This is a genomic window from Pseudomonas sp. SWRI99, assembly GCF_014270125.1.
In the GTDB taxonomy this organism is placed as follows: domain Bacteria; phylum Pseudomonadota; class Gammaproteobacteria; order Pseudomonadales; family Pseudomonadaceae; genus Aquipseudomonas; species Aquipseudomonas hamedanensis.
The window spans coordinates 112,212-227,554 of record NZ_JABWQR010000003.1; the positions used below are offsets into that span (position 1 = coordinate 112,212).

The 115,343-nt window shown below is 60.2% G+C and carries 94 protein-coding genes and 2 pseudogenes (2 of these 96 cut by a window edge); 38 read left to right on the forward strand and 58 right to left on the reverse strand.

What is annotated here, in order from left to right:
* Both HU743_RS03525 and HU743_RS03530 read left to right on the forward strand, forming a co-directional pair.
* Positions 1-335 carry the end of a putative RNA methyltransferase gene (locus HU743_RS03525; protein WP_186646947.1) on the forward strand. It extends 475 nt beyond the left edge of the window, so the window shows 335 of its 810 coding nt (coding positions 476-810); its start codon lies off the left edge, out of view; the stop codon is at positions 333-335.
* Between the two features lie 75 nt (positions 336-410).
* Entirely contained in the window at positions 411-788 is a 378-nt protein-coding gene (locus HU743_RS03530) for a hypothetical protein (protein ID WP_186646948.1), read from the forward strand.
* Positions 789-871: 83 nt separating this feature from the next.
* Here HU743_RS03530 and HU743_RS03535 read toward each other — a convergent pair whose 3' ends face one another.
* The gene (locus HU743_RS03535) at positions 872-1,081 is read right to left on the reverse strand and encodes a cold-shock protein (protein ID WP_186551068.1); all 210 of its coding nucleotides are present in this window, start codon (positions 1,079-1,081) and stop codon (positions 872-874) included.
* A 238-nt stretch (positions 1,082-1,319) separates the two neighbouring features.
* Between HU743_RS03535 and plsB the strand changes: the two genes are divergently transcribed.
* The 3 genes from plsB to HU743_RS03550 all read left to right on the forward strand — a co-directional run bounded on the left by plsB (position 1,320) and on the right by HU743_RS03550 (position 5,054).
* Complete coding sequence (plsB, locus tag HU743_RS03540; RefSeq protein ID WP_186646949.1) at positions 1,320-3,821, forward strand: glycerol-3-phosphate 1-O-acyltransferase PlsB; 2,502 nt, start codon at positions 1,320-1,322, stop codon at positions 3,819-3,821.
* Between the two features lie 119 nt (positions 3,822-3,940).
* Entirely contained in the window at positions 3,941-4,339 is a 399-nt protein-coding gene (locus HU743_RS03545) for a YbaY family lipoprotein (protein ID WP_186646950.1), read from the forward strand.
* 25 nt (positions 4,340-4,364) lie between these two features.
* Positions 4,365-5,054, forward strand: coding sequence for a DUF4197 domain-containing protein (locus HU743_RS03550; protein WP_186646952.1), 690 nt, complete (start codon positions 4,365-4,367; stop codon positions 5,052-5,054).
* A gap of 7 nt (positions 5,055-5,061) precedes the next feature.
* On the opposite strand, the gene HU743_RS03555 is transcribed toward HU743_RS03550, so the two are convergent.
* The 3 genes from HU743_RS03555 to HU743_RS03565 form a co-directional block, all read right to left on the reverse strand.
* Positions 5,062-6,180, reverse strand: a complete 1,119-nt coding sequence (locus tag HU743_RS03555) for a Fic family protein (protein ID WP_186646954.1) — start codon at positions 6,178-6,180, stop codon at positions 5,062-5,064.
* A gap of 738 nt (positions 6,181-6,918) precedes the next feature.
* Positions 6,919-9,990 carry an efflux RND transporter permease subunit gene (locus HU743_RS03560; RefSeq protein ID WP_186646956.1) on the reverse strand — a complete coding sequence of 1,024 codons (3,072 nt, stop codon included), beginning with the start codon at positions 9,988-9,990 and terminating at the stop codon, positions 6,919-6,921.
* Between the two features lie 6 nt (positions 9,991-9,996).
* Positions 9,997-11,097 carry an efflux RND transporter periplasmic adaptor subunit gene (locus HU743_RS03565; protein ID WP_186646958.1) on the reverse strand — a complete coding sequence of 367 codons (1,101 nt, stop codon included), beginning with the start codon at positions 11,095-11,097 and terminating at the stop codon, positions 9,997-9,999.
* Positions 11,098-11,191: 94 nt separating this feature from the next.
* On the opposite strand from HU743_RS03565, the gene HU743_RS03570 reads away from it, so the two are divergent.
* Positions 11,192-11,845: a TetR/AcrR family transcriptional regulator gene (locus HU743_RS03570; RefSeq protein ID WP_186646960.1), complete on the forward strand. Its 654-nt coding sequence runs from the start codon at positions 11,192-11,194 to the stop codon at positions 11,843-11,845.
* Positions 11,846-11,970: 125 nt separating this feature from the next.
* On the opposite strand, the gene HU743_RS03575 is transcribed toward HU743_RS03570, so the two are convergent.
* Positions 11,971-12,750 (reverse strand): class I SAM-dependent methyltransferase, encoded by a 780-nt coding sequence (locus HU743_RS03575; protein ID WP_186647105.1) that lies wholly within the window; start codon positions 12,748-12,750, stop codon positions 11,971-11,973.
* Positions 12,751-12,845: 95 nt separating this feature from the next.
* Between HU743_RS03575 and HU743_RS03580 the strand changes: the two genes are divergently transcribed.
* Entirely contained in the window at positions 12,846-13,466 is a 621-nt protein-coding gene (locus tag HU743_RS03580; protein ID WP_186621202.1) for an energy transducer TonB, read from the forward strand.
* A 3-nt stretch (positions 13,467-13,469) separates the two neighbouring features.
* Here the strand turns inward: HU743_RS03580 and HU743_RS03585 are convergent, their stop codons facing one another.
* The 7 genes from HU743_RS03585 to ppc all read right to left on the reverse strand — a co-directional run bounded on the left by HU743_RS03585 (position 13,470) and on the right by ppc (position 20,848).
* Positions 13,470-14,162 (reverse strand): extensin family protein, encoded by a 693-nt coding sequence (locus HU743_RS03585; RefSeq protein WP_186646962.1) that lies wholly within the window; start codon positions 14,160-14,162, stop codon positions 13,470-13,472.
* A gap of 2 nt (positions 14,163-14,164) precedes the next feature.
* Positions 14,165-15,001, reverse strand: a complete 837-nt coding sequence (locus tag HU743_RS03590) for an isocitrate lyase/phosphoenolpyruvate mutase family protein (protein WP_186646964.1) — start codon at positions 14,999-15,001, stop codon at positions 14,165-14,167.
* Positions 15,002-15,029: 28 nt separating this feature from the next.
* Complete coding sequence (locus tag HU743_RS03595; RefSeq protein ID WP_186646967.1) at positions 15,030-15,890, reverse strand: DUF72 domain-containing protein; 861 nt, start codon at positions 15,888-15,890, stop codon at positions 15,030-15,032.
* Positions 15,890-16,198: a hypothetical protein gene (locus HU743_RS03600; RefSeq protein WP_186551079.1), complete on the reverse strand. Its 309-nt coding sequence runs from the start codon at positions 16,196-16,198 to the stop codon at positions 15,890-15,892. The genes HU743_RS03595 and HU743_RS03600 overlap by 1 nt, the downstream gene beginning before the upstream one ends.
* 310 nt (positions 16,199-16,508) lie before the next feature.
* Positions 16,509-17,183 (reverse strand): tRNA (adenosine(37)-N6)-threonylcarbamoyltransferase complex dimerization subunit type 1 TsaB, encoded by a 675-nt coding sequence (gene tsaB, locus HU743_RS03605; protein WP_186646968.1) that lies wholly within the window; start codon positions 17,181-17,183, stop codon positions 16,509-16,511.
* Between the two features lie 93 nt (positions 17,184-17,276).
* A complete protein-coding gene (gene adk / locus HU743_RS03610) occupies positions 17,277-17,927 on the reverse strand; it encodes an adenylate kinase (RefSeq protein ID WP_186551081.1) in 651 nt (216 codons plus the stop codon).
* A 290-nt stretch (positions 17,928-18,217) separates the two neighbouring features.
* A complete protein-coding gene (gene ppc, locus HU743_RS03615; RefSeq protein WP_186646970.1) occupies positions 18,218-20,848 on the reverse strand; it encodes a phosphoenolpyruvate carboxylase in 2,631 nt (876 codons plus the stop codon).
* A gap of 212 nt (positions 20,849-21,060) precedes the next feature.
* Between ppc and HU743_RS03620 the strand changes: the two genes are divergently transcribed.
* From HU743_RS03620 to HU743_RS03630, 3 genes are all read left to right on the forward strand, one after another.
* A complete protein-coding gene (locus HU743_RS03620) occupies positions 21,061-21,405 on the forward strand; it encodes a pilin assembly protein (protein ID WP_186621210.1) in 345 nt (114 codons plus the stop codon).
* A 374-nt stretch (positions 21,406-21,779) separates the two neighbouring features.
* Positions 21,780-22,184: a DUF4398 domain-containing protein gene (locus HU743_RS03625; RefSeq protein ID WP_186621212.1), complete on the forward strand. Its 405-nt coding sequence runs from the start codon at positions 21,780-21,782 to the stop codon at positions 22,182-22,184.
* Between the two features lie 55 nt (positions 22,185-22,239).
* Entirely contained in the window at positions 22,240-23,028 is a 789-nt protein-coding gene (locus HU743_RS03630; protein WP_186646972.1) for an OmpA family protein, read from the forward strand.
* A gap of 171 nt (positions 23,029-23,199) precedes the next feature.
* On the opposite strand, the gene HU743_RS03635 is transcribed toward HU743_RS03630, so the two are convergent.
* From HU743_RS03635 to prfB, 7 genes are all read right to left on the reverse strand, one after another.
* Positions 23,200-23,529, reverse strand: a complete 330-nt coding sequence (locus HU743_RS03635) for a hypothetical protein (protein WP_186646974.1) — start codon at positions 23,527-23,529, stop codon at positions 23,200-23,202.
* Complete coding sequence (locus HU743_RS03640; RefSeq protein WP_186646976.1) at positions 23,526-24,431, reverse strand: alpha/beta hydrolase; 906 nt, start codon at positions 24,429-24,431, stop codon at positions 23,526-23,528. The genes HU743_RS03635 and HU743_RS03640 overlap by 4 nt, the downstream gene beginning before the upstream one ends.
* Positions 24,432-24,595: 164 nt before the next feature.
* Positions 24,596-25,846, reverse strand: coding sequence for a flavohemoglobin expression-modulating QEGLA motif protein (locus tag HU743_RS03645; RefSeq protein ID WP_186551137.1), 1,251 nt, complete (start codon positions 25,844-25,846; stop codon positions 24,596-24,598).
* A gap of 60 nt (positions 25,847-25,906) precedes the next feature.
* Complete coding sequence (locus HU743_RS03650) at positions 25,907-26,461, reverse strand: hypothetical protein (RefSeq protein WP_186646978.1); 555 nt, start codon at positions 26,459-26,461, stop codon at positions 25,907-25,909.
* 157 nt (positions 26,462-26,618) lie between these two features.
* Positions 26,619-27,332: a TetR family transcriptional regulator gene (locus HU743_RS03655; RefSeq protein WP_186551087.1), complete on the reverse strand. Its 714-nt coding sequence runs from the start codon at positions 27,330-27,332 to the stop codon at positions 26,619-26,621.
* 105 nt (positions 27,333-27,437) lie between these two features.
* Positions 27,438-28,940 (reverse strand): lysine--tRNA ligase, encoded by a 1,503-nt coding sequence (gene lysS, locus HU743_RS03660; RefSeq protein WP_186551088.1) that lies wholly within the window; start codon positions 28,938-28,940, stop codon positions 27,438-27,440.
* A 130-nt stretch (positions 28,941-29,070) separates the two neighbouring features.
* Positions 29,071-30,166, reverse strand: a protein-coding gene (gene prfB, locus HU743_RS03665; RefSeq protein WP_099758102.1) for a peptide chain release factor 2 whose coding sequence is annotated in 2 segments (ribosomal slippage) — positions 29,071-30,093 and positions 30,095-30,166 — 1,095 coding nt in all. Because the reading frame shifts where the segments join, the coding sequence is not laid out codon by codon here.
* Between the two features lie 123 nt (positions 30,167-30,289).
* On the opposite strand from prfB, the pseudogene HU743_RS27115 reads away from it, so the two are divergent.
* Positions 30,290-30,379, forward strand: a pseudogene (locus tag HU743_RS27115) (DUF4381 domain-containing protein); the annotation flags it as partial.
* Positions 30,380-30,392: 13 nt separating this feature from the next.
* Here the strand turns inward: HU743_RS27115 and HU743_RS03670 are convergent.
* The 7 genes from HU743_RS03670 to HU743_RS03700 are packed head-to-tail and all read right to left on the reverse strand — an operon-like array spanning position 30,393 to position 38,823.
* Positions 30,393-31,394 carry a PleD family two-component system response regulator gene (locus HU743_RS03670; RefSeq protein WP_186635179.1) on the reverse strand — a complete coding sequence of 334 codons (1,002 nt, stop codon included), beginning with the start codon at positions 31,392-31,394 and terminating at the stop codon, positions 30,393-30,395.
* 48 nt (positions 31,395-31,442) lie between these two features.
* Positions 31,443-32,453: a chemotaxis response regulator protein-glutamate methylesterase gene (locus HU743_RS03675; protein WP_186646980.1), complete on the reverse strand. Its 1,011-nt coding sequence runs from the start codon at positions 32,451-32,453 to the stop codon at positions 31,443-31,445.
* On the reverse strand, positions 32,450-34,720 hold the full coding sequence (locus HU743_RS03680; protein ID WP_186646982.1) for a hybrid sensor histidine kinase/response regulator: 2,271 nt from the start codon (positions 34,718-34,720) through the stop codon (positions 32,450-32,452). Before HU743_RS03680 ends, HU743_RS03675 begins: the two co-directional genes overlap by 4 nt.
* Complete coding sequence (locus HU743_RS03685; protein ID WP_186646983.1) at positions 34,717-35,400, reverse strand: chemotaxis protein CheW; 684 nt, start codon at positions 35,398-35,400, stop codon at positions 34,717-34,719. The genes HU743_RS03680 and HU743_RS03685 overlap by 4 nt, the downstream gene beginning before the upstream one ends.
* Positions 35,397-36,668, reverse strand: a complete 1,272-nt coding sequence (locus HU743_RS03690; protein WP_186646985.1) for a CheR family methyltransferase — start codon at positions 36,666-36,668, stop codon at positions 35,397-35,399. Before HU743_RS03690 ends, HU743_RS03685 begins: the two co-directional genes overlap by 4 nt.
* On the reverse strand, positions 36,665-37,201 hold the full coding sequence (locus HU743_RS03695) for a chemotaxis protein CheW (protein WP_186646987.1): 537 nt from the start codon (positions 37,199-37,201) through the stop codon (positions 36,665-36,667). The genes HU743_RS03690 and HU743_RS03695 overlap by 4 nt, the downstream gene beginning before the upstream one ends.
* Positions 37,201-38,823 (reverse strand): methyl-accepting chemotaxis protein, encoded by a 1,623-nt coding sequence (locus HU743_RS03700; protein WP_186646988.1) that lies wholly within the window; start codon positions 38,821-38,823, stop codon positions 37,201-37,203. Before HU743_RS03700 ends, HU743_RS03695 begins: the two co-directional genes overlap by 1 nt.
* 617 nt (positions 38,824-39,440) lie before the next feature.
* On the opposite strand from HU743_RS03700, the gene HU743_RS03705 reads away from it, so the two are divergent.
* The 8 genes and pseudogenes from HU743_RS03705 to HU743_RS03740 all read left to right on the forward strand — a co-directional run bounded on the left by HU743_RS03705 (position 39,441) and on the right by HU743_RS03740 (position 51,698).
* Positions 39,441-39,956: an Hcp family type VI secretion system effector gene (locus HU743_RS03705; RefSeq protein WP_007949952.1), complete on the forward strand. Its 516-nt coding sequence runs from the start codon at positions 39,441-39,443 to the stop codon at positions 39,954-39,956.
* A gap of 134 nt (positions 39,957-40,090) precedes the next feature.
* Complete coding sequence (gene tssI, locus HU743_RS03710; RefSeq protein WP_186646990.1) at positions 40,091-42,133, forward strand: type VI secretion system tip protein TssI/VgrG; 2,043 nt, start codon at positions 40,091-40,093, stop codon at positions 42,131-42,133.
* Positions 42,123-42,860: a DUF4123 domain-containing protein gene (locus tag HU743_RS03715; RefSeq protein ID WP_186646991.1), complete on the forward strand. Its 738-nt coding sequence runs from the start codon at positions 42,123-42,125 to the stop codon at positions 42,858-42,860. Before tssI ends, HU743_RS03715 begins: the two co-directional genes overlap by 11 nt.
* Complete coding sequence (locus HU743_RS03720; RefSeq protein ID WP_238351683.1) at positions 42,860-47,545, forward strand: RHS repeat-associated core domain-containing protein; 4,686 nt, start codon at positions 42,860-42,862, stop codon at positions 47,543-47,545. Before HU743_RS03715 ends, HU743_RS03720 begins: the two co-directional genes overlap by 1 nt.
* Positions 47,542-47,886, forward strand: coding sequence for a hypothetical protein (locus HU743_RS03725; RefSeq protein WP_186646993.1), 345 nt, complete (start codon positions 47,542-47,544; stop codon positions 47,884-47,886). Before HU743_RS03720 ends, HU743_RS03725 begins: the two co-directional genes overlap by 4 nt.
* Before the next feature lie 116 nt (positions 47,887-48,002).
* Positions 48,003-50,039 (forward strand): annotated as a pseudogene (locus HU743_RS03730) (RHS repeat-associated core domain-containing protein); the annotation flags it as partial.
* 3 nt (positions 50,040-50,042) lie between these two features.
* A complete protein-coding gene (locus HU743_RS03735) occupies positions 50,043-50,345 on the forward strand; it encodes a hypothetical protein (RefSeq protein ID WP_186646994.1) in 303 nt (100 codons plus the stop codon).
* Positions 50,346-50,672: 327 nt separating this feature from the next.
* Positions 50,673-51,698, forward strand: a complete 1,026-nt coding sequence (locus HU743_RS03740; RefSeq protein WP_186646996.1) for a hypothetical protein — start codon at positions 50,673-50,675, stop codon at positions 51,696-51,698.
* Positions 51,699-51,840: 142 nt separating this feature from the next.
* Here the strand turns inward: HU743_RS03740 and HU743_RS03745 are convergent, their stop codons facing one another.
* Entirely contained in the window at positions 51,841-52,563 is a 723-nt protein-coding gene (locus tag HU743_RS03745; protein ID WP_186646998.1) for a tellurite resistance TerB family protein, read from the reverse strand.
* 267 nt (positions 52,564-52,830) lie between these two features.
* Complete coding sequence (locus HU743_RS03750; protein WP_016771524.1) at positions 52,831-53,016, reverse strand: hypothetical protein; 186 nt, start codon at positions 53,014-53,016, stop codon at positions 52,831-52,833.
* A 404-nt stretch (positions 53,017-53,420) separates the two neighbouring features.
* Between HU743_RS03750 and HU743_RS03755 the strand changes: the two genes are divergently transcribed.
* Positions 53,421-55,049, forward strand: coding sequence for a glucan biosynthesis protein D (locus tag HU743_RS03755; protein WP_186647000.1), 1,629 nt, complete (start codon positions 53,421-53,423; stop codon positions 55,047-55,049).
* A 180-nt stretch (positions 55,050-55,229) separates the two neighbouring features.
* Here HU743_RS03755 and HU743_RS03760 read toward each other — a convergent pair whose 3' ends face one another.
* The 3 genes from HU743_RS03760 to HU743_RS03770 form a co-directional block, all read right to left on the reverse strand.
* Positions 55,230-56,336 (reverse strand): NADH:flavin oxidoreductase/NADH oxidase, encoded by a 1,107-nt coding sequence (locus HU743_RS03760; RefSeq protein WP_186647002.1) that lies wholly within the window; start codon positions 56,334-56,336, stop codon positions 55,230-55,232.
* Positions 56,337-56,645: 309 nt separating this feature from the next.
* A complete protein-coding gene (gene recJ / locus HU743_RS03765; RefSeq protein WP_186551110.1) occupies positions 56,646-58,355 on the reverse strand; it encodes a single-stranded-DNA-specific exonuclease RecJ in 1,710 nt (569 codons plus the stop codon).
* 54 nt (positions 58,356-58,409) lie between these two features.
* Positions 58,410-58,952: a YaeQ family protein gene (locus HU743_RS03770; RefSeq protein WP_007908961.1), complete on the reverse strand. Its 543-nt coding sequence runs from the start codon at positions 58,950-58,952 to the stop codon at positions 58,410-58,412.
* A gap of 146 nt (positions 58,953-59,098) precedes the next feature.
* On the opposite strand from HU743_RS03770, the gene HU743_RS03775 reads away from it, so the two are divergent.
* Together HU743_RS03775 and HU743_RS03780 are read left to right on the forward strand one after the other, a co-directional pair.
* Entirely contained in the window at positions 59,099-60,298 is a 1,200-nt protein-coding gene (locus HU743_RS03775; protein ID WP_186647004.1) for a CaiB/BaiF CoA-transferase family protein, read from the forward strand.
* A gap of 70 nt (positions 60,299-60,368) precedes the next feature.
* Positions 60,369-61,205: a TIGR02285 family protein gene (locus tag HU743_RS03780; RefSeq protein ID WP_238351686.1), complete on the forward strand. Its 837-nt coding sequence runs from the start codon at positions 60,369-60,371 to the stop codon at positions 61,203-61,205.
* Positions 61,206-61,382: 177 nt separating this feature from the next.
* Here the strand turns inward: HU743_RS03780 and HU743_RS03785 are convergent, their stop codons facing one another.
* From HU743_RS03785 to ffh, 12 genes are all read right to left on the reverse strand, one after another.
* Entirely contained in the window at positions 61,383-61,664 is a 282-nt protein-coding gene (locus tag HU743_RS03785) for a DUF3509 domain-containing protein (RefSeq protein WP_186551113.1), read from the reverse strand.
* 165 nt (positions 61,665-61,829) lie between these two features.
* On the reverse strand, positions 61,830-62,237 hold the full coding sequence (locus HU743_RS03790; protein WP_186551114.1) for a DNA-binding protein: 408 nt from the start codon (positions 62,235-62,237) through the stop codon (positions 61,830-61,832).
* Between the two features lie 117 nt (positions 62,238-62,354).
* Positions 62,355-63,728 (reverse strand): transporter substrate-binding domain-containing protein, encoded by a 1,374-nt coding sequence (locus tag HU743_RS03795; protein WP_186647009.1) that lies wholly within the window; start codon positions 63,726-63,728, stop codon positions 62,355-62,357.
* A gap of 120 nt (positions 63,729-63,848) precedes the next feature.
* On the reverse strand, positions 63,849-65,258 hold the full coding sequence (thrC, locus tag HU743_RS03800) for a threonine synthase (RefSeq protein ID WP_186551116.1): 1,410 nt from the start codon (positions 65,256-65,258) through the stop codon (positions 63,849-63,851).
* A gap of 104 nt (positions 65,259-65,362) precedes the next feature.
* Entirely contained in the window at positions 65,363-66,667 is a 1,305-nt protein-coding gene (locus tag HU743_RS03805) for a homoserine dehydrogenase (RefSeq protein WP_186551117.1), read from the reverse strand.
* Positions 66,668-66,797: 130 nt separating this feature from the next.
* Positions 66,798-67,529 (reverse strand): bifunctional protein-disulfide isomerase/oxidoreductase DsbC, encoded by a 732-nt coding sequence (dsbC, locus tag HU743_RS03810; protein WP_186621262.1) that lies wholly within the window; start codon positions 67,527-67,529, stop codon positions 66,798-66,800.
* Between the two features lie 258 nt (positions 67,530-67,787).
* Entirely contained in the window at positions 67,788-68,684 is an 897-nt protein-coding gene (gene xerD, locus HU743_RS03815) for a site-specific tyrosine recombinase XerD (RefSeq protein ID WP_186647011.1), read from the reverse strand.
* A gap of 187 nt (positions 68,685-68,871) precedes the next feature.
* The gene (rplS, locus tag HU743_RS03820; protein WP_003175895.1) at positions 68,872-69,222 is read right to left on the reverse strand and encodes a 50S ribosomal protein L19; all 351 of its coding nucleotides are present in this window, start codon (positions 69,220-69,222) and stop codon (positions 68,872-68,874) included.
* Positions 69,223-69,267: 45 nt separating this feature from the next.
* Complete coding sequence (gene trmD, locus HU743_RS03825; protein ID WP_090281920.1) at positions 69,268-70,020, reverse strand: tRNA (guanosine(37)-N1)-methyltransferase TrmD; 753 nt, start codon at positions 70,018-70,020, stop codon at positions 69,268-69,270.
* Between the two features lie 2 nt (positions 70,021-70,022).
* Positions 70,023-70,559, reverse strand: coding sequence for a ribosome maturation factor RimM (gene rimM, locus HU743_RS03830; protein ID WP_186551120.1), 537 nt, complete (start codon positions 70,557-70,559; stop codon positions 70,023-70,025).
* 5 nt (positions 70,560-70,564) lie between these two features.
* Positions 70,565-70,816: a 30S ribosomal protein S16 gene (gene rpsP / locus HU743_RS03835; protein ID WP_003185073.1), complete on the reverse strand. Its 252-nt coding sequence runs from the start codon at positions 70,814-70,816 to the stop codon at positions 70,565-70,567.
* A 249-nt stretch (positions 70,817-71,065) separates the two neighbouring features.
* A complete protein-coding gene (gene ffh, locus HU743_RS03840; protein ID WP_008081630.1) occupies positions 71,066-72,442 on the reverse strand; it encodes a signal recognition particle protein in 1,377 nt (458 codons plus the stop codon).
* A gap of 210 nt (positions 72,443-72,652) precedes the next feature.
* Between ffh and ccsA the strand changes: the two genes are divergently transcribed.
* From ccsA to HU743_RS03855, 3 genes are all read left to right on the forward strand, one after another.
* Positions 72,653-73,465, forward strand: coding sequence for a cytochrome c biogenesis protein CcsA (gene ccsA, locus HU743_RS03845; protein ID WP_186551121.1), 813 nt, complete (start codon positions 72,653-72,655; stop codon positions 73,463-73,465).
* A 12-nt stretch (positions 73,466-73,477) separates the two neighbouring features.
* A complete protein-coding gene (locus tag HU743_RS03850) occupies positions 73,478-74,710 on the forward strand; it encodes a transporter associated domain-containing protein (protein WP_186647013.1) in 1,233 nt (410 codons plus the stop codon).
* Positions 74,711-75,365: 655 nt separating this feature from the next.
* A complete protein-coding gene (locus tag HU743_RS03855) occupies positions 75,366-76,682 on the forward strand; it encodes an MFS transporter (protein ID WP_186647015.1) in 1,317 nt (438 codons plus the stop codon).
* Between the two features lie 89 nt (positions 76,683-76,771).
* On the opposite strand, the gene purT is transcribed toward HU743_RS03855, so the two are convergent.
* The 5 genes from purT to HU743_RS03880 form a co-directional block, all read right to left on the reverse strand.
* Complete coding sequence (gene purT, locus HU743_RS03860) at positions 76,772-77,953, reverse strand: formate-dependent phosphoribosylglycinamide formyltransferase (protein WP_024011715.1); 1,182 nt, start codon at positions 77,951-77,953, stop codon at positions 76,772-76,774.
* Positions 77,954-78,052: 99 nt separating this feature from the next.
* Positions 78,053-78,520 carry a VUT family protein gene (locus tag HU743_RS03865; protein WP_090281913.1) on the reverse strand — a complete coding sequence of 156 codons (468 nt, stop codon included), beginning with the start codon at positions 78,518-78,520 and terminating at the stop codon, positions 78,053-78,055.
* A 155-nt stretch (positions 78,521-78,675) separates the two neighbouring features.
* Positions 78,676-78,891: a DUF1289 domain-containing protein gene (locus HU743_RS03870; RefSeq protein ID WP_186647017.1), complete on the reverse strand. Its 216-nt coding sequence runs from the start codon at positions 78,889-78,891 to the stop codon at positions 78,676-78,678.
* Positions 78,888-79,412 carry a gamma carbonic anhydrase family protein gene (locus tag HU743_RS03875; protein WP_186637899.1) on the reverse strand — a complete coding sequence of 175 codons (525 nt, stop codon included), beginning with the start codon at positions 79,410-79,412 and terminating at the stop codon, positions 78,888-78,890. Before HU743_RS03875 ends, HU743_RS03870 begins: the two co-directional genes overlap by 4 nt.
* 45 nt (positions 79,413-79,457) lie before the next feature.
* Positions 79,458-80,057, reverse strand: a complete 600-nt coding sequence (locus HU743_RS03880; protein WP_186647019.1) for a CoA pyrophosphatase — start codon at positions 80,055-80,057, stop codon at positions 79,458-79,460.
* A 147-nt stretch (positions 80,058-80,204) separates the two neighbouring features.
* On the opposite strand from HU743_RS03880, the gene HU743_RS03885 reads away from it, so the two are divergent.
* From HU743_RS03885 to HU743_RS03920, 8 genes are all read left to right on the forward strand, one after another.
* Complete coding sequence (locus HU743_RS03885; RefSeq protein WP_186551128.1) at positions 80,205-80,756, forward strand: NUDIX hydrolase; 552 nt, start codon at positions 80,205-80,207, stop codon at positions 80,754-80,756.
* 93 nt (positions 80,757-80,849) lie between these two features.
* Positions 80,850-81,365, forward strand: a complete 516-nt coding sequence (locus HU743_RS03890) for a L,D-transpeptidase family protein (protein ID WP_186551129.1) — start codon at positions 80,850-80,852, stop codon at positions 81,363-81,365.
* 282 nt (positions 81,366-81,647) lie between these two features.
* Positions 81,648-82,379: a GntR family transcriptional regulator gene (locus HU743_RS03895; RefSeq protein WP_186551130.1), complete on the forward strand. Its 732-nt coding sequence runs from the start codon at positions 81,648-81,650 to the stop codon at positions 82,377-82,379.
* Positions 82,380-82,403: 24 nt separating this feature from the next.
* A complete protein-coding gene (gene nagA / locus HU743_RS03900; protein ID WP_186647021.1) occupies positions 82,404-83,510 on the forward strand; it encodes an N-acetylglucosamine-6-phosphate deacetylase in 1,107 nt (368 codons plus the stop codon).
* On the forward strand, positions 83,491-84,513 hold the full coding sequence (locus tag HU743_RS03905; RefSeq protein ID WP_186647023.1) for an SIS domain-containing protein: 1,023 nt from the start codon (positions 83,491-83,493) through the stop codon (positions 84,511-84,513). Before nagA ends, HU743_RS03905 begins: the two co-directional genes overlap by 20 nt.
* 34 nt (positions 84,514-84,547) lie before the next feature.
* Positions 84,548-87,061, forward strand: a complete 2,514-nt coding sequence (gene ptsP / locus HU743_RS03910) for a phosphoenolpyruvate--protein phosphotransferase (RefSeq protein WP_186647025.1) — start codon at positions 84,548-84,550, stop codon at positions 87,059-87,061.
* Between the two features lie 34 nt (positions 87,062-87,095).
* Positions 87,096-88,811, forward strand: coding sequence for an N-acetylglucosamine-specific PTS transporter subunit IIBC (gene nagE / locus HU743_RS03915; protein ID WP_186647027.1), 1,716 nt, complete (start codon positions 87,096-87,098; stop codon positions 88,809-88,811).
* 995 nt (positions 88,812-89,806) lie between these two features.
* Positions 89,807-95,536 carry a membrane-targeted effector domain-containing toxin gene (locus HU743_RS03920; protein ID WP_186647029.1) on the forward strand — a complete coding sequence of 1,910 codons (5,730 nt, stop codon included), beginning with the start codon at positions 89,807-89,809 and terminating at the stop codon, positions 95,534-95,536.
* 103 nt (positions 95,537-95,639) lie between these two features.
* Here the strand turns inward: HU743_RS03920 and HU743_RS03925 are convergent, their stop codons facing one another.
* Positions 95,640-95,951, reverse strand: a complete 312-nt coding sequence (locus HU743_RS03925) for a YqfO family protein (RefSeq protein WP_186551272.1) — start codon at positions 95,949-95,951, stop codon at positions 95,640-95,642.
* A 5-nt stretch (positions 95,952-95,956) separates the two neighbouring features.
* Positions 95,957-99,853, reverse strand: coding sequence for a phosphoribosylformylglycinamidine synthase (purL, locus tag HU743_RS03930; protein ID WP_186621290.1), 3,897 nt, complete (start codon positions 99,851-99,853; stop codon positions 95,957-95,959).
* A gap of 285 nt (positions 99,854-100,138) precedes the next feature.
* Between purL and mltF the strand changes: the two genes are divergently transcribed.
* Positions 100,139-101,599, forward strand: coding sequence for a membrane-bound lytic murein transglycosylase MltF (mltF, locus tag HU743_RS03935; protein WP_186621292.1), 1,461 nt, complete (start codon positions 100,139-100,141; stop codon positions 101,597-101,599).
* 126 nt (positions 101,600-101,725) lie between these two features.
* Here mltF and pdxJ read toward each other — a convergent pair whose 3' ends face one another.
* From pdxJ to lptF, 8 genes are all read right to left on the reverse strand, one after another.
* Positions 101,726-102,469, reverse strand: a complete 744-nt coding sequence (gene pdxJ, locus HU743_RS03940; protein WP_064382428.1) for a pyridoxine 5'-phosphate synthase — start codon at positions 102,467-102,469, stop codon at positions 101,726-101,728.
* Positions 102,470-102,508: 39 nt separating this feature from the next.
* Complete coding sequence (recO, locus tag HU743_RS03945) at positions 102,509-103,198, reverse strand: DNA repair protein RecO (RefSeq protein WP_186647031.1); 690 nt, start codon at positions 103,196-103,198, stop codon at positions 102,509-102,511.
* 196 nt (positions 103,199-103,394) lie between these two features.
* Positions 103,395-104,297 carry a GTPase Era gene (gene era, locus HU743_RS03950; RefSeq protein ID WP_016771562.1) on the reverse strand — a complete coding sequence of 301 codons (903 nt, stop codon included), beginning with the start codon at positions 104,295-104,297 and terminating at the stop codon, positions 103,395-103,397.
* The gene (gene rnc / locus HU743_RS03955; protein ID WP_024011703.1) at positions 104,290-104,979 is read right to left on the reverse strand and encodes a ribonuclease III; all 690 of its coding nucleotides are present in this window, start codon (positions 104,977-104,979) and stop codon (positions 104,290-104,292) included. The genes era and rnc overlap by 8 nt, the downstream gene beginning before the upstream one ends.
* A 169-nt stretch (positions 104,980-105,148) precedes the next feature.
* Entirely contained in the window at positions 105,149-106,003 is an 855-nt protein-coding gene (lepB, locus tag HU743_RS03960; RefSeq protein ID WP_186647033.1) for a signal peptidase I, read from the reverse strand.
* A 9-nt stretch (positions 106,004-106,012) separates the two neighbouring features.
* Complete coding sequence (gene lepA / locus HU743_RS03965) at positions 106,013-107,809, reverse strand: translation elongation factor 4 (RefSeq protein WP_186551278.1); 1,797 nt, start codon at positions 107,807-107,809, stop codon at positions 106,013-106,015.
* A 172-nt stretch (positions 107,810-107,981) separates the two neighbouring features.
* A complete protein-coding gene (gene lptG / locus HU743_RS03970; protein WP_186647035.1) occupies positions 107,982-109,043 on the reverse strand; it encodes an LPS export ABC transporter permease LptG in 1,062 nt (353 codons plus the stop codon).
* Positions 109,036-110,157, reverse strand: coding sequence for an LPS export ABC transporter permease LptF (gene lptF / locus HU743_RS03975; RefSeq protein ID WP_186624014.1), 1,122 nt, complete (start codon positions 110,155-110,157; stop codon positions 109,036-109,038). Before lptF ends, lptG begins: the two co-directional genes overlap by 8 nt.
* Before the next feature lie 307 nt (positions 110,158-110,464).
* On the opposite strand from lptF, the gene HU743_RS03980 reads away from it, so the two are divergent.
* The 4 genes from HU743_RS03980 to HU743_RS03995 form a co-directional block, all read left to right on the forward strand.
* A complete protein-coding gene (locus tag HU743_RS03980; protein WP_186647037.1) occupies positions 110,465-111,955 on the forward strand; it encodes a leucyl aminopeptidase in 1,491 nt (496 codons plus the stop codon).
* A 56-nt stretch (positions 111,956-112,011) separates the two neighbouring features.
* Complete coding sequence (locus tag HU743_RS03985; protein ID WP_186551282.1) at positions 112,012-112,440, forward strand: DNA polymerase III subunit chi; 429 nt, start codon at positions 112,012-112,014, stop codon at positions 112,438-112,440.
* Between the two features lie 8 nt (positions 112,441-112,448).
* On the forward strand, positions 112,449-112,829 hold the full coding sequence (locus HU743_RS03990) for a DNA polymerase III subunit chi (RefSeq protein ID WP_186647039.1): 381 nt from the start codon (positions 112,449-112,451) through the stop codon (positions 112,827-112,829).
* A 124-nt stretch (positions 112,830-112,953) separates the two neighbouring features.
* On the forward strand, positions 112,954-115,343 hold the 5' portion of the coding sequence (locus HU743_RS03995) for a valine--tRNA ligase (protein WP_186647041.1). It continues 457 nt past the right edge of the window; only the first 2,390 of its 2,847 coding nucleotides appear in the window; the start codon lies at positions 112,954-112,956; its stop codon lies beyond the right edge, outside the window.

The window sequence follows — 115,343 nt, forward strand, 5'->3', positions numbered from 1 at the left end:
AGGCCAAGCGCTTGCTCAGCGTCGGCGGCGGCCTGATGAAAGTCGGCCCGACCCGCGGCCATCTGATGGAACTGCGCGAACGCCTGTACGACGAAGTGCGCGAATACACCGATGACAAGCACCTGGCCCTGGTGCCTGAGGGCATGGCGTTGGCGCACAGTGAAACCCTGGCGTTCAAGCTGACGCTGGACAAGCCTGAGGATCGCGCCAACCTGTTGGCGATGACGCCCCACGGCTGGCGCGCCAGTGCCGAACGCCGCGCAGCGGTGATCGAACAGGCCGAGCCGTTCGTGACCACCGTGTCGATGCGCTACGATTATTTCGTTCTTCAATAACTTTTGGTCTCGGGCACAGGCCCGGGGCCGGCTAAATCCGCGAATGGATTTTTCAGACCCGCAGTGAGGACATCCATGCGCCAACCGGACATCGAGATTTACCTGAAAGACGCCGACGTCGACCACAAGGCCATTGCCGCCTGGCTCGGCGAAGCACTCGGCCCATGCAGCGACTGGGTACAGAAAGGCCAGACGTATAAATGCAAGGCCGGCAACGTGCCGGTGACCTGGCTGCCGAAAGCGGTGGGCAAGTGGAACAGCCTGTACCTGGAAAGCGACCAGACCCCATGGGACGACGACATCGCCTGCGCCCGCGCAGCCTTTGCCGCGCTGAACGTCGAAGTGCGTTGCGCACCGGGTACGTGGGTTGAGGAAGAAGGCGAAGAAACCGCCGATCGCTGGATTCGCATCAGCGCCGATGGTGAAGAAGAGATCACCTGGAAAACGGCCTAAAAGCAGCTAAAAGTTACAAGCTGCAAGCCTCAAGCGGAACTGCTTATAGCTTGTGGCTTGCAGCTTGAAACTTGAAGCTGCTGTTACAGGCCTACAACATCCTCAGCCTGCAACCCCTTCTCGCCAGTAATCACGGCGTACTCGACCTGTTGGCCTTCGGTCAGCGAGCGGTGCCCTTCGCCGCGAATCGCGCGGTAGTGCACGAACACATCCGCTCCGTCTTCGCGCTGGATAAAGCCGTAGCCCTTGGCGTCGTTGAACCACTTCACGTTGCCGGTTTCGCGTGTTGCCATCTGTTCATACTCCCTTTTTATTATTGAACGGGCTTTTCGCAGGAAAGCCTTCGAGGAACGTCAGCCTGCGTCCGAAGTCCACAAGAGGGCACCGGCAACAGACCGCCGAGTATATGACAGGCGCAGAAACTCTCAACAGGAGATTACTTCGGCGCTTTTTTGCCGATTTTCCGTGAATCCGGCACACTATCGACCGCCCGAGCGCCTGCTCGGTTTTATTCACTCACGCAGAAGCCGTATGACCCGTTCCCCGTTCCGCCGTCTTGTGTTTGGCACCCTGCGCCGCTTGTTGTATCTCTGGGTTCGCTCCGAGACCATCAACCAGTCGTCGTTCACCCTCAACCTCGACCGCAGTCGTCCGGTGTTCTACGTCCTGCAAAACCCTTCGCTGACCGATCTGGCCGTGGTCGACACCGAGTGCACCAAGGCCGGTCTGCCGCGTCCGGTGCTGGCGGTGTCGGTGGGTTCGCTGATCGAGCCGGCAGCGTTTTTCTATTTGACGCCGGACCCGGACTGGCTCGGCCGCCAGGACAAGCGCGGTGCGCCACCGACCTTGACCCGACTGGTCAGCGCATTGACCCAGAACGCTGCCGAAGACGCGCAGATCATTCCGGTCAGCGTGTTCTGGGGCCAGTCGCCGGACAGCGAAAACAGCCCGTGGAAACTGTTGTTTGCCGATAGCTGGGCCGTCACCGGTCGCCTGCGTCGGTTGCTGAGCATCATCGTCCTCGGCCGCAAGACCCGCGTGCAGTTTTCCGCGCCGATCCACCTGCGCGAACTGATCGATCACAACAAGGGCCACGAGCGCACCGTGCGCATGGCCCAGCGCATCCTGCGCGTGCACTTCCGCAACCTGAAAGCAGCAGTCATCGGCCCGGACATTTCCCACCGCCGTAACCTGGTGAAGGGTTTGCTCAATCAGCCGCTGGTCAAGCAGGCGATCCTCGACGAAGCCGAGCGTGAAAACATCTCCCCGGAAAAAGCCAAGGCCCAGGCCCTGCGCTACGGCAACGAGATCGCTTCGGACTACACCTACACGGCGATCCGCTTCCTCGAAGTGGTGCTGAGCTGGTTCTGGAACAAAATCTACGACGGCATCAAGGTCAACCACATCGAAGGCGTGCAGAACGTTGCTCAGGGTCACGAAGTGATCTACGTGCCGTGCCACCGCAGCCACATCGACTATCTGTTGCTTTCGTACCTGCTGTTTCGCAACGGCCTGACCCCGCCGCACATCGCCGCCGGGATCAACCTCAATATGCCGGTGATCGGCAGCCTGCTGCGCCGTGGCGGCGCGTTTTTCATGCGCCGCACGTTCAAGGGCAATCCGTTGTACACCTCGGTGTTCAACGAATACCTGCACACGCTGTTCACCAAAGGCTTCCCGGTCGAGTATTTCGTCGAAGGCGGCCGCTCGCGCACCGGGCGCATGCTGCAACCGAAGACTGGCATGCTCGCCATCACGTTGCGCAGCTTCCTGCGCTCGTCGCGCATGCCCATCGTGTTTGTGCCGGTGTACATCGGTTACGAGCGCGTGCTCGAAGGCCGCACCTACCTCGGAGAATTACGCGGCGCGAGCAAGAAGAAAGAATCGATCTTCGATATTTTCAAAGTGATCGGCGCACTCAAGCAACGCTTCGGCCAGGTCGCGGTGAATTTCGGCGAGCCGATCAAACTGGCGGAGTTCCTCGACGCTGAACAACCGGACTGGCGCCAGCAGGAACTCGGCCCGCAGTTCAAACCGGCGTGGCTCAACGAAACCACCAACCGCCTCGGCGAAAAAGTCGCCCGGCACCTCAACGAAGCGGCGGCGATCAACCCGGTGAACCTGGTGGCACTGGCCCTGCTGTCGACCACGCGTCTGGCGCTGGATGATCGCGCCATGGCACGGGTGCTGGATCTGTATCTGGCGCTGCTGCGCAAGGTACCGTATTCGCCGCACACGACATTGCCCGAGGGCGATGGCCGCGCGCTGATCGAACATGTGAAGGACATGGACCTGCTCGCCGAACAGAACGACGCACTGGGCAAGATCCTTTATCTGGACGAGCAGAACGCCGTCCTGATGACCTACTACCGCAACAACGTGCTGCACATTTTTGCGCTGCCGTCGCTGCTGGCGAGTTTCTTCCAGAGTACCTCGCGCATGAGCCGCGAGCAGATCCTGCGCTACACCCGCGCGCTGTATCCGTACCTGCAATCGGAACTGTTCATCCGCTGGAATCTGGACGAACTTGATGCGGTGATCGATCAGTGGCTGGAAGCGTTCGTCGAGCAGGGTCTGCTGCGGTTCGAGAAGGACCTGTACCTGCGTCCGGCACCGAGTTCGCGACATTTCGTCCTGCTGACGCTGCTGTCCAAAAGCATCGCCCAGACCTTGCAGCGCTTCTACATGACCGTGTCGTTGTTGCTCAACAGCGGACAGAACAGCATCAGCGCCGAAGAGCTGGAAGACCTCTGCACAGTCATGGCCCAGCGCCTGTCGATCCTGCATGGCCTGAATGCGCCGGAGTTCTTCGACAAGAGCCTGTTCCGCCACTTCATCCAGACGATGCTCGACCTCGACGTGCTGCGCCGCGACGACGCCGGCAAACTCAGCTACCACGAACTGCTCGGCGAACTGGCCGAAGGCGCAGCCAAGCGCGTATTGCCGGCAGAAATTCGCCTGTCGATCCGCCAGGTCGCGCTGCACCGCAGTGAAGATGCCGCGGATCAGGTCACCGCACTGCCGGAAGCCTGACGCAAATACCTGTAGGAGTGAGCCTGCTCGCGATAGCGGTGTGTCAGATGACAGCAATGGTGACTGACACACCGCTATCGCGAGCAAGCTCACTCCTACAATTGAAAGGAGATTCATCCATGAAAAAACTACTGACCCTTGCCGCCGCCACGCTGCTCAGCGCCTGTCAATCAACCGCCCCCGCCGGCAAGGCGAGCCTCGACGGCGAGGTCTTTTACCTGCAGCGCATCGCCCTGCCACCGAGCGCCACCCTGAGCGTCAGCCTGCAAGACGTGTCGCTGGCCGATGCGCCAGCCGTTGTCCTGGCCGAACAGAAAGGCCCGGTCAAAGGCCAGGTGCCGTTGCCGTTCCACTTGAGCTACGATCCGGCGCAGGTCCAACCCGGCCATCGTTACTCGGTCAGCGCACGCATTGAAGTCAACGGCGAGCTGATGTTCATCACCACCGAAAACCACGCCGTGCAACTCGACGGCAACGACCCGCAGCCGTTGAAAGTCCGCGTCGACGCCGTTCGTTAATCCACCTCGCCACAAGGAAGCCGCCATGCGCCGCCCTACCCTTCGCTTCGCCGCCGCCTGCGCCGGCCTGCTGATCTCCGCCAACGCCCTGGCCCTGTCGCTCAACGACCTGTCGCAACAAGACGCCACCGGCGGCCTCAAAGACGCCCTGACCCAAGGCGCGCAGATCGCCGTCAAACAACTCGGCACCCCGGGCGGCTTCAGCAACAACCCCGACGTGAAAATCGAACTGCCGGGCAAACTCGGCAAAGCCGCAAGCAAGATGAAAGCCTTCGGCATGGGCGCCCAGGTCGAAGAGCTGGAAACGGCGATGAACAAAGCCGCCGAATCCGCCGTGACCCAGGCGCAACCGATCCTCGTCGACGCCGTGAAGAAAATGAGCGTGGCCGACGCCAAAGGCATCCTCAGCGGCGGCAACGACTCGGCGACCCAATACCTGAACAAATCCAGCCGCGAACAGATCCGCGCCAAATTCCTGCCCATCGTCAAACAAGCTACCGACAAGGTTGGCGTCGCGCAAAAGTACAACTCGTTCGCCGGCCAGGCTGCGGCCTTCGGCGTGGTCGATGCGAAGAGCGCCAACGTTGAGAGTTACGTCACCGAACAGACGCTCAATGGTCTGTTCGAGATGATCGGCAAACAGGAAGAAACGATTCGTCAGAACCCGGCCGCTGCGGCGACGAGTTTGGCGAAGAAGGTGTTTGGTACGCTTTAAACGGTCATCACACGGGGGCGAAGTGATTCGCCCTCAAGTCATTCAGCCTTTTTCGGTAAACCTCGGTAAATCCGACCACGGCTCGCAAAATAACTGAACACTGAAACTCGATGAAATAAGTCAGATCCAGTTCATCTGCCTCGGTGTGCAGATAGGAGCGTCCGTATTTCACCGGCGTATTGCGCAGCAACAGACTGATCGCAATGTAGCGAAACGCAGCAAACTCGTGTTTGAACATGAACCAGTAGAAAAGCGCCCGGGCGACCCGACCGTTACCGTCGCGAAAGGGGTGTTCAAAACCCAATGCGAAATGCAGCGTGATGGCCTTGATCAGTGGATGCAGATAGCTTTTGTCCAGAACCAAGCCATCGGGCTGGTTGATCCAGCCGGACAGCCTCGCCAACCGCAAAACCAATCCAGCAACAGGAGGCGGTCGGTGCACAGTGTTGCCCGCACCATCCTGAACAACCACCTCATCATTGGTTCTGAACATTCCGGGTAAATACTGCTCGTCATCGATCCCCTCCACACCCACTCGATGGATCTCTGCAATCAGCTCAACGCTCAGTGGTTCATAGCGCTTTTCCCAGGCGAAATTCATCATTCGATAATTACCCATCACCATGCGCTCATCCGGCGTACGCGGCTGGCGCTGATGCTTGAGCATGTCCTTGGCAACACGCGTCGTGGTCGCCGCGCCCTCCAGTTGGCTACTGGCGATGGCTTCGTCTTCGATCAGGTCATTGAGCAGATAAGAGAAATGCGCGCGCTCGCCGATCTGACTGGTCATGTACTCCAGCGCGGCGGTACTGGTGTGACGATCCACCACAGATATGGTTTTCTGAGCCAACGGCGTCGACACATATTTGCCCCACTGCACCGGCTCGCCCAACGGCAACAAATTGACGTACTGCGCCGCCCGAGCCTTTTTCACCAACGCCCAACAGAGGTTCGCGTCCAACCCTGCAGCCCAGCGATAGCGCAACGCCTCGAAGGGCAGATAGCGCCCCTGACCATCGAGCGGCTTCAGCAATGCCAGGTAATCGGGCAGACGCTGTTTATGTGGCGGGCGGGCCAACAGGTCGAAGACAGGATCGGTTCTGCCAGTTAATGTCGGTGGTTTCATCGGGGCAGACTCAGGGATTCGGGAAAACAGAACCCGGAGTACAGCATCTGACAGGCAGCGTCTCAAGATCGGAGGTTTCTGAAAAAGATGTAGGAAGGGAGCGAGGGCTTGCGGATGGAAATGGGTAGGCTGGCAGGCCGCCTTCGCGAGCAGGCTCGCTCCCACAAAGGGAATGGGTGTATTCAAATAGAAATAGGTCGGCTGCCAGGCCGCCTTCGCGAGCAGGCTCGCTCCCACAAAGGGAATGGGTGTATTCAGATAGAAATAGGTCGGCTGTCAGGCCGCCTTCGCTGGCAAGCCAGCTCCCACAAAAGCCGAGCCAGAGCCAGAGCCAGAGCAACCAGTCCAGCCCCACGCGGCAAAGCCGCCCCACTCAACAATGAGCGTTAGCTCGAGTACCGCTCTTGATCTTGATCCATGGGCGACTTCGGTAGGCTGAGCGCAGGGATTGATCCGGGCGTGGGAGCGCAGCGACCGTTTGGCGCAGCCAAACACAGCGAGAGGAGGTGCAGCGAAGCAAACCGGAGACGCTGCGCCCGGATCGATCCCGCAGCGAAGGAACCCGAGCCTGCGAGGGCCGAACGCAGGAGCAAGCCTTTTTGGGTACTTTTTCGGCGTCTGGAAAAAGTGCCTCGCCGTAAGGGCGAAACCGCCAGCCGCAACACCCCAAAAAAAACGGATATTCACCCAAAACCCCAAGAACATGGTCGGCCCGAAGGCCGCCACGCAAACCACAACTCAAACGGCGTCTTTGCGAACCCTGAACCAGGCCGCATACAACGCCGGCAAAAACAACAAAGTCAGCGCCGTAGCCACAATCAACCCACCCATGATCGCCACCGCCATCGGCCCGAAAAACACACTGCGCGACAACGGAATCATCGCCAGCACCGCCGCCAGCGCCGTCAACACAATCGGCCTGAACCGCCGCACGGTCGCCTCGATAATCGCCTGCCAGGGCTTAAGCCCGGACGCAATATCCTGCTCGATCTGATCGACCAGAATCACCGAATTACGCATGATCATCCCCGACAGCGCAATCGTCCCCAGCATCGCCACAAACCCGAACGGCTGACGGAACACCATCAGAAACAGCGTCACCCCGATCAACCCCAACGGCGCCGTCAGAAACACCATCGCCGTGCGCGAGAAACTGCGCAGTTGCACCATCAGCAAAGTCAGCACCACCACAATAAACATCGGCACCCCGGCGTTCACCGATTTTTGCCCGCGCTCGGAATCCTCCACGGTGCCGCCGACGTCCAGCAGATAACCATCGGGCAGTTCGGCGCGAATCGAATCCAGCGTCGGCATGATCTGCTTCACCAGAGTCGCCGGTTGTTCCTTGCCATAAATGTCCGCTCGCACCGTCACGTTCGGCAGCCGATTGCGGTGCCAGATGATGCCCTCCTCGAAACCGTATTCCAGCGTGGCAATCTGCGACAGCGCGACACTGCGGCCGTTATCGGTCGGCACCGCGAGGCTCGGCAGCAACGACAATTCAGTGCGCTCATGCACGGTGCCGCGCAGCAGAATTTCGATCAATTCGTTGTCTTCGCGGTACTGGCTGACCGTCGAGCCGACCAGCGAACTCTGCAGGAATTTCGCCAGATTGGCCGTGCTCACCCCGAGGGCGCGGGCGCGATCCTGATCGATGTTCAGATAGACAACCTTGCTCGGCTCTTCCCAGTCCAGATGAACGTTGACCACATGCGGGTTCTCGCGAACCTTCGCTGCCACCTTGCGGGCCAGCGCGCGGACCTCCTCGATGTGTTCGCCGGTGACGCGGAACTGCACCGGATAGCCAACCGGCGGGCCGTTTTCCAGACGCGTAACCCGCGAACGCAGGGCCGGGAATTGTTCGTTGAGGGTTTCGATCAACCAACTGCGCAGCGCTTCACGCTCTTCGATGGTTTTCGCCAACACCACAAACTGAGCAAAACTTGCCGCCGGCAGTTGTTGATCCAGTGGCAGATAGAAACGCGGCGAGCCGGTGCCGACATATGCCACGTAGTTGTCGATGCCGGCGTGTTCCTTGAGCAGCGCTTCGAGGCGTTTGACCTCAGCGGTGGTGTTGGCCAGCGAAACACCTTCGGCGAGTTTCAGATCGACCATCAGCTCCAGCCGGTTGGAGGCCGGGAAAAACTGCTGCGGCACGAAGCGGAACAACATCACCGAAGCGATAAACAGGCCCACGGTAAGCACAATCACCGTTTTGCGGTGCGCCACGCACCACTCCACCAGACGCCGCACACGTTGATAGAACGGTGTGGCATACGGATCGGGCTGGCCATTGCCAGTGCCGTGTTTCGCCGCGTGAATTTTCGCCAGATCCGGCAGGAGCTTTTCCCCCAGATACGGCACGAACACCACCGCTGCCACCCATGAGGCCAGCAAGGCAATGGTCACTACCTGGAAAATCGAACGGGTGTATTCGCCGGTGCCCGATTGTGCGGTGGCAATCGGCAGGAAGCCGGCGGCGGTGATCAGCGTCCCGGTGAGCATCGGAAACGCGGTACTGGTCCAGGCATAACTCGCCGCGCGAATGCGATCGAAGCCCTGCTCCATTTTGATCGCCATCATTTCCACAGCAATGATCGCGTCATCCACCAGCAAGCCCAGCGCCAGCACCAATGCACCGAGGGAAATCTTGTGCAAGCCGATCCCCAGGTAGTACATGCAGGCAAAGGTCATCGCCAGTACCAACGGAATGGTCAACGCGACGACCATGCCGGTGCGCACGCCGAGGGAGAAGAAGCTCACCAGCAATACGATCGCCAGCGCCTCGACCAACACCTGGACGAACTCACCGACCCCGGTTTTCACTGCAGCCGGCTGATCGGAGACCTTGCGCAATTGCATGCCGGCCGGAAGATTTTTCTGGATCCGCGAGAACTCACCCTCCAGCGCTTTGCCAAGCACCAGAATGTCGCCGCCATCCTTCATCGCCACGGCGAGACCAATCGCATCGTCGCCCATAAAACGCATGCGCGGCGCCGGTGGATCGCTGAAACCGCGACGCACGTCAGCGATATCAGAGATGCGGAACGTACGATCGGCGACGCGGATCGGAAAGTTTTTTATCTCATCGACCGTCTGAAAATTCCCCGAGACGCGTAGCTGCAAGCGCTCGCTGCCGGTCTCGAAGAATCCCGCCGTGGACACCGCGTTCTGTTCCTCGAGAGCCTGCTGCACCGCCGCCAGCGGCAAGCCGAGGGTGGCGAGTTTGACGTTGGACAGCTCGACCCAGATTTTCTCGTCCTGCAGCCCGAGCAGTTCGACCTTGCCGACATCCTTGACCCGTTGCAGCTGGATCTGGATGCGGTCGGCGTAATCCTTGAGCACGGCGTAATCGAAGCCGTCACCGGTCAGCGCGTAAATATTGCCGAAGGTGGTACCGAACTCATCGTTGAAGAACGGTCCCTGAATTCCCGGTGGCAGGGTCTGGCGGATGTCGCCGACCTTTTTGCGCAACTGATACCAGAGGTCTGGAATGTCCTTGGAATGCATCGAATCACGGGCAATGAAGGTCACCTGGGATTCACCGGGGCGGGAGAACGACATGATGCGTTCGTACTCACCGGTTTCCATCAGCTTCTTTTCGATGCGTTCGGTGACCTGGCGCGAGACTTCCTGTGCCGTCGCGCCGGGCCAGCGGGTCTGGATGACCATGGCCTTGAAGGTGAATGGTGGGTCTTCGCTCTGGCCAAGTTTGGTGTAGGACAACGCACCGACGACAGCGAGCAAAAGCATCAGGAACAGTACGATCTGGCGATTACGCAACGCCCATTCGGAGAGGTTGAAGCGCATCGGGGCTTACTCCTTGTTCGCCAGATTGACCACACGGTTGGAGCGATCCACCGGCCGCACCTGCTGACCATCGAGCAGCACATGAACGCCAGCGGCCACCACCCAGTCGCTGGCATTCAGGCCTTCGAGCACCGCCACGTTTTTCTCGCCGAAGGGGCCGACCCGCACCGGGGTTTTCTTTAACGTGTTGTTGCCGTTGACCACCCAGACATAGGTCGCGCCGTTTTCAGCGGTCAGCGCTGAAAGCGGTACTGACAGCGAAACACTGTCGGCCGATTGCACGAAGACGCGGGCGCTCTGGCCCAGCTCAGCCGGGACTTTGCCGCTGGTGAACGAGATTCGCGCGGCGAAGGTGCGCGAACGCGGATCGGCCGATGGCGACAGTTCGCGGATCTGTCCGGCAAAACGCTGATTCTGCTGCGCCCACAACTCCACGGACACCGGCTGACCGACCTTGAAGCGGCCGAAACTCTGCTCCGGCAGGCTGATCAACACTTCGCGCTCGCCATCGGTGGCGAGGGTAAACACTGTTTGCCCGGCGGCGACCACTTGCCCGACCTCAACCGAACGCTTGGCCACTACGCCATCCTGCGGCGCACGCAGCACGGCGTAACTGGCCTGATTGGTCGAGACGTTGAATTCGGCTTTGATTTGTTTAAGGCGGGCTTCGCCGGAGCGGTATAGATTTTCGGCGTTGTCGTAGGCCGAGCGGCTGACCATCTGCCGTTCCATCAGGGTTTTGTAGCGATCCCGTTCGGCGCGCACCAGATTCAGATTGGCTTCGGCGGCGGCGACCTGCGCGCGGGTGGCCTCCAGCTGCAGGCGCACGTCCTGCGGATCGAGTTCGGCCAGCGGTTGATCGGCCTTCACGCGCTGGCCTTCATCGACCAGTCGTCGGCTGACTTTGCCGCCAATACGGAACGCCAGATCAGGCTCATAGCGGGCGCGCACCTCGCCCGGATAACTTTCCATCGCCTGCGCCGAAGGCTCGGGCTGTACCACCATGGCCGGTCGCACGGTGACTTTCGTCACCTCTTCCTGACCGCAGGCCGATAACAGGAATGCCAGACTGGCTGGCAATGCAAAGGACAACGCATGGCGGAACATGGTGACGGACCTTTCGCGAATGAGGCTTGGAATATTTATACTGGCGGGTATGGTATTAATAGCAAACTCACCAGTCCAGTATTAAAAACGAAAAATGTCGAACAATCTTTCCGCTCCAAACGGCCCGGGCCGTCCCAAGGACCTGGCCAAGCGCCAGGCCATCCTCGAGGCGGCGAAAACGCTCTTTCTGAGTCATGGCTACGCCAACACCAGCATGGACGCCGTGGCCAGCGAGGCTGGCGTGTCGAAACTGACGGTTTACAGCCACTTCAACGACAAGGAGACGCTGTTCTCCGCTGCCGTGGTCGCGAAATGCGAGGAGCAGCTGCCGCCGCTGTTCTTTGAATTGCCGGACGGCATCGCGGTTGAAGACGTATTGCTGAATATCGCCCGCGGCTTTCACCAACTGATCAATAGCGATGAATCGGTGAATCTGCACCGGCTGATCATGGCCCTTGGCAGCCAGGATCCAAAGCTGTCGCAAATCTTCTTCGAAGCAGGCCCCGAGCGGGTGGTGAGCGGAATGGAAGGGTTGCTGACGAAAATCCACGCCAGCGGCGCGTTGAGCATCGATCAGCCACGCAATGCCGCCGAGCATTTCTTTTGCCTGATCAAGGGCGCGGGCAATTTTCGCTTGTTGTATGGCTGTGGCGAGCCGCTGACCGGGGAAGCGGCCGAGCGGCATGTGCGCGAGGTGGTGGGGTTGTTTATGCGGGCCTATGGGAGAGAGGCAGCTGCGAGCTTCTAGCTACAAGCTGCAAGAAAAAGCAGGAGCAGAAGCAGTGACTTCGCTCTGGCTTGTAGCTTGTAGCTTGTAGCTTGTAGCTTGTAGCTTGTAGCTTGCAGCTTGCAGCTCGAACCTTGCAGCTGCCCTTAAGGCTTAAGGGCTTTCTTCGGATAAATGTCATACCGGCTCGACTTGCCATCCAGCGCATGGCTCGGTTTCGGCCCGTCAATGCACGGTGCCTTGCGCGGACGCTTGACCACCACCCGGTGCGTGGCCAATGCCAGCGCCGCCTGCAACAGCGCAGGCGCGTCCGGATCATCGCCGACCAGCGGCCGGAACAGGCGCATCTCCTTCTTCACCAGCGCGGTTTTCTCGCGATGCGGAAACATCGGATCGAGGTAGATCACCTGCGGCGGCTCTCCCTCCCAGTTCTGCATGACCTCGATGGAGTTGCCCTTGAGCAATTTCATTCGCGCGACAATCGGCGCCACCTCGAAATCTTCCGCCGCGCGCGCCAGACCGTCCTCAAGCAACGCACCGATCAACGGCTGGCGTTCGATCAGGCTGATTTCGCAGCCCAGACTGGCCAGCACAAACGCATCCTTGCCCAACCCCGCCGTGGCATCCAGCACCCGCGGGCGCACGCCTTGAGCGATACCGACCGCCTTGGCGATCATCTGCCCGCTGCCGCCGCCATACAACCGACGATGCGCCGCGCCGCCTTCGACAAAGTCGACCCGCACCGGTCCCGGCGCATCCGGGCCGAGCTGTTGCAACTGCAAACCCTGCTCGCCGACCTGCAAGGCGAACTTGCCGTCAGCCTCGTCGAGTGGTAGGCCAAGACGCTCGGCCCACTGCTCGGCTTGCGCTTCAAACGCCGGGCCGAGCGCCTGGACATGGATGCGGCAGGCCGCGGGTGACTCAATCATGAAAAAACGCTCAAAAAAGTTAAGGATCGACAAAAACCGCCGATAAACCATTCAACGCGCATTTTGCCAGAGCTGAGCGTCAACCGAAAAAAATGTCAGGCATTCTTCCCACATCGATTGGCTACATTTCGCCCCATGGCGATTTCAGCCGTCATAACACTCAAGCACTGAGCGGCGTCAGCCACCTGTGGCAGGATTTCTTTGCCCAGGCCCTGGCCGAACAGACGAGTGATGTGGTGCCGGCCTGCGGCACGTTTCCTCCGGTTGACCTGAACAGCCCCGTAGAACCGACCGTCGGCAGCGAGCTGCACGCGCACATCATCAGCCAGCGCGAGTGCGATGTGGTCGAAACCCAGGTTCGCCCGCCAGAACCGCTGTTCCTGCCGATCGCCGAATTTGAAATGGAACTGCTGGACAAGCCGTTCCCACCGTTCCCGCCGGAAGAACTCAAGGCTCAGCAAGAGCAACAGGATTTCGACAGCAGCTGGGTTCGCCCGATCGTCGTCAACAATGGCCAGCCACTGCCAGAGCCGGGCCCTGCTCCGCAGAAACGCCCACTGTACCTGCCGATTGCCGAGTTCGACCTCGACCTGCTGCAAAAGCCTTATCCGCCGTTCCCGCCGGAAGAAATCGTCGAGCAACAGAAGGCGCTGGACTTCGATAACGGCTGGGCACGCCCGATCGTTCTGCAGAACCTGCGCCTCGCCGCCTGATCCTCAGCGACACACACTCCAGCGCCCGACATCGACATGAAAGTGATTGCGATGGGCGGCGTTGTAATCCGGACTCAACACCACACTGAACGCCTCGCAGGCGCCATCACGCACCTGGCGCAAAAACTGTGCATCCTGATTTTGCTTCGGCCAGTCCTTGAGTACGCTGACGGCGCGCCCGTCGGCCAGACGAAAACCGGCGATATCCAGCGCATCGGCGCTGGCATGGCGGCTGAGTGCACCGCTCTCGCGGTTGTAGACATTGCGGCAGGCAAAGCTGCCGAGGTGATCGAGGCGTGTGACCTTCTGACCGTAAATGGACTGCGCCGCGGGTTGCAAGGTGTGCTGTTCAAACATCGCGTAGGCCACGGCCAGCGGGCAGCTGGCGATGAAACTGCTGCTCAGTGCCACTTCGCCGCCCTGCACACGCAACGCGCCGATCAGCGGGCACCTGGCGCCGGGGCTGTCGGCTTGCCGGCTGACGCGCAGTGCGGAACTGCTCAATGCCTTCGCGCATAGCTCGGGATCGCCGCGCAAGCGCATGAGTTTGTAACCGGTCAACCCGTTGGGCGCAGCCTTTACGTCCAGCGGTGCCCATGGATTCCATTCGGGCGGCACGTCGAGCCAGCCGCGCCAGACACTCACCGCAGCGCCGCCAATCCCCACGACGACCAGCCAGAACAGCCACCGCCCCATGCTCAATCCTTGAAGAACTGGTTGGCCTTGGCGTACGGCATTGATTGCGAGGTAAAGCCGAATGTGCCGGACTGGCGGACTTCTTCAGCGGCGCGGAAAAATTCACCGAACGCTGCCAGCGCCAGCGCCGAACCGGTGCTGATCCGCCGTACACCCATGTCTGCGAGTTGCTGCACGGTCAGTTTCAATCCGCCAGACATCAACACGTTGACCGGTTTCGGCGCCACCGCACGCACCACCGACAGCACTTCTTCGGCATTGCGCAAACCCGGCGCGTACAAGACATCGGCGCCGGCTTCGGCGAACGCCTGCAAGCGGCGGATGGTGTCGTCGAGGTCGGGATTGCCGTGCAGGTAGTTTTCCGCCCGGGCGGTGAGCATGAAGGGAAACGCTAGTGTGCGCACCGCAGCGACGGCAGCTTCAATCCGCGCCACAGCGTGTTCGAAGCAATAGATCGGCGCGTCCGGGCGGCCCGTGGCATCTTCGATCGAACCGCCCACAGCGCCCGCCTCGGCGGCGCGCAACAAGCTCTGCGCACACTCGGCCGGATCGTCGGCAAAGCCGTTCTCCAGATCCACCGCCACCGGCAAATCCGTCGCGGCGACGATGGCACGGACGTTGGCCAGAGTCTCATCGAGACTCAAGGCACCATCGGCCTTGCCTTGGGAAAACGCATAACCGGCGCTGGTGGTTGCCAGTGCCGGATAGCCGAGGCTGGCGAGCATTTTCGCCGAGCCGGCATCCCACGGGTTGGGGGTGACGAAGATCTCTGGACGATCATGCAGAGCCTTGAAGGCCTGGGCTTTGCGGAGTTGATCTTGACTGGCTTGAACATTCATCGACGGGCTCCCGGGCAGAAAAACCGCCTCAGAGCAGGCCAAGCTGCTCGGCGGCGGGTTCTCTGTATAGCTCAGGCAGCGCGGGCAAGCCAGGCAAACGTTGCATCAGTTGCGCATGAAAACGTTGCGCCAGTTTCGCTGCCAGCAGGTTGTCGGCCGTGTGCAGAAAGATATAGGGCGTGCGGCCTTCTTCGATCCACTCGGCGATCTTTGCCACCCACGGTGCGAGAAACGTGTCGTTGGCTTCCAGCTGTGGATGGCCGATGAAACGCACCTGCGGACATTGAGTGAACGCGGCCGGCCGCGTCGGCACGCGGGGCTTTTTCGACTGTGCGTGAATCACCGAAGACTCGGTCGACAGGCAACTGAACAAGGCGCGCGGGTCGAGGCAGATGCGCTCCACGCCGCGATCGAGCAGCAGGCGATTGAGCAGACGCTCACTCTCGCCTTTGGCGAAGAATTGGTCGTGGCGTACTTCAACTGCCAGCGGACAGTCCAGCGCATCGATGAAGGAGGCCAGCTCGGGCAGACGCTGCGGTGTAAAACTCTTGGATAATTGCAGCCACAACGGCGATACGCGTTGGCCTAACGGTTTGAGCAATTGCAGGAAGGTTTCGGCAGCAGTCAATTGTTCGCGCAAATCGCCGCTGTGGCTGATGTCGCCGGGGAATTTGGCGGTGAAACGAAAGTGCGTCGGCATGATCTCGGCCCAACGCTGCACAGTGGCGGGCGACGGGCTGGCGTAGAAGGTCGTGTTGCCTTCGACGGCGTTGAATACCTGGCAATAAAGGGCGAGAAAGTCGGAGGTTTTGGCGTCTACCGGATACAGATACTCGCGCCAGGCGTTTTCGCTCCAGGACGGGCAACCGAGGTAGTAAGGCAGATCCATCAGATGTACAGATCGAGGCCCAGCACGTCCGCATCCCAATCGACAAAACCGGCAGTGCTCAGGTAGCTGGCCAGGGCCATGGCTACGCTTTTCTTCATCGCGCGGTGGTAGATCATGTCTTGCTGACGGGCAGGCAGATTGCTCAGGCGTTGCGCAGCAGATTGGGCGGCACGGGCAGCCAACTGCTCTTCGGTCGGTAATTCCAGCTCGCCGTCGATAATCTCGACGGACTCATCCAGCGCCGCATTGCCTTTGCGAGGCTTGCGCTTGATGGGGTAGGACTGAGAGGAAACGCCGTCTATACGCATAATTTCATGCTCGGTATCAATGATGGCAATTTAGCGGCACCTGACCGACTTAGCAAACTGCCGAGTGATAACTAGAACACAGAAAGCGCAAAAGGTTTTAAGCGAGGGGGCAGAAACTGACGATTGGCTGGATTCGGGATAAGGCACTGAATATCCGGCGGGCGCTTTTGTGGCGAGGGAGCTTGCTCCCGCTGGGCTGCGAAGCAGCCCCCTTTATCCATCAGTTAAATCGCGATTGCAGGTTTTGCGACTGCTACGCAGCCGAGCGGGAGCAAGCTCCCTCGCCACAGGGAACAGCAAAGACCGGAGATCAGCGGGCCTTGGGGGTGGCGACTTTATCGCGCAGGTAAACCGGTTGCGCGTCGTCCGCCACAATCGACTCACCGCGTTCCCAGGCGAAGCGCGCGAGGGTCAGCAGGTCTTCGGCGTGGGGCAGCATGCCGGCATCGGAGCCGGTCAGGTTGAGTGCAATGCGCTCTCCATAACCCCAGCCAGTGCCGGCACCGAACCACTCGCCACTGGCGTCGGCTGGCAGCGCAGCGACTTCCGGCGGCAGCACCGCTTCGGCGCCGACCAGACGCATCTCCCCCGCCGTCTCGCGGTAGCAGCCCCAATAGACTTCATCCATTCGTGCATCGATGGCGGCCGCGACCTGGCTCACGCCGTGTTCACGAAAGGCCCGCTGCGCCAGCACCGCAAGGTTGGACACCGGCAGCACCGGACGATCCAGCGCAAAGGCCAGGCCCTGCACCACACCAATGGCGATGCGCACACCGGTAAACGCCCCCGGGCCACGACCGAAGGCAATCGCATCGACCGCCTGCAACGTGGTGCCGGCGTCGGCCAGCAATTGCTGAATCATCGGCAGCAGCTTCTGCGCGTGCAGGCGCGGGATCACCTCGTAATGGCTCGTGACCTTGCCGTCGTGCAGCAAGGCAACGGAGCAAGCTTCAGTCGCGGTGTCCAAGGCCAGCAAGGTGCTCATCGATGTTTCCAAAACAGGGGTGGGAAAAAGTGCGTCAGTATAAACAACTACGGCCCGCAAGCGGGCCGTGGATGATGCGGCGGTTCAGACTTTTCAGCTCAGCGCTTCAAGTACCTTGGCGGTGATCGCTTCGACCGAACCCACACCCGGAATGTGGCTGTACTTCGGCTTGCCGCCATTCTGCGCGGAGAGGTTCTGATAGAACTCCACCAGCGGCTTGGTCTGCGAATGGTAGACCGACAGGCGATGACGCACGGTTTCTTCGGTGTCGTCCTTGCGCTGGACCAGTTCTTCGCCGGTGATGTCGTCTTTGCCAGCCAGCTTCGGCGGGTTATAGACGATGTGGTAGACGCGGCCGCTGGCTTCGTGGACACGACGACCGGCAATGCGCTGAACGATCTCTTCGTCTTCAACAGCGATTTCAACGACGGCGTCCAGCTCGACGCCGGCAGTGACCAGCGCTTCAGCCTGCGGAATGGTGCGCGGGAAGCCGTCGAACAGGAAACCGTTGGCGCAATCAGGTTGAGCGATGCGGTCCTTGACCAGCGCGATGATCAGGTCATCCGACACCAGGCCGCCGGCATCCATGATGCTCTTGGCTTGCACGCCCAGTGGAGTGCCGGCCTTGACCGCAGCACGGAGCATGTCGCCGGTGGAGATTTGCGGAATGCCGAATTTCTCGGTGATGAACTTTGCCTGAGTACCTTTACCGGCCCCGGGAGCTCCCAGCAGAATGACGCGCATCGATGTGCTCCTCAATTTTTTATATAGAAAACAACGGGATTCGCCTCTTGGGGCCAATCTTAAAAATACGGGTCGTGACCGCACAAACGGCCAAAGGCTGATCAAGATACACAGCAGGCTGCGCCCACACAAGACGCCAAAAGTCGGAGAAACCGACGCGCGCCGCGACGCTGCGCCACGGTGAGCCAAGTCGCAACCCGAGCATTAACTGTCGCCTGGCGATACTTTCACGCGCTGCACAAAGCGACGCCCGAGGTGGGCCTCGGGCGTCGCAGGTCTGCTCAAAAACCTCAGCCGGTGTTGCGCAATCCGGCGGCGATCCCCGCCACAGACACCAGCAGCGCCTGTTCCACCGGGCTGCCCTGCTCGACATCCTGCTGCCGCGAACGGGCCAGCAGTTCCGCCTGCAATAGATGCAGCGGGTCGAGATAGGTGTTGCGCAAGCGGATGAATTCGAGGGTCTCGGGGCTGTGTGCGAGCAGCTGCGACTGCCCGGTCAGGCCGAGTACCACCGAGCACGCCTGCGACAATAGGTCGCGTAACTGCGCGCCCAACGGCAGCAGATCCGGCTCGACCAGACGCTCGTCATACGAGCGCGCAATGTCCGCGTCCGCCTTGGCCAGGACCATTTCCAGCATGTCGATGCGCGTGCGGAAGAACGGCCATTGTTCGCGCATTTGTCCGAGCAGCTCGCCTTCGCCGCGCGCCAGGGCCTTGCTCAGGGCTGTCTCCCAGCCAAGCCACGCCGGCAACATCAAGCGCGTTTGGGTCCAGCCGAAGATCCACGGGATCGCCCGCAGGCTTTCGATGCCACCGGCACGGCGTTTGGCCGGACGACTGCCAAGGGGCAAACGGCCCAGTTCCTGCTCCGGCGTGGATTGGCGAAAGTACTCGACGAATTGCGGGTTTTCCCGCACCACCTGGCGGTAAGCGCTGACACCGTCCGCCGCCAATTCATCCATCAGGTGCCGCCACTCGGGCGTCGGCGGTGGGGGTGGCAGCAGCGTTGCTTCGAGCACCGCCGCCAGATACAGGTTGAGGTTTTGCTCGGCGATGTCCGGCAGGCCGAATTTGAAACGAATCATTTCGCCCTGTTCGGTGGTGCGGAAACGTCCTGCCACCGAACCCGGCGGCTGCGACAGAATCGCCGCGTGTGCCGGGCCACCACCACGGCCCACGGTGCCGCCACGACCATGGAACAACAGCAGCTCGACTTGCTGTTCGCGGCAAATCTCCACCAGCCGTTCCTGGGCACGATATTGCGCCCACGCCGCAGCGGTGGTGCCGGCGTCCTTGGCCGAGTCGGAATAGCCAATCATGACTTCCTGCGGGCCCTGCAGCCGTGCGCGGTAGCCCGGCAGGTGCAGCAGGCGTTCCATCACCGGTCCGGCGTTATCAAGATCGGCCAGGGTTTCGAACAGCGGCACCACGCGCATCGGCCGCAACACGCCAGACTCTTTGAGCAGCAACTGCACCGCGAGCACATCGGAAGCCGCGCCGGCCATGGAGATCACGTAAGAACCCAGCGAAGCCGCCGGTGCTGCGGCAATTTCCTTGCAGGTGTTGAGCACCTCAGCGGTATCGGCCGAAGGTTTGAAATGCGCCGGCAGCAATGGCCGACGGTTGTTCAATTCGCCGGTGAGGAAATCGATGCGCTGGTCTTCGTTCCAGTCCTCATAACGACCAAGGCCCAGATAATCGGTGATTTCGGTCATCGCCGAACTGTGTCGCGACGAGTCCTGGCGCACGTCCAGACGCACCAGAAACAGGCCAAACGTCACCGCCCGACGCAGGCAGTCGAGCAACGGGCCGTCAGCGATCACGCCCATGCCGCATTCGTGCAGGGAGTTGAAACACAACTCCAGCGGTTCGAGCAGATCACGATTGTTGTGCAAGACATCGGCAGGCGCCGGCGTCGGCGCGGTCAACGCGGCATGGGCCCAATTGCGCGTAGCACGCAGGCGCTCACGCAATTGCTTGAGCACTGCGCGATACGGTTCGGCACTGTCGCCGGCCCTGGCCCTCAGCGCGTCGCTGGCCCGCTGCATCGACAGGTCGGCCGCGAGGTGGTCGACATCGCGCAGGTACAAGTCAGCCGCCATCCAGCGTGCCAGCAACAACACTTCGCGGGTCACTGCCGCCGTAACGTTGGGATTGCCGTCGCGGTCGCCGCCCATCCACGAGGCGAAACGAATCGGCGCGGCTTCCAGCGGCAGGCGCAGGCCGGTCGCAGCGAACAGCGCCTGGTCGGCCTTGCGCATGTGGTGGGGAATCGCTTGCCACAGCGAATGCTCAATCACCGCAAAACCCCACTTGGCCTCGTCCACCGGCGTCGGCCGGGTGCGGCGGATTTCTTCGGTGTGCCAGGCTTCGGCGATCAGCCGTTGAAGCGTACTCTGGATCTGCTCACGCTCGGCGCTGGTCAGGTCGCGGTGATCCTGCGCAGCCAGTTGCGCGGCGATGGCGTCGTACTTCTGGATCAGCGTGCGCCGCGCCACTTCGGTGGGGTGCGCGGTCAGCACCAGTTCAATGTCCAGGCGCGCCAGTTGTCGCGCCAGGGATTCGGCGCTGTGGCCTTCGCTGCGCAAGCGCGCGAGCAATTCAGGCAGCACGCGGGATTCAAACGGCGCGGCCTGCGTCTCTTCGCGCCGGTGGATCAACTGATACTGCTCGGCGATGTTCGCCAGATTGAGGAACTGGTTGAAGGCCCGCGCCACCGGGAGCAGTTGGTCTTCGCTCAACTGATTGAGGCTGGCGCTCAGTTCGGCGTCCATCGAGCCGCGGCGGTCAGCCTTGGCGCCCTTGCGGATCTCTTCGATCTTGTCGAGGAACGCCTCGCCGTACTGGTCTCGAATGGTGTTGCCCAACAGCTCTCCGAGCAGGTGAACATCTTCGCGCAAGCGTGCATCAATATCGGTCATCAGCAGTTCTCCAGCGGTAATCCGGGCGGCCTAGAAACGAGTGAATGACTCAGAGAGTGCCGCGCTGCGGCGCTTCTTACAAGCAGGCGACGAAGGGACTTTAAACCTTGCGGGCGAAAGCTAGTCTCAACAGTAAGCCGCACAACGGCTGGCCGCCGCGACGGCGGACACTCACCCAGACCTGCCATGAGCGGGTGCGCAATGAGGCCATCATGAAAATCCGTGAACTTGCCCAGCATTGGGAAGAAAACGCCAAAGGTCGCCTGACCGACACCGGCTACACAATTCACCTGGACGTCGAGGCCGCTGCGCGTCTGGCGGCGATTGCCGAGATGTACCCCAAACGCCATCCCGAGGAACTGCTCGGCGAACTGATCGGCGCGGCGCTTGAAGAGTTTGAGGCGAGCCTGCCGTACGTGAAGGGCTCGACGGTGGTTGCGACCGATGAGGAAGGCGATCCGCTGTATGAGGATGTCGGGCCGACGCCGCGATTCCTGGCGCTGTCGAGACGGCATTTGCATGATTTGTCCGCCTCCGAAACCAAGCAAAAGCACTGACACAACGCAGATCAAACTGTAGGCCTTCGCCCGCCCGCGATAGCGTCTTTTCAGCCACCACATGTGTGACTGACGCACCGCGATCGCGATCGCGAGCAGGCGAAGGCCTACAATTGACCGTGTACACCCCTTCCTATCCGCTTCCATTACACCACACGCGTACCGCTTCAAACCGCCGAAGTTCCCGTCCCAGAGCCTTGTCCAAACGGTCAATTAAATTTTTGGCGATAGGCCATCTTTTCTGAACTTTTCAAAAATGCCTTCGGTCGGAACAGGTAACCACGCCTGGAACGAGCGTTTCAATTCGCGTCAACAAGCGATGCTTTCGGCTCCTCTGCCAGGATGGATTCAGTTGTATTTTCAGGAGATGCCTAATGGAGTTGAAGACCATGAAAACCCAAACCTCGTTTTCCCACCTGCACGGTCTGAAACTGGCCGCTCTGGCCATCGGCACCAGCTTCATCCTTGCCGGTTGCGCCGGTAACCCACCCACCGAGCAATACGCGGTGACCCAGTCGGCGGTCAACAGCGCGGTCAGCGCTGGCGGTACCGAATTCGCCGCCGTGGAAATGAAGCAGGCGCAGGACAAACTGAAACAAGCTGAAATCGCCATGCACGACAAGAAGTATGACGAGGCCCGTCGCCTGGCCGAACAGGCTGAGTGGGACGCTCGTGTCGCTGAACGCAAGGCACAGGCCGCCAAGGCCGAACAGGCTGTGAAGGATTCCCAGAAAGGTGTTCAGGAACTGCGTCAGGAAAGCCAGCGCACTGTGCAGTAAGCGCGCATCCGGACCGCAAAGCTGAAACTCTTACCGATAGAAAGGACGACAAATTATGCGTAAGCAACTGATGATTCCCGCTCTCCTCGCCGCAAGTGTTGCTCTGGCTGCCTGCTCCACCCCGCCGAACCCGAACCTGGAACAGGCACGCACCAACTACGCCGGCCTGCAAGCCAACCCACAGGCGAGCAAAGTCGCGGCGCTGGAAACCAAAGATGCCAGCGATTACCTGGACAAGGCCGACAAGGCTTATCTGGACAAAGAAGACGCGGCCAAGGTTGATCAACTGGCTTATCTGACCAACCAGCGCGTGGAAGTGGCCAAGCAGACCATCGCTCTGCGCACCGCTGAGAACAACCTGAAAAACGCCGCAGCCCAACGTGCCCAGGCACGCCTGGATGCCCGTGACCAGCAGATCAAACAGCTGCAGGACAGCCTCAACGCCAAGCAGACCGATCGCGGCACGCTGGTGACTTTCGGTGACGTGCTGTTCGCCACCAACAAGGCTGAACTGAAATCCAGCGGCCTGGTGAATATCAACAAACTGGCGCAGTTCCTCCAGGAAAACCCGGATCGCAAAGTGATCGTCGAGGGTTACACCGACAGCACCGGTACCGCGAGCTACAACCAGTCGCTGTCCGAGCGCCGCGCGACTTCCGTGCAAATGGCGCTGATCAAGATGGGCGTCGATCCAGCACGCATCGTCGCTCAGGGTTATGGCAAGGAATACCCGGTTGCTGATAACGGCAGTGTCTCGGGCCGTGCGATGAACCGTCGCGTGGAAGTGACCATTTCCAACGACAACCAACCGGTTGCACCGCGTTCTTCGATGAGCTCGAACTAAGCTTCACCGCGTAACGCAAACGCCCCGCCTGACTTCATCAGGCGGGGCTTTTTTGTGCATGAAGACAAATCCTGTAGGAGTGAGCCTGCTCGCGATAGCGGTGTGTCTGCCAAATCAATGTTGGCTGATCGGGCGCTATCGCGAGCAGGCTCACTCCTACATTGGATCGGGTTATTGCTCGAGTTTTTGCGGAGTTTCCTCACCCATGCAGCGCACCGCTTTCTTCTGCGCATTGACTAACACGCCGGTCAGGCCTTTCTGCTCGGTATCATATAGCACCAGCACGCCATCAATGCACTGCGCCACCTGTGGCGCGGGCGTCAGGGAGACTTTGTAGTCCTCGCCGGGAACGGTTTTGAGCATGGTGAATTCGTTGAGCAGCAGCGCATCCTCGGGTTTGGCGAAGTGCAGGTAGCCGTAGTACCACAGCGCCCCGACAGTGCCGAGGATGCTGCAAATACCGGTGATGATCAGCGGGATGGCGTTACGTTCTTCAGTCATTGCGGACTCTCATTTTCAGAATTCGGGGGTGACGGGTAATTGGGGATTTCGCCGAGGCGGCGCAGACCGTTGAAGTGTTCGGGGTCGTCGAGATAGCGCAGCATGACCTGCCGCCATACCGGGTCGCCGAAGGTCTGTACGTGACCGCCACGGGTCAGCTGCAACACGCGCGGCGGCGGCGCTGCCTGATACAGGCGAATGCCGTTGGCCATCGGCACCAGCGGATCGTCGATGCTGTGGAAGATCAGCTTGGGCACGCCCGTCAGCTGCGCCATCGAGTTGAGCGCGCTGTCGCCATCGGGCACCAGCCAGGACAGCGGCACTTGCAATGGCCAGGTCAGCCATGAGGTGCTGAGGGCGAACTGGCCGACGCTGCGGTAACTGGCGGGCACGCCGTCGAGCACCAGGGCCTTGAGCTGCTTTTGTCGCTCGGGGTGCTGCACCAGCCAATGCACCGCCATCGCACCGCCGAGGCTTTGCCCGAGCAGCACCAGCGGTTTGCCTTTGACTTCGGGCGCGTTGTCGAGCCAGGCGAATGCCGCGTCGATGTCCTGATAAATCGCCGGCAAACTCGGCTTGCCCTCGGACAAGCCGTAGCCGCGATAATCGACCAATAGAACCTGATAGCCGTTCTTCGGGAGCCACCAGCTACCGCCCAGGTGCATCGGCAGATTGCCGCCGTTGCCGTGCAGGTGCAGGACAGTGCCTTTGACCTCGACACCGGGTTTGGCCGGCAGCCACCAGGCGTTGAGCTTGAGGCCGTCGGCGGTGGTCAGGGTGACCGTGCGGTATTCGAGTTTGGCTTTATCGGGGGTAAAGACCTGGCCGGGTTCAGGGTAGAACAGCAGCGAACTGCAACCGCCGAGGGTCAGGAGCAGGCAAAGGATGCCGAGGATTCTCATCCGGTGAAACCTCGCAAGAAATGGGCAAACAATCGATTCAGAGAAAAACAAATAACCCTGTGGGAGCTGGCTTGCCAGCGATGGCGGTGGGTCAGCCAACATCAATATTGACTGACAGAATGCAATCGCTGGCAAGCCAGCTCCCACAGAGGATTGTGTTTGGGTTAAAGGATATTGGAGTAATCAGCTTCGATCCGGTCCAGGCTCAAATGGTTGAGGAAGTTGGAGAAGCACATCCACGCCGACAGCGCGTTCAAATCGCGGAACTGATCCGGCAGATATTTGGGCGGCACCACCAGTCCTTCGTCCACCAGTTGCCGCAGGGTACGCATGTCTTCCAGGGTGGTCTTGCCGCAGAACAACAGCGGAATCTGCTCAAGCTTGCCTTTACGCACGGCCAACTGAATGTAGTTGTAAACCATGATAAAGCCCTTGAGGTAGGACAAGTCTTTGGTGAATGGCAGACCGGTCGGTGTCGAGCCACGGAAAACACGACTGGCGTTGCCGTAGCTTTCGGCCATCTCGAAGCCCTGTTCGCGGAAGAACTCGAACACCTGCAAAAAGTCTGCGCCCTCCTCGACCATATGAATCGCACGGGTGCGGTTGGTCAGTTTGCGCAGGCGGCTCGGGTAGGAAGCGAAGGTGATGATTTCCATCAGGATCGCCAGGCCTTCCTGAGTCACAGTCGACGAGGGCGGGCCTTTGGACAGGAAGGTGCAGATCGGCTGATTAAGCCCATTGAGCGTGGTGCCGACGTGGACCAGCCCTTCGTGGACTTCCAGCGCGCGTACGTCGCGCTCGTTGAACATCGCGTCGGTGCGGATCTTGATGTAGTCAGCGCCTGCCGCCGCATCGGCCACGATACCGTCGGACTCGAACACGCGGATGGTTTCCTCGGCCTCGCCGAACACTTTGTTCAGCCGGGTTTGCAGCAGGTGCACAGCCTCCTTGGCGGTGAGGACCTTCGGTTCGTCCTTCAAGTCGCCGCGGCCATCGATGTTGTTGAGGTAGTCGGACATCATCAGGCCGAGATCGGCCAGCGTCGGATCCCCCGCATGAAAGGCATCGGAGGCAGCACCGTACAACTCTTGCGAGATCAGGCCGAAATCCTCGGTGCCGCGCGCTTCGAGCATGCGCACGACCATGCGGTACTCCTTGCACATGCGCCGCATGATCTGCCCGACCGGGTTGAACTGACCGAGCTGACGGGTGATGTCGCGCTCGATGTTCTGGAATTCCAGTTTGACCTGGCTTGAGTCGAACGACAGCGGCCGGTTGAGGTAATAGTCGCGATCAACGGCGGGCAGTTCCTTACCCTTGGCCTTGAGAAAGCCCTTGCGCACGTTCTCGTCCCATTTCACCGCGTCGAGCACGCGGATCGGCGTCTGCGCCAGCACAATGCGGTCGGACAACATGCGTATCGTCTGCTGGTAATCGTCCACCCGAAACTCCTGTAGAAAACGTGACGTACTGAATTAATGACCGCGCGCCTGGCGTTGATAGCGCACGGCTTCGACGAAGACATCGGAATTGGCCGGATCGTCGAGGTAAGCGAAGACCTTGTCGAGATTGCTGTCGACCTGCACGCCGTCGCCGTCATCGGTCTGGAAGGCTTGACCACTCAGGGCTTGCTGTTTGATGGCTTGATTGATCTGATCGAGGTCGAGGTTGTAGACCACCAGTTCGTGCGTGTCAGTCAGCTCGAAACCGGCGATGGTGAAGTGGCCGCCGTATTGTGCCGGGACTTTGGCCGACAGATACCAGCGGCTGCCGTGGCGCGACACGGTGAACGGATAGGCTTCACGCTCGCGCGGTTTGGCCTTGAAATACGTGACGGCCTGATAACGATCCTTGCCGACGCGGGTCAGCTCAAGGTTCATCGGCTCGCCCCAGGCGTTGATGCTCGACCATGTACCGAGCAGGCCGTTGGGCGCCGATTCATGGGCCGGCAGTGGTTCCTTGAACGTCACCAGGCAGCCGCTGAGCAGCAGCAACGACAGGGCCATCAGCACGCCACGCCAGGGTTTCATTCCAGACTCCTTATGAACATTCGCCGCCCTGAACATCGCCACATTACCCTGTGGGAGCGAGCCTGCTCGCGAAAGCGGTGTGTCAGGCAACAAAGATGTTGAATGTCAGACCGCATTCGCGAGCAGGCTCGCTCCCACAGGGTGAAGCAACAGCGGATTACACCGACGCCAGGACCAGGTGCATATACCGCGTCAGAATCCCGAGCATGTCCTCTTCGGCCAAAGGCTCGGCGTCGTTGAGCAGGCCCTGATATTCCATCCGTCCGATAATCGCCGTCAACACTTTGGCATCCTGTTGCGGTTCACGCGAGCCCAGGACCTGAAACAACTGGCAGGTGCCCTGCAACAGAATCTGCTGATGGGAGCGCACCAGCAGCGCCAGACGCGGGTTGAGCAGCGCTTCCTGGCGGAAGGCCTGCTCGGCCATCAGGTGCTCGCGGCGGTTGACCAGTTGCCGGTGAACGTAGTCGGCCATCAGCCGCGCGATATCGTCGGCCAGTTGCGAGCGCGACTCGGGGCTGCCGTCGCCGCTGACCACCATCTCACGCAGCAGGCCTTCATTGTTGATCCACAACTTGGCCATGTAGGCCGCACTGCGTTCAACGTATTGCGCGAAGGTGTCGGTGAGCAGGTCATCGATGTCCTTGAAGTAATACGTCGTCGCCGACAGTGGCACACCGGCCTCGGCCGCCACCGCGCGATGACGCACGGCACGCACGCCGTCGCGCACGACAATGCGCATCGCCGCATCGAGAATGTCCTGGCGACGCTGCTCACTGCCCTGTCGGCTGGCCTTGCGGCCTTGGTACTGAACACTTTCAGCGACCGCAGTGGCGATACCCGCTGCACCTTCTTGAGCTATTGCACCCATCACGACAGCACTTCCTCTGCTATTTGCAAATTAACCAATTGATACATTTGTACCAGACAGGCAATAAAAAGCCGCCTGTTTTAGGCGGCTTTTTAACTGAAACGTTTACGCTTGCGGTCGCATGTGCGGGAACAGGATCACATCGCGGATCGACGGCGAGTTCGTCAGCAGCATCACCAGACGGTCGATGCCGATACCCTCGCCGGCGGTTGGCGGCATGCCGTATTCCAGCGCCCGCACGAAGTCGGCGTCGTAGTGCATGGCTTCGTCGTCGCCAGCGTCCTTGTCGGCGACCTGCGCCATGAAGCGCTCGGCCTGGTCTTCGGCGTCGTTCAACTCGGAGTAGGCGTTGGCGATTTCACGGCCGCCAATGAACAGCTCGAAACGGTCGGTGACGTTCGGGTTGTCGTCGTTGCGACGCGCCAGCGGCGACACTTCGAACGGGTACTGAGTGATGAAGTGTGGCTGCTCCAGCTTGTGCTCGACCAGTTCTTCGAAAATCATCACCTGAAGTTTGCCCAGACCTTCGAAGCCCAGCACCTTGGCGCCGGCCTTCTTGGCGATGGCGCGAGCCTTGTCGATGTCGTTCAGATCATCGGCGGTCAGCTCAGGGTTGTACTTGAGGATCGAATCGAACACCGACAGGCGCACGAACGGCTCGCCGAAGTGGAACACCTTGTCGCCGTACGGCACGTCGGTGCTGCCCAGTACCAACTGCGCCAGCTCGCGGAACAGTTCTTCGGTCAGGTCCATGTTGTCTTCGTAATCGGCGTACGCCTGATAGAACTCCAACATGGTGAATTCAGGGTTGTGACGGGTCGAAACGCCTTCGTTACGGAAGTTGCGGTTGATCTCGAAGACTTTCTCGAAACCGCCGACCACCAGGCGCTTGAGGTACAGCTCCGGGGCGATGCGCAGGAACATTTCCATATCCAGCGCATTGTGGTGGGTTTCGAACGGCTTGGCCGCGGCGCCGCCGGGAATGGTCTGCAACATCGGCGTTTCGACTTCAAGGAAGTCGCGCTTCATCAGGAAGCTGCGGATGTGCGCGATCACTTGCGAACGCACGCGGAACGTCTGGCGCACGTCTTCGTTGACGATCAGGTCAACGTAGCGCTGACGGTAGCGCTGTTCGGTGTCGGTCAGGCCGTGGTGCTTGTCCGGCAGCGGGCGCAGCGACTTGGTCAGCAGGCGCACGTTGGTCATTTCAACGTACAGGTCGCCCTTGCCGGAACGCGCCAGGGTGCCTTCGGCGGCAATGATGTCGCCCATGTCCCAGGTTTTCACCGCGGCCAGGGTTTCTTCCGGCAGGGTTTTACGGTTGACGTAGACCTGAATGCGACCGGTCATGTCCTGGATCACCATGAACGAGCCACGGTTGAGCATGATGCGACCGGCAACCTTGACCGGGATTGCAGCCTCGGCCAGCTCTTCCTTGGTCTTGTCCGCGTACTGTTTCTGCAGTGCATCGCAGTAGTGGTCGCGGCGGAAGTCGTTCGGGAAGGCATTGCCCTTGGCGCGCTCGGCAGCAAGCTTTTCCTTGCGCAGGGCGATCAGGGAGTTTTCTTCCTGTTGCAGGGCTTGCGGGTCGAGTTGTAGGTCGCTCATGTCTTTAAGTATTCCATCAGGTTCATTGCCCCCGGACCTTGCGGCCCGGGAATCGCTCAGCAGGGACCAGGCGTCCCCCTGAGCTCCTACAGTGATCGAGTCGAATCGGTCGATCCTGTGTTGGCGTCTGTTACAGGCCCGATTTCAGGCTGGCTTCCAGGTATTCGTCGATATCGCCGTCGAGTACCTTGTCGCAGTCGCTGCGTTCAATGTTGGTGCGCAGATCCTTGATCCGCGACGCGTCGAGCACGTAGGAGCGGATCTGATGACCCCAGCCGATGTCGGACTTGGTGTCTTCAAGCGCCTGCGACGCAGCGTTGCGCTTCTGCATTTCCTGCTCGTACAACTTGGCCCGCAGCATTTTCATCGCGGTGTCCTTGTTGGCGTGCTGGGAACGCTCGTTCTGGCAGCTGACCACGGTGTTGGTCGGTACGTGGGTGATACGTACGGCCGAGTCGGTGGTGTTGACGTGCTGACCACCGGCACCGGAGGAACGATAGGTGTCGATCCGCAGGTCTGCCGGGTTGATTTCGATTTCCACCTTGTCGTCGATCTCTGGCGAGACGAACACCGCAGAGAACGAGGTATGGCGACGGTTGCCGGAGTCGAACGGGCTCTTGCGCACCAGACGGTGCACGCCGATCTCGGTACGCAGCCAGCCAAAGGCGTATTCGCCCTTGATGTGCACGGTCGCGCCTTTGATCCCGGCGACTTCACCGGCCGACAGTTCCATGATGGTCGCGTCGAAACCGCGTTTGTCGGCCCAGCGCAGGTACATGCGCAGCAGGATGTTGGCCCAGTCCTGCGCTTCGGTGCCGCCGGAGCCGGCCTGGATGTCCAGGTAGGCGTTGTTCGGGTCCATTTCATGGCTGAACATGCGGCGGAATTCGAGCTTGGCTAGATTTTCCTCGAGACGGGCCAGTTCGGCGACGACATCGCCCACTGCGCCTTCGTCGTTTTCTTCGACGGCCATGTCCAGCAAGTCGCGGCAATCGGCCAGACCGCCGTTCAGTTCGTCGAGGGTATCGACGATCTGCGCCAGCGCGGCACGCTCGCGGCCCAGCTCCTGGGCGTATTCAGGTTTGTTCCAGACACTCGGATCTTCAAGCTCGCGATTGACCTCGGTCAGACGCTCATGCTTTTGATCGTAGTCAAAGATACCCCCGAATAGTTTCGGAGCGCTCGGACAGGTCCTTGATGGTGTTCAGGATCGGGTTGATTTCCATGACGGGCAGCACTCGTTGGCGAACTTTTGAAAGCCGGCGAGTATAACGTAAACAGGCTGTCGCGGCAGCCCGTCTGGCGGGTGTGGGGGCGATTCACTTGCCATGGCCTGATGGAGATTCCCTGTGGGAGCGGGCTTGCTCGCGAAAGCGGCGTGTCAGGCGACATCAATGCTGAATGACACACCGTATTCGCGAGCAAGCCCGCTCCCACAAGGGTATCGCGTCGCTATTCAATCCCGACCTGATTACGCCCGTTGTTCTTCGCCAGATACAACCCGCGATCCGCCGCCGAAATCAGCAACCGGCAATCACTGCCCGCCTGCGGCACCATGGTCGCCAGGCCGATGCTGATGGTCAGGTTCGAACCTTCGGCCGGGGTGTTGTGTGGAATATTCAATGCCGCCACGGTCTGGCGCAGCTTCTCTGCCAACAGCCGCGCACCGCCCGGCGAGGTGTTCGGCAACACCAGCACAAATTCCTCACCGCCGTAACGCGCCGGCAGATCAGACGGCCGCGCACTGGCATCACGAATGGCCGTGGCGACCTTGCGCAGCGCCTCGTCACCCTCGACGTGGCCAAAACTGTCGTTGTACGACTTGAAGTAATCGACGTCGATCATCAGCAATGACAACTGGCTCTGATCGCGCAACGAACGGCGCCACTCCAGCTCCAGGTATTCGTCGAAATGCCGGCGGTTGGACAGCCCGGTCAGGCCATCGGAATTCATCAACCGTTGCAGCACCAGGTTGGTGTCGAGCAGTTGCTGCTGACTGACGCGCAGCGCGCGGTACGCCGCATCGCGTTGCAACAAGGTCATGTAGGAGCGCGAGTGGTAACGGATGCGCGCGACCAGTTCGATGGTGTCTGGCAGCTTCACCAGATAGTCGTTGGCCCCGGCGGAGAACGCCGCACTCTTGATCAGCGGGTCTTCCTTGGTCGACAGGACAATGATCGGGATGTCCTTGGTCGCCGGGTGGTTGCGATACTCACGCACCAGGCTCAGGCCGTCGAGGCCGGGCATCACCAGATCCTGCAGGATCACCGTCGGTTTGATGCGCACCGCCTGAGCGATGGCCTGTTGTGGGTCGGAGCAAAAGTGGAAGTCGATGTTTTCCTGGTTCGACAGCCCACGGCGCACGGCTTCGCCGATCATCGCCTGATCGTCTACCAACAACACCATGGCGGCGTTTTCGTCGGTTTTAATGTCGTCGATCTGTAAATCATTCATGGGCGGTCACCTGAGTACTGCGGGGGCCAGGATTGCGGATAAGCCTGTTCATTGAGGGAAAATCTCGAGCAATCGTGGCGCTATCTTTTCCAGAGGGCGGATCTCCACCGCGGCATCAATCGCCGCGGCAGCCTTCGGCATGCCGTACACCGCACTGCTGTGCTGGTCCTGCGCAATGGTCAAATAGCCCTGCTGACGCATAAGCTTAAGCCCTTGGGCGCCATCGCGCCCCATTCCGGTCAACAAAACGCCGACCGCGTCGCCATTCCAGTAACTGGCGACACTCTCGAAAAACACGTCGATGGAAGGGCGATAAATCTCGTTGACCGGCTCGGCGGTGTAGGCCAGCGTGCCGTTTTTCAATAAACGAATATGGTGATTGGTCCCGGCCAGCAGCACCGCACCGCTTTGCGGCGGCTCGCCTTCGCGGGCCAGGCGCACATCCAGGCCACTGGCACTGGCCAGCCATTCGGCCATGCCGGCGGCGAACACCTGATCGACATGCTGCACCAGCACAATCGCCGCCGAGAAATTGTTTGGCAGGCCCTTGAGCAGCACTTCGAGCGCAGCCGGTCCACCGGCGGACGAACCGATGGCGACCAGCCGCTGGCGCGAAGCCGAACTGCGTTGAGCGGTCGGTGCCGGGCGCGATCGCGGCGGTTTCTCGCCGATCAGCCAGCCGATATTGAGGATTTTGCGCAGTAGCGGCGCCGCGGCTTCCTGAGCGTTGCCGGCGCCCAGAGCCGGGGTGTCGACCACGTCCAGGGCGCCGTGGCCCATGGCTTCGAACACCCGGTGCACGTTCTGCTGGCGGTCGACCGTGACGATGACGATTGCGCACGGCGTGTCGGCCATGATCCGGCGCGTGGCTTCAACGCCATCCATGATCGGCATGATCAGGTCCATCAGAATCAGGTCCGGCGTGTATTCGGCGCAGCGTTGCACCGCCTCGGCGCCGTTGCCGGCGACCCAGACCACCTGATGCGAAGGCTCGAAGGCCAGCGCTCGACGCAGGGCCTCCACCGCCATTGGCATGTCGTTGACGATTGCGATCCTCATGCCCGCGCTCCCCCGATGAGCTCGACCACTGCATCGAGCAGGGCGTCGTCATGAAAACTGGCTTTGGCTAGATAATAGTCGGCGCCGGCGTCCAGTCCACGGCGCCGGTCTTCTTCACGATCCTTGTACGACACGACCATCACCGGCAGCGATTGCAGACGGTTGTCGCGGCGCAACAGCGTGACCAGTTCGATGCCGTCCATGCGCGGCATGTCGATGTCAGTGATCAGCAGATCAAAGTCTTCCGAACGCAGCGCGTTCCAGCCGTCCATGCCGTCCACCGCGACCGCGACGTCGTAGCCGCGATTGAGCAGCAGCTTGCGTTGCAGTTCGCGCACGGTCAGCGAGTCGTCGACCACCAGCACCCGCTTGCGTGCAGCCTCCGCGGCATGGTTGCCGTGGCGGGCGATGCGTTCCAGGCGGCCGGTATTGAGCAACTTGTCCACCGAACGGAGCATGTCCTCGACATCGACGATCAGCACCACCGAACCGTCATCAAGGAGGGCACCGGCGGAGATGTCCTGAACCTTGCCCAGACGCTCGTCCAGCGGCAACACCACCAGCGTGCGCTCACCGACAAAGCGCTCAACCGCCACGCCGTAAATCGCCTCGCGCTCGCGGATGACCACGACTTTCAGGGTATCGCCGGCGTTCTGACTGGCCGGGCGATTAAGCAACTGGCTGGCGGCAACCAGCCCGACATGCCGGCCTTCGTGCCAGAAATGCTGGCGCCCTTCCACTTGCACGATGTCTTCGGGCAGCAGATCGCACATGCGTTCAATGTGCGCCAGCGGAAAGGCATAGGCCTCTTCGCCGACTTCTACCACCAGACTGCGCACCACCGACAGCGTCAGAGGTACTTCCAGATGGAAACGACTGCCCTCGCCCGCCGTCTGCTCCAGCGCCACCGCCCCGCGCAACTGGCGGACCATGTGCTGAACGGCATCAAGGCCGACGCCACGCCCGGAGACTTCGGTGACTTTGTCGCGCAGGCTGAATCCCGGCAGAAACAGGAACGTCAGCAGCTCCTCTTCACTCAATTGCGCAGCAGTTTCAGCGGGGGACAACTGCCGTTCGACGATGCTGCGGCGGACTTTTTCCAGATCGACGCCCTGGCCGTCATCGCTCAATTCCAGCATCAGCAGACCGGCCTGATGGGAGGCGCGCAGGCGGATCACCCCCTCCTCCGGTTTGCCCTTGAGTACACGCTGCTCCGGGGTTTCGATGCCGTGATCGACGGCGTTGCGCAGCAAATGGGTCAGCGGCGCTTCGAGCTTTTCCAGCACGTCGCGGTCAACTTGGGTTTTCTCGCCTTCGATCTCCAGGCGTACCTGCTTGCCGAGGCTGCGACCCAAGTCGCGCACCATGCGCGCCTGCCCGCTCAACACGTCGGCGAACGGGCGCATGCGGCAGGCCAGCGCGGTGTCGTAGAGCACTTGCGCGCGCTGGCTGGCCTGCCAGGCGAACTCGTCGAGTTCGGCGTTCTTCTCGCTGAGCAATTGCTGCGACTCGGCGAGCAGGCGCCGCGCATCCTCCAGCGACTCGAGCGCTTCCAGGCTCAGCGCATGTTCCTTCAAATGAACGTTGAGGTTTTCCAGGGCGCGCAGGCCGTTGTTCTGCATGCGTTTGAGACGCTGCATGGTCGCCAGATGCGGTTTGAGGCGCTGGGTTTCCACCAGCGATTTGCTCGACAAATCGAGCAGGCTATTCAGGCGTTCAGCGGTAACGCGCAACACGCGCTCGCCGCCTTCGGTGGTGCGCTTGTTTTTGCGCGGTGCCGGCTCTGTGGGCTCGTCAACCATGGGCGCTGACGCTATTGGCGCTGGCTCGACTGGCAACTCAGCCATCGGCTGCGCGGCAACGACAACGGCTGTCGCAGACGGATCGAGCAAGTGCCCCATCAGCGCCACATAGGCTTCGATGTCTGATGGCTGCGGCGCACTGGCCGGCGTGGCGATGCGCATGAGCAAATCGGTGCCCTGCAACAACGCGTCGATATGCTCGGGACGCAGCAATAAACGACCTTCCTGCGCACTGACCAGACAATCTTCCATGACATGCGCAACGCTGACACCGCTGTCGATCCCGACGATCCGCGCCGCGCCCTTGAGCGAGTGCGCCGCGCGCATGCACGATTCCAGTTGATCGGCCTGGGTCGGGTTGCGCTCCAGCGCCAACAGCCCGGCGCTGAGCACCTGGGTCTGGGCCTCGGCTTCGAGGCTGAACAGTTCGAGCAGAGAGGCGTCGCGCATTTGCTCGGGGGTCATGTCAGGCTCCGGGTCACGGCGGACAACAGCTGTTCTTCATCCAGCCAGCGCAGGCTGTGACCACGATATTGCAGAACGCCACGGGTGTATTTGGCACTGGCCTGCGCGCCGGATTGCGACGCGGCATCGAGGATGCGTTCGTCGATGGCATGAATACCGTCGACCTCATCCACCGGCACCACCACCGGCCCGCCATGGGCGGCGATAATCAGCATGCGCGGCATCACACGCCCACCGCTGGCCGGCGCAACGCTGCCGTCGAGGTCAAGCAATTCCACCAGCGACAGGCAGGCAACCAGCGCGCCACGCACATTGGCCACGCCAAGCAAAGCGCGCGAGCGCTGATGCGGCAGCGAATGAATCGCCTGTAGCGGCGCGACTTCGACAAGGCTGCGCGTGGCCAGTCCGAGCCATTCCTCGCCGAGGCGGAACATCAGCAGCGAGCGGGTTTTGACGTTGGTTTCGACTTGGGTGGCCACCGCATCGCGCTGGTCCTGCTGCAACGAATATCGGTCGAGCAAGCGCGTGGCGGCCGCGGAATACACCGAGCAGTTGCGGCAATGGATGTGCTCTTCCAGCAACGGGCAGGACTTGTCGCCATGGATGCCGATGCGGTTCCAGCAATCGTCGATGGCCCGGGCGTCTTCGTGGGTAACGTTCAAGGTGTCGGACGCGTTCATCGTTTACGCTCACTGTCGGCGGTGCGCCCGCTGCGGGCGGCGCGCTCCTGCAATCGTCGGGCACCCGCCGTGTCGCCCTGGGCCTGCATCAACGCGGCCAAGTGCATCAGCGCTTCGGGGTGTTGCGGTTCGAGGTACAAAGCCTTGCGATAGAACCCCTGGGCTTCGAGGCTTAGACCGGAGACATCGCTGAGCAGCCCAAGCCAGTAAAACACCTGGGCCACCGGCTCATGGCTGCGCAGATACTGCTCGCACGCGGCACGCGCCTCAGCGCTTTTGCCTTCGTTGGCCAGTGCGGCGATCTGGGCCAGCAACGTTGCGGCGTCCGGGTTGGCGGTTTTTTTCGTCACAGGCAAAGCGGTCACTGCGGTGAATGGCCGGTTGCGCACTGGCGCTGGCGGCGTACTGCGCAGTGGTTGGCTGCGCGGCACGGCAACCGGTTTGGGCGTCGGCAGCGGTTCGGGGTGCGGCTCGCTGTGACGGCTGAAGGCGAACGACTGTGGAATGCCGATCGAACGCATGCCCAGGCGCCCGAGCAGGCTGCCCTCGGCCGGGCCGATAAACAGCACGCCGTCGACATGGGTCAGGCGCTTAAGCACTTCGAACACTTGCTTCTGCGTCGGCTGGTCGAAATAGATCAGCAGGTTGCGGCAGAACACGAAATCGAAGGCTGGCTCGTTCGCCAACAGCGTCGGATCGAGGACATTGCCGACCTGCCAGCGCACTTGTTCGCGAACGTATTCGTTGACCCGGTGGCCGTCCTGCTCCGGCATGAAATGCCGCTCGCGAAACTGCAAATCCTGCCCGCGAAACGAGTTTTTGCCGTAAACAGCGCGGCGCGCCTTGTCCACCGACAACGGGCTGATGTCCATGCCGTCGACCTTGAACTGATGCGGCTTGAGCCCGGCATCGAGCAAGGCCATGGCGATTGAATAAGGTTCTTCGCCGGTCGAGCACGGCAGGCTGAGAATGCGCAACGCGCGCATGCTGTTCAATTCGGCGAGACGTTGGCGAGCCAGTTTTCCCAAGGTGGCGAAGGACTCCGGGTAACGGAAAAACCAGGTCTCAGGGACGATCACTGCTTCGATCAGCGCCTGTTGCTCATCCCGCGAGCCTTGCAGCAAATACCAATACTCATCGGCGTGCGCCGCTTGCGACAGCGTCGTGCGTTGGCGCACTGCCCGCTCGATGATCGCCGCGCCCACCGAAGCGACATCGAGGCCGATGCGTTCCTTGAGGAAATCGAAAAAGCGCTGATCGCTGCTCATGACTGCGCCTCAAGCTGCGCCGGGTCCAGCGGCGGATCGGGGAAGAGCAAGGCGCGCACCGATTCATCAAGCAAGTCACTGACCCGCACCCACTGCACCAGTCCGTGCGCGTCCTCGCGCACCGGACCGAGGTAAGGCGCATCGCGGTTGTCGAGGCCGTAGGGCTGAAAATCCTCGGGATGACAGCGCAGGGTATCGGTGGCCTGTTCCAGGATCAGCCCCAGCCATTGCGCCGATTGCGTGGCGTTCGGGCGATAATGCACCAGCACCAGCCGGGTGCTGGTACGCGCCTCGGCAGGTTGGCCAAAGGTCAGCGCGCTGAGGTCGATCACCGGCACCACTGCGCCGCGATAGGCGAACACGCCCGCCACCCACTGCGGCGCCCGGGCGATCGGTTTCAATGGCAGGCGCGGCAATACTTCCGCCACTTCGGTGGCGCGCAGGGCATAGCGTTCGCTGCCGATGCGAAACAGCAGGAACAACGCCTGCTTCGCCACTGGCGCAACGCCGCGTTTGGCGATGATGTCGCTCATCAGACTTTGAATCGCGAGACGCCGCTGCGCAGCCCGACGGCCACCTGGCTCAGTTCATCGATGGCGAAACTGGCCTGACGCAACGATTCGACAGTCTGGCTGCTGGCATCGCCCAACTGCACCAGCGCATGGTTGATCTGCTCGGCGCCGGTGGCCTGTGCCTGCATGCCTTCGTTGACCATCAACACCCGCGGCGCCAGCGCCTGCACCTGATGGATGATCTGCGACAACTGCTCGCCGACCTGCTGCACCTCGGACATGCCCCGACGCACTTCTTCGGAGAACTTGTCCATGCCCATCACCCCGGCCGATACCGCCGACTGGATCTCGCGCACCATCTGTTCGATGTCGTAAGTGGCGACGGCGGTCTGATCGGCCAGACGCCGCACTTCGGTGGCAACCACGGCAAAACCGCGACCGTACTCGCCGGCCTTCTCGGCTTCGATCGCAGCATTGAGCGACAGCAAATTGGTCTGGTCGGCGACTTTGACGATCGTCACCACCACCTGATTGATGTTGCCGGCCTTCTCGTTGAGGATTGCCAGTTTGGCGTTGACCAGATCCGCCGCGCCCATCACCGAATGCATGGTGTCTTCCATGCGCGCCAGGCCCTGCTGGCCGGAGCCGGCGAGTACAGAAGCCTGATCAGCGGCGGTGGACACTTCGGTCATGGTGCGCACCAGATCCCGCGAGGTGGCGGCGATTTCCCGGGACGTTGCGCCGATCTCGGTGGTGGTGGCCGCGGTTTCGGTGGCGGTGGCTTGCTGTTGCTTCGAGGTCGCGGCGATCTCGGTGACCGAGGTGGTCACCTGCACCGACGAGCGCTGGGCCTGGGATACCAGCGACGTCAGCTCGGTCATCATGTCGTTGAAGCCAGTTTCCACCGCACCGAATTCGTCCTTGCGGTCGAGGTTCAAGCGCGAGCTGAGGTCGCCGGTGCGCATGATGTCGAGGATTGTCACAATACGGTTCATCGGCGCCATGATGGCGCGCATCAACAGCAGGCCGCACAGACCGGCCACCAGGACGGCGACCAGCAAAGAGACGATCATGCTGACTTTGGCTGCCGCTACGGCATCGTCGATATTGGCCATGGCGTTATCGGCGACAACTTTGTTCTCGCCAATGATGTCGTTGAGTTTCATGCGACCTGCGAACCAGGCCGGTGTCAGTTTCTCATTGAACAACTTGATGGCATCGGCTTCCAGATTGCGACGGTGCAAGTCCAGCACAGCGTCTTGAATCTGAATGTAGGTGTCATGATATTTCTCGAACAGGGCGAACTCGGAACGGTCCTCGTCCGTGGCCATGGTCTTGCGATAATTGGCCATCTGATCTTGCAGGCGCGCCTCGAAGGCCTTGTAGTCCGCCGCATCCTCGCTGGAAATGCCCTGGCCTTCCTTGAGGCCCAGCAGTTCCTGAGTCTGCAGGTAGCTGTCGACCCACGCGCCACGGATCATCGAGCTGTAATAGACACCGGGAATCGCATCGTCACGCACGCTGTTTTCGCTGGCTTCAATCTTCAACAGCCGCGAATAGGACAGCACCACCATCAGCAACATGATGGCGATAATCACCGCAAAGCTCGCCAAAATGCGTTGGCGCAACGTCCAGTTCTTCACAGTGAATCCTCGTACCTGATCGAAATGCGGGGAGTATAGCCGAGCGCGCTGTTTCATTTATAAGACGCTTTCTAACTGGCGACTCCCACAGGTTTTGCGGATGAAATTCGAATTCGGGGCATACCAAAAATCCCCTGTAGGAGTGAGCCTGCTCGCGATAGCCTTTTATCAGCCGCCAGCGATTTGCCTGCACGGACGCCTTCGCGAGCAAGCTCGCTCCCACAGGTTTTTCGGTGAACCCGGGCTTTCGGGCAACCCACACATCCCCTGTGGGAGCGAGCCTGCTCGCGAAGCAAACACCTCGGTCCCGGCCAATGCCCAACTGCGCAAGAAGTTGCGCAGTAGGTCGTAATATTTCGGGGGTCAATTGCGCTGTAGCCCTTATGGGGAAAGGGCTTCAGCCAAGTGCGCAAGAAGTTGCGCAGTACTGCGCAACTTCTTGCGCACTTTTCATCGTTTGGCAGAGTGAAAACACTCCAGATTTGAAGTTAACAACCCTCAAGCCCCCACCCGCCGGGCACTTCACCAAACCTGGCACGCTCCTTGATACCCCTCAGCCACCCACCGGGCGATTTCGCCTCCGGGCCCTTAACTTTATTCCGCAAGGAGAGCACCCCATGGCAACACCAGCGTACATGTCGGTTACCGGCGAAAAACAAGGCCTGATCACTGCCGGCGCCTTCACCGCCGACTCCGTTGGCAACACCTACCAGGAAGGTCACGAAGACCAGGTCATGGTTCAGGCGTTCACCCACGACGTGATCATCCCGCGTGACCCGCAATCCGGTCAGCCAACCGGTCAGCGCGTTCACAAGCCAGTCGTGATCACCAAGGTCTACGACAAGGCTTCGCCACTGCTGCAAGCCGCACTGACTTCCGGCGAGCGCATGAGCGAGATCGTTATCCAGTGGTACCGCACTTCGGCGCAAGGCACCCAAGAGCACTACTACACCACCAAACTGGAAGACGCGATCATCGTCGCCATCAACAACAAAATGCACAACTGCCAGGATCCAGGCAACGCGCACTTCACCCACCTGGAAGAAGTGCAGTTCACCTACCGCAAAATCACCTGGACCCACGAAGTATCCGGTACTTCGGGTTCCGATGACTGGCGTGCTCCAGTCGTTTAATTACGGCTGACCGTTACATGCATCGGCCAGCTCTGCTGGTCGATGTTGTTTACGCCCCTCCAGAATTTCGCGTACGTTGAGCCGCTTTTTCGCGGCCGTCGACGAGCGCCGCTGTACAGCACGAGGAACAAGGGATGTTCGCGCCGGCCAATGAAACCCACTTTGCCCTGACCATCGAAGGGCTTTCTGCCGACTTTCAGGTGTTTACCCTGCAAGGCCGGGAAGCCATCAGCCAGCCTTTTGTGTTTGAGGTGGAGCTGGTCAGTGAGCAGCCGTCGCTGGACCTCGAAACCCTGCTGCACAAACCGGCCTTTCTGCAACTGTCACCCGACGGCAGCGGCATTCATGGCCAGATCTACCGCGCCGCGCAAGGCGATTCCGGCAAGCGCCTGACCCGTTATTCGGTGACGCTGCGCCCGCAACTGTCGTACCTGGCGCACCGCATCAATCAACGCATTTTCCAGAACCTCACGGTGCCGAAAATCATCGGCATGGTGCTGGAAGAGCACGGCATTCAAAGCAACGCCTACGAATTCAAGACCGGCTCGATCTACCCCGAGCGCCTCTACTGCGTGCAATACGACGAGTCGGACCTGCACTTCATCCAGCGCCTGTGCGAAGAAGAAGGCATTCACTACCACTTCCAGCACACGGCGACGGCGCACAAACTCGTCTTCGGCGATGACCAGACGGTGTTCCCGAAACTCGCACCCGTGGCCTATCAGCAAGACTCCGGCATGGTCGCCAACAACCCGGTGATCAAGCGCTTCGACCTGCGCCTGGAAACCCGCACCAGCCGCACCACCCGCCGCGACTACGATTTCGAAAAACCGCGCCTGACCCTGGAAAGCGAAAACCGTGGCGACGCCCTGCCCGACCTCGAAGACTACGACTACCCGGGCCGCTTCATCGACCGCGAGCGCGGCAAACACCTGGCCAAACGCGCCCTCGAACGCCACCGCAGCGACTTCCAGCTCGCCGAAGGCAAGAGCGATCAGCCATTACTGGTCAGCGGCCACTTCCTCGCCCTGACCGAACACCCAAAAGCCAAGTGGAACGACCTTTGGCTGCTCACCGAAGTCCTGCACGAAGGCAAACAGCCGCAGGTGCTTGAAGAGTCCGTCACCAGCGACACCACCGCGCTGAAAGACGACTTTCATCAGGGCTACCGCAACCGCTTCCAGGCCACCCCATGGGACGTGCCGAACCGCCCGCCCCTGCGCCACCCGAAACCGCGCATCCTCGGTAGCCAGAGCGCCGTGGTCACCGGCCCGAAAGGCGAAGAAATCCACTGCGACCAATACGGCCGCGTCAAAGTCCAGTTCCACTGGGATCGTGAAGGCCAGGCCGACGACAAGACCAGTTGCTGGCTGCGCGTCTCCAGCGCCTGGGCCGGCGCCCAGTACGGCGGCATCGCCATTCCGCGCATCGGCATGGAAGTGCTGGTGACTTTCCTCGAAGGCGACCCCGATCAACCGCTGATCAGCGGCTGCCTGTACCACAAGGAAAACACCGTCCCCTACGCACTGCCGTCGAACAAAACCCGCAGCACCTTCAAGACCCTGAGTTCCATGGGCGGTGGTGGCTACAACGAACTGCGCATCGAAGACAAAAAAGGTCAGGAACAGATCTACCTGCACGCCCAGCGCGACTGGGACGAAAACATCGAGCACGACCAGAAAATCCGCGTCGGCAACGAACGCCACGACACCGTGGAAAAGAACAGCTACACGGAATTCAAAGCCGAAGAACACCACACCGTCTACGCCGACCGCAAAGTCGAAGCGCGCGCCAACGACCACCTCACCGTCGGCGTCAACCAGCACATCAAGATCGGCACCGGCCAGTTCATCGACGCCGGCCAGGAAATCCACCTCAGCAGCGGCATGAAAGTGGTGATGGAAGCCGGGGCGGAACTGACGCTGGTCGGCGGCGGCAGCTTTATCAAGATCGATGCCGGCGGCGTGACGATGAGCGGGCCGGTGATCAACATGAACTCCGGTGGCAGCCCTGGCAGCGGCACTGGTGCGGCGCCGTTGATGCCGGGCGTATTGAAACAGGCTGATGCGGACAAGGCTGGCCAAGTCCTGACACCGGCGCAAATCAACACCCTCAAACGCAACGCGCCGTTCTGCGAAGAATGCGAAAAATGCAAGGCAGGTGCCTGTGCCATCTGAACGAATCACCCCGAAGGACTGGCTGGCGCAACAGCCGCTGCAAAGTGGCGAGCGTTTGTATCTGGTCATCAGCGCGGCGAGTGAAAGCGACGCGCTGAAAAACCTGTACCTGACCGAACCCACCGCCCAGCTCATCCCGGTCTGGGGCGGCACGCCCTACGCCACCTGGCAACCGGTGATGCCTTACGTCGCAGAACTCAAAGCCAACTCGGCGTTCCTGCAATGGATCGCTGAAACCGACGCCCTCGACTGGGGCTGGTTGGCCGTGTCGCGCTCAGAGCCGAACGAGGTGTTCGAACATCTGCGCAGCCTGACGCAGGTGAAGATGCCGGATGGGACCGAGGTGTTTTTTCGGTTCTGGGATGGACGGCATGTCTATCCGATTCTGCACGGGCTGGGGGAAAAGGCTGGGGAAGTGTTGCCGGTGTTTGAGCGGTATTTGATTAATGGGCAGCCGCTGAAAGTGGGCACGCGGGTGGTGCCAAAAGTGCGGGACTGGCCGTGGTGGGAGGTGCCGAAGGGGTTGTTGGAGGGGTTGAGCAAGGACAATCCTGCAACGCTGGTCAGCAACCTGATGCAGTGGCTGGAAGAAGACCGCCCGGACCTCTACAACGCTTGGCCCGAGAACAATCTGAAGCTGAAAATCACCCGCTTCGTGCGCCGCCCGGATGCGCCGCAAAATCTTAAAGAAGCACTGATAAACCACCTGATTCTGGAGCAAGGCTGATGGATCGCGTTGCCTTTGTTGACAACCAACTGAACACCTTCAAGGACAGTCTGAAGCTGTATCAGGAACAAACCAAAACCTGGTATGCACAGGCTCTCGACAAGGGTAGCCGTGCCTCGGACCTGCCATCTTTGCTGGGCATGGAGCGTGTCATCAAGGTCGGCAACACCAGCAAAGCAGTGAGCATGACCGACGGTAACTTCGCCTCGAACGTGGCTCAATGTCCCCTCAAGGGGCCGTTGCTGATCGAGAGCAAATTCGAGTCGGTTTACGACATCCCGGTAGGCGACATCGAAGTCGAAATCGTTGCCGTGGAAGGTGGTGCAGTCAGCAAGGTCAAACTCGACGCGCAAGGCAAAGCTGCTTGGACTGGCGGTGTGCCCGGCAAGTTTTACAAGATTCGCGTACATAACGAAGTAACGCCGGCGCAGATTGATGCCCTCTTCAGTTCCTACAGCGGCGTAACTGCGGACCTGGAGGGTTTCCTGCGCAAGGAATGGGCCGGCTTCAAACCGCAATGGTCGAATCTTTCGACCTCCGGCACAGCCATGGCAATCGGCAACGGCATTCTTGAAGGTGGCTGGGAAGCGATCAAGGGCGTGTGGGACGGCATCAGCCTCGTGCTCGACATACTTCAGGATCCAGCAAAGTTTGCGAAGGATCTTGGCGCTGGCGCAGACGAACTGATCAAAGTGGCCAAAAGCTCGCCGGACATCATGAAAAAGGCCATGTTGCTGGCCAGTGACGAAGCCGCGTTGTTTTTGCTGGTGCGCAGTGCGGTGATCTGGTTGGCGGGCTTACCGCCCATGAAGATGGCGGGCGATGTAGCAAAAATGACCACGGCGATTGTTGCTGGCATTGCGATCGACATCGTGATCGGCGTGGTACTGACCGTCGCGGCGGAAGGCACTGGTGTTATCTACCTTGCCGCGCGGCTGAAGAAGTACGGTGAGTTGGTCATCAGGGCTGTGATCGGCTTTGTGAAGTCGGTATTCAAGATCATCAACGGCTTTATGGAGTACGTCGCCAAGTACACCGCTGTAGCGGCGCGTGGGGTGACGGCGAAGGTCAGGAACGGGATTTCCGAGTTGCGGTTTGATGGGAAGAAAAACACCAGACTCGCTGACGGCAAAGTGACGGATGATGTCTCCAGCCAGGCGAAAAATCCTGCCGAAAAAAGCGCAGAACCCGCTGACAAGACCTGCACCAGCGGTTGCCCTGTTTCAATGGTCACTGGCGAAGAGCTATTGACGCTGATCGACGGACAACTCGACGGCCTGCTGCCATTTGAATGGACTCGCCTCTATCGAACCAGCGCCGTGGAAATCGACTGCGGTCTGGGCTTCGGCTGGAGCCACGCGCTCGCTCATCGCATAGAGATTAACGGCGATGAAGTCATCTGGACTGACCAGGAAAATCGCTCCACAACCTTCCCGCTTCCAAGTGAGCAACGTCCGGCCATCACCAACAGCCTGTCGCGTGCTGCCATTTTCCTCGGTGACGACCCATCGGAACTAGTTCTGGCCCAGGCTGGCAAGCGTTCATCGTTCTACCACTTCCGTTTCAACAGCAAAGGCGCAACCCTGACCGCCATCAGCGACAGCTATGGCAATCGCCTGCACGTCACACGCGACATCCACGGTCGCATCAAGCGTCTCGACAACGGTGCCGGTCGCGCCCTGTTGCTGCGCTACGACCGCAAACACATCATTGCCGTCGATTATCAGCAGTTTCTGCCAGCAGACAATCTCGAAGACGTCTGGAACACCGTGCAAACACTGGTCACCTACAGCTACGACGCGCAGCATCGCCTGATCGAGGCCAAGAATGCCGCGGGCGAAGCCGAGCACTATCGCTACAACGACCAGCACGTCATTCTCGAGCGGAAATTGGCAGGCGGCGCGGCGTTCTATTGGGAGTGGGAAAACGAAGGCAAACTGTCTCGCTGCACCCGTCACTGGGCCAACTTCTCGCAGATGGAAGCGCATTACGTCTGGGACGACAAAGGCAGCGTCACCGTAACTAACGCCGACGGCAGCGAAGAGGTCTACTCCCACGACAATCAGGCGCGACTGATCAGCAAGATCGACCCGGATGGCGCCGAACATCTCAAGGCCTACAACGACAAAGGCCAATTGATCGCCGAAAAGGATCCGCTGGGCGCTGTCACCGAATATCGCTACGACGACAACGGATTAATGACCGCGGTCATCCCGCCGGAAGACGAAGCCACTACGTACGAATACATAAACGGTTTCGTCAGCGACGTTCGTCGCGGCAAAGCCAGTTGGAAGTACCAACGCAACCGTCAGGGCGATGTCACTGCGCAGATCGACCCGGACGGCAATGCCACCTACTACAACTATGATTCGAAGGGTCGTCTGCTGGAAATTCGTCATCCGGATGGCAGCCGCCATCAACTGGGCTGGAACAATCTCGGCCAATTGCTGGAAGAGCGTCTACCTGATGGCGGTCAGCGCAAGTACCGTTACGACGCACTCGGCCGCCAGATCACCCGCCAGGAAGAGTCCGGTGCCATTACGCATTACCAATGGGACACCGCCAATCGCCTCGCCCAAGTCACGCTGCCGGGCGGCGCGACCCGAGCGTTTACTTATAACGCCTATGGCAATGTCACCGCTGAACGCGATGAATTGGGCCGTATCACCCGCTACGAATATGCCGACAACCTGCACCTCGTCAGCCGCCGTATCAATCCCGACGGCAGCCAACTGCGCTACCGCTACGACAACTCACGCCTGTTGCTCACTGAAATCGAAAACGAGCGCGGCGAGCACTACCATCTCGATTACTACGCCAATGGCCTGATCCAACAGGAAACCGGCTTCGACGGACGCCGTACTGCCTACGAGTACGACCTCAACGGCCAACTGCTGAAGAAAACCGAGTTCGGCAATGACGGTAGCGAACTGATTACTGAATACCAGCGCGATGCCGCTGGCCGCTTGCTTGTAAAAACGCTGCCCGATGGCGAAGAGGTTCACTACAGCTACGACGCACTTGGTCGCCTCGTCAACGTCGACGACGGTCATTGGCCGCTCGCTTATGAATACGATCTGCAAGACCGACTTATCGAGGAACACCAAGGCTGGGGAACTCTGCGCTACGAATACGACAGCGTTGGCCAGCTCAAGCACTGCCGTTTGCCTGATGGCAGCAAACTCGATTACCACCACCAGCCTGGCGGGCAACTCAGCAGCATCGACCTCAACGGCTCCCGCCTGACCAGCCACCAGTTCAGCGCCGGTCGCGAGCAACAACGCCAGCAAGGTCTACTGCTCAGCCAATACCAATACGATGAACAAGGTCGCCTGCAAGCACACAGCGTCAGCCAGCGTGACAAAAATCTGTTCCAGCGCCGGTATAACTACGACGCCAACGGCAATCTCGCCGGCATCAACGACAGCCGCAAAGGCAACCGCAGCTATCACTACGATCCACTGGATCGCCTGATCAGTGTCCGCGGCGCCATGCCAGAAAGCTTCGCGCACGACCCAGCGGGTAACCTGCTCGGACAGAATGACCTGCCCGCAGCCAACCTCGCCAACGTCAAAGGTAATCGCCTGCTGATGCAAGGCGACCGCCACTATGACTACGACGCCTACGGCAACCTGATCCGCGAACGTCGCGGCACCGGGCAGAAGCTCGTCACTGAATACCGCTACGACTGTCAACACCGCCTGATCGGCGTCAGCCTGCCCGGTGGCAACATCGCGAGTTACAAGTACGACGCCTTCGGCCGCCGCATGGAAAAAACCGTCGATGGCTACACCACCGAATTCCTCTGGCAGGGCGAACGCTTGATCGCCGAAAGCGCAGAAAATCGGTATCGCAGCTACATCTACGAACCGGGCAGCTTCCGCCCGTTGGCGATGCTCGACGGCGAAGGCCCGCTAAAAGCGGCCCCGTTCTATTACCAACTCGACCACCTCGGCACACCGCAGGAACTCACCGACTACAGCGGCGAGATCATGTGGTCGGCGAAGTACCGCGCCTACGGTAATCTCGCAGCGCTGGATGTCAGCGAAATAGATAATCCGCTGCGCTTCCAAGGTCAGTATTTCGATGCCGAGACGGGCTTACATTACAACCGCCACCGATACTACAATCCGGGAACTGGACGGTTCTTGACACCCGATCCGATCAAGCTTGCGGGTGGGTTGAATAGCTACCAGTACGTGCCTAACCCTACGGGGTGGGTGGATCCGTTGGGGCTAAACAGCACTAATTGTCCGAAAAAGATTGATACAAGCGACTACCAAACACGTAAAGATTTACGAACAGATATTTATGATTCGAAACGTCCAGAAGGTAGACATGCGACAAAGCACACAAATGCACAATCGGCAGAACAAGCGAAATCGCTAAGTCTAGGCCAAGGCACCAGAGACGGAAAACCTGAGGCCTCCTATCTTCCCGATATCGCTAATAATGTGAGCGGATTTGAGAAACAAGCAGCGTACTCAGCAGTGCGCGATGGAAATGTATTTGATCACGGCGGATCAAGATATATGTTCTATAGATCAGAAACTCCAGTCGGCTACAATAATGGAGAACTGACAAACTGGGTCAGGATAGAGCTATCCAAAGCCGGCGAGCCTGTCATCCATAGTTTTCCAGCCGCCCCTGAACAGGTAAAAAAATATATGGGCAATGTGAAATGAGACCAAAACTAGAGCACAAGCTTCACCCTATACGCGTGCCAAGCGGCTGGACGATAACAATCAACAACCTATTTGAAGTCGAGCTTACAGCTGATACTAGTGAGTGGTTCTCCAGCTCGGTTTTGATTGGTGGAGTCCGCCGAAGCACCGGGCACTGTTTTGATTCAAGAGTGGAGCCAGAAGGTGACCCCGAAGGGTGTTTTGTAATTGACTTCCTAACAATTGATTATGACCACAAAGGGAAACCGATAAAAAACTCAGAGATTTTCCTTGGTGAATTCAGAACCAAGAGCAAACTTGAATTTATCGAGAAGATTGAATCCTTTATGTTGGAGGTGTAAAAAATTTAGAAAAATGGAGATAGATTTATTTTTTTAACACTAAATAAGTCTGTCCCCATTTGTCGTCCCGAAACGTCTGGGACGACAAAGGCAGCGTCAGCGTAATCAATGCCGATGACGCCTATGGCAATGTCACCGCTGAGTGTGATGGACTGGGTCACATTACCCACTACGAATACGCCGACAACCTGCACCTCGTCAGCCGCCGGATCAATCCCGATGGCAGCCAACTACGCTACCGCTACGACAACTCGCAACTCAACCTCACAGAAATCGAGAACGAGCGCGGCGAACGCTATCAACTCGATTATTACCCCAATGGCCTGATCCAGCAGGAAACCGGCTTCGACGGACGCCGTACTGCCTACGAGTACGACCTCAACGGCCAACTGCTGAAGAAAACCGAGTTCGGCGATGACGGTAGTGAACTTGTCACCGAATACCAGCGCGATGCCGCAGGCCGTTTGCTGGTCAAGACTCTGCCCGATGGCGAAAAGATTCACTACAGCTACGACGCGCTTGGTCGGTTGGTCAACGTCGACGACGGCCACTGGCCGCTCGCTTATGAATACGACGTACAAGATCGCTTGATCACCGAACATCAGGGCTGGGGCACGACGCGTTACGCATACGACAGCGTCGGCCAACTCAGCCACTGCCGCCTTCCTGATGGCAGCAAACTCGATTACCGTCATTTGGCTGGTGGACGCCTGAGCAGCATTGACCTCAACGGCTCGCGCCTGACCAGCCACCATTTCAGCGCCGGTCGCGAGCAACAACGCCAGCAGGGTCTGCTGCTCAGCCAATATCAGTACGATGAACAGGGTCGCCTGCAAGCGCACAGCGTCAGCCAGCGAGACAAACATCTGTTCCAGCGCCGGTATAACTACGACGCCAATGGCAATCTCGCCGGCATCAACGACAGCCGCAAGGGCAACCGCAGCTATCACTACGATCCGCTGGATCGCTTGATCAGCGTGCGCGGCGCCATGCCCGAGAGCTTCGCTCACGACCCGGCAGGCAACCTCCTCGGACAAAACGATCTGCCCGTCGCGAACCTTGCCAACATCAAAGGCAACCGCTTGTTGATGCAGGGCGACCGCCATTACGATTACGACGTCTACGGCAATCTGATTCGGGAACGTCGCGGCACCGGACAAAAACTCGTCACCGAATACCGCTACGACTGCCAACACCGCCTGATCGGCGTCAGCCTGCCCGGTGGCAGCACCGCGACTTACAAATACGACGCCTTCGGCCGCCGCATCGAGAAAACCGTCGACGGCCATACCACTGAATTTCTATGGCAAGGCGAACGCCTGATCGCCGAAAGCGCCGAGAACCGCTATCGCAGCTACATCTACGAACCGGGCACCTTCCGCCCGTTGGTAATGCTCGACGGCGAAGGCCCATTAAAAGCGGCCCCGTTCTACTACCAACTTGACCACCTCGGCACGCCTCAGGAACTGACCGACTACAGCGGCGAGATCATGTGGTCGGCGAAGTACCGCGCCTACGGCAACCTCGCAGCGCTGGATGTCAGCGAAATCGATAACCCGTTGCGCTTTCAAGGTCAGTATTTCGACGCCGAAACGGGGTTACATTACAACCGCCACCGCTACTACAATCCGGGAACTGGACGGTTCTTGACGCCGGATCCGATCAAGCTTGCGGGTGGATTGAATAACTACCAATACGTCCCGAATCCTACGGGGTGGGTGGATCCTTTAGGGTTGAATACTTGTCCAGGCGGAGATAAATGCGTTCCGGGACAAAGCGCCGAAGTACCTGAAGAAAAAGCTAGGGTAAGCGATGGAGCCCCGCCCCCTCCTGACGTTCAATGGACAAATCATGGCAATAAACATGTGGCGCCTAAAGCTCCTTGGCCATCTGTTGTAAAATCGACCGCTAATGGAGGTGCAGCTAAATATCTACCGGGCACGGACATTGAAGCGTTAGAGCGGCACGCGTTTGCAAATGGTCAAGATGTTAACAATGGAAAACCATGGAAAGTAATTGACATGGGAAAAACCATAGGCGCCAACGACGGAAAAGAAACTCAGTACATGAGAGTGGAGTTAAGTGCAAACACAATACATGGACATCCAATATCAGAAGAATCGTTTAGAAAATTAACGAAAAAGAAGAAATGATTTATGAATCTTGAAAATATAAAAAATCTTGGCGGCAAGATAACTTTTGATGAAATATCCAGCCTAGTCGGATCTGAAATCGCGCTCATCACAGATGAATTAAGGGAGGATCTTTTGCAAGCGCTACTCCCGCATGAGCAAATAATAGACATTGGTTGGTATCCCGAATTCAGTGAACAAGGTGCCTTCAGAATCTCATTAATCGCAAACCAAAATTGGGCATCGCCTATATACACCGAAACGGCCAAAACCTGGGCCGACCTTGAAAAAGCGTTAGATCATACATTGAATAAAGTAAAGACTTAATGCATCGACGAGCTCGCGTCGACTAGTCAGCGTCGACGACGGTCGTTAGCCGTTCGTCTATAAATATGACTTGCAGACCAACTCAGCGAGGAACACCAAGCTTGGGGCACCTTGCGCTACGAATACGACAGCGTCGGCCAACTCAGCCACTGCCGTCTTCCTGACGGCAGCAAACTCGATTACCGTCATTGGCAAAAGAGCAAAAGGGGACAGATTTATTTCTCCAATTGAATATAAATCCGCCCCCTTTTCTTATGCTCAACGCATAATCACAGGGTCAAATATCAAAGACCACACCACGGATTGGACAATCAAAGGACTGTTATCTTGAAACACTTTAGCCGCACTCTCACCTTGCTTCTAGCGCTTACCTTCTCCCTAAGCGCAATCGCGCTGTCACTAAGATCCGAACAACGTCCCGACGGCACAACTGCCTTGTTGCTGACAAACGAAGCCAGTCCAGAACGGACTCCCAAGCTCAACCAAGATCCGGCTGTTCGCTCTGCACTCGTTGATTTTTTTGGGTACCAAACCGGAAGTTACACCAATGACAATACGATGATCGTGCAGCAGGTTCTTGAAGCGCTCGATTCGGAAATGTCGACGTTTGTTGATGGTGTGCCTTCCGGCAGAAGAGTAATCACCGCCATGGACGACGGTAACAATGGATTTGAGCGCGGCGCATTACTGTTGGACGACAAGGGGCAGTTGCTCGCCGTAGGATTGGTCAATGGCCATTGCACCGTCAAGTCTCGTGAGGAAGCATTGACTTGTAACGATGCGCCGGAAACCGTGCTGACTATTTTCCAGCCAGAAGGCGCCAGCAAGGCTGACGCTGACTCCTTGATCCCCTGGAGTAAGCAACTGCCTCCGATGATGGCGCTGTGGGCGGAGAGTGATGACCCAGAACGCCGAGCCGCCGCGCAGAAGATTGCCAACGTTGAGTACGTCGTGAGTCAGCCGAAACAGGGAGCCTGGACAGCGGCTCAGTTACCTTCCGATTTTCCCAAAGCGATGCTGCCATTGCTTCCGCAGCGAGCTCACTTGATTGGCGCCGGCGCTCACGGTGTTTTTACGACACCGGGTATGGAAGGGACGCCAATTGACGGTGACTGGGACAAAATAGCCGGACGCCCTCAGCATGAATATGAGGTCATTCTCAGGACTTTTACCGAATACGCGGATGTTATCGACTTCTATCAGCAGCATGCGAAGGACGCCGAAGTCAGCGGCAACGAGCGCAAAGCACTAGTCGAGGGTCACATTGATGGTGGAACTTATAAGATAGAAATCACTGATAGAACTGACGAAGGCACAGTGATCACGTTCTCAGCCTGGCGGCAGGAGGTCTGATTCGCGCTTCCTGAGGCAGCCAGACAGCTGTGGTCACAGGCGCAAAAAGCAGATCTTTCTAACCGGGCCCCACTACTGCTTTCCTCCAGTCCGCAGGCAAAAAAATCGCAGCCTGACACTGCGATTTTTTTAAACGGTAACTTTAAACCGCCGCCAACCGCACCTGCTTCTCCAACTCCACCTTCAACCCCGGCTCCAATTTCAACTGTCGCGCCAGTTCGTCCAGATAGCTCTTCTCCATAAAGTTCTCCTCATCCACCAACATCACACTGGCGATGTACATCTCTGCCGCCATTTCCGGCGTACTCGCCGCGCGAGCGACATCGGTAGGATCGAGGGGTTTGTTGAGTTCGGCGTGGAGCCAATGTTGCAGTTCCTGATCGTTGTCGAGTTTTGTGAACTCGCCTTCGATCAGTTCGCGCTCACGATCATCGATGTGGCCGTCGGCTTTGGCGGCGGCGACCAGGGCTTTGAGAATGGCCTGGCTGTGCTGCTCGACCTGTGCCGGAGGCAGACGGTCGAGGGTTTGCGGTTCCCGTTGGGGAGCGCTGCCTTTTTGCGCGTTGTAGTTGCCGTAGGCCTTGTAGGCCAGAACGCCCAGCGCGGCGAGGCCGCCGTAGATCGCGACTTTGCCGCCGACCTTGCGCACCTTTTTATTGCCGAGCAGCAGGCCCATCGCGCCTGCGGCCAATGCACCACCGCCCGCGCCGGAGAGCAGGCCGCCAAGGCCGCCAGTACCAGAGGCGCCGCCCAGCAAGCCGCCCAAGCCACCGCTGACCGATTTGTTCTGTGCGCCGCCTGCCTTGTTCTGCAGCATTTCCTGCCCGGACTTGAGCAGTTGATCGAGCAATCCACGGGTGTTCATGTTCCGCCTCCAAACAAGGGTTATCCGGATCTAAGGCCCTCAGCCTAGTTCGAAAGTGCCCGAACCCGACCTGCGAGTGTGCTTCGAGATGTTGCTCGATCAGCAGCACGAACGAGCTTGCTCCCGCTGGGTCGTGCGACGCCCCTCTTGAAAAGCAGGGGACTGCTGCGCGGTCCGGCGGGAGCAAGCTCCCTCGCCACAGGTTTATTCTGCAGGTTAATTATCTGGGCACTGTATAAGCCAAAGGCTTTTGCGGTGACCCCAGCACTAAAACCGCGAAACACTCCGCATCGCATCCACCAGATACCGCATGGCGATCCGGTCGCTCTCCGACAGCTCTCGATAACGTTCCACCAGTTTCAATTCTTCGGAGTTGAGCCGGCGTCTTCTGCGCCCGCCGCCCAAGCAAGGGAAGATGCCCAACATTTCGGTGATGCCCTGTATTTTTGCCATGGACGATGTCCTTCTCTATTGAGTCAAGAAACTGCAAAACCCCACATCGCCCTGCCTCTTCGAGCAGCGTCGTGTGCCCTGCCGGCACGAAGGCTTGTATCCGGTCTTGCCCATAGAATAGGAATTAAATCGGCGCTGAAAAGCAGTTTTTAGAGTAATTAATCGAAAAAAGCAGATATGCCCTCTAAATCAGAAGACCCTGTCGGAAATTTAACCGACATGTCTTGTTTCATTGACGCGCCATCGCTGTGCTATCAACGAATTTTGCTATTCGAGCGAACCGTTTAAGCTAGCCGGCATCTGTTACTAGTCCGCTGCGTTTGGCCAAAGGCATGTCCAAACCGATATTTCTGATCCAGCACGTGCCAGGAAAGGCGCGGGATTGCACACGACAGGTTGTATTTATGCATCGCAGGAATTTGCTCAAAGCGTCCATGGCCATCGCGGCTTACACCGGTCTGTCGGCCACTGGCCTGCTGGCTACGCGTGCCTGGGCTGCCAATGGCGGCGCCGCCGATGGGGAGGCTCAGGCCTTCGATTTCGAATCGTTGAAGCGGCAGGCAAAGCAGCTCGCCGGCAGCGCCTATCAGGACACGAAGCAGGTCTTGCCGCCAACCCTGGCGACCATGACGCCGCAAAACTTCAACGCGATCCGCTATGACGGCGAGCATTCCCTGTGGAAGGAAAACAAAGGTCAGCTGGACGTGCAGTTCTTCCACGTCGGCATGGGTTTCCGCCAGCCGGTGCGCATGTACAGCGTCGATCCGAAGACCCGCATGGCGCGCGAAGTACATTTTCGCCCTGCCCTGTTCAACTACGAAAACACCTCGGTCGACACCCAGCAGCTCAAGGGTGACCTGGGGTTCGCCGGCTTCAAACTGTTCAAGGCGCCGGAACTGGACCGTCATGACGTGGTGTCGTTTCTCGGCGCCAGCTATTTCCGTGCCGTCGATGCCACTGGCCAATATGGCCTGTCGGCGCGTGGTCTGGCGATTGACACTTACGCGAAGAAGCGCGAAGAGTTTCCCGACTTCACCAAGTTCTGGTTCGAGACCCCGGACAAGAACGCCACACGCTTCGTAGTCTACGCCCTGCTCGACTCGCCAAGCGCCACTGGCGCCTATCGCTTCGACATCGATTGCCAGGCCGAGCGTGTGGTCATGGAAATCGACGCGCACATCAACGCGCGCACTGCCATTGAACAGTTGGGCATTTCGCCAATGACCAGCATGTTCAGTTGCGGCACCCACGAACGCCGCATGTGCGACACCATCCACCCGCAAATCCACGATTCGGATCGCTTGGCAATGTGGCGCGGCAACGGCGAGTGGATCTGCCGACCGCTGAATAACCCGGCGAAGCTGCAATTCAACGCGTTCGCCGACAAGGACCCGAAAGGTTTCGGCCTGGTGCAGACCGACCACGAGTTCGCCAACTATCAGGACACCGTCGACTGGTACAGCAAGCGCCCAAGCCTGTGGGTAGAACCGACAACCGCATGGGGCGAAGGCTCTATCGATCTGCTGGAAATTCCTACGACCGGCGAGACGCTGGATAACATCGTCGCGTTCTGGACGCCGAAGAAGCCGGTGGCTGCCGGCGATTCGCTGAATTACGGCTACAAGCTGTACTGGAGCGCGCTGCCACCGGTCAGCACACCGTTGGCGCGGGTGCATGCGACGCGCTCGGGAATGGGCGGCTTCACCGAGGGTTGGGCGCCGGGTGAGCATTACCCGAAGGTGTGGGCGCGGCGCTTTGCCGTGGACTTCACCGGTGGCGGCCTGGAGCGTCTGCCGCAGGGCACCGGGATCGAACCGGTGGTGACCTGTTCCAGCGGCAAGGTGCAGGACTTCAGCGTGCTGGTGCTGGATGACATCAAGGGTTATCGGATCCTGTTCGACTGGTATCCGACCAACGACAGCGTCGAGCCGGTGGAGCTGCGCTTGTTCATCCGTACCAATGACCGCACGTTGAGCGAGACGTGGTTGTACCAGTATTTCCCGCCGGCGCCGGAGAAGCGCAAATACCCTTGAGGTTTCGTAGCGTCTGATAGGGCCTCATCGCGAGCAGGCTCACTCCTACAGGGGATCGCATTTCCAAAATGTAGGAGTGAGCCTGCTCGCGATAGCGCCAGACCAGGCAACCGATGATTTTCAGGACACAAGAAAAGCCCCGACCATCACGGCTCGGGGCTTTTGCTTTTCAGCCTTTTATCAATCGCGTAAATCCGACTCATGAATCGGCTGATCCCGATGGGTCGCCCGCTGATACTGCGCGGGCCACACGGCTTTTCGCCCACCCAGATCATCGTCTGCATGCAGCGGCCAGTACGGATCACGCAGCAATTCCCGTGCGAGGAAGATGATATCGGCCTGACAGGTACGCAGGATGTGCTCGGCCTGTGCCGGCTCGGTAATCATGCCTACGGTGCCGGTGGCGATGCCTGACTCTTTGCGCACCCGTTCGGCGAAGCGCGTTTGATAACCCGGCCCGACCGGAATCTCGGCATTGGCCGCGGTACCGCCCGACGATACGTCAATCAGATCAGCCCCCAGCGTGTGCAGACGTCGCGCCAGCTCCACGGTTTCATCCGGGTTCCAGCCATCCTCGACCCAGTCGGTCGCCGACACACGAACAAACACAGGCAGCTCTTCCGGCCACACCGCCCTCACCGCTTCGGTGACTTGCAGCACCAGACGGATGCGGTTTTCGAACGAACCACCGTACTGATCCTGGCGCTGATTACTCAGCGGCGAAAGGAACTGGTGCAACAGATAGCCGTGGGCAGCGTGCACCTCAACCACACTGAAGCCTGCTGTCAACGCGCGCCTGGCAGCGTCGACGAAGGCCTGAATCACTTCGGCGATCTGCTGTTCATCGAGCTGTTTGGGCTGGGTGTGCTGGGGATCAAAGGCAATCGGCGATGGCCCGACCGGTGTCCAGCCGCCATCCTCGGGTTTGACGCTGCCATGTTTGCCGATCCACGGCCGGTGGGTGCTGGCCTTGCGCCCGGCATGGGCCAGTTGAATGCAGGCCACCGCGCCTTGTGCGGTAATGAAACGGGTGATGCGTTGCAGCGGCGCGATCTGTTCGTCATTCCACAAACCGAGGTCTTCGGCGGTGATCCGCCCGTCGGCCGTGACCGCTGTGGCTTCAGTGAAAACCAGACCGGCGCCGCCCACCGCACGGCTGCCGAGATGCACCAGGTGCCAGTCGTTGGCCAGGCCATCGACGCTGGAGTACTGGCACATCGGCGAAACCGCGATGCGGTTGGGCAGGGTCAGTTGGCGAAGGGTAAAGGGTTCAAGCAGCAGACTCATGGGGCACCTCTCGAATCAGTGGGCAGGCTCCAGGGTTCTGTTTGAAAAGTCGACGAGTGACAGAAAAAGGTGCAGCACCCGCCCCCGCGGGCAAAAATTCGACAAGACGTCACAAGGCCAATCAAGCAGTGTTTAGAGCCTAGTTGACAACCGAGGGGAAAGGAGGGTTCAAGACGTTTTCTTTGAGTGGCACCGAACCTGTGGCGAGGGAGCTTGCTCCCGCTGGGCTGCGAAGCGGCCCAAAATCCTGTTACGGCTGCTGCGCAGTCGAGCGGGAGCAAGCTCCCTCGCCACAAAAGCAGTCAGGGGTCAGCGCGGTTCGATATGGGCAATCATCAACTGCACGGTCTCGTTGCCGCGAAACTCGTTGACGTCGAGCTTGTAGGCCAGCTCTACCCACTGAATCGTCGGATTCGGCCAGATATCGCGATCAATCCCGAAGGCGATGCCGTCGAGTTTCACCGAGCCGCACTCGCTTTTCAGCACCACTTTCAGGTGCCGTTCGCCAACGACGCGCTGCTCGACCAACTGAAACACGCCGTGAAACACCGGCTCCGGGAAATGCTGCCCCCACGGCCCGGCGTGACGTAAAGCGCGCGCCAGTTCCAGGTGGAACTCTTCAACCGCCAGAGTGCCATCGGTGAGCATCCGCCCGGTAAGGTCTTCCTCGCGAAGTTGTCGACGCACTTCGGCGTCGAATGCTTCGGCGAACAGCGGAAAATTCTCTTGGCGTAGGGTCAGACCGGCCGCCATCGCATGGCCGCCGTACTTGGCGATCAGCGTCGGGTGTTGTGCGGCCACTACGCTCAAGGCATCGCGAATGTGGAAGCCTTGCACCGAACGTCCCGAGCCCTTGAGCAGCCCATCGCCGGCATCGGCGAAGGCGATGGTCGGGCGGAAATACCGTTCTTTCATGCGCGAAGCGAGAATACCGATCACCCCCTGATGCCATTCAGGATCGAACAAGCACAAGCCAAACGGCATCGATTCGACCGGCAAGTCCTTGAGCTGCGCCAGTGCCTCGCGCTGCATGCCCTGCTCGATGGATTTGCGATCCTGGTTCATGCCGTCCAGTTGCGCGGCCATTTCCCGGGCCAGATGGGCGTCAGCCGTGAGCAGGCATTCGATGCCCAGGCTCATGTCGTCCAGACGCCCGGCGGCGTTCAGACGCGGACCGACGATAAAGCCCAGATCGGTGGACGTGATGCGCGCAGCATCACGCTTGGCCACTTCCAGAATCGCCTTGATCCCGGGCCGCGCGCGCCCGGCGCGAATCCGCTCCAGCCCCTGGTGAACGAGGATGCGGTTGTTGGCATCCAGCGGCACCACGTCGGCAACGCTGCCCAGGGCCACCAGATCAAGCAGTTCGCCAATGTTCGGTTGGGGCTTGCTTTCATACCAGCCGAGGCTGCGCAGGCGCGCGCGCAGCGCCATCAGGACATAGAAAATCACCCCGACGCCGGCCAGTGCCTTGCTCGGGAATTCGCAACCGGGCTGGTTCGGATTGACCAGCGCATCGGCCTGCGGCAGCTCATCGCCGGGCAAATGGTGGTCAGTAATCAGGACTTTCAAACCCGCACGCTTGGCCGCTGCGACGCCTTCGACACTTGAAATACCGTTATCCACGGTAATCAGCAATTGCGGTTCGCGGGTCAGCGCGACATCGACGATTTCAGGCGTCAGGCCATAACCGTATTCGAAGCGGTTGGGCACCAGATAATCGACATGGGCCGCGCCCAGCAGGCGCAAGCCAAGCACACCGACGGTGCTGGCGGTGGCGCCGTCCGCATCGAAGTCACCGACGATAAGAATGCGCTGACGCTGTTCCAGCGCGGTCACCAGCAGGTCCACCGCCGCATCGATGCCCTTGAGCTGTTGAAACGGAATCAACCGCGCCAGACGCTTGTCCAGCTCTGCCTCCGATTGCACGCCCCGCGCCGCGTACAGGCGGGTCAGCAGTGGTGGCAAATCACCCAGGAAGGGCAGCGTGGCAGGCAGTTGACGAGGTTCGATACGCATGGGGTGACGGAAACTTCTCTTCAGTACGTGGGATTAATCAGCAGTGCCGCGACCTCAGCCGCGCTCGCCTTGCAGCCATTGCAGCTGGACTTCGTGCTGACCGCGGTCGTCGGTGACGAAGATCGTCCCTTCGCTGATCATCACGTCCCACTTGATCACGCGGGGCATGTCCTTGGCGAGGGTCTCCAGCACTTCCTGCGGGACTGCGGCGATGTTGACGTTCTTCAGGTTCTTGATCGCCGGGATCACCTTGGTTTCCCAGACGCGCAGACTGCCGTAGGCCAGCAGACTGGTGCGCTCGGTGCGGCGCGAGCACCAGGTCAGGCGATCGGCGTCTGGCTGGCCGACTTCGATCCAGTGCAGGACGCGGTCGTCCAGACTCTTTTCCCACAGCGCAGGTTCATCCACGTCTGACAGACCACGGCCGAACGACAACTGCTCGTTGTACCAGAGAGCGTAGGCCAGCAGCCGCACGGTCATGCGCTCTTCGGTCTCCGAAGGGTGACGGGCGATGGTCTGCTTGACGCTCTCGTAAACGCTGCGGTCGAGGTCGGTGAGGTTCAGTTCAAATTTGTAGGTGGTGGACGGCTGGGCCATGAACGGGCTTCTTGATACGAGGAAAGTCGGCAAGTCTAACCGATGCGGCAGGCAATCATCGAATTGATGGCGATCAACCTGCGGCGCCTGACAGCCGGCTATGTTAAAACGCTGTATCCGCACAACGTTGTCCTACAGGATCGAGTATGCCGTTCGCCAACAAACCGCTCAGCGGTGTGAAAGTCATTGAATTGGGTACGCTGATTGCCGGGCCGTTCGCCTCGCGCATTTGCGGCGAGTTCGGCGCTGAAGTCATCAAGATCGAGTCGCCGGACGGCGGTGATCCGCTGCGCAAGTGGCGCAAACTGTACGAAGGGACATCGTTGTGGTGGTTCGTGCAGGCGCGCAACAAGAAGTCGCTGACGCTCAACCTCAAGCACCCCGACGGTTTGGCGATCCTGAAAAAACTGCTCGGCGAAGCAGACATTCTCATCGAGAACTTCCGCCCCGGCGTGCTGGAAAAACTCGGCCTGGGCTGGGAAACCCTGCACGCCCTCAATCCAAAACTGGTGATGGTGCGCCTGTCCGGGTTCGGCCAGACCGGCCCGATGAAAGATCAGCCAGGTTTCGGCGCGGTCGGTGAGTCCATGGGTGGTCTGCGTTATATCACCGGGTTCGAGGATCGGCCGCCGGTGCGCACCGGGATCTCCATCGGCGATTCGATCGCCGCGCTGTGGGGCGTGATTGGCGCGTTGATGGCCCTGCGGCACCGCGAGGTCAACGGCGGGCTTGGCCAAGTGGTCGACGTGGCCTTGTATGAAGCCATTTTCGCCATGATGGAAAGCATGGTGCCGGAGTTCGATGTGTTCGGTTTCATCCGCGAGCGCACCGGCAACATCATGCCCGGCATCACGCCCTCCTCGATCCACACCAGCGCCGACGGCAAACATGTGCAGATTGGCGCCAACGGCGATGCGATATTCAAGCGCTTCATGCTGATCATCGGCCGCGAAGACCTCGCCAATGACCCGACGCTGACCAGCAATGACGGGCGCGATAGTCGCCGCGACGAGTTGTACGGCGTGATCGATCGCTGGGTCAATTCGTTGCCGCTGCAAAGCGTGCTCGAGCTGCTCAACCAGGCCGAGGTGCCGGCCAGCCGGATCTTCAGCGCCGAGGACATGTTCAGCGATCCTCAGTACCTGGCCCGGGAAATGTTCCTGCACGCCAAGCTGCCCGACGGAAAGGACTTCAAGATGCCGGGCATCGTGCCGAAACTCTCTGAAACGCCAGGCAGTTCCGAATGGGTCGGACCGCAGCTGGGTGAACACAATGCGCAGGTACTGCACGACCTTGGCTACGACGAAAAACAGATCGCCCGGTTGCGCGAAGATGGCGCCATTTGAGCTGAGCCCCCACCAGAAATCCGGCAACAACCGAGCCCGTCACGGGTGGACATGGCGGCTGTTCGGCCTGATGTTTCTGCTCACCGTGTCGGCCGGAGCGCAGGCGAAACCGACCTTGATCTGGCTGCTGCGCGACTTGCCGCCGATGACGATACTGGAGGGTCCGAAACAGGGCCAGGGCGTGATCGATCAACTCATACCGCTGTTGATCGCCGGCATGCCGCAATATGAACATTCACTGATGCGAGTCAACCGCGCGCGCGGCCTGCAAATGCTCCATGAAAACCCCTTTGCCTGCGATCCGGCGCTGCTGTGGAGCCGCGCGCGCGCGCAATGGATTGCCTATTCGAACCCGGCCGTTCGCGCCGTAAGCAATGGACTGGTGGTTCGTCAGCAGGATCGAAACATGCTCAAGCCCTATCTGGTGGCGGGCGAGGTCAACCTGTCCGCCCTGTTGGCGGGTGGCGAGCGAAAAGTTGGCGTAGTCGCCGGGCGCAGCTATGGCGAATTTCTCGACAGCGTTCTGGACAACGCCCCGGGCAGCGCGCTGACCGTCCATTACGCTGACGATGCGCTGAGCAATCTGCTGTCCATGCAGCGTATGGGTAGACTGCAGTTGGTGATGGGCTATTGGCCGGAAATCCGCTATCAGGCAAAACAGGCGCAGATTGCCGAGGATGAGCTGGCGTTTTACTCGATCCAGGGCACCGAGAAATATCTCTCCAGCTACGTCGGCTGTTCCGATACAAAGCTGGGACGGCAGGCCATCAAGGAGATCAACCGGTTGCTCCGCGCCCTGCCCCGCGAGCCGTTGGACCAGCGCTACGCCGCGTGGCTGGACCCTGAGCGCCAAACTGATTATCTGGAACACGCCCGGGCATTTTTCAAGGATCAGGCTGCCCGATGAACAAACGCCGGGCAAAAAGAAACCCCGAGTAGTGGGGAGACAACCCGGGGTTAAACGTGGTCCGTAAAAAGACCCGTAGCAGCAAGCGACAAGCACCGGAGCACAATGCTTGATCCTGCTGTTATGGGGTCTGACTGACAGGGATGCAGGAAGGTTCCCACAAAATAAATTTCATCTTCAGAGCAGCGCACGCTTGTCCAGCGCTGCATTGCGTAACGCTGCAATGACGCAGGGTTCCAGCCGTCCTTCGGCAATCATTACGTCACGGTGCAAGCCATCGACGACATCCGTCAGCAAGCGTTTGTCGCTTAACTGGGCCTGATTGAATTCGCGTTCAACGACAATCGCGCCATTGCTGTTCTTCAGGGTGACCAGGCATTCGCCATGGCTGCCGCGAGGGGTCAACGTCACGTGATACGGGCTCAGAGCCTCACCGAGCAATAGACTGATACTTTCCATCTCGATCTCCACTCAATAGTCCGAAAACATTGCGCCTGGGGCGTGCTCACAATAAGTGACCATCCGCCCGAGAAGAAAGTTCTGCCTGCAGGCGCCTCGATCCGGGCGTGGCGCCGGCCTGACAGAGCATGCCTTGCGAAGATTACAGAACAAAAACGACCCGCTTCAAGCCCCGACAGGCTGCAACGGGGTCAGCAGGTAGTTGTCCAGCAGGCCTCGCATCAATACCGCCGAGACCGGCGTTTGCAGGCGCCCGAGCAGGCGCAGGCGATGCTCGTACAACAAGGGTTCGAGATCGCTCAGCAGGCTCGCGGCGACCGAGCCCAGCAGGATCAGTGCACGCGCCTCTTGTTCGACCGCCAGATGCCGGATCAGGGCCAGGCCCTCGCCGCCCTTGAGCTGCGGATCGCAAATGGCGATGTCCACCGCACCGCGATGCCCCAGCGAACACATGGCCGAGGCCAGCGACGGCGCCGTCAGTACGTCATAAATGCCAACGGCATTGAGCATTTGGTGCAATGCCATCAGCTGGAACGGGTTAGGTTCGAATATCAGGACTTTAAGCGAGCGCATGGGCGACCTCTGGAACGACAATCGCGGACTCTCACCGCATTTGTCGTTCACTCTAGGGCAGGCGTCTTAAGCCTCCCATCAGAAAAGTAGCCGCGTCTTATAGGACATTTCCCATCTTCAATGCAGACAACGACACCCACTCTCTACCCGACGCTGGGTGATGTCCGTCCAGCCTCCCAGCAATCCGCGTAATTTGCCGTCGGCACTGTAAAACGGCACCGTCCACTGATAGACCTCGCGCGGACCGCTCTTGAACTGCAACTGACGATTACTGAAGCGCGCTTTACGCGTGCGCAGTTGCACCATGAACTCATCGTGCAGCGTCCTTGCGGTGGTTTCCGGCAGCGCGTCGACCTCGAACAACAGCCGTCCTTGCACTTGGTCCAGGCGAACCGAGAGCGCCTCTTCGTAACTGCGATTACACAGAATCAAGCGTCCCTGCAGGTCACGCACGAACAGCGGATCGGGCATTGAATCGATCAACGCCTGCTGAAACGCCAGTTGATCGCTCAGATCCTTTTCCGCTTCGCGGCGCAGCTTGATCACCGCCGTCAACCGCCGGTTCCACACCAATGACAGCAGACCGAACAGCCCCAGCCCGCCCATTCCCCAAAAACCCCACTGTGTCAGCCGTTGACTGACCGACGGCACGGGAACCGGTGTGATGCCCTCCAGCCACTTCAGGCGAATGGATCGCAGCTCAGCGGCGGGAAACGCCTCCAGCGCCTTATTGAGAATGCTCAGCAGCACCGGCAAGCCCTTGCGTACGGCCAAGTGGTCGGCCTCCCATTTGCCTTCGACCAGTCCGCCGACCTTGAGCAAGCCCAGCGGATAAAGCTGCGCGCCGATTTCGTTTTCGATGGTCGCGTAGGCTTCGCCACTCTCGACGAGCGCCCGGGCCTCGGCGTAGGTTTTGACCGAGCGTATGTTTATCGCCGGGTAGTCACGCCGGATCACGTCTTCCAGAGCATGCCGCGCCGGTAGCACCACTGTGCGCTGGCTCAGTTGTTCAAACGACTCCACCGCCGGCGCGCCGGAGCGCCCGACAAATACCCAGCCCGCCCCGCCGAAGGCATGGCTGAAATCAAGGAACAGCTTGCGCTCATCGCTCATCGCCAACGTTGTGCTGATATCTGCCGACCCGCTTTCGAGGCGTTCGAGCATGTGATCGGTGGAGAATGACTCCTGATGCTCGAATTGCAGTCCGGTCATCGCGCTGACGCGTTTGAGTACGTCGTTGTTGAGGCCACTCCAATGTCCGTGCTCATCCTGAAACAGATACAACGGGTACTGCACCGAGGCCACCGCCACTGTAGGGTTTTCACGAATCCATTCACGCTCATGCTCTTCCAGCTCGATAGGCTCAATACCGCTGGCCACAGCTTCCCCATGCAACGCCAACTGCGCCGCCATCCCTGCCTGCCCCCAGCCGAGCACTGCCAATAACAACAACCAGCCCAGTGCCGGTTTAACACCTCTATAAAACCGCATTGCCACTTCCTTCGTGATCGGCTCACCCGTCCTTCGAGGGTGAAAACCCGAGCAGTGTGGCAGCAGAAACAAAAAAGCCCGTCAGGAGACGGGCTTCAAAATGTGACAGCTTTTGCAGGCTTAGAGCGGTTTGCCGCGGTTGCCATGCTGGCTGACAAAGGCCTGCACGGCTTTCAGCTCGTTTGGCAGAACAGTGCAGCGCTCGTTTCGCTCAAACAAATCAGAAAGATGTGCAGGTAGTTCGAGCGCTTTTCCTACACCGGCTTTCTCGACGGCGTCCGGAAACTTGACCGGGTGGGCGGTGCCGAGAATGACCATCGGGATGTCCAGGCTGCGACGGCATTCGCGCGCGGCCTTCACACCGATGGCAGTGTGCGGGTCAAGGACTTCACCCGTCTGCTCGTAGACTTCAGCGATGGTTTCGCAGGTCTGCGCATCGTCTACGGCCAGTGAGTCGAACAGCTTGCGCGCTTCGGTCCAGCGCTCTTGCTCGACGCTGAAGCTGCCGTCCTTTTTGAACGAGTTCATCAGGCCGGCAATCGCCGCACCATTGCGACCGTGCAGGTCGAACAGCAGGCGTTCGAAGTTCGACGACACCATGATGTCCATTGATGGCGACAGCGTGGCGTGCAGGGTTTCCTTGACGTACTGATTGCCGCTCATGAAGCGGTGCAGGATGTCGTTGCGGTTGGTGGCGACGATCAACTGGTTGATCGGCAGGCCCATGTTGCGCGCCAGGTAACCGGCGAAGATGTCGCCGAAGTTGCCGGTCGGCACCGAGAACGACACCGAACGTGCCGGCCCGCCCAACTGCAGGGCAGCGTGGAAGTAGTAGACGATCTGGGCCATGATCCGCGCCCAGTTGATCGAATTCACCGCCACCAGACGCGTGCCCTTGAGGAAGCTCTGGTCGGCGAAGCTGGCCTTGACCATTTCCTGGCAGTCATCGAAGTTGCCTTCGATGGCGATGTTGTGAATGTTCTCGCCGAAAATCGTCGTCATCTGGCGACGCTGCACTTCCGACACACGGTTGTGCGGGTGCAGGATGAAGATGTCGACGTTTTCGCAGTGCTTGCAACCTTCGATGGCGGCCGAACCGGTATCACCGGAAGTGGCACCGACGATCACCACGCGCTCGCCGCGTTTTTCCAGCACATAGTCGAGCAGGCGACCGAGCAGTTGCAGGGCGAAGTCCTTGAACGCCAGGGTGGGTCCGTGGAACAGCTCCATGACCCATTCATTGCCGTTGAGCTGACGCAGCGGCGCGACGGCGCTGTGGGCGAACACACCGTAGGTTTCTTCAAGAATCTTTTTGAAATCGGCGTCCGGAATGCTGCCGGTGACGAACGGGCGCATCACCCGGAAAGCCAGTTCGTGATACGGCAGGCCGGCCCAGGAAGCGATTTCTTCCTGGGTGAAACGTGGCAGGTTTTCTGGAACGTACAGACCGCCGTCGGTCGCGAGACCGGCCAGCAGGACGTCTTCGAAATTCAGGGCCGGTGCCTGGCCGCGAGTACTGATATAACGCATAGGGGCAAACCTTTGGTTTGAGCCGCAAGCTGCAAGCTACAAGCTGCAAGTAAAAGCCGAACCGCTTTGACTTGCCGCTTGTAGCTTGCCGCTTGTAGCTGCTGTTAATTCAAATGTTCGACACGGATCCGTACAACCGGGCCGTCGACACCCGCCAGCGCTTCAAGGGCGGCGATCGCATCGTTGATGCGCTGCTCCACCACGCGGTGGGTCAGCAGGATCATCGGCACCAGACCGTCATGCTCTTCGACTTCTTTCTGCATGATCGATTCGATATTGATGCCGCGCTCCGAGAGGATGCTCGCCACCTGTGCCAGTACGCCCGGATGGTCCTTGGCCTGAATGCGCAGGTAGTACGCGCTTTCGCAGGCTTCGATCGGCAGGATCGGATGGGCCGACAGCGAATCCGGCTGGAAGGCCAGGTGCGGCACACGGTTTTCCGGATCGGACGTCATGGCGCGAACCACGTCGACCAGGTCGGCGATCACCGACGACGCCGTCGGCTCCATGCCCGCGCCGGCGCCGTAGAACAGCGTCGAACCGGCCGCATCACCGTTGACCATCACCGCGTTCATCACGCCGTTGACGTTGGCGATCAGGCGATCGGCCGGAATCAGCGTCGGGTGCACGCGCAGTTCGATGCCCGCGTCAGTGCTGCGCGCGACACCGAGGTGCTTGATGCGATAGCCCAGCGCTTCGGCGTAATTGACGTCAGCGGTGGTCAGCCTGGTGATGCCTTCGGTGTAAGCCTTGTCGAATTGCAGCGGAATGCCGAACGCGATCGACGCCAGGATCGTCAATTTGTGCGCCGCGTCGATGCCTTCGACGTCGAAGGTCGGATCGGCTTCGGCATAGCCCAGCGCCTGCGCTTCGGCGAGCACGTCTTCGAACGTACGGCCCTTCTCGCGCATTTCGGTGAGGATGAAGTTGCCGGTACCGTTAATGATCCCCGCGACCCAATTGATGCGGTTGGCCGACAGGCCTTCACGAATCGCCTTGATCACCGGAATGCCACCGGCCACCGCTGCTTCGAATGCCACGATCACGCCTTTCTCGCGTGCCTTGGCGAAAATCTCATTACCGTGAACGGCTATCAGCGCCTTGTTCGCGGTGACCACATGCTTGCCATTCTCGATGGCCTTGAGTACCAGCTCGCGGGCAACGGTGTAGCCGCCCATCAGCTCTATGACGATGTCGATCTCAGGGTTCGTGGCCACTTCGAAGACATCGTTGGTAATCGCAATACCGGTCGTCTGGAACTGAGGCTTTGGCGTGCGCATGGCAATTTGCGCCACTTCGATCCCACGCCCGGCACGACGAGCAATTTCCTCGGCGTTGCGCTGAAGTACGTTGAAGGTCCCGCCACCGACGGTCCCTAACCCACAGATGCCTACTTTGACCGGATTCACTGTGAACTCCCCATGAAACGGCCGACTCGAGGTCGGCCGGAAAACAACCGCGTGCTCGCGGCTCTCTATTAATGGCCCGGTGAAGTGACCACCGGACCATGATCGTCAAGGCTGACCGTGACGATGCGAATTACTTCGCGCCCAGCGCCAGTTTGGCGACTTGTGGCGCAGGCTGGTAGCCCGGAATGACTTGTCCGTCGGCCAAAACGATGGCCGGTGTACCGTTCACGCCGATCGACTGACCGAGGGCGAACTGTTTGGAAACCGGGTTATCGCACTTGGCGGCCTTGATTTCCTTGCCATCGACCATTTTGTCCATGGCGGCTTTCTTGTCTTTCGAGCACCACACGGCTTGCAACTGCTCGTCACCTGGCGAATTCAGGCCCTGACGCGGGAACGCCACGTAGCGCACTTCGATGCCGCGCTTGTTCAGCTCGGGCACTTCGGCGTGCAGTTTGTGGCAGTACGGGCAGGTGGTGTCGGTGAACACGGTGATATGCGATTTGGTCTCGCCCACGGCCGGGTAGACCACGGTTTCGGCCACCGGGATGGCGTTGATCAGCTTGGAAATGCCCAGGCGTTCGGTCTTCTCGGTCAGGTTGACCGGTTTGCCGTCCTTGAGCTGGTACAGGTTGCCCTGAACGATGTACTGACCATCGGCGCTGGCGTACAGCACGCGGCTGCCCTTGAGCTTGACTTCGTACATGCCTGGCAGCGGGCTTGAATTGATGCTTTCTACCGGAACCTCGAGTTCGAGTTTTTCCAGGCTTTGACGAATGGCTTTGTCGGCCGCGTCATCGGCGACGGCAAAGGTGCTCGCCAACGCAATGGCGGCGGCGGCGAAAATCTGGGTCAGACGCATGAGAACTCCTGAAGGCGGACAAATGGAACGTTCAGAACGCCCGTGCGAAACACCGGGTCATGACCGTCCATCGTGCAAACCGGGAAAGCCTAACACATAAGGCCACGGTGGCCGAATGCGCCTGTCGCCACAGGTTTAAACATCTCCGAAGCACCCCTGTAGGAGTGAGCCTGCTCGCGATAGCGGTCTGTCAGTCGAAGCTGTGTCGTCAGGGCTACAGCTATCGCGAGCAGGCTCACTCCTACAAGGGATTTTTGTTCAGCCGCGAGGATGGTGTTTGGCGTGCAGGTCTTGCAGGCGGGCGCGGGCCACGTGGGTGTAAATCTGGGTTGTGGACAAGTCGCTGTGCCCGAGCAACATCTGCACCACGCGCAGGTCTGCACCGTGGTTGAGCAGGTGCGTGGCAAACGCATGGCGCAAGGTGTGCGGCGACAGCGACTTGCTGATCCCGGCGACCTTGGCCTGATGCTTGATCCGGTGCCAGAAAGTCTGGCGAGTCATCTGCTCACCGCGCTGGCTGGGGAACAGCACATCGCTGGGACGGCCACCAAGCAGTTCACCGCGACCGTCGCGCATGTAGCGTTCGACCCAGACAATCGCCTCCTCGCCCATCGGCACCAGGCGCTCTTTGCTGCCCTTGCCCATCACCCGCAGTACGCCCTGGCGCAGGTTGACTTGTTCCAGCGTCAGGCTGATCAGTTCGGTCACCCGAAGCCCACAGGCATACAAGACTTCCAGCATGGCCCGGTCACGCTGGCCGATCGCGTCACTCAGGTCCGGCGCCTTGAGCAGCGCTTCGACGTCGGCTTCCGACAGGGATTTGGGCAATGGCCTACCGAGTTGCGGCATGTCGACGCGTAACGTCGGGTCGACGCTGATCAGCTTTTCCCGGAGCAGATAGCGATAAAAGCCACGCACCCCGGAGAGGAATCTCGCGGTCGAACGCGGTTTGTAGTTCTGCTCCAGCCGCCAGGCCAAGTGATCGAGGATCAACTCGCGTCCGGCATTGATCAGTTCCAGGTTTTTCTCCTGCAACCAGCCATTGAACAGCGCCAGATCACTGCGATAAGCGCCACGGGTGTTATCGGACAGGCCTTTCTCCAGCCATAAGGCGTCGAGGAATTGATCAATCAGCGGATGGTCGATGGCAGGCATGGATACTCAGGGCAGGGCTTTTTCGCGCCGCGTGCAAATAGACAGTGAATGGGCGCCAGTCTTTCATAGCCGGCCAGATCAAGGAACAGAGAGATTCGCTGAACGAGGCGTTCGAGATGGATTTGCTAAATCGCAGGCAACAAAAAAGCAGCCCGCAGGCTGCTTTTTTCTGCATCGGAAGCTGGACTTAAGCCAGTTTTTCCTTGATGCGAGCTGCTTTACCCGACAGGTCACGCAGGTAGTACAGCTTGGCTTTACGTACGTCACCGCGACGCTTGACAGCCATGCTGTCGATTTGCGGCGAGTAGGTCTGGAAAGTACGTTCTACGCCAACACCGTTGGAGATTTTACGAACGGTGAACGCACTGTTCACGCCGCGGTTACGCTTGGCGATGACAACGCCTTCGAACGCTTGCAGACGGGAACGATCGCCTTCCTTCACTTTCACCTGAACGACAATAGTGTCGCCTGGGGCGAAGGTAGGGATTTCTTTGGTCATCTGCTCTGCTTCGAGTGCAAGGATGATTTTGTTGGTCATGCTGTGCTCCTAAGGTAAATCGTTCGATCTACCATCGATACGTTGTTAACTATCGTCCCGCTCGCGGATGTATTCCTCGAGCAGCTTCTTCTCTTCTCCAGAAAGCGAGCGGCTTTCCAGAAGATCGGCGCGTCGTTCATAGGTCCGGCCAAGGGACTGCTGTAAACGCCAACGCCGGATATGCGCGTGATTGCCACTTAGCAACACGTCGGGAACACGCTGATCCGCATACACCTCCGGTCGGGTGTAGTGCGGGCAATCCAGCAGACCATCCGTAAAGGAATCTTCCTCAGCGGAATCCGCATGCCCTAAAGCTCCAGGCAGCAGTCGTGTAACCGCATCGATCAGGACCATGGCCGGCAGCTCGCCGCCAGACAATACATAGTCGCCAATCGACCACTCTTCATCGACATGAGCCTCAATAAAGCGCTCGTCAATGCCTTCGTAACGGCCGGCAATCAGGATCAATGCATCCGATTGTGCCAGCTCGCGTACCGCCGACTGAGTCAGTTGACGGCCTTGGGGGGACAGGTAAATCACCTTCGCCGCCTCCCCGGCTGCTGCCTTGGCCTGAACCAGAGCATCTTCCAGGGGCTTGATCTTCATCACCATGCCCGGACCACCGCCAAACGGGCGATCGTCCACAGTGTGATGCCGATCCGTCGTGTAATCTCGCGGATTCCAACAGGTCAGCTGCAAGAGCCCCTGCTTGACCGCACGACTGGTGATGCCGTAATCGCCAATGGCAGAAAACATCTCGGGAAACAGACTGATCACTTCTACGCGCAAGTTAGCCACGTTTAGAAGTCCGCGTCCCAATCCACCTTCATCTCGCCCGCGGCCAGGTCGACGGCCAACACGCATTGCTCGGTATAGGGCAACAGGCGTTCGCGATCATCCAGGCTGCCAGCGCAAGGCTTGACGACCATTACATCATTGGCGCCGGTTTCCAGAAGATGATCGATTTTCCCGAGCAGTTGCCCAAGGGTGTCGATGACCTTCAGACCTTCCAGCTGGTACCAGTAGTACTCGCCATCGGTCAATTCAGCGAACAGGTTGCGCGGCACGCAGATCTCATAACCGGCCAGAAGACGAGCTTCTTCACGATCATCGAGACCCTTGAGCTTGGCGACCAGGAACTTGTCGCTCCCGCGTCCACTGACCAGCTCGACCTGTTTGACATTGCCTTCGCGCTTGAGCGTCCAGGTTTTGTACTGCAACAGGTTTTCAGTCGGATCAGTAAAGGAATACACCTTCACTTCGCCGCGAACGCCATGAACAGAATAAATTTTGCCAATAACGATCAAATCATCGGCAGCAGCAGGCGTCGCGTTCATATTGCTCAGGCCGCAGCCTTGGCAGATTCCTTCAACAACTGAGCAACGCGCTCAGAAGGTTGTGCACCAACGCTCAGCCAGTAGGCAACGCGCTCTTGGTTCACGGACAGACGGATTTCCTGGCCACGGGCAACAGGGTTGAAGAAACCAACCTGTTCTTTGTGGGAGCCGTCACGCGGGTTACGCGAGTCGGTTACGGTCAGGTGGTAAAACGGGCGCTTTTTGGAGCCGCCAAGGGCAAGACGGATTGTTAGCATGTGAACATCGTTCCTGTAGTCGGTGCTGCAAATCTAAATGCACAGCGGGCGTGGGTGCCCGAAAGGCCGCATATTCTAAGGAATATCCGGACTTTTGCAAATGACTTTTTCCGGCGCCTGTGGCATGCCGTGCAGATTTGCATAGAGAGCCGTCGGTTAAAACGGCCAGTCAGCTCCCGCCGAGTGCGGGTTTGCTGTTGATCCCGCATCCTTGCGGGGCCTGCGCCGGTGCGACGACCGGCCAGTTAGTTACATTTTTGGCATACCGCCGCCGGGCAACATACCGCCCATGCCGCGCATCATTTTTGCCATACCGCCCTTGGCGGTGAATTTCTTCATCATCTTCTGCATCTGCTTGTGCTGCTTGATCAAGCGACCGATGTCCTGCACCTGAGTGCCGGAGCCCATGGCGATCCGGCGCTTGCGCGAACCGCTGATCAGCTCAGGGTCGCGGCGCTCGGCCGGGGTCATGGAATTGATGATGGCTTCCATCTGTTTGAATTGCTTTTCTGCGGCGTTCTGGGCATTGCCCATCTGCGACAGATTCACCCCGCCGATGCTCGGCAGCTTGTCCATGAGCCCGCCAAGGCCGCCCATGTTCTTCATTTGTTGCAGCTGATCGCGGAAGTCTTCGAGGTCGAAGCCCTTGCCCTTCTTCAGCTTCTTGGCCAGCTTGTCGGCCTTGTCCTTGTCGAGGGTCGCTTCGGCCTGTTCGATCAGGCTGAGCACGTCGCCCATGCCGAGGATTCGCGAGGCGATCCGCTCAGGGTGGAACGGATCGAGCGCTTCGCTCTTCTCGCCCATACCGATGAACTTGATCGGCTTGCCGGTGATGGCGCGCACCGACAGCGCGGCACCGCCACGGGCATCGCCGTCGACCTTGGTCAGGATCACACCGGTCAGCGGCAGTGCATCACCGAAGGCCTTGGCCGTGTTGGCGGCGTCCTGACCGGTCATGGCGTCGACCACGAACAGGGTTTCGACCGGGTTGATCGCGGCGTGCAGCGCCTTGATCTCGCCCATCATCTCTTCGTCGATGTGCAGACGACCGGCGGTATCGACGATGACCACATCGATGAATTTCAGTTTTGCTTCTTTAATAGCAGCAGTGGCGATGTCGACCGGTTTCTGGCTCAGGTCGGACGGGAAGAACGTCACGCCGATGTCGTTGGCCAGGGTTTCCAGCTGCTTGATCGCCGCCGGACGGTAGACGTCCGCCGACACGACCATCACCGACTTCTTCTTGCGCTCTTTAAGGAAGCGCGCCAGCTTGCCGGCGGTGGTGGTTTTACCCGCGCCCTGCAGACCGGCCATCAGAATCACCGCCGGCGGCACGGCGCTCAGGTTCAGGTCTTCGTTGGCCGCGCCCATCAGGCTTTCGAGTTCGGCCTGGACGATCTTCACGAACGCCTGGCCCGGCGTCAGGCTGCGCGACACCTCGGTGCCGACAGCGCGCTCCTTGACCGAATTGACGAAGTCCTTGACGACCGGCAGCGCGACGTCAGCTTCAAGCAACGCCATGCGCACTTCACGCAGGGTGTCTTTGATGTTGTCCTCGGTCAGCTTCGCCTTGCCGGTGACATGGCGCAGCGTCTGCGAGAGACGGTCGGTTAAGTTTTCAAACATTGCGCGATCCTTTCAGGCCCTGTACAGACCGGGATAATGGCGGCCCAGACCGGAATCAACATGTGCTCGGCGAGCCTGCGGCGTGGGCAGGTCGCGGATTATAGCGAAGACTGCGGCCGGCGGACACCTCGCTGTCAGCTTGCTGAGTCTTTCGTGCGATAGCGGTTCTATGCCAAACTCAGCCCCTTTCGGGCTTGCCTAACAGGATTTATGCTCCCCTTGTCACCCAGTTTGCTGACCACCCTCGCCGCCGCCCTTCTTTATGCCGCTGCGACCCTTTATCAGAGCACCCGTCTGGCCACCGGCGCCAAGGCGAACAAGCGCCTGCTGGTTACGCTCGGCGTCCTCGCCGTTGTGGCCCACGGCGCCAGCTTGCTCACGCATCTGCTGACCCCGATCGGCCTGGGCCTGGATTTCTTCAGCGCCTCCAGCCTGATTGCCGCAGCGGTGATCGCCCTGACCCTGCTCGCCTGTTCACGGATCCCGGTGGAGAACCTGCTGGTGCTGCTGTTTCCGCTGGGCGCCATCACCGTGCTGCTGGCGCAGTTCGCGCCGACCGGCACGGTGCAGATCATCGATGAAGAACCGGGCATCCTCGCCCATATTCTGCTGTCGATCCTCGCCTACGGCATGTTCACCATCGCGGTGTTCCAGGCGTTGTTGCTGCTGGTCCAGGACCACCAGCTCAAGCACAAGCACCCGTCCGGACTGATCAAGAACTTTCCGCCGCTGCAAACCATGGAAAGCCTGCTGTTCGGCTTCCTCTGGGCCGGCTGGACGCTGCTGTCGCTGTCGCTGATCTCCGGCTGGCTGTTCGTCGAGAATCTGTTCGCCCAGCACCTGGTGCACAAGACCTTGCTGGCGTGCCTGGCGTGGATCGTGTTCAGCGTGCTGTTGTGGGGCCGCAATCGTCTTGGCTGGCGCGGCCACAAGGCGATTCGCTGGACCCTCGCCGGTTTCTGCCTGCTGATGCTGGCGTATTTCGGCAGCAAACTGGTTCGTGAATACATTCTGCACATCTGACGGGCGGCATAAATGGACGGTTTGCCCATAGGGCCGATGCTCGCGGTATTTGTCCTGCTGATTTTGTGGTCGGGACTGTTTACCGCCGTCGAAATCGCGCAGCAGCATCTGCTCGCGCAACGCACCGCCTCGCGCGCCAGCGATAAGCCGCTGGCGAAGCTGAGCTTCCCGCTCGACAGCCTGATCCTGTGCAACACGCTGTGTCGCGCGCTCGCGGTAATCATCGCCACGTTGCTGGCGATTTTCCTCTGCGAAGAAAACGGTCCGTGGGCGGCTTGCCTCGGCGTTGGCGCCATCCTGCTGGTGTTTGCCGATTACTTCCCGCGCACCGTTGCCCGGCGCTATCCCGATGCGGTGCTGTCGTTCGGCAATGCCCTGCTGGCGGTGCCACTGCGAATCGTCTACCCGTTCGCCTGGCTATTCAGCCGACTGAGCGCTTTGCTGATGACGCCGTTCACGCGCAAGGCTCAGGTCGTGCAACAGAGCGAGGACGACCTGCCGGCCGATCTTCAGGATGATTCCGAACATCCGGTTCGCGCCCATCCGGTGTCGGGCATCCACGCGCTGGAAAACATCACGGTCAATGACATTCTGGTCCCGCGCAGTGACGTCGACGGCATCAATCTTGACGATTCGATCGAAGAAATCATCGAGCAACTGCGCCACAACAAACGCACGCGCCTGCCGCTGTTTCACAGCGACATCAATCAGGTCGAAGCGGTCCTCAATACCCGCCAGATCGGCCACTTGCTGAACAACGGCCAACTGACCCGCGAAGCACTGCTGGCGGCCAGTTACGAGCCGTACTTCGTCCCGGAAAGCACGCCGTTGCAACTGCAGTTGCTGAACTTTCACAAACAGCAGCGGCGCCTGGGCATGGTGGTCGACGAGTACGGCGAAGTGCTGGGGATCGTCACGCTGGAAGATATTCTTGAAGAGATCGTCGGCGAATTCGAAAGCGAACACAGCCTCGAAAACCCGCACATTCATCCACAAACCGACGGGCGCATGGTGATCGATGGCGCCGCCTCGATCCGCGAACTGAACAAGTGCCTGGGCTGGCATTTGCCGAGCGATGGTCCGAAGACCCTGAATGGTCTGGTGACCGAAGCGCTGGAGACCATTCCGGAGAGTGCGGTTTGTCTGAAGATTGGCCGTTATCGCCTGGAAATCCTTGAAACCGAGGAGAACCGGGTGAGCAAAGTGTTGATCTGGCTTACGAGCCTGGCACCCGCCAAGGCCTAAGCCCTGTGTGAGGGGAGCTTGCTCCCGCCAAGGTCTAAGCCTTGTGGCGAGGGAGCTTGCTCCCGCCAAGGTCTAAGCCCTGTGGCGAGGGAGCTTGCTCCCGCTCGGGCGCGCAGCGGCCGCAAAATAGCGGCACCACATCAAAAGAAGGGGCTGCTTCGCAACCCAGCGGGAGCAAGCTCCCTCGCCACATCATCATTTACCTGCAGAATGGGCGAAGCTTTAATTGCGCTTGTTCGATCGTCAGGCCCCTTCCTATAATCGAGGCGCTTACCCGTCTAAGCTTCCGTGGCGAGGGAGCTTGCTCCCGCTCGGGCGCGCAGCGGCCGCAAAATAGCGGCACCACATCAATAGATAGGGCTGCTTCGCAACCCAGCGGGAGCAAGCTCCCTCGCCACATCATCATTTGCCTGCAGAATGGGCGAAGCTTTAATTGCGCTTGTTCGATTGTTAGCCTCCTTCCTATAATCGAGGCGCTTACCCAAGCGCCGTCGATCCCTGTGCTTACCCGGCACTCCACGGATCCCGACTGTTTTGCGCTACACACCGACGACTGTTCCTACTCGAAACAGCGATCGCGCCTCATCCCACATCCCTGGGTGTTCGACCATAATAATTCGCTCCAACGGAGCTCATGACTGTCAGGGATCACCGCATGACGACCCAAACCGCTTACAGCGAAACCGCGCCTGCCCAACCGGCCAACTCCGCCACTCGCGTGGCCACGGCCAGCTTTATCGGCACCGCCATCGAGTTTTACGACTTCTACGTGTACGCCACCGCTGCGGCGCTGGTGATCGGGCCGGTGTTCTTTCCGCAGACGTCCGGGACAGCGCAAATGCTCTCGGCGTTTCTCACCTTTGGCATCGCTTTTCTTGCCCGCCCGCTGGGTTCGGCGCTGTTCGGCCATTTCGGCGACCGCGTCGGCCGTAAATCAACGCTGGTCGCTTCGCTGCTGCTGATGGGCGTGTGTACAACCTTGATTGGCGTCCTGCCGGGCTACGACAGTATCGGTGCCTGGGCGCCGATTCTGCTCTGTGTACTACGTTTCGGTCAGGGCCTGGGCCTGGGTGGTGAATGGGGTGGTGCTGCGCTGCTGGCCACGGAAAACGCACCGAAAGGCAAACGCGCCTGGTTCGGCATGTTCCCGCAACTCGGGCCATCGATTGGTTTCCTTGCAGCCAACGGTCTGTTCCTGACCCTGGCAATGACTCTGGATGACGAACAGTTCCGCAACTGGGGCTGGCGCATTCCGTTTCTGCTCAGCGCCGCGCTGGTAATGGTCGGCCTCTACGTGCGCCTCAAGCTTCACGAAACGCCAGTGTTCGCCAACGCCATCGCCCGTCAGGAGCGGGTGAAGGTGCCGCTGGTCGAACTGTTCAGTCAGTACTGGGCACCAACCTTGCTGGGCGCAGCGGCAATGGTGGTCTGCTATGCGCTGTTCTACATCTCGACGGTGTTTTCCCTCAGCTACGGCGTCTCCACGCTGGGTTATAGCCGCGAAACGTTCCTCGGCCTGCTGTGCTTTGCGGTGCTGTTCATGGCAGCGGCCACACCTTTATCGGCTTGGGCCAGCGACCGTTATGGACGCAAACCGGTGTTGCTCATCGGAGGTGTGCTGGCGATTCTTTCCGGGTTTCTGATGGAGCCGTTGCTGACTCAGGGTTCGACCTGGGGCGTGGCGTTGTTCCTGTGCATCGAATTGTTCTTGATGGGTGTGACGTTCGCGCCGATGGGGGCGCTGTTGCCTGAGCTGTTTCCGACCCATGTGCGTTACACCGGCGCGTCAGCGGCGTACAACCTGGGCGGGATCGTCGGCGCCTCGGCGGCACCGTTCTTTGCGCAGAAACTGGTGGCGATGGGCGGGTTGAGTTATGTCGGCGGGTACGTGTCGGCGGCGGCGGTGTTGAGTGTGATTGCGGTGTTGTGTTTGAAGGAGACCCGTGGCAATGACCTGAATCGGGTCGCTTGATAGACAGCTATCGCGAGCAGGCTCACTCCTACAGGGGAACGCATTCCAAATTGTAAGAGTGAGCCTGCTCGCGATGGGCGCGACTCGGTTTAGAGTTCTACAACAACCGCCTGAGACGCACGAGTCGCCTTGGCACGCGCAGCCTCGATCGACTCATCGCGCGCCAGCGCCACGCCCATGCGGCGTTGACCGTTGACTTCAGGCTTGCCGAACAGGCGCAGCGCAGTGTCCGGCTCGCTCAACGCGGCGCCCAGGTTGGCGAATGCGGTCTGGGTCGACTGCCCTTCCACCAGAATCACCGCTGACGCCGAAGGGCCGAACTGGCGAATCAGCGGCACCGGCAAGCCCAGAATGGCCCGCGCGTGCAGGGCGAACTGCGACAGATCCTGAGAAATCAGCGTGACCAGGCCGGTGTCATGCGGACGCGGCGACACTTCGCTGAACCACACCTGATCGCCCTTGATGAACAACTCGACGCCAAACAGACCACGACCACCCAGCGCCTCCGTCACCGCTTTGGCGACACGCTCGGATTCAGCCAGGGCAATTGGACTCATGGCCTGCGGCTGCCAGGATTCCTGATAATCGCCCTTCTCCTGACGGTGACCGACCGGAGCACAGAAGGTGGTCCCGCCGATGTGGCGCACGGTCAGCAGGGTGATTTCGTAATCGAAATCGATGAAGCCTTCGATGATCACCCGACCTTTGCCGGCACGACCGCCCTCTTGCGCGTAATCCCAGGCTTTCTGCACATCATCGGCGCTGCGCAGCAGGCTCTGGCCTTTGCCCGAGGAGCTCATCACCGGCTTGACGACGCAAGGGAAACCCAGGTCCTGCACGGCTTTGCTGTAATCCTCGAAGGTGTCGGCAAAGTGGTACGGCGAAGTCGGCAGGTCCAGCTCTTCAGCGGCCAGACGACGGATGCCTTCGCGGTTCATGGTCAGCTGTGCAGCGCGGGCCGTCGGGATCACGGTAAAGCCTTCGGCCTCCAGCTCAACCAGGGTGGCGGTGGCGATGGCTTCGATTTCCGGCACGATGAAGTGCGGCTTCTCGGCCTCGATCACCGCACGCAGGGCGGCGCCGTCGAGCATGTTGATCACGTGGCTGCGGTGGGCGACTTGCATGGCCGGCGCATTGGCGTAGCGATCGACGGCAATCACTTCAACGCCGAGGCGCTGCAATTCGATTACCACTTCCTTGCCCAACTCACCACAGCCACACAGCAATACGCGGGTCGCGGTTGGCGACAATGGAGTTCCGATACGGGTCATCTCAGGTCCTCAAAGAAGCGGATCATCGAGGAAAGCCACGCAAGTGCGCTTTCCATGGGGAGAAAGCGCGGCATTTTACATGAACCCGAGGGTTTGGCTTCAGCTGGCGACAGCCTGTTTGCGCTCGCGCCAGGCCATGATCAGCCAGACGGCGGTGACGCCGGCAAACTTCGACGCCAGTGCGGTGATGATCACCGGCGGGGTCAGCAGGTCGATCATGCCGAAGAAAATGAACGTATCCAGCGGAATGCTCAACGCCGAACTGATCCACAAGCGGTCGCGCAGCGGACGCTTGGTGATGCTGAACACCAGCCAGTCGATGCACTCGGAAACGGCGAACGCGGTGGCGCTGGCCAATGCAATGGAAGGGTCGGACGTCACGTAGGACAGCACCAGCGCCGCCAGCATCGCCACAATCGCACCATGACCGAAACGGGTTTGCACCATGTCGCGCAACACAAACACCAACCCGCCCCACGCCGACCAGATGATGTCCAGGTGCGGCGCGGTGGAAAAAGCGAAGTTGATCAGCACGACGCTGCTGATGTAGGCGATGAGAAAGATCATGGAGGCGGCCTGTGAATGTGGCGCACAGGTTACTTCAGGCTGTGTTGTGAGCCAATAAGATGTAGTGAATGTACTGGCCTCTTCGCGGGCAAGCCCGCTCCCACATGAGATCTCATTCCAAATATGGGAGCGGGCTTGCTCGCGAAAGCGGTGGTTCAGACGCCTGACTTCGCTGGAATCATCCACACCAACCCACTCGCCTTCGCCCGCTCATGGCACAACCCCAGCACCACGCGGCGCTCCTCATTGCTCATGCGGCCCCAACGGGTGATCTCTGCGACCGTGCGCTGGCACCCGGTGCAAACGTCATCTTCGTCCAGCGCGCAAATATTCACACAGGGCGAGGCGACGGGTCGTTCGGCGGTAGTCATTCTTCCTGCTCAACCAGATCGCGGGCATAACGCTGCGAGTTATGCACATAGTGCGCGGCGCTGGCTTCGAGCATGTTCTTTTGCGCCTCGGTCAGCTCCCGCACGACTTTTCCAGGCGAGCCCATCACCAGCGAACCGTCGGGAATTTCCTTGCCTTCGCCGATCAGCGAATTGGCGCCGATGATGCAGTTCCTGCCGATCTTCGCGCCGTTGAGAATCACCGCGTTGATACCGATCAGGCTGTAATCGCCAACAGTGCATCCGTGCAGCATGGCGTTGTGGCCGATGGTCACGCCAGTGCCGATGGTCAACGGATAACCCATGTCGGTGTGCATCACCGTGCCGTCTTGCACGTTGCTGTTTTTGCCAATCAGGATCAGTTCGTTGTCGCCGCGCAGCACGGCGTTGAACCAGACGTTGGCGCCTTCTTCCAGTCTGACCTTGCCGACCAGCACGGCATTGGGGGCGACCCAGCTCTGCGGGTGAGTCTCGACGCGGGCGTCGCCCAGGCGGTATTTCATGTTGTTTTCCTCAGGGCTTGCGGTGTTCGGCCACTCGAACGGCGGTCAGGTATTGAGAAAGCTTTTCGGCGGCTGGTGCAAGCTGATATCAGCGTCATAAAGCAGGTTGATCAGCTCGACGATCATGATTGCCGTCAGCCCCCAGATCTTGTATTCGCCGTAGCGATAACTGGGCACGTACCAGCTTCTGCCCTGGTAGTCGATGCGATGGGTGTGTTCGCGGGGGTCCTTACGGAAGAATTCCAGCGGCACACTGAAGACTGCGGCAATTTCGGCATCGTTGGGCTGGTATTCGACGAAGTCGGGAATCACCCCGACGTACGGCGTGACCTTGATGCCATGCAGGGAAATCAACGGGCTGAGCGGGCCGATGACTTCGACCAGTCCCGGCGGCAGGCCGATTTCTTCTTCGGCCTCACGCAGGGCGGTGAAGACCAGGTCCGGGTCTTCAGGGTCGCGGCGGCCACCGGGAAAGGCGACTTCGCCGCCATGGGTCGAAAGCCCGCTGGCACGCAGCGTCAGGACCAGTTCCGGCTCGTCACTGCGGGTGATCGGCACCAGAACGGCGGCTTCGGGGAAACGCGTGTCGGTCTCCAGCGTGCGCGGTGTGTGGTTGCTTACCCTATGCAGTAGCTCGTCCAGCATGAGTGTTCTCGATCGGGGCCTTACCCTGCATCATGCACCAATCGATGCGAGTGCCCAAGCCCCCGAAACCCGTCGTGTCGCGAAACGACAACTTGCCGACCGGCACCGCTGCACGCCAAGATAGGCGCAGCATTCAGGAACCTGAGCATGAAATTTTGCAGCCAATGCGGTAACCCGGTGACGCAGCGCATTCCCGAAGGCGATTCGCGGCTGCGATTTGTCTGCGACAGCTGTCAGACCATTCACTACCAGAACCCCAACATCGTCGCCGGGTGCGTGCCGACCTGGGGCAGCAAAGTGCTGCTCTGTCGTCGCGCCATCGAGCCACGTTTGGGGTACTGGACGTTGCCGGCCGGTTTCATGGAAAACGGCGAGACCATCGAACAGGCCGCCATCCGCGAAACCGCTGAAGAAGCCTGCGCCCGGGTTCGCCACCTGAGTATCTACACGCTGATCGACGTGCCGCACATCAGCCAGGTGCATGTGTTCTTTCGTGCCGAGCTGGTCGATGTGGATTTTGCCGCTGGTCCCGAGAGCCTCGAAGTGCAACTGTTCGACGAAGCCGACATTCCCTGGGACGAGCTGGCGTTCCGCACGGTGGGGCGTACGCTGGAATGCTTCTTCGCGGATCGGCGCAACGAGGTTTATCCGGTGCGCTCGGAATCCATTCCGCCACTGGTCCAGCCGGCGATCACTTGATCTTTTCAAGGGGCGGCCGATAACCACAGCGCGTTTGCACTACATCCGCGTCTATCAATCATGTATCTGCTTCATTGCTGGGGAATCGTTTCAATGCGTTGGTTGCTTGCCCTGTTTTGCCTGTCGTTCGTTGCAGTCTCGCAAGCGTCATTCGTGACCACCGTGACGCCGTCGAATACCCCTCTCATCGAAAAGGTCCTGGTGCTCAAATCGGCGCATCAGTTGCAATTGATCGTCGACGGCAAGCCGCTCAAGACCTATCGCATCTCCTTGGGCAAGGGCGCGAAAAAAGGTCCGAAACTGATCGAAGGCGATAAACGCACCCCGGAAGGCTTCTATTGGATCGACTGGCGCAAGACCAGCGACAAATTCAATCTGTCGATGCACATTTCCTACCCGAACATCAGCGACTCGGCCCGCGCCCGGCGTGAAGGCGTCGAGCCCGGCGGGATGATCATGATCCATGGCACGCCGGATTCGGAAGAAACCCCTGAAGAGCTGTTCCACACGCTGGACTGGACCGACGGCTGCGTCGCGATGCGTAACGTCGACATGCGCGAAGTATGGAGCCTGGTGCCGGATGGCACGATGGTCGAAATTCGCCCTTAATCCCTGACCACTGGTCACCTGCAAAAAATAAATCAAAAGATCGCAGCCTGCGGCGGCTCCTACAGAGGTGATACCACTCTCAACTGTAGGAGCTGCCGCAGGCTGCGATCTTTTGCTTTGTACAGGCCACCACTAATACCACTTAAAAATACGCCCCCTGAAAACCACCATTCCATTGGGTCAGGCACCCTTTCATCGCGTTGACATGGTATTGAAGTGGTATTAATTTCCGCCCCACAAGCGCGCCACAACAATCCTATACCCGCGCCGGAAATGACCGCCATGAACGACCTCCACGCCTTGCGCCCCGACGATTCCCAGCCGACGCCGTTGTACCTGCAACTGGCGCGCAATCTGGAAGCCGCGATCCATGCCGGGCAATGGAAAGCCGAACAGGCGATGCCGTCCGAGCGCAACCTCAGCGACCAGCTCGGCATTTCCCGGGTCACCGCGCGCAAAGCCCTGGAAGTCTTGCTCGATCAAGGCCTGATCCGCCGCCTGCAAGGTTCCGGCACTTTCATCACGCCCCGCCTGGAACAACCGCTGTCGCGTCTGTCCGGCTTCAGCGAAATGCTCCGCTTGAAAGGTTTCGTGCCGAGTTCGCACTGGCTGGAGCGGGAAATCACCCTGCCGACCCATGAAGAGCTGATCCGCCTCGGCCTGTCGCCGAACGACAAGGTCGCGCGCATGAAGCGCCTGCGCAAAGCCGACGACACGGTGATGGCCATCGAAATGAGCACGCTGCCCGCCTCGATCATGCCCAAGCCGCAAGCGGTGGGTGATTCGCTGTACGAATACCTCGACGGCATCGGCAAACCGATCGTGCGCGCCTTGCAGCATATCCAGGCGATCAACGCCTCGGACGAGTTCGCCGCATTGGTCGGTATTGCCCCAGGTACCGCCATGTTGCTGATGACCCGGGTCGGTTATCTGGAAGACAACACCCCTATCGAAGTCACCGACACCTACTGCCGCAACGATTACTACGACTTTGTTGCAGAGCTGCGACGTTAGGCGCGGCCACAAGCGAGAACGAAAATGTCCGAAGACAACATCCTCACCGCCAGCGGCTGGGTTCGCGGCCGGCTGATCCACGAACACGGCAGAGTCGTATCGATCGAAGGCGTGCCGTGCGATCCGGCCGATAACGATCTGCCCTATCTGCTGCCGGGCTTCATCGACCTGCACGTTCACGGCGGTGGCGGCAAAGACATCATGGAAGGCGCCAGCGCCTTCGAAACCATCAGCAAAACCCACGTACGTTTCGGCACCACGTCGCTGCTGGCTACCACCATGACCGCGCCGAGTGCCGAGATTTCCAGCGTCTTGAAGGACGTCGGCGACTTCTGCAAACGGCGTCCCAAAGGCACCGCGCGAGTCCTCGGCGTACACCTCGAAGGCCCCTACATCAATCCAGGAAAACTCGGCGCCCAGCCAAACTTCGCCCACACCGCGTTGATGGCCGAAGTCGAAGCGTATCTGGCGCTGGCGCCGATCCGGGTAATTACCATCGCCCCGGAAATTGCCGGCCACGATGCGTTGATCCGTGAACTGAGCAGTCGCGGCATCCGCATGCAGATCGGCCACACCCTCGGCAGTTACGAGGAAGGCGTCGCCGCGCTGGCGGCCGGCGCGACCAGTTTCACTCACTTGTACAACGCCATGAGCCCGCTGCATCACCGTGAGCCGGGCATCGTCGGCGCGGCCCTGGCCCACGCTACGTTCGCCGAACTGATTCCCGATCTGCTGCACGTGCACCCAGGCGCCATTCGCGTGGCCCTGCGTTCGATTCCATGCCTGTATTGCGTCACCGATTCGACCGCCGCCGCCGGCATGCCCGATGGCGAATACAAGCTCGGCAGCCACACCGTGACCAAATGTCTGGGCGGCGTGCGCCTGCCCGACGGCACGCTGGCCGGCAGCACCCTGACCATGGATCAGGCCCTGCGCAATCTGGTGAAGATCGGTCTGCCGATCAACGAAGCCTCGCAGCGCCTGTCGCAATTTCCCGCCGACTACCTCGGCCTCAACGAACGCGGGCGCCTTGCACCGGGCGCCTGGGCCGACTGCGTGCGGCTCGATCGCGCACTGACACTGACCGCCGTGATGGTCGAAGGAGAAGACATTGACTTCAAAAATGCTTGAGGAGGCGCTGTCCTCGTTCGAGGCCGTGCAAGCCCAGTTGCAACAGCTCGACGCGCCGATGATCGAGATCGCCGGGCGCCTGCGCCGCCAGCCGCCGCAAGTGGCGATGACCGTCGCCCGGGGCAGTTCCGACCACGCCGCCAGCTACTTCGCTTACCTGACCATGCAGCATGTGGGAGTGCCGGTGGCCTCGTTACCGATGTCGGTGGTGACCATGCAGCAAGCGCCGTTGAAGGTCAGCGGTCAGGTCGCCTTCGCTTTCTCGCAGTCGGGACAGAGTCCGGACCTGGTCAACAGCCTGCGTCTGTTGCGCAAGCGTGGCGCCCTCAGCGTGTCGATGGTCAACGCCGCCGACTCGCCACTGGAAGCCGCTTGCGAATTCAGCCTGCCGTTGCTCGCCGGGACTGAAAGCAGTGTCGCCGCGACCAAGAGTTTTATCGCCACCCTCAGCGCCAGCGCCCGTTTGATCGCGCATTGGAAAGAAGACCGCGAGTTGCTGCAAGCCCACGATGCGCTGCCCGAAGGCCTGCGCGAAGCGGCCAAACAGGACTGGAGCATGGCCATCGAAGCGCTGCGCGATTGCGAGCGCTTGATGGTCATCGGCCGTGGCGCCGGTTTTGCCATCGCTCAGGAAGCGGCATTGAAATTCAAGGAAACCTCGGCGATTCAGGCCGAAGCGTTCAGCAGCGCCGAGGTCCGTCACGGCCCGATGGCGCTGATTGACGAACACTATCCGCTGCTGGTGTTCGCGCCACGCGGTGCCGAGCAGGCCGGCCTGTTGAGTCTGGCCGCAGAGATGCGTCAACGCGGCGCCCGGGTATTGCTGGCCGCGCCGGACGACGTCAGCGAACGCGACTTGACCTTGTCCCGCGCCGAACACCCGGCCCTCGACCCGATCCTGGCGATCCAGAGTTTTTACGTGATGGCCGCCGGCCTGGCCGTGGCCCGTGGCATGGACCCGGATCAACCGCGCCATTTGAGCAAAGTGACCCGCACGCATTAAGTCCGACTGACTGCACACCTGATGAGATCCAGCCATGCCCGATAACAATAAAGAGCTGACCCTCAGCGCCCCGCTCAGCGGCCCCGTGCTGACGCTCGCCAACGTCCCGGACGCGGTGTTCGCCAGTGGCGCGATGGGCGACGGCATCGCCATCGACCCGCTCAACGACACGCTGTATTCGCCCTGCGCCGGCGTGGTCATTCACGTCGCGCGCAGCAGCCACGCGGTGACCGTGCGTGCCGACAATGGCGCGGAAATCCTCCTGCACCTGGGCCTCGACACCGTTGAACTGAACGGCGAGGGTTTCGCCATGCTGGTCAAGGAGAGCGATCGCGTCAGCCTCGGTCAGCCGTTGTTGCGCTATGACCTCGACAAGGTTGGCCAGCACTGCAAAAGCCTGGTCAGCCTGTTGATTCTGACCAACAGCGCGGATTTTCAGGTGCGGCCGATCACGCTCAAAGCGGTGAAGGTCGGCGAACCGTTGCTGCACGTCATCGCGCGCAACACTGTGGCGGCGAACACTGAAGCAGCCGGTGGGCCAGCGGCTAGCGGCAAGGCACGGGTGGCTCATCGTGGCGGTCTGCATGCGCGGCCTGCTGCGCTGATCCGGCAAACCGCGCAGGGCTTCAATAGCCAGTCAGAGCTGCACTTCAACGGCAAATCGGCGCCGTGCAACAGCCTGATCGGTTTGATGGGGCTGGCCATTGGCGAGCAGGATGAAGTGCAGGTCAGTTGTCAGGGGCCGGAGGCCAATGCCGCGCTGCAAGCGTTGCTCAGCGCATTGGCGACGGCGTTGCCGGACGATCATCACGCGCAAGCACCGGTCAGTACTGCGCCGCTGAAACGCCCGGTCGAGGCTGGCGTGTTGCATGGCGTCTGCGCGGCGCCGGGGCTGGTCGCCGGGCCGTTGTTTCGTTTGAACGCAATGACCTTGCCGACAGATGCGGGCAATCACGATCCAGCGCAACAGCAACAGATTTTCGAAGCGGCATTGAACGCGGTGCGCAGCGAAATCGCCGCCACCCTTGCCCAGGCGAAAAAGCACAAGAACGCCGACGAAGAAGCCATCTTCGCCGCCCACATGGCGCTGCTTGAAGACCCGGCCCTGCTCGACGCCGCGCAGCAGTTCATCGCGCAAGGCACGGCGGCGACCCACGCCTGGGGTCAGTCGATCGACGCCCAGTGCGACATGCTCCAAGGCACCGGCAGCGCGCTGTTGGCCGAGCGCGCCAACGACTTGCGTGATCTCAAGCAACGCGTGCTCCGCGCCCTGCTCGGCGAGGCCTGGCAATACGAAGTACCGGCCGGCGCCATCGTCGCCGCCCTCGAACTGACGCCATCGGATCTGCTGCAACTCAGCACCCAAGGGGTCGCCGGATTGTGCATGGCCGAGGGCGGGGCGACCTCACACGTAGCGATTCTGGCGCGTGGCAAAGGTCTGCCGTGTCTGGTTGCCTTGGGGGCAGAGTTGCTTGATCAGCCGCAAGGCCAGGCAGTGGTGCTCGACGCTGACGGTGGTCGTCTCGAACTGGCGCCGAACGCCGGACGCCTGGCCGAAGTGCAGCAAGCGCAAATCGAGCGCCAGCGGCGCCGCGAAAGCCAACAAGCCAAAGCCCATCTGCCCGCCGAAACTCGCAATGGCGTGCACATCGAAGTAGTCGCCAATGTCGCCTCAAGCAGCGAAGCGGCAGATGCCTTTGCCAACGGCGCCGATGGCGTCGGGCTGCTGCGCACCGAGTTTCTGTTCGTTGATCGCCAGACTGCGCCAGATGTCGAAGAACAGCGTGCGGCCTATCAAGCCGTATTGGACGCGATGGGCGAGCACTCGGTAATCATCCGCACCATCGACGTCGGCGGCGACAAACAACTCGACTACCTGCCACTGCCCGCCGAGGCCAATCCGGTGCTCGGTCTGCGCGGCATTCGTCTGGCCCAGGCCCGCCCGGAAATCCTCGATCAGCAATTGCGCGCGCTGCTGCAAGTCAGGCCGTTGGCGCGCTGTCGGATTCTGTTGCCGATGGTTACCGAAGTCGACGAACTGCTACACATTCGCCAGCGCGTCGATCAGTTGTGCCTGGAAATGGGTATCACGCAACGCCCCGAGATCGGCGTGATGATCGAAGTCCCCGCCGCCGCGCTGCAAGCCGAACAACTGGCCGAACACGCTGACTTTCTCTCGATCGGCACCAACGACCTGTCGCAGTACACCCTGGCCATGGACCGCGATCACGCCGGTCTGGCCGCCCGCGTCGATGCCTTGCACCCGGCGCTGCTGCGCCTGATCGCCATGACCTGTGAGGGCGCGGCGGTGCATAAGCGCTGGGTCGGTGTGTGTGGCGCCCTCGCCTCTGATCCGCTGGCAACGCCGGTGCTGATCGGTCTGGGCGTCAGCGAACTGTCGGTGAGCCCGGTGCAGATCGGTGAAATCAAGGACCGCGTGCGTCAACTGCACGAAGCCGAATGTCAGCGCCTGAGCCGCGACCTGCTCAAGCTCTCCAGCGCCGCCGCTGTGCGTCACGCCTGCCATCAGCATTGGCCGTTGCCCTAACAACAAGCTCTGTCCAAAGAGCAGGAGAACCACCATGTACCAACTCTTCATCGAAGGCCTGCAACGCCTGGGTCGCGCGCTGATGCTGCCAATCGCGATCCTGCCGATTGCCGGTCTGCTGCTGCGCCTGGGCGACACCGATCTGCTGAACATCGCGATCATCCACGACGCCGGCCAGGTGATCTTCGCCAACCTGGCGATGATCTTTGCCATCGGCATCGCCGTCGGTTTCGCCAAGGACAACAACGGCACGGCGGGCCTGGCCGGGGTGATCGGTTATCTGGTGATGATCTCCACCCTCAAAGTGCTCGACTCGACCATCAACATGGGCATGCTTGCCGGCATCGTCAGCGGGCTGATGGCCGGCGCGCTGTACAACCGCTTCAAAGACATCAAGCTACCGGAGTACCTGGCGTTTTTCGGCGGACGGCGTTTCGTGCCGATCGTGACTGGTTTCGCAGCAGTCGGCCTGGGTGTGGTGTTCGGCTACATCTGGCCGCCGATCCAGCACGGCATCAATGCCTTCGGCACGCTGATGATGGAAAGCGGCAGCATCGGTGCCTTCGTGTTCGGCGTGTTCAACCGCCTGCTGATCGTCACAGGCCTGCACCACATCCTCAACAACATGGCGTGGTTCGTCTTCGGCAACTTCACCGACCCGACCACCGGCGCGCTGGTGACCGGCGACCTTTCGCGTTACTTCGCCGGCGACCCGAAGGGCGGCCAGTTCATGACCGGCATGTTCCCGATGATGATCTTCGGCCTGCCTGCCGCTTGCCTGGCGATGTACCGCAACGCCCTGCCGGAGCGCCGCAAAGTCATGGGCGGGATATTCCTGTCGATGGCATTGACCTCGTTTCTCACCGGCGTGACCGAACCGATCGAATTCGCCTTCATGTTCCTCGCGCCGCTGCTGTATCTGCTGCATGCGCTGCTGACCGGTCTGTCGATGGCGATCACCAACGGCCTGAACATTCATCTGGGCTTCACCTTCTCCGGCGGCTTCATCGACATGATTCTGGGCTGGGGCAAGTCCACCAACGGTTGGCTGGTGATCCCGGTGGGCCTTGCCTACGCCGTCATCTATTACTGCGTTTTTGACTTCTGTATTCGCCGTTTCAATCTGAAGACGCCGGGGCGTGAGGATATCGCGACAGCCGAGAAAGCCGTGCTTTCTGAAAACGAACGTGCCAGCGCGTACATCAAGGCCCTGGGCGGCGCCGAGAACCTGCTGACCGTGGGCGCCTGCACCACGCGGTTGCGGCTGGAAATGGTGGATCGCAACAAGGCGTCGGATGCCGACCTCAAAGCGTTGGGCGCGATGGCCGTGGTGCGTCCGGGCAAAGGTGGCAGCCTGCAAGTGGTGGTCGGGCCGCTGGCTGACAGCATCGCCGACGAAATACGCCTGGCCATGCCGGCGCTCCGCCGCGCGGTGGCGCGTGAATCCGTGGCGGTGGCCGATGAGCCGAAGGCAATTTCGGTCACCGACGCCGAGGCACAGCAATGGCTCGACGCGTTGGGCGGTGGCGACAACGTGCTGCAACTCGATTGCATTGCAATGACACGGATCCGCTTACAGCTGGCCGATAGCAGGGCGCTGTCCGAGGCGCAGTTGAAGGCGCTGGGCTGTCAGGGTGTCAGCCCGCTGGACGGTGGGGTGTGGCATTTGCTGGTGGGCGAGAAGGCGGCGGGTTTAAGCGGGGCAATGCTGGGGTTGGTGCGTCGTAATGAGGTGCCGGCGAAGGCTTGATCAACTGCAAACCCGGCGAGGCCGGGTTTGTTTGATCGATGGACAGCTCCCACGGTTTGGATTGGGTGAATCTGACGGAAATGAGGCGGCTGGTCGGAGGCCTTCGCGAGCAGGCTCACTCCCACAGTGGGATTGTGGTGGGTCAGAAGGATATGGGTCGGCTGGCAAGCCAGCTCCCACAGTTGGGATTGGGTGAATCTGATGGACATGAGGCGGCGGGTCGGAGGCCTTCGCGAGCAGGCTCGCTCCCACAATGGGATTGTGGTGGGCCAGAAGGATATGGGTCGGCTGGCAGGCCGCCTTCGCTGGCAAGCCAGCTCCCACAGTTGGGATTGGGTGAATCTGATGGATATGAGGCGGCTGGTTGGCCGTCATCGCGAGCAGGCTCACTCCTACAGTGGGATTGTGGTGGGTCAGGAGGATATGGGTCGGCTGGCAGGCCGCCTTCGCTGGCAAGCCAGCTCCCACAGAAAAGCAAAAGCAATCCGCTCTGGCTTCTGACCACTCAACACAATGAGCGTTAGCTCGAGTAACGCTCTTGATCTTGATGCACGGCGCCCGTCGGAAGGCTGAGCGGAGGGATTGATCCGGGGGTGGGAGCGCAGCGACCGTACGACGCAGTCGTACACAGCGGAAGGAGGTGCAGCGAAGCAAACCGGAAACGCTGCGCCCGGATCGATCCCGCAGCGAAGGCACCCCGAGCCACAGCGAGGGGCCGCACGTCAGGGCAAAAGGCCTTTGGTTACTTTGGGCCCCCAAAGTAACCCGCCGTCAGGGCGGAACCCTAAGCCGCCATCACCCAAAAAACGGATATCCCCCCAATCCGCCAGAACCAGGCCAACTGTCAGACCGCCTTCGCAAGCAGGAGCTCGCTCCCCCCAGTGAAGGGCACTACGCGAAAACCCAGCGATCCCCCGCAATACATATGTACCACCAAAGCCCCAGCCCCCCTGGCCATGCTGAAAGCTCTTCCCATCAGCATGGAGAACATGCCCATGAGCACACCCAACAGCCCACCCTCACCCGCACAAGTCAAAAGCGATCTCAACCAGATCGGGCAAAACCTGTTCAAGATCGACACTCCCCTGCTCGCCGAGCAAGCGCCGAGCGCAGAACAGCTCTACCTCAAAGGCCTCAACGACCAACTGAAAAACTACCGCGAGCGCTACCTGCAACGCAGCCGCCCGCTGTATCAGGAACTGGCAGACAGCGACCTGCACAGCGAGGAAGGCAAGAAGCTGCTCGCGACCCTGAAAATCCGCCTCAACACACAATTGATCAACCTGGACCTGAGCGAACGCATCGATGGCAAGCCGGCCAAAACCTATCTGATCTACGACGCCGGGTTCACCGCCGTCGAGCATGAAGCTCGCCAGGCCGTGGCGGATCGTCTGCTCAACGCACCAGCCGCCACGCTTATAGAAAAAATCGCGCTGGCGCCGATTTTGCGTCCGGCCATGTACGCCTTGCAGTTCAGCTATCAGGACAACATCGTCGAACTGGCCGGGGCCTTTGTCATCACGGAAGAGAACAGCCCGCAGGTCAGCGACTTGCTGAACGACCAGAGTGTCGGCTATGCCGTATTGTTCACCCCCGCCCGAGGCATCGAATTCTTCGATTCGCTGGCAGATCTCGACGCCCACTTGCTGCAGTGCGTGAAGCACGCCAGCGCCCAGGCCGAGTTCATGCAGATGCTGCCCCGGCGGTTTCACGAGGTCGGCGTCGGCGGCATCTGGCCGCTGCAGTTGACCCTGATCGACAGTGAACCGTTGTTCGAACACACCTACGATGCGGTGATCGATAAACGCACGCAGGATGTCGAACGCGCCTTGAGCCTGATCGACAACCCGCAACATGACGCCGGGCAGTTGTGCGCCGCCCTAGACCGCGCCGTTACCGGTGCCCTGCCAGACCTCACGCCGCGTCTGGAATTGCATGCGCAAACCCTGTTTGAACGCAATCTGTATTACAGCGCACCGGACTGGTATCGCAGCGCCAGCGAGACCCGCCAGACCGAGTTGGGTCAGCACCTGCACAACTACAGCCAGGCACGGCACGATCTGTTGCAACTGATGGGCGCGGCGGCTAGTCCGCCGGCGCTGGCCCGCTATCAGTGGCTCGAACGACTCGGCGATGACCTGGAAATCGATGATCTCGATCCGGATCTCTTGCAGATCAAGACCCGCCGCTATCTCGCAGGGTTCGGTGTGTACGAGCATAAACGCAGCCTGACCGATCTGGCCTTGCTCGGCCCGCATACCGGGGATGAATTAGCGGGTTCGGACTTTCTGCTCAAGACCACGCTCACCTACAACAACGCGCCGCTGCCTGAGGAGTACGCAGACGTGACGCCGGCATGGCTGATCCGGCAAACACTGAGCCTGCAACCACGAATCGATTTTTCCAACGTGCAAAAACAAATGCACGCGTTGCCCGCCGTCAGCCAGGCCATCGAGCATATGTTCGATCAGCGCATTGTCGCGCTGGCCTACACGGCGTGGCTGCAAGGCCATTTGCTCGCAAGTGACTGGCAATTGATTCAGGACTTGCGCGCCGGCAATGCGTCACACCTGCAAGCCGCGCTTTTGTCGCTGCACGGTGCGCAACTCCAGGACCTCTGGGTCCTGCGCCAGAGCGATGCCTCCGGCGCCCTCAAGCGCGTACTGCTGTGTACTCCGCAAGCCCCGCGAGAGCAGCAGTTTCAGGCGTTTGCCAGCGAGCTGGAGTGTCAGACCCATCTGCTCGGGTGGGCCGCTCACAATGACGCTGCCGACAGCATGAAAGCCTATCTGGTCAACCGCACGCCGCTGCGTTTTCGCCAGAACATGCAGAAAATTCTCGCGGCGCTGGGCTTCAAGCCTGAGGCGATGGAACACAAGGAAGTCAAATTCATCAATATCGGCACTCACCGCGATTGCCTCAGGGCTATGACCCGGCACTTGCTGGCTACGCGGGTTGACGACTATGACTTTGGCACCCCGCTGTGGTACCGCTCGACCTCGGCCAGCAACCGCAAAAAGCTCACCACGCTGACCGAAGAGGCCGAGTGTGTCCTTCGTGCATTCGATAAGCACCCTTCTTCGGGCAGCGGTTTTCAAGGCTTTGACGCCTATGTCCACGAACAGGCGAAAATCAGCCTCAACCGTCTGCTGAATCGTCCCGCCAACGACGTCGATCCGGATAGCGTGCGGGTACACGCTCAGACCTCGGTCGTGCCGTCACAGACACCAGCCCCGCTGACCTACACACGGTTGTTTCGTGACGGCTATCCAGATAATTTCGGCCTGATCGATCCGAAAATTTCGCAGTCGGCGCGTTTCACCGGCCCGCCGGGGATTGATGTGAGTGCACTGACCCCGCAAAACGTCGCGCGCTCGGTCACCGGCGTTTGGATCGGCCAACGTTATACCGACAAGGTCAAGGCCGAGCTGCAAAGCGCTGCAAGCGTGGGCTACGGATTGCGACGCAACACCACGCTGGCGATTACCCAGCGCCAGATGAAGCGCGCCGCTCTTGAATGCCAGTTGCAAGGACACATCGCCAGTGCGGACCTGCAATGGCTCGAACAGAGTATCGCCAGCCTGGGCGATACGACGCCAGCGACACGCACTCGCTACGCCCTGCATCGCCTGATGATCGACGGCGAATGGGTCATCGACACCTGGCTGTTCAGCCACGACAAGAACCCGGTTCTGCTCTACACCCCGCAAGCACCGGACGGGGTCAGTTTCCGTGAAGCCAGGCTGTTCAATTACCTGCTCAAACAGCAGCCTGGATTCGGCGGATACCTCGCAGGACGGGTTGGGGTGCAAGCGCAAAGCCGGGTTCGCACGTTCCTCGACAGCGCTCGCAAAGGCTTGCCTGACACGCTGAACAGAACCACGCCCAGCCCTGCGCGTTACGACTCGACCCGCTCGGTCGCGCCGGTCAGTGACATGCGCTACGCCCTTTACGACATGAAATTGCAGCGCAAGATCGACGATGTTCACGCTACCACCACCAGTCGTGCGCAGATGATCGGCGGGCTGATCTGGACCTGCGTCGAATGGGTCACGGCGATTGCCACCGCGCCCTTTCCGCTGCTGAGCCTGACCACCGGCGTGCTGCTGGCCTTCAAAGACGCCATGCTCGCCCTGCACGCCTACCGACAGGGTGACAACGCCATGGCGCTGCAGCATTTGCTTGGTTACCTGTTCAACAGTGCCGGCGCGCTGCTGACCGACCTGCGCCCGGCGCTGCGTTCGCTCAAACACGTCGTGCGTTTGCCGCGCCTGCGGGCCGCCGCGGCTGCTCCCGAACAGGCGATGAAATTGATCGAACCGCTGGAAGCGGTTTCCACGCTGCCGACGGATATCCAGCCAGTAGTCTTTCGTGGGCGAACCCTTTGGGCCGCGAAGAACCCGGACTCACTCGGCCGCTACTTGTTGCATCGCCTCGATCCTGACACCTCCGCACTGCGCTCGACCGGCATTCTGGTATCGCCCAACGCCGATGGGGTCATGGTGCGCAGCGGTGTGGCCGGCGGTGCGCCTAAGTATGAAGCCGTTTCGGATACGCCTGGGCTGCACAAGGAATTCGGCATACCGCCGCAATACCGCGATCGCCTTGAAAGCGCCATGAATCCAGAAACGCGCAAGGAGATCATCGCTCGCAGCAAGGACTTTATGAGCCACCCCGACACGATTGTCGGCGCCGCGGTGATGGATCTTCATGAGACGCGCAAGGCCCACCTGCTACAGGTCGAAAAACTGACCGCCGCCGCCACGCGGCATTGGGACACGCTGGCGCCGCTGTCGGCCCGAGCCCCGGTTCCTGCGGTCGCAGCCGACATGACCTTTACGCAACTGATTGCCAGCGAGGCCTTTAGCGGCAAGAGCCTGGTGATCGGTGCGCGACCTGGCTCCATCGCCAGCAAGCAGGCATTGATCACCTACCTCGACACACTGATCGAACGAGGCTTCAAGCGCCTTTATTTGGAGTACCTGCCGGATGATGTCTTTCATCTCAAGCTGGAAAAACTGAATACGGGAGGCACCTGGCAGCACATCAAAAAACATTTGAAGGCCATCGACCGCGCATTGGGGTACCCGCCCAAAGCCCCGTTTTCTTTCGTGGCGCTTGTGCGCGAGGCGCGCAAAAAGGGTCTGAAGATCAAGGCACTGGATGCCTCCACCTCCTACCAGCTGGACGATGTGCTGAAACTTGAAGATGTTTCGCCGCTGACGCCACGAGGCAATAACATCCGCAACTTCTATTCGCACAAGGCCATTGCCGCCGACACCGCCGATGCTCCGAACGACCGCTGGATCGTCTTGGCCGATGAGTCGCGAATGGTGACCCACAACACCACGCCAGGCCTCGCCGACCTGCATGACGCCATCGCCTTGCGCATCGAGGATGTCGCTCTGGGCCAACCGGCGAGCATCAAGGTCGATACCGCCGGCGCGATCACCGGCGACGCAGCGGCCAAAGGCGATTACCACATGACGCTGCCCACCGCGTACAAAGCGCCGAGGACGCCGGCAAAAACCGTCGCTGCTTCCGGCTCCGGTACTGGGCATTTCGATGAGTTCGACATTGCATCGGTACACCACGAACAGCTGCATGAAATGCATCACCAACCACGCGGAATGGACCCGCGGTACGGGCACGTCGTAAAGGCCAAGGCGGACGCGGCCGATGCGTTTATCGACATGCGCAAAAAACTGCTAGAGAAGGCAGAGAGTCATTTCACCCATTACACCCCGCCCGCCCGAGCGACACTGCCGACGCTCACTACGGACGCCACGGCGGATTCATTGTTCAAGCAAGTGGCCGACGGTGACTCTGCCGGCCTGGTGCTCGGCGAAGCCCATTCGGCGCAGTCGAGCAAGGCGCTGCTGATCAAGCAGCTGGAAAAACACAAAGGCCAGTACAAAACGCTCTATGTGGAACATTTGCAGACCGATTTGCATCAGGCTGACCTGGACGATTTCTGTGCCGGCAAGACCATGTCCGCCCATTTGCGCCGATACCTGAGCAGTCAGGACGAAGGGCACATGCGGTTCTACAAAGGCACGACAGACAATTACACCAGCGTCATTGAAAAAGCGGCCAAATATGGCTATCGCATCAGAGCGCTTGATTGCGTCGCCAGCTATCACATGAAGGGGCTCTCCGACCCGCGCGTACAGCGCAACCGCATGTTCAGCTATTTTGCCTCCAGAGTGATCGAAGCCGACCAACTGGCCAACGGGCCGCACAAGTGGATCGCCTTCGTCGGCAGCGCCCACACTGGTTACAACCTGGGGGTACCGGGCCTGGCGGATATGCTTGGTGCCGTCAGCCTGCACGTGCACGACACGACGCCCGCGCTCGCTCAACGCCTTCAGCGCGGTTACTGGGAGGTCGCCACCGAAAGCATGCCCACTGCCACTCGCGCAATACGCAGTGATTTCAGACTGGAGGTCGGCATCCCCGGCAAGCGGCTCGACCCCTCGCCCGCCGCTGTACAACGGGAACGCTTGACCGAGCCAGGGCAATTCATCATCGAGCGCCCGAATACTCGGGAAACCCGCCTCGTTCATCGATCTCGCACCGGTGAAGTCGTCGAGACGCCGATCCAGGTGGACGACAAAGGCCTGTTTTTCATTGATTACCGGGATAGAGCGCTGGACCGTTTCAAAACCCTCGAAGAGCTCATCATGATGCTACGGAGCGAGTTCAATCTCAGGCCGGTGACCTGAGTCGACGATCTTGCGCCGGGCTGCCGCGGTTGGTAGCCCATCGCAGGCAACAAAAAACCCGCTGAAATCACTTTCAGCGGGTTTTCTGTTTCAGCACCAGCGGTCAGAAATCTGCCAACTGCCACACCTCATAAGCCGGTGTTTCGTAGGGATGACTAAGCTTCAACGCTGCCACAACAGCAACAATCAGCTCGTCTGCCACCACCAGCTCGACCTTCCACTCCTCAACCCGCTCAACCTGCCCCGCCTCGCCTATGAACGGCTGACTGCCGTCCAGAGGCCGAAACTGACCAGACCCGAGCACTTGCCAGGCGCAATGGTCATAGTCGCCAATTCGCCCGCCACCGGCAGCGAACACAGCGTCTTTGACCACTTCGACATGACTGTCGGGAACAAAAAAAGCGAGTTTGTACACGACGCTTAGTTCACCCACACGCGAGCGTTGCGGAACATGCGCATCCACGGTGCGTCTTCGTTCCACTCTTCCGAGCGCCACGAGTTCTGCACGGCGCGGAAAACCCGCTCCGGGTGCGGCATCATGATCGTCACGCGGCCGTCGCGGCTGGTGAGGCCGGTAATTCCGCGCGGCGAGCCGTTCGGGTTGGCCGGGTAGGCTTCGGTGACCTTGCCATGGTTGTCGACAAAACGCATCGCCACGCAACCGGACAGATCGGCTTCCAGCAACGCTTCCTCGCTGGAGAACTCGGCATGCCCTTCACCGTGGGCGATGGCGATCGGCATGCGCGAACCGGCCATGCCCTGCAGGAAGATCGAGTTCGACTCCTGGACCTGCACCATTGCCACGCGCGCTTCGAACTGCTCGGAGCGGTTGCGCACAAAGTGCGGCCAGAACTCGCTGCCCGGGATCAGCTCGTGCAGGTTGGACATCATCTGGCAACCGTTGCACACACCGAGGGTGAAGCTGTCGTTACGTTCGAAGAAGCCCTGGAAGGCATCGCGGGCGCGGCTGTTGAACAGCGCCGACTTGGCCCAGCCTTCACCGGCGCCGAGCACGTCGCCGTAGGAGAAACCACCGCACGCCACCAGACCTTTGAACTCATTGAGGTCGACACGCCCAGCGAGGATATCGCTCATGTGCACGTCGATCGCGCTGAAACCGGCGCGGTCGAACGCGGCAGCCATTTCCACCTGACCGTTGACGCCCTGCTCACGCAGCACGGCCACTTGCGGGCGAATGCCTTTCTTGATGTAAGGTGCAGCGATGTCCTGGTTGACGTCGTAGCTGAGCTTGACGCTCAGGCCCGGGTTGTCTTCTTCCAGCAGCACGTCGAACTCTTGCTCGGCGCATTCGGCGTTGTCACGCAGACGCTGGATCTGGTAGCTGGTCTCGGCCCACTGACGCTGCAACAGACGGCGCTGGCCTTCGAACACAGTGTCACCGTTGAAGGTGATGTTGATCTGGCCATTGTTGATCGGCTGGCCGATCACCGACACGCAGTCGCCCAGGCCAGCGGCGCTGAACTGCGCGAGGATGTCCGGGGTGGCGTCCTGACGCACCTGGATCACTGCGCCGAGTTCTTCGTTGAACAGGATCGCGGCGATTTCCGATGCAGACTCGGCAACGCTGTCCAGGTTCAGGCTCAGACCGCAGTGGCCGGCGAAAGCCATTTCCACCACGGAGGTCAGCAGACCACCGTCGGAACGGTCGTGGTACGCCAGCAGATGACCGTCGGCGTTGAGGCCCTGGATCACCGCGAAGAAGGCTTTCAGGTCTTCGGCGTCATCGACGTCCGGCGCGTGCTGGCCGAGTTTGCCGTGCACTTGTGCAAGGATCGAGGCGCCCATGCGGTTCTGCCCGCGACCGAGGTCGATCAGGATCAGGTCGGTGGTGCCCTTGTCCATGCGCAGTTCCGGGGTCAGGGTCTGACGGATGTCAGCCACTGGCGCGAAACCGGTCACGATCAGCGACATCGGCGACGTCACGGTTTTTTCTTCGCCGTTGTCGTTCCAGCGCGTGGCCATGGACATCGAGTCCTTGCCCACCGGAATGGTGATGCCCAGCTCCGGGCACAGTTCCATGCCGACGGCTTTCACGGTGTCGTACAGACGCGCGTCTTCGCCCGGGTGGCCGGCCGCCGACATCCAGTTCGCCGACAGTTTGATGTCGGAGAGTTTGTTGATGCGCGAGGCGGCAATGTTGGTGATGGTTTCGCCGATGGCCATGCGGCCCGACGCCGGAGCGTCCAGCAGAGCCAGCGGAGTACGCTCGCCCATTGCCATCGCTTCACCGGTGTAGACGTCAAAACTGGTGGCGGTGACGGCAACGTCGGCCACCGGCACCTGCCATGGGCCGACCATTTGATCACGGGCCACAAGGCCGGTGATGGTGCGGTCGCCGATGGTGATCAGGAAGCTTTTGCTCGCCACGGCCGGGTGATGCAGAACGCGTTCGATGGACTCGGTGATATCGAGGTTCGACGGATCGAAATCATCGCCCAGTTCGGCTTCGCGGACCACCGAACGGTGCATGCGCGGCGCCTTGCCCAGCAACACTTCCAGCGGCATGTCCACAGGGTTGTTGCCGAAGTGGCTGTCGGTCACGGTCAGCTGCGGTTCGGCGGTGGCTTCGCCGACGACGGCAAACGGGCAACGCTCGCGTTCGCAGATCGCCTGGAAGCGCTCGAAGTCTTCCGGGCCGACCGCCAGAACGTAACGTTCCTGGGATTCGTTGGACCAGATTTCGTGCGGGGCCATGCCCGGCTCGTCGTTGGGAATGTTGCGCAGTTCGAAGCGGCCACCGCGGTCGCCGTCGTTGACCAGTTCCGGGAAGGCGTTGGACAGACCGCCCGCGCCGACGTCGTGGATGAAGCTGATCGGGTTCTTGTCACCCAGTTGCCAGCAACGGTCGATGACTTCCTGGCAGCGACGCTCCATTTCAGGGTTTTCGCGCTGCACGGAAGCGAAGTCCAGATCCGCCGAGCTGGTGCCGGTGGCCATCGAGGAAGCGGCGCCGCCGCCCAGACCGATCAACATCGCCGGGCCGCCCAGGACGATCAGCTTGGAGCCGACGACGATCTCGCCTTTCTTGACGTGTTCTTCGCGGATGTTGCCCATGCCGCCCGCGAGCATGATCGGCTTGTGATAACCGCGAACTTCATCGCCGTGCGGGGTGCTGATCGACTGCTCGAAGGTACGGAAGTAGCCCGTGAGCGCCGGACGACCGAATTCGTTGTTGAACGCAGCGCCGCCGAGCGGCCCTTCGATCATGATGTCCAGCGCGGTAACGATGCGTTCAGGCTTGCCGTACGGCACTTCCCACGGCTGTTCGAAGCCCGGGATCTGCAGGTTGGATACGGTGAAACCGGTCAGGCCGGCCTTCGGCTTGGCGCCGCGACCGGTTGCGCCTTCGTCACGGATCTCGCCACCGGAACCAGTGGATGCGCCCGGGAACGGTGCGATCGCGGTCGGGTGGTTGTGAGTCTCGACCTTCATCAGAATGTGCACCGGCTCCTGCACCGCGCCGTACTGGCGAGTTTCAGGGTTCGGGAAGAAGCGGCCGGCAACGTTGCCGACGATCACCGAAGCGTTGTCCTTGTAAGCGGACAGCACGCCTTCGCTATGCATCTGATAGGTGTTCTTGATCATGCCGAACAGGCTTTTTTCCTGGCTCTGGCCGTCGATGTCCCAACTGGCGTTGAAAATCTTGTGGCGGCAGTGCTCGGAGTTGGCCTGGGCGAACATCATCAGTTCGATGTCGTGCGGGTTGCGCTTCAAACCATTGAAGGCGTTGACCAGATAATCGATCTCGTCTTCGGCCAGGGCCAGGCCCAGTTCGGTGTTGGCCTTTTCCAGCGCAGCGCGACCGCCACCAAGAATGTCGATGGCCGTCAGCGGTTTCGGTTCGGCGTGACTGAACAGACCGGCGGCCTGCTCGAGACTGGCCAGCACGATCTGGGTCATGCGGTCATGCAGGGCGTCCGAAATCACTTGGGCTTCGGCTTCGCTGAACTGGCCGGCGACGTAGAAGGCAATACCGCGCTCCAGGCGCTGGATCTTGCTCAGGCCGCAGTTGCGGGCGATGTCGCTGGCCTTGCTCGACCACGGCGAGATGGTGCCGAAACGCGGCAACACCAGAAACAGACGACCGGTCGGCTCTTGAACCGGAACACTTGGGCCGTACTTCAGAAGGCGCGCAAGCACCTGCTGTTCGTCGCCGGTCAGGACGCCGGTGACTTCGGCGAAGTGAGCGAATTCAGCATACAGGCCACTGACAGCTGGAACCTTCTGGCTCAGTTGCTCAAGGAGTTTGCTGTGGCGAAAGGCAGAAAGGGCAGGAGCGCCGCGCAGGATCAACATCTTCGGGACAGCCTCGGGAAGGGGTGTGCTTTGAGGCCGTGCATTCTAGCCTAAACCGCCCTCAACATCACCCGAAACGCTACGCACGGTTGCACTCTGACCGCATTGTGTGTTTCTGCCCCCAAAGTCAGGTAAATCGTCCATTTGAGCGCTGCTTATTTTTACTGTAACAAAATGCCCTCAAGGCCCGTTTTCATGGGGTTTCGGTCGATTTTGTGACCCTTAGCAGACTCATACAGTGCTGTCGAGATATGGCGCCCGTGGCCGTTTGCGTATACTGCGCAGATGTTTTTCCCAACGGCTTTGCGTCCGCGGTACGCCAAATGGCTGATCGCAACCGGACTCTTCCTGATGCTCGGTGGCTGTGTTGATAAACCCAACACGCTCGAGCGCGTAAAGGAGGACGGTGTGCTGCGGGTGATTACCCGAAACAGCCCCGCCACCTACTTTCAGGATCGCAGCGGCGAAACCGGCTTCGAATACGAGCTGGTGAAGCGCTTCGCCGACGATTTGGGCGTCGAACTGAAGATCGAGACCGCCGACAACCTCGACGACCTGTTCAACCAGGTCGGCAAACCGAATGGCCCGGTCCTCGCCGCGGCCGGCCTGGTCAGCAGCGACGAACGCAAAAAGCAGGTGCGGTTTTCCCACTCTTATCTCGAAGTCACCCCGCAGATCATCTATCGCAACGGCCAGTCGCGGCCGACCGATCCGGCGGACCTGGTCGGCAAGAAGATCACCGTGCTCAAGGGCAGCACCCACGCCGAACAGCTGGCTGAGCTGAAACAGAAATTTCCCGGCATCGAATACGAAGAATCTGACGCCGTCGAGGTGGTCGACCTGTTGCGCATGGTCGATGAAGGCCAGATCGACCTGACCCTGGTCGATTCCAACGAAGTGGCAATGAATCAGGTGTACTTCACCAACATCCGCGTCGCCTTCGACCTTGGCGATGCGCGCAGCCAGAGCTGGGCGGTCGGCCCGGGCGAAGACAACAGCCTGCTCAACGAAATCAACGCGTATCTGGACAAAGTACAGAAGAACGGCACCCTGCAACGCTTGAAAGACCGTTATTACGGCCACGTTGATGTGCTGGGCTACATGGGCGCCACCACTTTCGCCCAGCATTTGCAGCAGCGCTTGCCAAAATACGAACAGCACTTCAAGAACTACGCCAAGAAGGAAAAAGTCGACTGGCGCCTGCTCGCCGCCATCGGTTATCAGGAATCGCTGTGGCAACCGACGGTGACCTCAAAAACCGGCGTACGCGGCCTGATGATGCTGACCCAGAACACCGCGCAGGCCATGGGCGTGTCCAATCGCCTCGATCCGAAACAGAGCATCATGGGCGGCGCCAAGTACCTGGCGTATATGAAGGATCAGCTCGACGACTCGATCAAGGAACCGGATCGCACCTGGTTTGCCCTGGCCGCGTACAACGTCGGCAGCGGTCACCTGGATGACGCGCGCAAATTGACCGCCAAGGAAGGTCTGAACCCGGACAAGTGGCTGGACGTGAAGAAAATCCTGCCGCGCCTGTCGCAGAAGCAGTGGTACAGCAAGACCCGCTATGGCTACGCCCGCGGCGGCGAGCCGGTGCACTTCGTGGCGAACATCCGTCGCTACTACGACATCCTGACCTGGGTGACTCAGCCGCAGCTTGAAGGTGATCAGGTCGCTGAGGGCAATCTGCACGTGCCGGGGATCGACAAGTCAAAACCGGCGCAGGAACCTGCTCCGCTCTAACCAACACCACAAATCGAATTGTAGGAGTGAGCCTGCTCGCGATAGCGGTGTGTCAGTCAATTTGATGCTGGCTGACACACCGCTATCGCGAGCAGGCTCACTCCTACAAGGGGTTTGTGTTGTTGCTTAGTGCTTGGCTGCGGCCAGGATCAGCGCCTTCATCTCCGACACCGCCGACTTGAACCCGACAAACAGCGCATGCGCCACCAGCGCATGGCCGATGTTCAACTCGTTGATGCCCTTGATCGCCGCCACCGCCTCGACGTTGTGGTAATGCAGGCCATGCCCGGCGTTGACGATCAGCCCCTGCGCCAGGCCAAACGCGACACCGTCAGCGACACGCTTGAGCTCTTCAGCCACTTCAGTCGGAGTTTCGGCATCGGCGTAGCGCCCGGTGTGCAGCTCGATGGCCGGCGCACCGACGCGCTTCGATGCAGCGATCTGACGTTCATCAGCATCAATGAACAGCGACACTTCGCTGCCAATCTTCGACAGACGTTCGACCGCTGCCCTGATGCGTTCTTCCTGACCCGCCACATCCAGACCGCCTTCGGTGGTCAGCTCCTGCCGGGTTTCCGGGACCAGACAGATGTGCGCCGGGCGAATGCGCTCGGCGAACGCCATCATCTCTTCGGTGACACCCATTTCGAAGTTCATGCGGGTTTGAAGCACATCCTTGAGCAGCAGCACGTCACGTTCCTGGATGTGTCGGCGATCTTCACGCAGGTGCACCGTAATGCCATCGGCCCCCGCCTCTTCCGCGTCCAGCGCCGCCTTGACCGGGTCCGGGTAGCGCGTGCCACGGGCCTGACGCAGGGTGGCGACGTGGTCGATGTTCACGCCAAGAAGAATGCGATTGCTGGTGGTCACGGGTGCGCTCCTGAAATGAGAGATTCGGCGCACAGCATATCAGGGCTTGCGAAACAGCTCGCGGCTTACAAGGGGCCGACCGCCGAGGTGAACGGCCAGCGCCTGACGCATCAGGCGCTTGGCCGCCGACAGCGCACCGGGGGCGGACCAATCGGCGTCGGCCATGGCCAGCAGCTCGGTGCCGTTGAACAGGCCCGGCTGCAGCAGATGGACCTGCTCAAGCCCGGCATCCACTTGCAGACGATAGAGACCGTCCGGCGCGATCGGGTCGCCGTGCAAATCTGTGTTGAGAGAAAAGCCGTAGCCGAGATCGTCCAGCAAACGCCATTCGAAGGACCGCAATAACGGCTCCAAGGGGCGACCTTCAGCCAAGGCCAGCAGCGTCGCGGCGTAGTGATCGAACACGGCAGGATGTGGATCTTCGGCGGGCAGTAAACGGATCAACAGCTCGTTCAGATACAACCCACTGAACAGCGCCTCGCCGTTGAGCCACGCCGAGGCGCCGGAGCTTTCCATGCGCCCGACATTTTTCAGCTCGCCCTTGCCACGAAACTCCACTTCCAGCGCCACGAATGGCCGCGCCAGCGTCCCGGCCTTGCCTCGCGCACTGCGCAACACCGCCCGCAACCGACCTTGCGGCGTGAGGAAGTCGACCAGCGCGCTGGTCTCGCGATAAGCACGCGAGTGCAGGACGTAGGCGGGTTGGGCGGGAGGCGGGTTTTGCGACATGAGGCGAAAGATCTCTGAAGATCATCAATTGTGGCGAGGGAGCTTGCTCCCGCTGGGTTGCGAAGCAGCCCCGGATCGGCGTCCAGGTTTGTTTGGCGCATCATGCTGCCTGACTTTACGACTGGTTCACGACTGCTTCGCAGCCGAGCGGGAGCAAGCTCCCTCGCCACAGAAGCCCGCTCGCAGAGTGATCAGATTACAGGTCGCCGTAACCCAGCGAACGCAGCGCGCGCTCGTCATCGGACCAGCCGCCCTTCACTTTGACCCACAGGTTGAGCATGATCTTGGAATCGAACAGCAGCTCCATGTCCTTGCGCGCTTCGGTGCCGATGCGCTTGATGCGCTCGCCCTTGTCGCCAATGATGATTTTTTTCTGGCCGTCACGCTCGACGAGAATCAAGGCATGGATGTGCAAGGTCTTGCCCTGCTGCTTGAATTCTTCGATCTCGACGGTGATCTGGTACGGCAGCTCGGCGCCCATCTGGCGCATGATTTTTTCGCGGACCAGTTCGGCGGCGAGGAAACGGCTGCTGCGGTCAGTGATCTGGTCTTCCGGGAAGAAATGATCGTTCTCCGGCAGATGGTCGGCGATGACCTTTTCCAGCGCCTCGAGGTTGTGCCCGTGCTGCGCGGAAATCGGAATGATCTGCGCGTTTGGCAGTTGTTCCTGCAACCAGCTCAGGTGCGGCATCAGCTCGGCTTTGTCTTCGATGCGGTCGGTCTTGTTCAGCGCGACGATCAGCGGGCCGGTGACGTACTGCACACGCTCGAGGACCATCTGGTCTTCGTCGGTCCACTTGGTGCGGTCAACGACAAAAATCACCACATCGACGTCTTTCAACGCCGCCGAAGCGGTTTTGTTCATGTAACGGTTGAGGGCCTTTTCGCCACCCTTGTGCATGCCGGGAGTGTCGACGTAGATCGCCTGCACGTCGCCCTCGGTCTTGATCCCCAGCATGTTGTGGCGGGTGGTCTGCGGCTTGCGCGAGGTGATTGCCAGCTTCTGACCGAGAATATGGTTCAGCAGCGTCGACTTGCCGACGTTGGGACGGCCGACGATGGCAACGTAGCCACAGCGAGTTGCATTTGTATCAGTCATTGCCATTCTCCACGCCCAGGGCAATCAGTGCTGCGGCGGCCGCTACCTGTTCGGCAATACGACGGCTCACACCCTGACCTCGGCTTTTTTCGTTCAATAGGACCACTTCGCACTCGACGAAGAAGGTTCGGCAGTGCGGCTCGCCCTGGATATCCACCACTTCGTAGCGCGGCAGCTCGCAGCCGCGCGATTGCAGGTGTTCCTGCAAGCGGGTCTTCGGATCCTTGTTGGTGTCGACCAGCGTCAGGCCTTCGAACTCGCCAGCCAGCCAGGCCAGTACGCGCTCGCGAGCGACGTCCATGCCGGCGTCGAGGTAGATTGCACCGATCAAGGCTTCAAGGGCATCGGCCAGAATCGATTCGCGACGAAAACCGCCGCTCTTCAGTTCGCCAGAACCGAGGCGCAAGTAATCGCCGAGGTCAAAACCGCGAGCCAGCACGGCCAGCGTCTCACCTTTCACCAGGCGTGCGCGCAAACGCGACAATTGGCCTTCGCGGGCCAGCGGGAAGCGATCGAACAGCGCCTCGCCAGCGACGAAGTTGAGGATGGCATCACCGAGGAATTCCAGGCGCTCGTTGTTGCGCCCGGCAAAACTGCGATGCGTGAGGGCCAGCAGCATCAGCTCCTGATCCTTGAAGGTGTAACCGAGCTGGCGCTCGAGACGGCTTAGAGAAACGCTCACGGTTTACCCACGCTGAGTTCGTGGCTGGATTCCACTGCCATCGCCGGGATACGGCGCAGGCCTGGGACAATTAACGCTGTGTTCAAAAATGAGATCCTGGCGATTGCGAAGCCGCTTGTGCCGGCTCCAGAAATGCATTCGGCGCTGTGGTCAACAGCGCCGTGTGTAATTACTTGATCAGGCCGACCCGCGAGAAATTCGGCAGGTGGCTGAGTTTCGGCTCCGGCCAGCTCATCCAGACCGCGAAGGCCTTGCCGACGATATTGCGGTCGGGAACCATGCCCAGCAGATCCTTGGGAATGTTCGGATCATCCCAGTAGCGACTGTCATTCGAATTGTCGCGGTTGTCGCCCATCATGAAGTAGTACCCGGCAGGCACTGTCCACGAGCGATCCGGCGTGGCGCGGTAGCGGCTCATTTCCTTGCGGATCAGGTGCTCGGCTGCGCCGAGTTTTTCCTTGTACAGTTCTGCACTGCCCAAGGTGCCCGGCTCGGCGCCGACCATTTTCTCGGCAATCGATTCGCCATTGACGAACAGACGCTTGTCGGCGGTGTAACGCACGGTGTCGCCCGGCAGGCCGACCACACGCTTGATGTAGTTGACGTTCGGGTCGCTCGGGTAGCGGAACACCATGACATCGCCGCGCTGCGGATCACCGACATCGATGATCTTCTTGTCGATCACCGGCAGGCGAATCCCGTAGGAAAACTTGTTCACCAGAATGAAGTCGCCAACGTCCAGGGTCGGCTTCATCGAGCCGGACGGAATCTGGAACGGTTCCACCAGGAACGAACGCAGGACCAGTACGATGAACAACACCGGAAAGAACGACTTGCCGTATTCAACCAGCAGCGGCTCTTTGTTCAGTTTCTCGACGACCACGGCTTCCGGCTGGCTGACACTGCCTTGATAGGAGGCAATGGCAGCACGCCGACGCGGCGCCAGGAACAGCAGATCGAGCAACGCCAACAGGCCGCAGACGAACACGGCGATGACCAGCAACAGCGGGAAATTTAGCGACATAGGACCTGATTATTCCAACCTGAGCACGGCGAGGAAGGCTTCCTGTGGAATTTCCACGTTGCCGACCTGTTTCATGCGTTTCTTACCGGCCTTCTGCTTCTCGAGCAGTTTCTTCTTACGACTGACGTCACCGCCGTAGCATTTGGCCAATACGTTCTTTCTGAGCGCCTTGACGGTTGTCCGGGCGACGATCTGACCACCGATGGCGGCCTGAATCGCCACGTCGAACATCTGACGAGGAATCAGTTCTTTCATCTTCTCGGTCAACTGGCGACCTTTGAAGTGCGAGTTGTCACGGTGCACGATCAACGCCAGGGCATCGACCTTGTCGCCGTTGATCAGCACGTCCAGTTTCACCAGATTAGCCGATTGGTAACGATCGAAATGGTAGTCCAGCGAAGCATAGCCGCGGCTGGTGGATTTGAGACGGTCGAAGAAGTCCAGAACCACTTCGTTCATCGGCAGGTCATAGGTCACCTGGACCTGATTGCCGAGGAACAGCATGTCGACCTGAACGCCGCGCTTCTCGATGCACAGGGTAATGACGTTGCCCAGGTGTTCTTGCGGCACAAGGATATTGGCGCGCACGATGGGCTCACGCATGTCCTCGATGGCCGAGACATCCGGTAGCTTCGACGGGTTGTCGACGTAAATCGTTTCACCGGTTTTCAGCACCAGCTCGAAAATTACTGTCGGCGCGGTGGTGATCAGGTCCAGGTCGTACTCGCGCTCGAGGCGCTCCTGGATGATTTCCATGTGCAGCATGCCGAGGAAGCCGCAACGGAAGCCGAAGCCCAGTGCGTCGGAGCTTTCCGGGGTGTACTGCAGCGACGAGTCGTTCAGGGTCAGCTTCTGCAGCGCTTCGCGGAAATCCTCGAAATCGTCGGAGCTGACCGGGAACAGGCCGGCGTAAACCTGTGGCTGAATGCGTTTGAAACCCGGCAGCACCGGAACGTCTGGCGTGGAGCTGAGGGTCAGGGTGTCACCGACCGGCGCACCGTGGATGTCCTTGATGCTGGCGATGATGAAGCCCACTTCGCCGGCCTTGAGATCGACGGTGGCGGTGTGTTTCGGGTTGAACACACCGACGCTGTCGACCAGATGGATCTTGCCGGTGGACTTGACCAGAATCTTGTCGCCCTTCTTCACCCGGCCGTGACGGACACGCACCAGGGACACAACGCCCAGGTAGTTGTCGAACCAGGAGTCGATGATCAACGCTTGCAGCGGATCTTCGATGTTGCCGGTCGGCGCAGGAATGGTGTGAACCAGACGCTCAAGCACTTCATCGACGCCCAGGCCGGTCTTGGCGCTGCAAGTGACGGCGTCGGTGGCATCGATGCCGATGATTTTCTCGATTTCGTCTTTTACGCGATCAGGATCGGCCTGCGGCAGGTCGATCTTGTTCAGCACCGGCATGACCTCAAGGCCCTGCTCGATGGCGGTGTAGCAGTTGGCCACGGACTGGGCTTCTACGCCCTGTCCCGCATCGACCACCAACAAGGCACCTTCGCACGCCGCCAGGGAACGGCTGACTTCGTAGGTGAAGTCGACGTGGCCGGGGGTGTCAATGAAGTTCAGCTGGTAGGTGATGCCGTCGCGGGCTTTGTAATAGAGGGTAACGCTGTGGGCCTTGATGGTGATCCCGCGTTCACGCTCAAGATCCATGGAATCCAGTACCTGGGCTTCCATTTCACGCTCGGCCAGGCCGCCGCACATCTGGATGAAACGGTCAGCCAGCGTCGACTTGCCATGGTCAATGTGGGCGATGATGGAGAAATTGCGGATATGACTCAAATCACTCACGGATCAACACTCAAAAAGGCTGCAGGCTTGGCCCGCCGAAAAATAGCCGGGAATTGTACCTGATACACGGCGCAAGCGTCACGTTCGCCTGTCACCCGGATGACATGCAAAAACGCCCCGATCGGTCGATCGAGGCGTTCTCAAAGTTACAGCACAGGCGAAAATGCGCCCATCAGCCGGCTCTGCGAAGCAGCCAGGCACCTGCCAGCGCACAGACCCCGGCCGGTACCAGCACCGCGAACAGCGGCGAGAAACCGAACACCAGACTCGATGGCCCGAGCAGATCCTGGACGATGCGGAAGGTAAAGCCCACCAGCACGCCGGTAAAGACACGCTGACCGAGGGTCACCGAACGCAGCGGGCCGAAGATGAAGGAGATCGCCATCAGCACCAGCGCGGCAGTCACCAGCGGCTGCAACACCTTGACCCAAAAAGCCAGCCAGTAACGCCCGTTGCTCAGGCCCTGTTCGGCCAGATAGTGGATGTAGCCCCACAGTCCGCTGATCGACAGCGATTCCGGCGCCATCACCACGGTGCTGAGCAATTGCGGACTCAACGCTACGTCCCAGCGCTCGGTCGGCGTGTTTACCACTTCGGTACTGCGATCTTTGAACAACGTGGTCGAAACTTCGCTGAGCTGCCAATGATCGCCGTCGAACTCCGCCTTCTTGGCAAAGCTGGAACTGAGCAGATGCCGCTCCTTGTCGAAGTGATAGCGCGTCACGCCATACAGCAGGCCGTTCGGCTGCACCGCGTTGATGTGGATGAATTCCTCACCCTGGCGGTGCCACATACCGTGTTTGGCACTCTGCGCGTCGCCGCTGCCCTGTGCCAGCGAGCGATTGGCCTGGGCCATGCTCTCGGTGGCCGGGGCGACGTACTCGCCAATCAGGACGCCGGCGAGCATCAGCACCAGCATGGGCTTCATGACAGCCCAGACGATCCGGCCGATGGACACGCCCGCGGCGCGCATGACGGTCAGTTCGCTGCTACTGGCCAAGCTGCCGAGGCCGATCAGGCAGCCGATCAGCGCCGCCATCGGCAACATCTCGTAGAGACGGCGTGGCGCGGTCAGCAGAACAAAGCCAAGCACATCGACCAAGGTGTAGGTATCGCTGACGTCACCCATTTCATCAATGAAAGCGAACAGGGTCGCCAGGCCGAGGATGATCGCCAGCACGGCGATGATCGCCATGAACACGCTGCTGCCGATGTAACGGTCGAGTTTAACCACGGGCCACCTCCAGCGCAGCGGCACGGCGACTGGCCATTTTCAGGCGCAGCGGCTCCCAATAGAGCAAGCCCAGACCGATCAACAGGAAAATCCCGTGCACCCACCACAGCCCCAGGGCCGGCGGGATCTTGCCTTTTTCGAGGGCGCCGCGCGCGGCAATCAGGATCGTCAGATAAGCCATATAAAGAAGAATCGCCGGCAGCAGCTTGAGGAAACGCCCCTGGCGCGGATTCACCCGTGCCAGCGGCACGGCCATCAGGGTCACGATAAACACCAGCAGCGGCAGGGACAGGCGCCATTGCAGTTCGGTTCTGGAACGAATGTCATCACTGCCCAGCAAACTCGAGGTCGGCATCGCGTCGCGGTCAGTCACCTCTTCGCTGACGTCCGGCTTGGGCAGCAGTACGCCGTAGGTTTCGTAATGGATGGCGCGGTAATCGGCCTGCCCCGGGCTGCCGTCATAGCGGTAGCCGTTATCGAGAATCAGGTAGCGATTGCCGTCGGGGCGGATTTCCTGACGGCCCGATTCGGCCACCAGCACGGAAATCCCACGGTCCTTCTGATCGGCGCCGAGGTTTTTCTGCGAGATGAACACGTTGCCCAGATTGACGCGATCGTCGCTCAGGGATTCGGTATAGGTCACACGCGTACCGTCACGCAGCGCCTGAAAGCGGCCCGGCTCAAGCGTATCGAACTCGGTCAGGGCATCCTGCTTGTTGAGCAACAGCTGGAACTGATTGGCCCCTTGCGGTGCAAGCCCCAGGCTCAGCCATGCCACCACCAGCGCAACCAGGGTCGCCGGAAACAGGGTGATGCGAAACAGCTTCTGCTGGCTCATGCCCGTGGCCGACAGCACGGTCATCTCGCTTTCCAGGTACAGGCGACCGTAGGCCAGCAGGATGCCGAGGAACAGCCCCAGTGGCAGGATCAGCTGCAGAAAACCCGGCAGGCGATAGCCCATGATCAGGAACAGCGAGCCCGGATCCAGCTGGCCGGCAGCGGCCTGGGCCAGGTATTTGATGAAACGACCGCTCATGATGATAACCAGCAGCACGGCACTCACGGCGCTGAGGGTCAACAAGACTTCGCGGGACAAATAGCGGAAGACGATCAAACCAGACACTCCAGGGTTGTCAGGCTAAGGCGGCCAAACAAGCAAACACATCGACCGGCCCGCAACGCAGAGCCGTCGAAAAAGATGCGGCATTATCCTGTGATTGGGTGCGCCTGTCACTGCGCGCACTCATCCATATCTGTAATCCGTTGCAGATCGTACAACCGAGGGTTGTCAGGCGCGGGGAGCGGGGTTCAAACTGCGGCCCTTGTCGCAGGCTTTGGCCTGCGCCTCTTCTCTTTACAAGCAGGCGACTGCGGCCACCGTCGAGCGCCTGCGTGTTGACCATTCATTCAGGGATCCGCACATGGAACTGGTTGTAAAAAGCGTTAGCCCGGAAACGTTGAAAACCGCCACCCTGGTGGTCGCCGTCGGCGAAGGCCGTAAACTCGGCGTCGCCGCCAGACTGGTCGACGAACTGAGCGGCGGTGCGATCAGCGCCGTACTCAAGCGTGGCGACCTGGCCGGCAAGGTCGGTCAGAGCCTGTTGCTGCACAGCCTGCCAAACTTCAAAGCCGAGCGCGTGTTGCTGGTCGGCGTGGGCAAGGACGAAGAACTGGGCGACCGTCCGTTCCGCAAAATCGTTGCCGGCACCCTCGGCACCCTCAAAGGCCTGGGCGGCAGCGACGCCGTGCTCGCGCTGGACGAAGTCATCGTCAAAGGTCGCGACAGCTACGGCAAAACCCGTCTGCTGGCCGAAACCCTGCTGGATGGCCAATACACCTTCGATCAGTTCAAAAGCCAGAAGGCCGAACCGCGCGCGCTGAAGAAAATCACCCTGCTGACCATCAAGGCTGCACAAGCCGAAGTGCAGCGGGCCGTGAACCATGCCACCGCGATCGCCAACGGCATGGCCTTCACACGCGACCTGGGCAACCTGCCGCCGAACATCTGCCACCCGACGTTCCTCGGCGAGCAGGCGAAAAACCTCGGTAAAGAGTTCAAGGACCTGAAAGTCGAAGTCCTCGACGAGAAGAAGATCAAAGCGCTGGGCATGGGCTCGTTCTACGCCGTCGGCCAGGGCAGCGCCCAGCCGCCGCGCCTGATCGTCATGCAATATAACGGCGGCAAGAAATCCGAGAAGCCTTACGCACTGGTCGGCAAGGGCATCACTTTTGACACCGGCGGCATCAGCCTGAAGCCGGGCGCCGGCATGGACGAAATGAAGTACGACATGGGCGGCGCTGCCAGCGTGTTCGGCACCCTGCGTGCGGTGCTGGAACTGAAGCTGCCGATCAACCTGGTGTGCATCCTCGCCTGCGCCGAAAACATGCCGAGCGGCAACGCTTCGCGCCCGGGTGACATCGTCACCACCATGAGCGGCCAGACCGTTGAAATTCTCAACACCGACGCCGAAGGCCGTCTGGTGCTGTGCGATGCACTGACTTATTCCGAGCGTTTCAAGCCGCAGGCCGTCATCGATATCGCCACCCTGACCGGCGCATGCGTGGTTGCCTTGGGCGCGCACACTTCGGGCCTGCTGGGCAACAACGACGAACTGATCGAGCAACTGCTCAGTGCCGGCAAGGCAGCTGACGACCGCGCCTGGCAACTGCCGCTGTTCGACGAATATCAAGAACAGTTGGACAGCCCGTTCGCCGACATCGCCAACATTGGCGGGCCGAAGGCCGGCACCATCACTGCGGCATGCTTCCTGTCGCGCTTCACCAAGAACCTCAACTGGGCGCACCTGGACATCGCCGGCACCGCCTGGACCAGCGGCGGCAAGGACAAGGGCGCCACAGGCCGTCCGGTGCCCCTGCTGACCCAGTATCTGCTGGATCGCGCCAAAGCCTGAACCCGCTGACGGGCGGCGTCACTTCAGATGACGCCGCTCGCTGCCCTGGAACCGCAATGACCAAAGTCGACTTCTACATTCTGCCCAGCGCCGACCCTTCGGCTCGCCTGGACTTCGCCTGCAAGCTCACCGAGAAAGCCTGGCGCATGGGCCATCGCATCTACCTGCATTGCAGCGATGCCACCCAGCGTGAGGCGCTTGATGCGCGGCTGTGGACGTTCAAGGGCGAAAGCTTCGTGCCCCACGGCCCGGCCGAGAGCGAACCGGACGGCTTGATTGTCCTGGGACTGGGCGATGACTGCGGTCAGCATCAGGATCTACTGGTCAATCTCGACCTGAAAGTCCCGGCTTTCGCCAACAGATTCGCCCGCGTGGCGGAAGTTGTCGTTGAAGATCCGACCATTCGGGCTGCCGCGCGGGAGAGTTTCCGTTTCTACCGCGAACAGGGCTATCCTCTGCAAGACCACCGTTTACAGCGACTCTGAGCATTCCAATGGACACTCCGAAACCGCAGCAAAAGTCCGCACATCTGCTGGACGATCTCGAATCGATCCGTCAGTTGCTCGGCGATGACAACCTGCAACCGCCGCTGTTGACCGATACGGTCGATGACAGCGAACAGGAACAGATTCCAATGCTGTTCGACCCGGTCGGGGCCGAGCCTCCCGCCGTCGAACCCGCACAGGCGCCCGCACCGACAGCCGCGCCCGCCGACAAAGGCCCGGACGCCCTTCTCCATCTGGACAGCGAACTGCGCGCCGCCGCGCAACTGATCATGCAAGACGTGATCGACGACTTCGCCCCGCACATCGAAACCGAAATCAAACGCCGCCTCGAAGCGCGGATGGAACGGCTACTGAGCCAGTACGAATAGTCCCGGGATCCGTGGCGAGGGAGCTTTTGGATCTGCGCCCAGCCTCCCCCGCTCGCCCTCGGCCCCATGCCCCGCTATACTTCCCGGCTTTTCCTGAATAAATGCCAATAGGGTCCCGCCGCGCATGGATAAGACCTACCAGCCGCACGCCATTGAAACTTCCTGGTACAAGACCTGGGAGTCCGAGAACTACTTCGCACCGCAAGGCGCGGGCGATTCCTACACGATCATGATCCCGCCGCCGAACGTCACCGGCAGCCTGCACATGGGCCACGGTTTCAACAACGCGATCATGGACGCCCTGATCCGTTTCCGCCGCATGCAGGGGCGCAACACCCTGTGGCAGCCGGGCACCGACCACGCCGGTATCGCCACGCAGATGCTGGTGGAGCGTCAACTCGAAGCCCAAGGCCAGAATCGTCACGACCTCGGTCGCGAGAAATTTCTTGAGAAAGTCTGGGAGTGGAAGGATCAGTCCGGCGGCAACATCAGCCGTCAGATTCGCCGTCTCGGCTCGTCCGTGGACTGGAGCCGCGAGCGCTTCACCATGGACGACGGCCTCTCGGAAGCGGTCAAGGAAGCATTCGTGCGTCTGCACGAAGACGGCCTGATTTATCGCGGCAAGCGCCTGGTCAACTGGGACACCAAGCTGCACACGGCGATTTCCGACCTCGAAGTGGAAAACCACGACGAGAAAGGTTTCCTGTGGAACCTCAAGTACCCGCTGGCCGACGGCGCAAAAACCGCTGAAGGCAATGACTTCCTGATCGTCGCGACCACCCGTCCGGAAACCATGCTCGGCGATTCCGCCGTCGCGGTTAACCCGAACGACGAGCGCTACAAAGCCCTGATCGGCAAATTCGTCGAGCTGCCGCTGGTTGGCCGCCGCATTCCGATCATCGCCGACGATTACTGCGATCCTGAATTCGGCACCGGTTGCGTGAAAATCACCCCGGCCCACGACTTCAACGACTACGAAGTCGGCAAGCGTCACAATCTGCCGCTGCTGAACATCTTCGACAAGAACGCCAACGTGCTGCCTGCTGCACAAGTGTTCAACCTCGACGGTACGCTGAACGACAGCATCGACGGCAAGATCCCGGCCGAATACGCCGGTCTTGAGCGTTTCGAAGCGCGTAAACGGATCGTCGCTGCGTTCGACGCCGCCGGCCTGCTGGTCAGCGTCGACGATCACAACCTGAAAGTGCCGAAAGGCGATCGCTCCGGCACCGTGATCGAGCCGTGGCTGACCGACCAGTGGTACGTGTCGACCAAGCCGTTGGCCGAGCCTGCGATTGCTGCCGTTGAAGACGGCCGTATCCAGTTCGTGCCCAAGCAATACGAAAACATGTACTTCTCGTGGATGCGCGACATTCAGGACTGGTGCATCAGCCGTCAGCTGTGGTGGGGCCACCGGATTCCGGCCTGGTACGACGAGTCGGGCAAGGTCTATGTCGGTCGTGACGAAGCCGAAGTGCGTGCAAAGCACAACCTCGGCCCGGACGTGGCGCTGCAACAGGACAACGACGTCCTCGACACCTGGTTCAGTTCCGGCCTGTGGACATTCTCCACCCTGGGCTGGCCCGAGCAGACCGAATTCCTGAAGAAATTCCACTCCACCGACGTGCTGGTCACCGGTTTCGACATCATTTTCTTCTGGGTTGCCCGGATGATCATGCTGACCATGCACCTGGTGAAGAACGAAGACGGCACGCCGCAGGTACCGTTCAAAACGGTTTATGTGCACGGTCTGGTGCGTGATGGCCAAGGCCAGAAGATGTCCAAGTCCAAGGGCAACGTCCTTGACCCGCTGGACATCATCGACGGCATCGAACTGGAAGCGCTGGTACAGAAACGCACTTCCGGCATGATGCAGCCAAAACTGGCGAAAAAGATCGAGAAGCAGACCCGCGACGAGTTCGCCGACGGCATCGCCAGCTACGGTACCGACGCCCTGCGCTTCACCTTCTGCTCGCTGGCCTCGACCGGACGTGACATCAAGTTCGACATGGGCCGCGTCGAAGGTTATCGCAACTTCTGCAACAAGATCTGGAACGCCGCGCGTTACGTTCTGGACAAGGGCGAAGACTGCGGCCAGAACGGCGAAGCCTACGAGCTGTCGCTGGCCGATCGCTGGATTATCTCGCAACTGCAGCGCACCGAAGCCGAAGTGACCCGTCAACTCGACCAGTTCCGTTTCGACCTCGCCGCACAAGCGCTGTACGAGTTCATCTGGAACCAGTACTGCGACTGGTACCTCGAACTGTCCAAGCCTGTGTTGTGGGACGAGAACGCACCGGTTGAGCGTCAGCGTGGCACTCGCCGTACGCTGGTGCGCGTACTGGAAGTGGCGCTGCGTCTGGCGCACCCGTTCATGCCATTCATCACTGAAGAAATCTGGCAGCGCATTGCGCCGCTGGCCGGAATTCAGGGCAAGACGATCATGCTGCAGCCTTGGCCAGTGGCCAATGAAGAGCGCATCGATCCGGCGGCGGAAAACGACATCGAATGGCT

Bases quoted from the DNA above. Each gene is read 5' to 3' on its own strand.
- rplS (WP_003175895.1), bottom strand. From the start codon at position 69,222: ATGACCAACAAAATCATCCTTGCACTCGAAGCAGAGCAGATGACCAAA.
- adk (WP_186551081.1), bottom strand. From the start codon at position 17,927: ATGCGCGTCATTCTGCTGGGAGCTCCCGGGGCCGGTAAAGGTACTCAG.
- HU743_RS03865 (WP_090281913.1), bottom strand. From the start codon at position 78,520: ATGATCTTTCTCATCGCCTACATCAGCAGCGTCGTGCTGATCAACTTC.
- HU743_RS03675 (WP_186646980.1), bottom strand. From the start codon at position 32,453: ATGAGGATCGCAATCGTCAACGACATGCCAATGGCGGTGGAGGCCCTG.
- HU743_RS03670 (WP_186635179.1), bottom strand. From the start codon at position 31,394: ATGAATGATTTACAGATCGACGACATTAAAACCGACGAAAACGCCGCC.
- ptsP (WP_186647025.1), top strand. From the start codon at position 84,548: ATGCCCGATAACAATAAAGAGCTGACCCTCAGCGCCCCGCTCAGCGGC.
- plsB (WP_186646949.1), top strand. From the start codon at position 1,320: ATGACCCGTTCCCCGTTCCGCCGTCTTGTGTTTGGCACCCTGCGCCGC.
- HU743_RS03625 (WP_186621212.1), top strand. From the start codon at position 21,780: ATGGAGTTGAAGACCATGAAAACCCAAACCTCGTTTTCCCACCTGCAC.
- HU743_RS03890 (WP_186551129.1), top strand. From the start codon at position 80,850: ATGCGTTGGTTGCTTGCCCTGTTTTGCCTGTCGTTCGTTGCAGTCTCG.
- HU743_RS03620 (WP_186621210.1), top strand. From the start codon at position 21,061: ATGAAAATCCGTGAACTTGCCCAGCATTGGGAAGAAAACGCCAAAGGT.
- HU743_RS03550 (WP_186646952.1), top strand. From the start codon at position 4,365: ATGCGCCGCCCTACCCTTCGCTTCGCCGCCGCCTGCGCCGGCCTGCTG.
- HU743_RS03640 (WP_186646976.1), bottom strand. From the start codon at position 24,431: ATGAGAATCCTCGGCATCCTTTGCCTGCTCCTGACCCTCGGCGGTTGC.
- recJ (WP_186551110.1), bottom strand. From the start codon at position 58,355: ATGCGTATCGAACCTCGTCAACTGCCTGCCACGCTGCCCTTCCTGGGT.
- HU743_RS03595 (WP_186646967.1), bottom strand. From the start codon at position 15,890: ATGGATCTGCCTTACTACCTCGGTTGCCCGTCCTGGAGCGAAAACGCC.
- tssI (WP_186646990.1), top strand. From the start codon at position 40,091: ATGTTCGCGCCGGCCAATGAAACCCACTTTGCCCTGACCATCGAAGGG.
- HU743_RS03600 (WP_186551079.1), bottom strand. From the start codon at position 16,198: ATGCGTATAGACGGCGTTTCCTCTCAGTCCTACCCCATCAAGCGCAAG.
- HU743_RS03880 (WP_186647019.1), bottom strand. From the start codon at position 80,057: ATGCTGGACGAGCTACTGCATAGGGTAAGCAACCACACACCGCGCACG.
- HU743_RS03875 (WP_186637899.1), bottom strand. From the start codon at position 79,412: ATGAAATACCGCCTGGGCGACGCCCGCGTCGAGACTCACCCGCAGAGC.
- HU743_RS03565 (WP_186646958.1), bottom strand. From the start codon at position 11,097: ATGTTCCGCCATGCGTTGTCCTTTGCATTGCCAGCCAGTCTGGCATTC.
- HU743_RS03990 (WP_186647039.1), top strand. From the start codon at position 112,449: ATGGACACTCCGAAACCGCAGCAAAAGTCCGCACATCTGCTGGACGAT.
- HU743_RS03630 (WP_186646972.1), top strand. From the start codon at position 22,240: ATGCGTAAGCAACTGATGATTCCCGCTCTCCTCGCCGCAAGTGTTGCT.
- HU743_RS03895 (WP_186551130.1), top strand. From the start codon at position 81,648: ATGAACGACCTCCACGCCTTGCGCCCCGACGATTCCCAGCCGACGCCG.
- lysS (WP_186551088.1), bottom strand. From the start codon at position 28,940: ATGAGCGACCTACAACTCGACCCGCAAGCCCTGCAACAGGAAGAAAAC.
- HU743_RS03720 (WP_238351683.1), top strand. From the start codon at position 42,860: ATGGATCGCGTTGCCTTTGTTGACAACCAACTGAACACCTTCAAGGAC.
- HU743_RS03545 (WP_186646950.1), top strand. From the start codon at position 3,941: ATGAAAAAACTACTGACCCTTGCCGCCGCCACGCTGCTCAGCGCCTGT.
- HU743_RS03535 (WP_186551068.1), bottom strand. From the start codon at position 1,081: ATGGCAACACGCGAAACCGGCAACGTGAAGTGGTTCAACGACGCCAAG.
- HU743_RS03705 (WP_007949952.1), top strand. From the start codon at position 39,441: ATGGCAACACCAGCGTACATGTCGGTTACCGGCGAAAAACAAGGCCTG.
- HU743_RS03655 (WP_186551087.1), bottom strand. From the start codon at position 27,332: ATGGGTGCAATAGCTCAAGAAGGTGCAGCGGGTATCGCCACTGCGGTC.
- HU743_RS03850 (WP_186647013.1), top strand. From the start codon at position 73,478: ATGGACGGTTTGCCCATAGGGCCGATGCTCGCGGTATTTGTCCTGCTG.
- HU743_RS03570 (WP_186646960.1), top strand. From the start codon at position 11,192: ATGTCGAACAATCTTTCCGCTCCAAACGGCCCGGGCCGTCCCAAGGAC.
- rpsP (WP_003185073.1), bottom strand. From the start codon at position 70,816: ATGCTAACAATCCGTCTTGCCCTTGGCGGCTCCAAAAAGCGCCCGTTT.
- HU743_RS03855 (WP_186647015.1), top strand. From the start codon at position 75,366: ATGACGACCCAAACCGCTTACAGCGAAACCGCGCCTGCCCAACCGGCC.
- rimM (WP_186551120.1), bottom strand. From the start codon at position 70,559: ATGAACGCGACGCCTGCTGCTGCCGATGATTTGATCGTTATTGGCAAA.
- HU743_RS03745 (WP_186646998.1), bottom strand. From the start codon at position 52,563: ATGAACACCCGTGGATTGCTCGATCAACTGCTCAAGTCCGGGCAGGAA.
- HU743_RS03885 (WP_186551128.1), top strand. From the start codon at position 80,205: ATGAAATTTTGCAGCCAATGCGGTAACCCGGTGACGCAGCGCATTCCC.
- HU743_RS03530 (WP_186646948.1), top strand. From the start codon at position 411: ATGCGCCAACCGGACATCGAGATTTACCTGAAAGACGCCGACGTCGAC.
- HU743_RS03985 (WP_186551282.1), top strand. From the start codon at position 112,012: ATGACCAAAGTCGACTTCTACATTCTGCCCAGCGCCGACCCTTCGGCT.
- ffh (WP_008081630.1), bottom strand. From the start codon at position 72,442: ATGTTTGAAAACTTAACCGACCGTCTCTCGCAGACGCTGCGCCATGTC.
- era (WP_016771562.1), bottom strand. From the start codon at position 104,297: ATGACTGATACAAATGCAACTCGCTGTGGCTACGTTGCCATCGTCGGC.
- HU743_RS03790 (WP_186551114.1), bottom strand. From the start codon at position 62,237: ATGCGCTCGCTTAAAGTCCTGATATTCGAACCTAACCCGTTCCAGCTG.
- dsbC (WP_186621262.1), bottom strand. From the start codon at position 67,529: ATGCGTCTGACCCAGATTTTCGCCGCCGCCGCCATTGCGTTGGCGAGC.
- HU743_RS03755 (WP_186647000.1), top strand. From the start codon at position 53,421: ATGCATCGCAGGAATTTGCTCAAAGCGTCCATGGCCATCGCGGCTTAC.
- HU743_RS03650 (WP_186646978.1), bottom strand. From the start codon at position 26,461: ATGAAACCCTGGCGTGGCGTGCTGATGGCCCTGTCGTTGCTGCTGCTC.
- lepB (WP_186647033.1), bottom strand. From the start codon at position 106,003: ATGTCGCTAAATTTCCCGCTGTTGCTGGTCATCGCCGTGTTCGTCTGC.
- recO (WP_186647031.1), bottom strand. From the start codon at position 103,198: ATGTCGCAAAACCCGCCTCCCGCCCAACCCGCCTACGTCCTGCACTCG.
- HU743_RS03980 (WP_186647037.1), top strand. From the start codon at position 110,465: ATGGAACTGGTTGTAAAAAGCGTTAGCCCGGAAACGTTGAAAACCGCC.
- ccsA (WP_186551121.1), top strand. From the start codon at position 72,653: ATGCTCCCCTTGTCACCCAGTTTGCTGACCACCCTCGCCGCCGCCCTT.
- HU743_RS03560 (WP_186646956.1), bottom strand. From the start codon at position 9,990: ATGCGCTTCAACCTCTCCGAATGGGCGTTGCGTAATCGCCAGATCGTA.
- HU743_RS03785 (WP_186551113.1), bottom strand. From the start codon at position 61,664: ATGGAAAGTATCAGTCTATTGCTCGGTGAGGCTCTGAGCCCGTATCAC.
- HU743_RS03695 (WP_186646987.1), bottom strand. From the start codon at position 37,201: ATGAGCGACATCATCGCCAAACGCGGCGTTGCGCCAGTGGCGAAGCAG.
- HU743_RS03580 (WP_186621202.1), top strand. From the start codon at position 12,846: ATGTCAGGCATTCTTCCCACATCGATTGGCTACATTTCGCCCCATGGC.
- HU743_RS03750 (WP_016771524.1), bottom strand. From the start codon at position 53,016: ATGGCAAAAATACAGGGCATCACCGAAATGTTGGGCATCTTCCCTTGC.
- HU743_RS03775 (WP_186647004.1), top strand. From the start codon at position 59,099: ATGCCGTTCGCCAACAAACCGCTCAGCGGTGTGAAAGTCATTGAATTG.
- HU743_RS03735 (WP_186646994.1), top strand. From the start codon at position 50,043: ATGAATCTTGAAAATATAAAAAATCTTGGCGGCAAGATAACTTTTGAT.
- HU743_RS03555 (WP_186646954.1), bottom strand. From the start codon at position 6,180: ATGAAACCACCGACATTAACTGGCAGAACCGATCCTGTCTTCGACCTG.
- HU743_RS03585 (WP_186646962.1), bottom strand. From the start codon at position 14,162: ATGGGGCGGTGGCTGTTCTGGCTGGTCGTCGTGGGGATTGGCGGCGCT.
- HU743_RS03770 (WP_007908961.1), bottom strand. From the start codon at position 58,952: ATGGCCCAGCCGTCCACCACCTACAAATTTGAACTGAACCTCACCGAC.
- tsaB (WP_186646968.1), bottom strand. From the start codon at position 17,183: ATGAGCACCTTGCTGGCCTTGGACACCGCGACTGAAGCTTGCTCCGTT.
- HU743_RS03680 (WP_186646982.1), bottom strand. From the start codon at position 34,720: ATGACCCCCGAGCAAATGCGCGACGCCTCTCTGCTCGAACTGTTCAGC.
- HU743_RS03685 (WP_186646983.1), bottom strand. From the start codon at position 35,400: ATGAACGCGTCCGACACCTTGAACGTTACCCACGAAGACGCCCGGGCC.
- HU743_RS03760 (WP_186647002.1), bottom strand. From the start codon at position 56,336: ATGAGTCTGCTGCTTGAACCCTTTACCCTTCGCCAACTGACCCTGCCC.
- HU743_RS03590 (WP_186646964.1), bottom strand. From the start codon at position 15,001: ATGAATGTTCAAGCCAGTCAAGATCAACTCCGCAAAGCCCAGGCCTTC.
- HU743_RS03725 (WP_186646993.1), top strand. From the start codon at position 47,542: ATGAGACCAAAACTAGAGCACAAGCTTCACCCTATACGCGTGCCAAGC.
- HU743_RS03645 (WP_186551137.1), bottom strand. From the start codon at position 25,846: ATGTTGTCCGACCGCATTGTGCTGGCGCAGACGCCGATCCGCGTGCTC.
- purL (WP_186621290.1), bottom strand. From the start codon at position 99,853: ATGTTGATCCTGCGCGGCGCTCCTGCCCTTTCTGCCTTTCGCCACAGC.
- HU743_RS03690 (WP_186646985.1), bottom strand. From the start codon at position 36,668: ATGAGCAGCGATCAGCGCTTTTTCGATTTCCTCAAGGAACGCATCGGC.
- HU743_RS03920 (WP_186647029.1), top strand. From the start codon at position 89,807: ATGAGCACACCCAACAGCCCACCCTCACCCGCACAAGTCAAAAGCGAT.
- HU743_RS03635 (WP_186646974.1), bottom strand. From the start codon at position 23,529: ATGACTGAAGAACGTAACGCCATCCCGCTGATCATCACCGGTATTTGC.
- thrC (WP_186551116.1), bottom strand. From the start codon at position 65,258: ATGCGTTATATCAGTACTCGCGGCCAGGCACCGGCCCTGAATTTCGAA.
- HU743_RS03795 (WP_186647009.1), bottom strand. From the start codon at position 63,728: ATGCGGTTTTATAGAGGTGTTAAACCGGCACTGGGCTGGTTGTTGTTA.
- mltF (WP_186621292.1), top strand. From the start codon at position 100,139: ATGTTTTTCCCAACGGCTTTGCGTCCGCGGTACGCCAAATGGCTGATC.
- xerD (WP_186647011.1), bottom strand. From the start codon at position 68,684: ATGCCTGCCATCGACCATCCGCTGATTGATCAATTCCTCGACGCCTTA.
- HU743_RS03870 (WP_186647017.1), bottom strand. From the start codon at position 78,891: ATGACTACCGCCGAACGACCCGTCGCCTCGCCCTGTGTGAATATTTGC.
- purT (WP_024011715.1), bottom strand. From the start codon at position 77,953: ATGACCCGTATCGGAACTCCATTGTCGCCAACCGCGACCCGCGTATTG.
- HU743_RS03780 (WP_238351686.1), top strand. From the start codon at position 60,369: ATGTTTCTGCTCACCGTGTCGGCCGGAGCGCAGGCGAAACCGACCTTG.
- ppc (WP_186646970.1), bottom strand. From the start codon at position 20,848: ATGACCGATATTGATGCACGCTTGCGCGAAGATGTTCACCTGCTCGGA.
- nagA (WP_186647021.1), top strand. From the start codon at position 82,404: ATGTCCGAAGACAACATCCTCACCGCCAGCGGCTGGGTTCGCGGCCGG.
- nagE (WP_186647027.1), top strand. From the start codon at position 87,096: ATGTACCAACTCTTCATCGAAGGCCTGCAACGCCTGGGTCGCGCGCTG.